Source organism: Bacillales bacterium, from assembly GCA_035700025.1.
GTDB lineage: Bacteria > Bacillota > Bacilli > Bacillales > DASSOY01 > DASSOY01.
Genome location: DASSOY010000029.1, coordinates 1 through 89,359, shown reverse-complemented (window position 1 = coordinate 89,359; position 89,359 = coordinate 1). Strand labels below are relative to the sequence as shown.

Annotated in this window: 86 protein-coding genes, 1 riboswitch and 1 other annotated feature; of the genes, 16 read left to right on the top strand and 70 right to left on the bottom strand. The window is 48.9% G+C overall.

Annotated features, from left to right (window positions below):
* Positions 1–332: 332 nt before the first annotated feature.
* Positions 333–1,400 (bottom strand): M42 family metallopeptidase, encoded by a 1,068-nt coding sequence (locus VFK44_05565; protein ID HET7627841.1) that lies wholly within the window; start codon positions 1,398–1,400, stop codon positions 333–335.
* Positions 1,401–1,448: 48 nt separating this feature from the next.
* The gene (locus VFK44_05560; GenBank protein ID HET7627840.1) at positions 1,449–1,940 is read right to left on the bottom strand and encodes a dUTP diphosphatase; all 492 of its coding nucleotides are present in this window, start codon (positions 1,938–1,940) and stop codon (positions 1,449–1,451) included.
* Positions 1,941–2,074: 134 nt separating this feature from the next.
* Here VFK44_05560 and VFK44_05555 point away from each other — a divergent pair, with 134 nt between their 5' ends.
* Positions 2,075–2,461, top strand: a complete 387-nt coding sequence (locus VFK44_05555) for a sigma-w pathway protein ysdB (GenBank protein ID HET7627839.1) — start codon at positions 2,075–2,077, stop codon at positions 2,459–2,461.
* Between the two features lie 219 nt (positions 2,462–2,680).
* Here the strand turns inward: VFK44_05555 and VFK44_05550 are convergent, their stop codons facing one another.
* The 29 genes from VFK44_05550 to mprF all read right to left on the bottom strand — a co-directional run bounded on the left by VFK44_05550 (position 2,681) and on the right by mprF (position 32,935).
* Positions 2,681–3,259: a VTT domain-containing protein gene (locus VFK44_05550; protein HET7627838.1), complete on the bottom strand. Its 579-nt coding sequence runs from the start codon at positions 3,257–3,259 to the stop codon at positions 2,681–2,683.
* Between the two features lie 165 nt (positions 3,260–3,424).
* Positions 3,425–3,784, bottom strand: coding sequence for a 50S ribosomal protein L20 (gene rplT, locus VFK44_05545; GenBank protein ID HET7627837.1), 360 nt, complete (start codon positions 3,782–3,784; stop codon positions 3,425–3,427).
* Positions 3,785–3,799: 15 nt separating this feature from the next.
* Positions 3,800–3,994, bottom strand: coding sequence for a 50S ribosomal protein L35 (rpmI, locus tag VFK44_05540; protein ID HET7627836.1), 195 nt, complete (start codon positions 3,992–3,994; stop codon positions 3,800–3,802).
* A gap of 59 nt (positions 3,995–4,053) precedes the next feature.
* Positions 4,054–4,566, bottom strand: coding sequence for a translation initiation factor IF-3 (gene infC / locus VFK44_05535; GenBank protein HET7627835.1), 513 nt, complete (start codon positions 4,564–4,566; stop codon positions 4,054–4,056).
* Between the two features lie 51 nt (positions 4,567–4,617).
* Positions 4,618–4,740 (bottom strand) — a sequence feature (ribosomal protein L20 leader region).
* A 62-nt stretch (positions 4,741–4,802) separates the two neighbouring features.
* Positions 4,803–6,446 carry an AarF/UbiB family protein gene (locus VFK44_05530; GenBank protein HET7627834.1) on the bottom strand — a complete coding sequence of 548 codons (1,644 nt, stop codon included), beginning with the start codon at positions 6,444–6,446 and terminating at the stop codon, positions 4,803–4,805.
* Between the two features lie 94 nt (positions 6,447–6,540).
* Positions 6,541–8,481: a threonine--tRNA ligase gene (thrS, locus tag VFK44_05525; protein ID HET7627833.1), complete on the bottom strand. Its 1,941-nt coding sequence runs from the start codon at positions 8,479–8,481 to the stop codon at positions 6,541–6,543.
* 308 nt (positions 8,482–8,789) lie between these two features.
* On the bottom strand, positions 8,790–9,593 hold the full coding sequence (ytxC, locus tag VFK44_05520) for a putative sporulation protein YtxC (GenBank protein ID HET7627832.1): 804 nt from the start codon (positions 9,591–9,593) through the stop codon (positions 8,790–8,792).
* 90 nt (positions 9,594–9,683) lie between these two features.
* The gene (gene dnaI, locus VFK44_05515) at positions 9,684–10,622 is read right to left on the bottom strand and encodes a primosomal protein DnaI (GenBank protein HET7627831.1); all 939 of its coding nucleotides are present in this window, start codon (positions 10,620–10,622) and stop codon (positions 9,684–9,686) included.
* A 22-nt stretch (positions 10,623–10,644) separates the two neighbouring features.
* Complete coding sequence (locus tag VFK44_05510; GenBank protein ID HET7627830.1) at positions 10,645–12,027, bottom strand: replication initiation and membrane attachment family protein; 1,383 nt, start codon at positions 12,025–12,027, stop codon at positions 10,645–10,647.
* Between the two features lie 53 nt (positions 12,028–12,080).
* On the bottom strand, positions 12,081–12,542 hold the full coding sequence (gene nrdR, locus VFK44_05505) for a transcriptional regulator NrdR (GenBank protein ID HET7627829.1): 462 nt from the start codon (positions 12,540–12,542) through the stop codon (positions 12,081–12,083).
* A 17-nt stretch (positions 12,543–12,559) separates the two neighbouring features.
* A complete protein-coding gene (locus VFK44_05500) occupies positions 12,560–12,946 on the bottom strand; it encodes a cytosolic protein (protein HET7627828.1) in 387 nt (128 codons plus the stop codon).
* Positions 12,947–13,067: 121 nt separating this feature from the next.
* Positions 13,068–13,433, bottom strand: a complete 366-nt coding sequence (gene speD / locus VFK44_05495; GenBank protein ID HET7627827.1) for an adenosylmethionine decarboxylase — start codon at positions 13,431–13,433, stop codon at positions 13,068–13,070.
* 72 nt (positions 13,434–13,505) lie between these two features.
* On the bottom strand, positions 13,506–14,537 hold the full coding sequence (locus VFK44_05490; GenBank protein HET7627826.1) for a glyceraldehyde-3-phosphate dehydrogenase: 1,032 nt from the start codon (positions 14,535–14,537) through the stop codon (positions 13,506–13,508).
* 124 nt (positions 14,538–14,661) lie between these two features.
* Positions 14,662–15,261 (bottom strand): dephospho-CoA kinase, encoded by a 600-nt coding sequence (gene coaE / locus VFK44_05485; protein HET7627825.1) that lies wholly within the window; start codon positions 15,259–15,261, stop codon positions 14,662–14,664.
* A gap of 4 nt (positions 15,262–15,265) precedes the next feature.
* Entirely contained in the window at positions 15,266–16,099 is an 834-nt protein-coding gene (gene mutM / locus VFK44_05480) for a DNA-formamidopyrimidine glycosylase (protein ID HET7627824.1), read from the bottom strand.
* 60 nt (positions 16,100–16,159) lie between these two features.
* Positions 16,160–18,841, bottom strand: coding sequence for a DNA polymerase I (gene polA / locus VFK44_05475; GenBank protein HET7627823.1), 2,682 nt, complete (start codon positions 18,839–18,841; stop codon positions 16,160–16,162).
* Positions 18,838–20,217, bottom strand: a complete 1,380-nt coding sequence (locus VFK44_05470) for an ATP-binding protein (protein HET7627822.1) — start codon at positions 20,215–20,217, stop codon at positions 18,838–18,840. Before VFK44_05470 ends, polA begins: the two co-directional genes overlap by 4 nt.
* Positions 20,214–20,936 carry a response regulator transcription factor gene (locus VFK44_05465; GenBank protein ID HET7627821.1) on the bottom strand — a complete coding sequence of 241 codons (723 nt, stop codon included), beginning with the start codon at positions 20,934–20,936 and terminating at the stop codon, positions 20,214–20,216. Before VFK44_05465 ends, VFK44_05470 begins: the two co-directional genes overlap by 4 nt.
* Positions 20,937–21,012: 76 nt before the next feature.
* Complete coding sequence (locus tag VFK44_05460) at positions 21,013–21,723, bottom strand: response regulator transcription factor (GenBank protein ID HET7627820.1); 711 nt, start codon at positions 21,721–21,723, stop codon at positions 21,013–21,015.
* 35 nt (positions 21,724–21,758) lie between these two features.
* Positions 21,759–22,418 (bottom strand): phosphate signaling complex protein PhoU, encoded by a 660-nt coding sequence (gene phoU, locus VFK44_05455; GenBank protein HET7627819.1) that lies wholly within the window; start codon positions 22,416–22,418, stop codon positions 21,759–21,761.
* A gap of 29 nt (positions 22,419–22,447) precedes the next feature.
* Entirely contained in the window at positions 22,448–23,224 is a 777-nt protein-coding gene (pstB, locus tag VFK44_05450) for a phosphate ABC transporter ATP-binding protein PstB (protein ID HET7627818.1), read from the bottom strand.
* 16 nt (positions 23,225–23,240) lie between these two features.
* The gene (gene pstB / locus VFK44_05445) at positions 23,241–23,990 is read right to left on the bottom strand and encodes a phosphate ABC transporter ATP-binding protein PstB (protein ID HET7627817.1); all 750 of its coding nucleotides are present in this window, start codon (positions 23,988–23,990) and stop codon (positions 23,241–23,243) included.
* A gap of 78 nt (positions 23,991–24,068) precedes the next feature.
* On the bottom strand, positions 24,069–24,956 hold the full coding sequence (pstA, locus tag VFK44_05440; protein HET7627816.1) for a phosphate ABC transporter permease PstA: 888 nt from the start codon (positions 24,954–24,956) through the stop codon (positions 24,069–24,071).
* A gap of 100 nt (positions 24,957–25,056) precedes the next feature.
* Positions 25,057–25,953, bottom strand: a complete 897-nt coding sequence (pstC, locus tag VFK44_05435; protein ID HET7627815.1) for a phosphate ABC transporter permease subunit PstC — start codon at positions 25,951–25,953, stop codon at positions 25,057–25,059.
* Positions 25,954–26,114: 161 nt separating this feature from the next.
* Positions 26,115–27,062, bottom strand: coding sequence for a phosphate ABC transporter substrate-binding protein (locus VFK44_05430; GenBank protein HET7627814.1), 948 nt, complete (start codon positions 27,060–27,062; stop codon positions 26,115–26,117).
* 285 nt (positions 27,063–27,347) lie between these two features.
* Positions 27,348–27,815, bottom strand: a complete 468-nt coding sequence (locus VFK44_05425) for a GtrA family protein (protein ID HET7627813.1) — start codon at positions 27,813–27,815, stop codon at positions 27,348–27,350.
* Positions 27,812–28,969 (bottom strand): glycosyltransferase family 1 protein, encoded by a 1,158-nt coding sequence (locus VFK44_05420; protein HET7627812.1) that lies wholly within the window; start codon positions 28,967–28,969, stop codon positions 27,812–27,814. The genes VFK44_05425 and VFK44_05420 overlap by 4 nt, the downstream gene beginning before the upstream one ends.
* A 16-nt stretch (positions 28,970–28,985) precedes the next feature.
* Complete coding sequence (locus tag VFK44_05415; protein HET7627811.1) at positions 28,986–30,131, bottom strand: NAD-dependent epimerase/dehydratase family protein; 1,146 nt, start codon at positions 30,129–30,131, stop codon at positions 28,986–28,988.
* A gap of 179 nt (positions 30,132–30,310) precedes the next feature.
* Positions 30,311–32,935 (bottom strand): bifunctional lysylphosphatidylglycerol flippase/synthetase MprF, encoded by a 2,625-nt coding sequence (gene mprF, locus VFK44_05410; GenBank protein ID HET7627810.1) that lies wholly within the window; start codon positions 32,933–32,935, stop codon positions 30,311–30,313.
* Between the two features lie 144 nt (positions 32,936–33,079).
* On the opposite strand from mprF, the gene VFK44_05405 reads away from it, so the two are divergent.
* Positions 33,080–33,751, top strand: coding sequence for a phosphatase PAP2 family protein (locus tag VFK44_05405; protein ID HET7627809.1), 672 nt, complete (start codon positions 33,080–33,082; stop codon positions 33,749–33,751).
* Here VFK44_05405 and VFK44_05400 read toward each other — a convergent pair.
* Entirely contained in the window at positions 33,748–34,908 is a 1,161-nt protein-coding gene (locus VFK44_05400; protein HET7627808.1) for a glycosyltransferase, read from the bottom strand. The genes VFK44_05405 and VFK44_05400 overlap by 4 nt on opposite strands.
* A 385-nt stretch (positions 34,909–35,293) precedes the next feature.
* On the opposite strand from VFK44_05400, the gene VFK44_05395 reads away from it, so the two are divergent.
* Entirely contained in the window at positions 35,294–36,493 is a 1,200-nt protein-coding gene (locus VFK44_05395) for an O-antigen ligase family protein (protein HET7627807.1), read from the top strand.
* 53 nt (positions 36,494–36,546) lie between these two features.
* Here VFK44_05395 and mdh read toward each other — a convergent pair whose 3' ends face one another.
* From mdh to citZ, 3 genes are all read right to left on the bottom strand, one after another.
* Positions 36,547–37,488 (bottom strand): malate dehydrogenase, encoded by a 942-nt coding sequence (gene mdh, locus VFK44_05390; protein HET7627806.1) that lies wholly within the window; start codon positions 37,486–37,488, stop codon positions 36,547–36,549.
* A 27-nt stretch (positions 37,489–37,515) separates the two neighbouring features.
* Positions 37,516–38,784: an NADP-dependent isocitrate dehydrogenase gene (gene icd / locus VFK44_05385; protein ID HET7627805.1), complete on the bottom strand. Its 1,269-nt coding sequence runs from the start codon at positions 38,782–38,784 to the stop codon at positions 37,516–37,518.
* Between the two features lie 161 nt (positions 38,785–38,945).
* Positions 38,946–40,067, bottom strand: a complete 1,122-nt coding sequence (gene citZ / locus VFK44_05380) for a citrate synthase (GenBank protein ID HET7627804.1) — start codon at positions 40,065–40,067, stop codon at positions 38,946–38,948.
* Positions 40,068–40,388: 321 nt separating this feature from the next.
* Here citZ and ytvI point away from each other — a divergent pair, with 321 nt between their 5' ends.
* Positions 40,389–41,504 (top strand): sporulation integral membrane protein YtvI, encoded by a 1,116-nt coding sequence (gene ytvI / locus VFK44_05375; protein HET7627803.1) that lies wholly within the window; start codon positions 40,389–40,391, stop codon positions 41,502–41,504.
* A gap of 41 nt (positions 41,505–41,545) precedes the next feature.
* Here ytvI and VFK44_05370 read toward each other — a convergent pair whose 3' ends face one another.
* The 8 genes from VFK44_05370 to VFK44_05335 all read right to left on the bottom strand — a co-directional run bounded on the left by VFK44_05370 (position 41,546) and on the right by VFK44_05335 (position 51,865).
* On the bottom strand, positions 41,546–41,938 hold the full coding sequence (locus VFK44_05370) for an FxsA family protein (GenBank protein ID HET7627802.1): 393 nt from the start codon (positions 41,936–41,938) through the stop codon (positions 41,546–41,548).
* 1 nt (position 41,939) lies between these two features.
* Complete coding sequence (locus tag VFK44_05365; protein ID HET7627801.1) at positions 41,940–42,359, bottom strand: thioesterase family protein; 420 nt, start codon at positions 42,357–42,359, stop codon at positions 41,940–41,942.
* 33 nt (positions 42,360–42,392) lie between these two features.
* Positions 42,393–44,147, bottom strand: a complete 1,755-nt coding sequence (pyk, locus tag VFK44_05360; GenBank protein ID HET7627800.1) for a pyruvate kinase — start codon at positions 44,145–44,147, stop codon at positions 42,393–42,395.
* A gap of 20 nt (positions 44,148–44,167) precedes the next feature.
* Positions 44,168–45,127, bottom strand: coding sequence for a 6-phosphofructokinase (gene pfkA, locus VFK44_05355; protein HET7627799.1), 960 nt, complete (start codon positions 45,125–45,127; stop codon positions 44,168–44,170).
* Positions 45,128–45,218: 91 nt separating this feature from the next.
* Complete coding sequence (gene accA / locus VFK44_05350) at positions 45,219–46,196, bottom strand: acetyl-CoA carboxylase carboxyl transferase subunit alpha (protein HET7627798.1); 978 nt, start codon at positions 46,194–46,196, stop codon at positions 45,219–45,221.
* Positions 46,193–47,053 (bottom strand): acetyl-CoA carboxylase, carboxyltransferase subunit beta, encoded by an 861-nt coding sequence (gene accD / locus VFK44_05345; protein HET7627797.1) that lies wholly within the window; start codon positions 47,051–47,053, stop codon positions 46,193–46,195. Before accD ends, accA begins: the two co-directional genes overlap by 4 nt.
* Before the next feature lie 35 nt (positions 47,054–47,088).
* On the bottom strand, positions 47,089–48,327 hold the full coding sequence (locus VFK44_05340) for a malic enzyme-like NAD(P)-binding protein (GenBank protein ID HET7627796.1): 1,239 nt from the start codon (positions 48,325–48,327) through the stop codon (positions 47,089–47,091).
* Between the two features lie 133 nt (positions 48,328–48,460).
* Positions 48,461–51,865: a DNA polymerase III subunit alpha gene (locus tag VFK44_05335; GenBank protein HET7627795.1), complete on the bottom strand. Its 3,405-nt coding sequence runs from the start codon at positions 51,863–51,865 to the stop codon at positions 48,461–48,463.
* Positions 51,866–52,108: 243 nt separating this feature from the next.
* Between VFK44_05335 and VFK44_05330 the strand changes: the two genes are divergently transcribed.
* The 3 genes from VFK44_05330 (at position 52,109) to VFK44_05320 (ending at position 53,272) form a co-directional block, all read left to right on the top strand.
* Positions 52,109–52,456, top strand: a complete 348-nt coding sequence (locus VFK44_05330; protein ID HET7627794.1) for a YtrH family sporulation protein — start codon at positions 52,109–52,111, stop codon at positions 52,454–52,456.
* Positions 52,457–52,957 carry a sporulation membrane protein YtrI gene (gene ytrI, locus VFK44_05325; protein HET7627793.1) on the top strand — a complete coding sequence of 167 codons (501 nt, stop codon included), beginning with the start codon at positions 52,457–52,459 and terminating at the stop codon, positions 52,955–52,957.
* A gap of 129 nt (positions 52,958–53,086) precedes the next feature.
* Positions 53,087–53,272, top strand: coding sequence for a hypothetical protein (locus VFK44_05320; GenBank protein HET7627792.1), 186 nt, complete (start codon positions 53,087–53,089; stop codon positions 53,270–53,272).
* A 27-nt stretch (positions 53,273–53,299) separates the two neighbouring features.
* Here VFK44_05320 and VFK44_05315 read toward each other — a convergent pair whose 3' ends face one another.
* Positions 53,300–54,238: a bifunctional oligoribonuclease/PAP phosphatase NrnA gene (locus VFK44_05315; GenBank protein ID HET7627791.1), complete on the bottom strand. Its 939-nt coding sequence runs from the start codon at positions 54,236–54,238 to the stop codon at positions 53,300–53,302.
* 89 nt (positions 54,239–54,327) lie between these two features.
* On the opposite strand from VFK44_05315, the gene VFK44_05310 reads away from it, so the two are divergent.
* A complete protein-coding gene (locus VFK44_05310; GenBank protein HET7627790.1) occupies positions 54,328–54,645 on the top strand; it encodes a YtpI family protein in 318 nt (105 codons plus the stop codon).
* On the opposite strand, the gene VFK44_05305 is transcribed toward VFK44_05310, so the two are convergent.
* From VFK44_05305 to VFK44_05265, 9 genes are all read right to left on the bottom strand, one after another.
* Positions 54,629–55,942 carry a DRTGG domain-containing protein gene (locus tag VFK44_05305; GenBank protein HET7627789.1) on the bottom strand — a complete coding sequence of 438 codons (1,314 nt, stop codon included), beginning with the start codon at positions 55,940–55,942 and terminating at the stop codon, positions 54,629–54,631. The genes VFK44_05310 and VFK44_05305 overlap by 17 nt on opposite strands.
* Positions 55,943–55,999: 57 nt before the next feature.
* The gene (locus VFK44_05300; protein HET7627788.1) at positions 56,000–56,251 is read right to left on the bottom strand and encodes a hypothetical protein; all 252 of its coding nucleotides are present in this window, start codon (positions 56,249–56,251) and stop codon (positions 56,000–56,002) included.
* A gap of 106 nt (positions 56,252–56,357) precedes the next feature.
* Complete coding sequence (locus tag VFK44_05295; GenBank protein ID HET7627787.1) at positions 56,358–57,035, bottom strand: metal-dependent hydrolase; 678 nt, start codon at positions 57,033–57,035, stop codon at positions 56,358–56,360.
* A 28-nt stretch (positions 57,036–57,063) separates the two neighbouring features.
* Complete coding sequence (locus tag VFK44_05290) at positions 57,064–57,705, bottom strand: SDR family oxidoreductase (GenBank protein HET7627786.1); 642 nt, start codon at positions 57,703–57,705, stop codon at positions 57,064–57,066.
* A 57-nt stretch (positions 57,706–57,762) separates the two neighbouring features.
* Complete coding sequence (locus tag VFK44_05285; GenBank protein ID HET7627785.1) at positions 57,763–58,593, bottom strand: sulfurtransferase; 831 nt, start codon at positions 58,591–58,593, stop codon at positions 57,763–57,765.
* Positions 58,594–58,618: 25 nt separating this feature from the next.
* Positions 58,619–59,200 carry an NAD(P)H-dependent oxidoreductase gene (locus VFK44_05280; protein ID HET7627784.1) on the bottom strand — a complete coding sequence of 194 codons (582 nt, stop codon included), beginning with the start codon at positions 59,198–59,200 and terminating at the stop codon, positions 58,619–58,621.
* 112 nt (positions 59,201–59,312) lie between these two features.
* Positions 59,313–59,768 (bottom strand): DNA starvation/stationary phase protection protein, encoded by a 456-nt coding sequence (locus VFK44_05275; GenBank protein HET7627783.1) that lies wholly within the window; start codon positions 59,766–59,768, stop codon positions 59,313–59,315.
* A gap of 96 nt (positions 59,769–59,864) precedes the next feature.
* On the bottom strand, positions 59,865–61,277 hold the full coding sequence (locus VFK44_05270) for a LysM peptidoglycan-binding domain-containing protein (GenBank protein HET7627782.1): 1,413 nt from the start codon (positions 61,275–61,277) through the stop codon (positions 59,865–59,867).
* A 94-nt stretch (positions 61,278–61,371) separates the two neighbouring features.
* Positions 61,372–62,775: a Na+/H+ antiporter NhaC family protein gene (locus tag VFK44_05265; protein HET7627781.1), complete on the bottom strand. Its 1,404-nt coding sequence runs from the start codon at positions 62,773–62,775 to the stop codon at positions 61,372–61,374.
* Positions 62,776–62,911: 136 nt separating this feature from the next.
* Between VFK44_05265 and VFK44_05260 the strand changes: the two genes are divergently transcribed.
* A complete protein-coding gene (locus VFK44_05260) occupies positions 62,912–64,255 on the top strand; it encodes a TrkH family potassium uptake protein (GenBank protein HET7627780.1) in 1,344 nt (447 codons plus the stop codon).
* 69 nt (positions 64,256–64,324) lie between these two features.
* Here the strand turns inward: VFK44_05260 and VFK44_05255 are convergent, their stop codons facing one another.
* The 3 genes from VFK44_05255 to VFK44_05245 form a co-directional block, all read right to left on the bottom strand.
* A complete protein-coding gene (locus VFK44_05255; protein ID HET7627779.1) occupies positions 64,325–64,924 on the bottom strand; it encodes a TVP38/TMEM64 family protein in 600 nt (199 codons plus the stop codon).
* 168 nt (positions 64,925–65,092) lie between these two features.
* Positions 65,093–65,569 (bottom strand): flavin reductase family protein, encoded by a 477-nt coding sequence (locus tag VFK44_05250; GenBank protein ID HET7627778.1) that lies wholly within the window; start codon positions 65,567–65,569, stop codon positions 65,093–65,095.
* 164 nt (positions 65,570–65,733) lie between these two features.
* Positions 65,734–67,452 carry a PAS domain S-box protein gene (locus VFK44_05245; GenBank protein ID HET7627777.1) on the bottom strand — a complete coding sequence of 573 codons (1,719 nt, stop codon included), beginning with the start codon at positions 67,450–67,452 and terminating at the stop codon, positions 65,734–65,736.
* Between the two features lie 401 nt (positions 67,453–67,853).
* On the opposite strand from VFK44_05245, the gene VFK44_05240 reads away from it, so the two are divergent.
* The 5 genes from VFK44_05240 to VFK44_05220 all read left to right on the top strand — a co-directional run bounded on the left by VFK44_05240 (position 67,854) and on the right by VFK44_05220 (position 74,028).
* The gene (locus tag VFK44_05240) at positions 67,854–69,902 is read left to right on the top strand and encodes a penicillin-binding transpeptidase domain-containing protein (GenBank protein HET7627776.1); all 2,049 of its coding nucleotides are present in this window, start codon (positions 67,854–67,856) and stop codon (positions 69,900–69,902) included.
* 108 nt (positions 69,903–70,010) lie between these two features.
* Entirely contained in the window at positions 70,011–71,033 is a 1,023-nt protein-coding gene (locus VFK44_05235) for a DUF3231 family protein (GenBank protein ID HET7627775.1), read from the top strand.
* Between the two features lie 10 nt (positions 71,034–71,043).
* On the top strand, positions 71,044–71,484 hold the full coding sequence (locus tag VFK44_05230; GenBank protein ID HET7627774.1) for a hypothetical protein: 441 nt from the start codon (positions 71,044–71,046) through the stop codon (positions 71,482–71,484).
* A gap of 185 nt (positions 71,485–71,669) precedes the next feature.
* The gene (locus tag VFK44_05225) at positions 71,670–72,770 is read left to right on the top strand and encodes a hypothetical protein (GenBank protein ID HET7627773.1); all 1,101 of its coding nucleotides are present in this window, start codon (positions 71,670–71,672) and stop codon (positions 72,768–72,770) included.
* A 210-nt stretch (positions 72,771–72,980) separates the two neighbouring features.
* Positions 72,981–73,141: riboswitch (yybP-ykoY riboswitch) on the top strand.
* A 152-nt stretch (positions 73,142–73,293) separates the two neighbouring features.
* A complete protein-coding gene (locus VFK44_05220) occupies positions 73,294–74,028 on the top strand; it encodes a TerC family protein (protein ID HET7627772.1) in 735 nt (244 codons plus the stop codon).
* A 166-nt stretch (positions 74,029–74,194) separates the two neighbouring features.
* Here the strand turns inward: VFK44_05220 and larC (VFK44_05215) are convergent, their stop codons facing one another.
* The 4 genes from larC (VFK44_05215) to larE are packed head-to-tail and all read right to left on the bottom strand — an operon-like array spanning position 74,195 to position 76,955.
* Positions 74,195–74,647, bottom strand: coding sequence for a nickel insertion protein (gene larC / locus VFK44_05215; GenBank protein ID HET7627771.1), 453 nt, complete (start codon positions 74,645–74,647; stop codon positions 74,195–74,197).
* The gene (gene larC, locus VFK44_05210) at positions 74,637–75,371 is read right to left on the bottom strand and encodes a nickel pincer cofactor biosynthesis protein LarC (GenBank protein HET7627770.1); all 735 of its coding nucleotides are present in this window, start codon (positions 75,369–75,371) and stop codon (positions 74,637–74,639) included. The genes larC (VFK44_05215) and larC (VFK44_05210) overlap by 11 nt, the downstream gene beginning before the upstream one ends.
* Positions 75,352–76,137, bottom strand: coding sequence for a nickel pincer cofactor biosynthesis protein LarB (larB, locus tag VFK44_05205; protein ID HET7627769.1), 786 nt, complete (start codon positions 76,135–76,137; stop codon positions 75,352–75,354). Before larB ends, larC (VFK44_05210) begins: the two co-directional genes overlap by 20 nt.
* An 11-nt stretch (positions 76,138–76,148) precedes the next feature.
* Positions 76,149–76,955 (bottom strand): ATP-dependent sacrificial sulfur transferase LarE, encoded by an 807-nt coding sequence (gene larE / locus VFK44_05200; protein HET7627768.1) that lies wholly within the window; start codon positions 76,953–76,955, stop codon positions 76,149–76,151.
* Between the two features lie 275 nt (positions 76,956–77,230).
* Between larE and VFK44_05195 the strand changes: the two genes are divergently transcribed.
* Both VFK44_05195 and VFK44_05190 read left to right on the top strand, forming a co-directional pair.
* Positions 77,231–78,130, top strand: coding sequence for a carbon-nitrogen hydrolase family protein (locus VFK44_05195; protein ID HET7627767.1), 900 nt, complete (start codon positions 77,231–77,233; stop codon positions 78,128–78,130).
* A gap of 5 nt (positions 78,131–78,135) precedes the next feature.
* The gene (locus VFK44_05190) at positions 78,136–79,512 is read left to right on the top strand and encodes a TIGR00366 family protein (protein ID HET7627766.1); all 1,377 of its coding nucleotides are present in this window, start codon (positions 78,136–78,138) and stop codon (positions 79,510–79,512) included.
* A 221-nt stretch (positions 79,513–79,733) separates the two neighbouring features.
* Here VFK44_05190 and VFK44_05185 read toward each other — a convergent pair whose 3' ends face one another.
* The 10 genes from VFK44_05185 to VFK44_05140 form a co-directional block, all read right to left on the bottom strand.
* Positions 79,734–80,498, bottom strand: coding sequence for a 5-oxoprolinase subunit PxpA (locus tag VFK44_05185; GenBank protein HET7627765.1), 765 nt, complete (start codon positions 80,496–80,498; stop codon positions 79,734–79,736).
* A 3-nt stretch (positions 80,499–80,501) separates the two neighbouring features.
* Positions 80,502–81,452, bottom strand: coding sequence for a biotin-dependent carboxyltransferase family protein (locus tag VFK44_05180; GenBank protein ID HET7627764.1), 951 nt, complete (start codon positions 81,450–81,452; stop codon positions 80,502–80,504).
* Positions 81,439–82,176: a 5-oxoprolinase subunit PxpB gene (gene pxpB, locus VFK44_05175; protein HET7627763.1), complete on the bottom strand. Its 738-nt coding sequence runs from the start codon at positions 82,174–82,176 to the stop codon at positions 81,439–81,441. The genes VFK44_05180 and pxpB overlap by 14 nt, the downstream gene beginning before the upstream one ends.
* Before the next feature lie 334 nt (positions 82,177–82,510).
* On the bottom strand, positions 82,511–83,758 hold the full coding sequence (locus VFK44_05170; GenBank protein ID HET7627762.1) for a YeeE/YedE family protein: 1,248 nt from the start codon (positions 83,756–83,758) through the stop codon (positions 82,511–82,513).
* 143 nt (positions 83,759–83,901) lie between these two features.
* Complete coding sequence (locus tag VFK44_05165) at positions 83,902–84,552, bottom strand: cell wall hydrolase (GenBank protein ID HET7627761.1); 651 nt, start codon at positions 84,550–84,552, stop codon at positions 83,902–83,904.
* 275 nt (positions 84,553–84,827) lie between these two features.
* Positions 84,828–86,018 carry an MFS transporter gene (locus VFK44_05160; protein ID HET7627760.1) on the bottom strand — a complete coding sequence of 397 codons (1,191 nt, stop codon included), beginning with the start codon at positions 86,016–86,018 and terminating at the stop codon, positions 84,828–84,830.
* 75 nt (positions 86,019–86,093) lie between these two features.
* Positions 86,094–86,651 (bottom strand): Fe-S-containing hydro-lyase, encoded by a 558-nt coding sequence (locus VFK44_05155; protein HET7627759.1) that lies wholly within the window; start codon positions 86,649–86,651, stop codon positions 86,094–86,096.
* A gap of 23 nt (positions 86,652–86,674) precedes the next feature.
* On the bottom strand, positions 86,675–87,517 hold the full coding sequence (locus tag VFK44_05150) for a fumarate hydratase (GenBank protein HET7627758.1): 843 nt from the start codon (positions 87,515–87,517) through the stop codon (positions 86,675–86,677).
* 26 nt (positions 87,518–87,543) lie between these two features.
* The gene (locus VFK44_05145) at positions 87,544–88,242 is read right to left on the bottom strand and encodes a GntR family transcriptional regulator (GenBank protein ID HET7627757.1); all 699 of its coding nucleotides are present in this window, start codon (positions 88,240–88,242) and stop codon (positions 87,544–87,546) included.
* Positions 88,243–88,408: 166 nt separating this feature from the next.
* Positions 88,409–89,359 (bottom strand): MmgE/PrpD family protein (locus VFK44_05140; protein ID HET7627756.1); only part of this gene is annotated, 951 nt, incomplete at its 5' end.

Here is an 89,359-nt window from a genome sequence, read left to right as displayed (position 1 = left end):
GCAGGGCATCGCTTTTCGCAGGGCTTCAGATCATCGGATTTCTCCCATGCCTGCCTGCTAGCTACGAGGCGGCTTGACCCTTACCTCGACCGGACTTCCACCGGCTAGTTATGCCTAGCTTCGCTAGGCGCGCATCGATCACTAGGAACGCTATTTTCCTTAAAAAGTGAAAATCAGCGTTGGAATTCGCTTAGTTTCGCAAGATAACGCTTCTCATGCGCGATTTCATCGGAAAACTGGATTTTTAAAGAAAATAAGCACACAGGTGAGCGATAATTTCATAATCAAGGTGTCACCAAAAACCAGGCTTTTGGTGACACCGACTTCGTCTGTTAAGCGTACGTGATTTCATGCACGGTTTTCGCATCAAGCCGTTTCACGAGTTCGGTCACGAGACGAACCGCTTGAACGTAATCATCCGTGTTCAGCATTGAGGCGCCGGTATGCAAATACCGCGTCGGAACGGAGAGCGTGAGCGCCGGAACGCCGGCCGCCGTCAAATGAATCGCCCCGCCGTCAGTAAATCCGCCTTTAATCACGTCGTATTGGAAAGGAATGCCCATTTCATCGGCTAGGCCGGTGACAAAATCGCGCAACCCTTTATGGGAAATGAGTGTCGCTTCATACATGACGATTTGCGGACCCTTCCCGCATTTTCCCATCGCATCTTTCTCGCTGATGCCCGGAACATCGCCGGCTACGCCGGCGTCGACAGCAATACCGATATCCGGTCCAATCAACCGCGCCGACGTTTTTGCCCCCCTCGATCCCACTTCTTCTTGCACCGTTCCAACCCCGTACACGACATTCGGATGATCGACGCCTTGCAAGTTTTTCAATACGTCGATCGCAAGTGCACACCCAATCCGATTGTCCCACGCTTTATTGACAAGGTATTTCTCGTTTTTCATCACCGTGAACTGCGGTGCCAGCACGATCGAGTCGCCTGGACGGATACCGAACGCCTCGGCTTCCGCGCGGTCCTCCGCCCCGACGTCAATGAACATGTCCTCCATATTCGCCGCTTTCTTGCGTGCTTCCAAAGATAGTATGTGCGGCGGTTTCGAGCCGATCACGCCCGGCACTTCGCCATGATCGCTCGTCTGCACCACGACGCGCTGCGCAAGCATCACTTGCGACCACCATCCCCCGATCGTTTGAAACCGCAAATAGCCGTTTTCGTCGATTTGCGTCACCATAAACCCGACCTCGTCGAGATGTCCGGCGATCATGATTTTCGGCCCGTCGACCCGCCCTTTTTTTACCGCCACCAAGCTTCCGAGATTGTCCGTTTCCACGTGATCCACGTACGGTTCAATATATTTTCTCATCACTTCCCGCGCATCGCGTTCATTTCCGGAAACGCCGATCGCATCCGTCAAATCCTTTAACATTCGCATCTGGCTGTCCAAGACGATTCCCCTTTCCGTCGTATGTACGTACAAAACTTAGTATCCTTGTTCTTGTCTTTCGTGATTGGTCGCGTTTTTATCTTCGTAAGCCGATTGAATATCGACTCCGGAAAAACCGAGCTGCTCGCCGAGCATTAAGTAAGTTGAAAACAATACGTTGTAATGGTGTTCCGTCGGCGCGTTCCGGAATGCGGCAATGCGTTCGAACGTTCGCAAAAATGCCGAAACGAGCGTTTCCTCGCCCTCAACCGATTCAGGCTTCCAATCGTAAGCGAAAGAAAGACCGAGCGATAAAATAAAATGAAGGCCGTCCACGTACTCTTCCAAAATGACATTGCGATCCGAAGCTGGTTTCAAGCTCCAAAATTTGAAGCAGCGCGTTTCGTTCGCCAGTTCCCCAAGTTCCACTTGCAGAGCAAGCAGTTTTTCTTCCGTCGTGTCCACTTCTTTGAGCCCGTGTTCCCGCTCAATATGGTCGTCCAGTTTGGCTTGCATCTGCAACAACCGTTTTACGTCCAATCCGTTCATCCCTTGTCGTCCTTTCCGAAAGATTGTACATTCATTATAACATCGACCGAAACTTTTTACGTGCGGATTCGTAAGTATAGAGAATCGGGCATCTTTTTGTTCGTGTGAAGCTCATAAAATCGAGGTGACTTCCATTGATCGTATGGATGTTTCGTTTGCTGTTCTTGTCCGCCTTGGCCATCCTCGTATACAGCGCCTGGAAATACGCGAAAGATCCGAAACGCAAATGGGAAGCGGCCCGGCGGAAGAAACAATTCTCCATGCTGGACGACCCGAAAGATGCAAGGAAAAACATGTTTATCACTTATAAGGGCGTAGATTTTGAAGGAGAGAAGTATGTCGGGAACTCAGAGAACGCGTTCGTCGTCTCATCAATCATCATGCGAATCGTCGACGCGGGAAGCCTGTTCGGGTTGCAGCGAGAAGACTTTTATGCGATCGAAAAAGAAATTTACGCCATCTACCCGCATGCCGACATCGAATGGCAAAGCCCGGTCGACGATTTTTTAAAACATCGCTGAAATTTGGCCCAGCCCGTAAGGTTGCGAGAAAACACATAAGTCACTTCTGATTTTCCCTGACCCTTAACGTCCCGCTCGAAATGCGAACAACCGAAAGTTCCGATCCCCGATTTCCGATCAAATCAAAAAAGCCTTGCCTCAACGGTCTCCGTACGATTCCGTTTGAAGCAAGGTTGTTTGTAATGCGCTCGATACCTTTTCCGGCAGCGCTCCGTCAGGCTAAGAAGCCTTTTCGTAATGAAAAAAATCATCCCACTTTACGATCCATTCACGCTTCCGCAACAAGTAAAACAGAACGAAAAGGACCGCGAACACAACAAGGATCGTTTCCGGCGACAAACGGCCGATCCATTGGCCGCAAGCCGTATAAAAAAACGCGAGCGGGACGTTGGCGTAGAAAGAATGCTTCGTGTAGTCCTTAAAACCGGAAGCCGCTTCGATGATGCAGAGCGAAATGAGATGAAAGTGAACGAAAGGAATCAACCGCAAAATCGCCATTTGCCCGAAAGACAACGGACGACGGTTTCTGAACGCTTTCTTTTTCCACTTGCCGAGTTTCTTGAAAAAAGCCGGAGATCTTTTGAAAAAAAAATAAAAACAAATGCTGGCCAAGGTCAGTCCAATGACTGAATAAACCGTTCCGTACACCGCGCCAAAAAAAACGCCGCCGATCATGCAAATCAAACTGACCGGGACGAAGACAAATTGCCGGGCAAGATGAAGCAAGATAAAAGCGAATGGAGCAAACATCCCGCTCGTTTGCAAAAGATGGACGAACACCGCGGACACCTTATCCATCCGGAACGCCTCCTCTCGATCCTATAATATGACATAAGACGAGCCTTTATGACAGGACCGCGGTACCCAATCATAAGATCGCCGGACGATGTCATGCATAGAGCGCATAGAAAAACTGACTGGACCGTTCGTTAACAACCGGTCCAGTCAGCATTTCGTTCAAGGTTACGCGTTTAATTTTTCCTTTGCTTTGTTTGCCAGCTCAGCGAAAGCTTTTTCGTCGTGAACGGCAAGGTCGGCGAGCATTTTTCGGTTGATTTGTACGTCGGCTTGTTTTAACCCGTACATCAAACGGCTGTAGGAAATGCCGTTGTTGCGCGCCGCTGCGTTGATCCGCGCGATCCACAACTTACGGAAGTCGCGCTTGCGCTGGCGACGATCGCGGTAAGCGTACTGCATCGATTTAAATACTTGCTGTTGCGCTACTTTGAACAATTTATGCTTTGCGCCGAAATAGCCTCTTGCCAACTTCAGCACTTTTTTACGACGGCGTCTCGTTACATATCCACCTTTAACTCTTGGCATCGATCTAACCTCCTCTTAGCTGTTCAGCAATTCTTTAATGTTTTTCTCGTCACTTTTCGCCACAAGTGCACCATGACGATTGTTCCGCTTTTGTTTCGGCGATTTGTTTCTCAAGTAGTGGTTGGAATCGCGATGATTGCGCTTCACTTTTCCGCTTCCGGTCGTTTTGAAACGTTTCGCGGCCCCTTTGTGCGTTTTCATTTTCGGCATGTTTGTACCCTCCTATTCCGTTTGGCCAACTGCATTAATGATTGGCAGCCATGCTCATGTTAGTTGTCTTTGCTGTCGCTTGTCGGCGCAAGAATCAAAAACATGCTTCGTCCGTCCATTTTCGGCTTGTGCTCGATCTCGGAAAGATCATCACATTCTTTGGCCATGCGAAGCAATACGTCGCGTCCGATTTCCGAGTGTGTGATCATCCGTCCGCGGAAACGGATGCTCGCCTTCACTTTGTCGCCTTTCTCGAGAAACTTCCGCGCATTGCGCAGCTTTGTGTTGAAGTCGTGTTCCTCAATCTTCGGGCTTAGGCGAATTTCTTTAACGGTGATCGTTTTTTGTTTCTTCCGCGCTTCCTTATCTTTCTTTTGCTGTTCATAGCGGTATTTTCCGTAATCCATGATCCGGCAAACCGGCGGTTTTGCCTTAGGAGCCACCATGACGAGATCCAAGTTGGCGTTGCGCGCCATCTCGAGAGCCTCTCTTTTCGACTTGATTCCGACTTGATCACCGTTCGGTCCGATCAAACGGACCTCGCGGGCACGAATGCCCTCATTCACAATCATATCCTTACTAATTATAAGCCACCTCCGATTCGATGTTCACCGCTGTCTATCCGAACAAAAAAAGCGTGAGTGCATACAACACCCACACTTGTTCTATCGTACGATCGTTCGGTACCAGCCGACAACCGCGAAGGGCGTCAGTCAGGTGAGAAGCGGGTGCTTCTGCTTGGTTCAAGGATATTTAAATTCGTGTACAATCTTATCACGCGAGCATCGTAATGTCAAACCTGCACCGATTAGTTGTTTTCATCGCGAACCTTGCGACACCATCTTGACTGCCGCACCGACAGAACGACGTAATAAACCCACGCAGCCGCAGCGACCCCCCCGCATCCAGCGGACAACGTTCCTGCATGAACAAGCTTTGCCGCGAACAATGCGGTGAGGCTGAGTAAAAAAGTCGTGCCCGCAAACCGTTTGCCGCTCATGAACATTTCGTGCTTGTAACGTTCGCGTGTTTTTCGTTTTTCCCAATCGATGCGGCGGGAAGGCGCCAACAAAAAAGCTTGCAAGGAAGCCGGCAATTCCACGAGCGGTTTCGTCCAGTCTTTCACGTAATCGGCCGCCGTCTCACGCATGGAGTGGTGGCGATCCATCCATTTAAGCAAAACGGGACGTGCGCTTTCGACAAAATCGATTTCCGGAGTGACGCGATACAATACGCCGATTAACACGGATACCGCCCTGCCGAGAAAGGCAAATTCACTCGGCATTTGAATCGGTTGCCGATGGATGAATTCCGTGATTTCCGTTAAAATTTCTTCGAGCAACTCTTTGTTCATCATTTTGCCGGCACGGTTCCCGTAAAGATCCAGCAAAGTGCGAATGCCGTTCTCAAGCTCCCTTTCGTCTGCAGAAGCGAGCAGAAATCCGAGTTCATTCATCGCTTTGAACACTTTGCCGAAATCTTCGAAAAGCAGTCCTTGAATAAGGGAAACCATCGATTTTACGTCGGAGCGCCGGATGGTGCTCACCATCCCGAAATCGATTAAAATGAGCGTGCCGTCCGCTTGAACGAGCATGTTCCCGGGATGCGGGTCGGCATGAAATTTTCCGAGTTCGAGAATCTGTTTCAAAAAACATTCAATTACCGTGTTTACGAGCCGATCAGCATCGATACGGTACCTTTGCAAATAATCACGATCAGAAACGCGCGCACCGTCTACCCATTCCATGACGAGCACCATTTTCGTACTGTATTGTTCGTAACACCTCGGGATGTATACGGACTCATTTTCCGCAAACGCCTCCCGGAAATAGGCCGCATTCTCCAATTCTTTACGAAAATCGAGTTCCGCTTGCGTAACCTCGACGAGTTCACGAAACACACCGTCGATATTCATCTTTCTCCCGAACGAAGTCAAGCGTTTGATGAGCCAAACGACGATCCGAACCGCTTTAAAATCGATATGCATGATTTTTGCGACTTCCCGCCGCTGAATTTTCACCGCCACTTCCGATCCGTCGTACAAACGCCCTTTGTACACTTCCCCGATAGAAGCTGAAGCGACCGGCTGTTCACCGATTTCACTTAAGAGTTCACGGTAAGGACAATCCCATGAGCGTTCAAGCGTTTCTTTCGCCTCTTTCCACGGCAAAGACGGAACCTTGTCGACGAGCCCTTCGAGTTCGTCGATGAACGGCCGCGGAAGCAAGTCGGCCCGGGCGCTCATGAATTGACCGAGTTTAATCAACAACCCTTCCAGTTCAATCGCCGTATTTTTATACGTGACTGCTTGCCGCTTCATTAAATTTTCCCAGTCTGTCTCACTTTTCTCGTTCCAAATCCGATGACGCTTTTCGAACCAGATCACCTGAAACAAAAAAAGGACGGCCATCGAAACGATTTTGTAGATTCGGTAAAACGCATTCGTTTTCACGGCATGCCCCACCCTATGTTTTTTTTACTCCTTTCCCGCATTCAGACGCACGTAAACGAAAGAGCCGTATCCTTGGATACGACTCTCCTCTGATTCATACGATGCGATCATCGATTTCTTGCTTGATGTTTCCAACAAAATGCTCCAACGCCACGCTTTCCGATTTTTGTTCGCCGTATTTGCGGACGTTGACGGCGCCGCTTTCGATTTCTTGATCGCCGACAACGAGCATGTACGGGATTTTTTTCGTTTGCGCTTCGCGAATTTTATAGCCGATTTTTTCGTCGCGCTCGTCGACTTCCACGCGGACACCGGCATTCCTTAACTGTTCTTGCACCTTTCGGGCGTATTCGAGGTGCGCGCGGGCAGCGACTGGAATTACTTTTGCTTGAACAGGGGCGAGCCACGTCGGAAACGCTCCTTTGTATTCTTCGATCAAGAAAGCGACAAAGCGTTCCATCGTCGACACGACGCCGCGGTGAACGATGACCGGGCGATGTTCTTTCCCGTCCTCCCCGATGTAGGACAAATCGAATTGGTTTGCCATGTGGAAATCGAGCTGTACCGTCGAAAGCGTCTCGTCTTTGCCGAGCGCCGTACGGACTTGCACGTCAAGTTTCGGTCCGTAAAACGCCGCCTCGCCTTCGGCTTCCATGTAGTCTAGTTCGAGCATATCCATGGCTTCCTTCAGCATCGCTTGTGCCTTTTCCCACATTTCGTCGTTGTCGACGTATTTCTTCTTGTCAGCCGGATCGCGATAGGAGAGGCGGAAATAATAATCTTCAATGCCAAAATCGCGATACACTTTCTGGATCAGCTTCACGACATTGATGAACTCGTCCTTCATTTGATCCGGACGGCAGAAAATGTGCGAGTCATTGAGCGTCATCGAACGGACGCGCTGCAAACCGGCAAGCGCTCCCGACATTTCGTACCGGTACATCGTTCCGAGCTCGGCAATGCGAATCGGAAGCTCCCTGTAGCTGTGCAAATCGTTCTTGTACACCATCATGTGGTGCGGACAGTTCATCGGTCGCAGCACAAGCTCCTCATTATCCACTTTCATTACCGGATACATGTCATCTTGATAATGGTCCCAGTGGCCGCTTGTCTTGTACAATTCTACGTTTGCCAAATGAGTGGTATACACGTGGCGGTAGCCGAGCTGTTCTTCAAGATCGACAATGTAACGCTCGATGATGCGGCGAACCGTCGCCCCTTTTGGCAGCCAGATTGGCAACCCTTGCCCGATTTCCGGAGAGATTGCAAACAACTCCAACTGTTTGCCCAGTTTGCGGTGATCGCGCTCTTTCCGCTCCTCAAGTTCTTTCAAATGGTCGTCAAGCTGCGACTTTTTCGCGAACGCCGTACCGTAAATGCGCTGCAACATTTGGTTGTCGCTGTCCCCTCGCCAATACGCACCAGCAATGCTGAGCAATTTGAACGCTTTAATCCTCCCCGTCGAAGGCAAGTGCGGACCGCGGCACAAATCGAAAAATTCGCCTTGCTCATAAATCGTGACCGTTTCCCCTTCCGGAATCGCCTCGATCAGCTCAAGCTTCAACGGATCGCCGATTTTTTTGTACAACGCGACCGCTTCTTCCCGCGGCACCTCCTTGCGTTGGACCGGATAATTCGCGTCGATGATTTTCTTCATCTCTTTTTCAATTTTTTCGAGATCGTCCGGTGTCAGCGATTCCGGCATCTCAATGTCGTAATAAAAGCCTTCCTCAATGACCGGACCAACGCCGAGATGCACGTCGTTATACAGACGCTTAACTGCTTGCGCCATAACGTGCGTCGCCGTATGACGCATCACTTCCAGTCCGTCTTCGGAATCGAGTTTAATGATTTCGATCTTCCCGCTGTCCTCGAGCGGACGATGAAGATCGACGAGTTCACCGTTGAATTTCCCGGCAACCGCCTGCTTTTTCAATCCGGAACTGATTGATCCGGCGATTTCCGCCGTCGTCACTCCTCGGGGGAATGCTTTTACGGCACCGTCGGGAAACGTAATTTGCACTTGTTCGGACATCTCATTCACTCTCCTTTAAAAGAAATAAAACGCCCGCCCCGAAAGGGGCGAGCGTTGCTCGCGGTTCCACCCTGATTTCCTGCACAAGGATGATCCTTGTACGGCTCATGATCCAAATAACGGTTGTCCCGCCGACGGATACTGTCGTTTCCCCGCCGGAGTTCAAAGGGGGTGAGCTTGAATTCCGCGTTAGGAAGGTTGCAGCCTTGCCTTCCCTCTCTGAAAACCGGACCATCAAACCCTTGTCCTTATCATCACTTTTCCTATTGGGAGTATGTACGTTATTATAGAAAGTTTTGCGGAAAAAATCAAGAGTGAAAAGGCAAGGACAGTTCCGGGCGGACGACGAGACGTTCTTGAAACACGTTTTCAATTGTTTTCACCATGCCGGCCTGCAATTGTTCGGTATATAAATAAATCGTCTCCGGCGACAGAGCAATGAGGGTAATGAGCACCGACGGCTCGATTTCAACCCCCGCCCCTTGCCTCAAGATATTATGAAAACTTTCCCGCAGCGCTCGTTCGTTGATTCGCCGATAACATTCATCGTATAAAGCGAAGTCATTCTCATACACGAGATGAACTTCTCTGCAATGAAAAGGGCGTCCTCGCAGCAGGCGCCGGAACGTTTCGACGAAATTTTGATATTCTTGCTCCAATTTATATTCGTCGATCGCAACTTCAATGTACTGTTCGAGACAATCGCGATAACGTTTGAGCCGAAAAAGCAAAAACGAATCGTAATGAAACGCAGGCGATTGTTCGAGGAACTCGGCAAACGTCTGAACAAGAATGTCCCTTCTTGAAGAAAGATCTTTCAACCTTGGCAAATCCGGTTTTTCGCCTTGGATGATCGACTGGGCGATCTCAAGTATTTGTTGTTGTTCGTCAGGATCTTGATAATAAAAAGTGTTTTCGATTAGTTCCCGGAGCCAATCAACTTCTTTCGTGGCGATTACATAGTCCGTCAATACGACTGCAAGTTCGGAAACTTGGTTGGAATCGATATAAATGCGCGTTTCAGCAAGGCGAAAACATTTGTTGCGAATATTCGCGCAACGGGTAAGAAGGTTGTACAGCCCTTGAGCCGAAAACCGGTCCCCCATTTCCATGACAATCAAAATGACAGTCCTCCTCGTCCTATACCTAGTTGGTATACTATATGGGACTGTCATTTCAAACATGATTAATTTTTCCCTCATTTACCTGGCTCGGCGGTTGCTTCCGCCGACGGGTACAGCGATGGTCAAATGGCGAATCCGTTCCATGATGCGTTTCGCTTTCATATCGTCGACGGCGTCGTATTTTTGCGAATACGCCAGATGCGTTTCAAGTTCGTCATAATCCCAATTCGACGTGTAAAGCGTCGGCAGTTTCTCCATCATCCGATATTGCAAAACTGTACCGAGAACGTCATCGCGAATCCAAGGCGAAATCGTCTCGGCCCCGATGTCGTCGAGAATCAATACGGGAATTTTTTTTATGTAATCGATCTTCTCGTTTACGGTCTGGTTTTGGATCGACGTTTTCATATCGCGGAAAAAATCGGGCGTATAGACCATCAGCGAACGAACTTGTTTTTTGCGCGCCAAACTGTTTGCAGCGGCGCCAAGCAAATACGTTTTCCCAACACCGAACCTTCCGTGCAGATACAGTCCCTTCGCCGTTTTCCCCGGTTCAAATCGTTGCACATACGTTTTCACCGTTTGAACCGCTTGCAGCCGTTCACCTTCGCTAAGATCCAGCTTGTCCATGCTTGCCTCGGTGATTTCTCTTGGCACGTAGAGGCTGCGAAACATTTCCCGCTGCTCCCGAATTTCGTCGGCTTTACGCTTCAACGGGCACGCTTCATACCGAATCTCGATTTGTCCGTTATGCACATAGAGCCGGGGGTGAAAGCCTTTCATCACGTTCGGGCATTCGGTCAGCGTTGGACAGCGCTCGCAGTCGGACGACTGGCGAACGAACTCGTACAATTTTCCGATGCCTCGGTCCACCGCCGCATCGGAAAGCTCCGGATGCGCTTTTAAAAACGCCTTCACTTTTTCATTGCTTAAAACGCGGGTTTTCAAGTGCTCGTAACGCGAAGCAAAATCCGCCCCGCCCGCCATTTTCCGCAGCGCGTCGCCGATCGATTCCATCACCGGTTCCCCCCGATCTTTTTTATAACTGTTTCAATTCCTTTTCAAGCTGTTCGCGCAAAGAATCCCAATTCGGCCGCTCGTTATCTGTTTCCTTTTTGTTCTCTGTCATCCATTTTGGCAAAGGCCCCGAACGCTTCGGCTTGCGTGAAGCACCGCCTGTTGACGGCCGTTTTTGCCGCACCCAATCTTGGTATTTTCGATGCTCGCTTCTCGCCAAAGCCATCGCTTGCTCCACTGTGTTCACTTTTTTCCGCGCCCAATGGCTGGCAATTTTTTCGACGTAATTGCGATTCAATTTCATATCGTTTGTCGTCATCACGTAATCGATTAATACATTAACAACACCGGGCGGAAGCTTTTGCTCGAACATGATGCTCTCGACAATGCGCAAATCGGAAAGCGCAGGTTTGGCGCCGCCGGCGATTTGCTCAAGCAGTTCGGCGGGAGAATACGTTTCAAACGCACGTATAATCTTCTCTTCTTCGGTCTGAGGTACCTTGTTCGCCATCGTCTGATGGTTGAGCGGCTGCGTTCGGAAACTCAGCGAAGGAAGGGTATTGTCGTTCTCGAAAGCGTACCATTGTTCGACTTCTTTTCGAAGCCGTTCGATCTCCAACGCACCTCCCCCTTCTACAAACGCTCGTTCAATTCTTTTGCTCATTTCCATCGGGGTAATGTTGTAGACGAACGCCAGCTTGGCTGCCGCCTCTTTTACCGTTTCAGTGATCGCTTCCTTCGGCACAATCAACCCGGACAAATGCGTCATCATTTCTTCGAAATCGAACGCTTCGCTTGAAACGGAGACATGTTGGCCGCCTTTCCTGCTCAACCATTCCCTTTCTCCGTCCGGTTGAATAGCAGCGGAAATTTCGTGGGTCGGGACAAGCTCAGAATGCTTCACCGATTGAAACGCTTCGTCAAACGACGCCGTCACTTTCCGATACTGCCGGAAATTGGCCGCGGGAGCCGTGAACTGTCTCTTCAACGACCGATATTTATGCTCCCCGATGCGATTGAATAAATAGACGGAGAGAACGTCATTGTTAAAAAAATGCTCGGGATCCAGCGGCGGTTCCAATTCGTACAAGTAGCTGCGTCCTTCTTCATCTTCTTTCACGAATGTATTGAGCAAAGACAAGCCCTCGAGCTTTTTTCGTTCATAAAAAATCGAGCGAAGATTCAGCTGCATGACGGCCATCAATTGGTGGTGCGTCGTTTGCGCTCCCCAAAGCTCGTCTTCGTTCACTTCGCTCCAAAGCGTCATGTACAAACTATAAGCGCCCGCGCCCATCAACGGCTGGTATAAGCGCGTCAATACCTTCCTGTCGAAATCGTGAAGGACACCGTTCAAGCGGACCGTGTACCGGTCGACGGGCAATATCGACTTCCAATGCTCGCTCATCGCAATCCCCTTTGCTTCAGAAACGGAAAAGGACTTTTCGAGAAGTCCTTTTCTTACGAATTTGCGCGTTTCAACAGCTCTCTCAATTCTTGGATGAACACGTTGATGTCTTTGAATTGCCGATAGACAGAAGCAAATCGAACGTAGGCGACTTCGTCCACTTCTGCCAAGCGATTCATGACCATTTCGCCGATTTCCGCGCTTTTCACTTCAGATTGACCGTCGTTGCGCAGTTCCGTTTCCACTTCACTGACAATGTTCTCCAGTACTTCGAGCGGAACCGGGCGTTTCTCACAAGCGCGAATCAGTCCGCGCAACACCTTTTCGCGGCTGAACTCCTCACGCATTCCTTCTTTCTTAACGACGACGAGCGGCGACTGTTCCACCGTTTCAAACGTCGTAAACCGAAAATGGCACGATTCGCATTCCCTGCGACGGCGAATCGTCTGTCCTTCATTCACGTGACGCGAATCAAGAACCCTGCTGCCGGTATGCTGGCAATTCGGACAACGCATCTCTTTCCACCCCGTTACTAGTTTTCGCCGGTACCGATATATTCAAACGATCGGGCGAGCGATTCGTACAAGGAGGCCATGATCTTTCGGCCGAATCCGAAATCCATTCCTCTTTTTGCAGTTACCGTAAAATCTACGGCTGTGCGAAACGGTCGAACCATGATGACGGATACGACCAAATAATACAGCTTCTTTCCGTGCACGTTGACCGTAATTTCCCCTCGTTCGGCAGACTGTGCGACGACCTCAAATCTCTCGTTCTCGTTGAAAATACGGTTCAATTCTTTCATCATTCGGTCTTTCGTCGTTTTATAGTAGTGCGTGCGCAATTCAGCTTCCACATGATGTTCGGCCGTTTCAACATGTCCGCTGAAAAGCTGCGAAAGCTTTGATTTAACCGACACTGTACCCCCACCTGTCTTAATTGCCGCAAGGACAACTTTCCTAGTTTAGGATATCAAGATTACAGGCGGAATTCAACGAAAAAATGAGAACGGCACGGTCAGCCGTTCTCATTATTTGCCATTATGGCGATGGAGAAGTATTTCTTACGCCGCGTTTCAACTCCGTTCGCTCTGTATCTTGACATTCCAATGCCTCTGCGATGAAATCGATGGCCGCATGCGGAGATACTTTCTCCCCGCACGTATAAACGTCGATGCTCGCATACCCGTGCTCGGGAAAACTGTGTATCGTCAAATGGGATTCGGATATAATGACGACACCGCTTACGCCTTGCGGGGCGAATTTGTGAAACGTCACTTCCCGCACCTCGGCACCTGCTTTCAACGCCGCTTGCACCATCGTTCGTTCAACGAAACCGATGTCGTTTAATTTGTCTTCGTCGCAATTCCACAGTTCGGCGATAACATGCGTACCGAAAACCTCCATGCCTTTCCCCCGTTACCTTCGATTCTATTTTATACCGTAAGTATAAAGGTTCGGAGGACCGACTGCAATCGTTTAAGAGGCGTGCACTTTCACTTTGGCGGCAATATGGCCGGCGATGAATCCGGCGAGGTCCACCACCCGGCAAGAATACCCCCACTCATTGTCGTACCAAGCGAGCACTTTCACTTTCCGTTCACCAATCACTTGCGTCGACAATGCGTCAATGATCGATGAACGTTCATCGCCATTGAAGTCGATCGAAACAAGCGGTTCGTCTGTATACCCGAGTATCCCTTTTAACGGGCCTGTCGAAGCTTTTCTGAACTCGCGGTTGATTTGTTCCGCACTTGCGGTTTGTTTCAAATCCACGACAAGGTCAATGAGCGAAACGTTCGGAGTCGGAATTCTGAGCGCCATGCCGGTCAGCTTTCCTTCGAGATGAGGCAATACTTTCGAGATCGCCTGAGCCGCTCCAGTCGTCGTCGGGATGATCGATTGTCCGCAAGCCCGCGCCCTGCGCAAATCTTTATGCGGGTTGTCGATGTTTTTCTGGTCGTTCGTATAAGAATGAACAGTCGTCATCATCCCGTTTTCGATGCCGAAACGATCATCGAGCACTTTCACGATCGGCGCAAGACAATTCGTCGTGCAAGAAGCATTGGAAATGACGGCATGTTTTTGATTGTCGTATTCATTTTCATTAACGCCCATGACGATCGTTACGTCTTCCTGTTTACCTGGAGCCGTAATGATCACCTTTTCGGCACCCGCCCGCAAATGGCCGGCGGCCGCTTCACGATCGCGGAATTTTCCGGTCGCTTCAATTACCAGATGTACGCCAAGTTCCCTCCACGGCAACTGTTCCGGGTCGCGGGAATTGACGATGCGAATCCGTTTACCGTCAATGATCAAGGCATCCTCTTCCGCTCTTACTTCACCGTTATAAGGGCCGTGGATGCTGTCATACTTTACGAGGTGCGCCAACGTATCCGAAGGATATCTCGCGTTGATCGCAACGACGTCCAATCTGTGATCGGTCATGGCTTTGCGTAAGACCATTCTTCCTATTCTTCCGAAACCGTTTATTGCCGTTTTCGCCTGCATGGCCAATCTCCCTTCACCATATATGTCACACTAATATCCGATTAATTCGTAATTAGTATAACATATTTCAACAAGAAGAAAAGCGTGAACAACCTTTTTCCCGAAAAAAAAAATCCCCGAACCGCTAGGCCCGAAGATTCCAGGATCTCAAGATTTCGATCAATTGGGATTTCGTTTCCTCAACCGTGCCGTTATTGTCAATGACAGCATCGGCCAACTTTTTTTTATCACGCAGCGGAATTTGCGCGCGAATGCGGCTCAGCGCCTCTTCTTCCGTCGAGCCGTCACGCTTCCGCAGTCTTTTTAACTGTACGACTTCGTCGACATAAACGAGCAGCACCTTGTCCACGGTCTTCGTCAACCGGCTTTCGAAAAGCAATGGGATATCGAGTACGACGGCAGGAACTTGTTTGCGCCGATACCGGTCTTTCTCCGCGTTCATCTTCTTGCGAACTTCCGGATGAACAATCGCATTCAACGCTTTCCGCTGCATATCATTGTTAAAAATAACCGCACCGAGCTGCTTCCGGTCAACTGTTCCGTCGCTGTGCAACACGCCTTCGCCAAAATGGGCAACGATCTTTTCGTACGCCGCTTCCCCCGGCTCGACCACTTCCCTCGCGTAATGATCGGCATCAATCACCGGAAAGCCCAAATCCTCGAGCATCCGGCTCACCGTGCTTTTTCCGCTCGCAATGCCTCCGGTCAATCCAATCTCGAGCATGCGTTCACTCCCCCGCCTTCTGGCATCTCCGACAATAATGCGTGCCGCGGCCGGCAACCACCTGTTTTTCAATCAACGTTCCGCATTGCAAACAAGGTTCACCGCGTCTTGCGTAGACGAATAAAGACTGCTGAAACATGCCCATATCACCTTGGCTGTTCACATACGAACGAATCGTGCTTCCTCCTTGCGAAACGGCTTCACGCAAGATCTCCCGAATTGCACGATGGAGCCGCTTGACTTCCGCCGCACTAAGCGAATCGGCGCGGCGCTCAGGGTGGACTTTAGCGCGAAACAGCGATTCGTCGGCGTATATGTTGCCGACACCGACGACTACTGTTTGATCCAGAATAACCGCCTTTATGTTTCGTTTCGTTCTCGATAAGCGATCTTGCAAATACCGCGATGTGAACGCACGTCCGAGCGGTTCGGGACCAAGCTGATTGAGCGGCAGCGAGAATTCTTCCGTACCTTTCGGAAACAAATGCATCGTCCCGAATTTGCGCACGTCACGATAGCGAAGTTCGCTGCCGTCGGTAAACTTGAAAATGACGTGCGTATGTTTGTCCACCGGGTCAGCTTGCTCACACAACAAGTAACGTCCTTCCATTCGCAAATGGGAAACGAGAACAAGATCATCGAAAATCAGCTTCAAAAACTTCCCGCGCCTGGCGGTCGCCTGTACCGTCCGGCCGATCAATTCGAGCCGAAAAACTTCAACATCATCCGGCTTTTTCACGATTTTCGGCCAAAGTACTTGAACGTCTTCCACCGTTTTGCCGACAATGAGCCCGGCTAGTGTTTTTCTGACCGTTTCCACTTCTGGCAACTCGGGCATCCCGGTACACCCCTCACAACACGAACCCGCGGCAACCGTTCGATTTCGCAGGCAATTCGTTTATTTCGCGTCATACCACGTTGGTCCGAAAGCGTAATCGACCTTCAATGGAACTTTCAGCTCGACTGCATGTTCCATCACGTCGGGCACGACTTGTTTTAATTTCGCAATCTCTTCTTTCGGCGCTTCGAAAATCAATTCGTCATGCACCTGCAAAAGCATTCGCGTCTCAAGCTTCTCTTCACGCAGCCGTCCGTGCATGTCGACCATCGCTTTCTTAATAATGTCCGCTGCACTTCCTTGGATCGGCGTATTCATCGCCGTCCGTTCCGCAAAGCTGCGACGGTTGAAATTCCGGCTCGCAATTTCAGGCAAATAGCGGCGCCGGTTCAGCATCGTCGTCACATAGCCGTCACGTTTCGCCATTATCACGATATCATCCATATACTGTTTCACTTTTGGATAACTGGCGAAATACCGTTCGATAAACTCCGCCGCTTCTTTGCGCGTAATGCCGAGATTTTGCGACAATCCGTAATCGCTGATTCCGTAGACGATTCCAAAGTTGACCGCCTTTGCCTGGCGCCTCATGTTTGACGTCACTTCATCTTCCGAAACCCCGAAAACGTCCATTGCCGTTTTCGTATGCACGTCCATCTCTTTTCGGAACGCGTCCATTAAATTTTCGTCTTCGGCCATATGGGCCAGCACGCGAAGCTCGATTTGCGAGTAGTCGGCAGCAAACATGAGCCAGTCCGGTTCCGAAGGAATGAACGCTTGGCGGATTTTCCGCCCTTCCTCAAGGCGGATCGGGATGTTTTGCAAGTTCGGGTCAACGGAACTGAGGCGCCCGGTTTGCGCCAACACTTGATTGAAGCGCGTATGAATCTTCGATTCATCTTTGTGGACGACCTTCAGCAATCCTTCGATGTACGTCGACTCGAGTTTGCCAAGTTGCCGGTACAATAAAATTTTCGGAATGATTTCGTGTTTGTCATGCAGCTTATCAAGCACGTCAGCAGACGTTGAATATCCCGTCTTCGTTTTTTTGACGACCGGCAAGCCAAGCTTTTCGAACAATACTTCTCCAAGCTGTTTCGGAGAGTTAATGTTGAACGGTTCTCCGGCCAATTCATGAATTTCCTTCTCAACATCGGCCAAGCGCGATTTCAGCTCTTCCCCCATCTGTTCAAGCCTTACGACATCTACTTTGACGCCGATCGACTCCATTTCACCGAGAACGACCGAAAGCGGCATCTCCAGTTCGGCAAACAGCTCGTACTGATCGTTTTCTTTCAATTCTTTCGTAAATTGTTCTTTCAGGCGAAGCAATACACCTGCTTTCCTGACGAGATGTTCCGCCAATGACTCCGAGTCGGGCACATGCTGTTTCGCACCTTTCCCATAGACCGACTCATCGGAAGCAACGTTCTTCAAACCGGCACGATGCGCGATTTCCGGCAAATCCGCATTCGATTCCGAAGGATTCAACAAATAAGAGGCGATTTGCACATCGAAAGTGCATCCCGCCAATTCCAGCCCTTCTTGCCGCAATGAGACGACGGCCTGTTTCGCGCTGAATACGATCTTTTCGCAATGGTCGTTCTCTACCCAACGCTTGAACGTTTCCGAACCGAGTGCGGTTTCTTTGTCAAAAAAATAACGCCCGTTCTCGTTCGCGATTGCAAAGCCGAGAATGTCTTCGGTGTGATAGTTTTCATTCATCACCTCGACGATCAGTGCCGCCGGAGAAAGCAGATGTTCTTCTCGAATCGCTTCGACCTGCTCGAACTCGATGTCGTTCATTTCTTCATTCTCTTGCCCCGGCGCTTGCACGCCGAGCCTGTCGAGCAACGACTTGAATCCAAGCTCCTTGAACAGGCGGGCGGCTTTATCGGAAATGCCGTCGCGATAGGCAAGATCGTCCAGTGAAACGTCGATCGGCGCTTCCTTCTCAATGACCGCGAGTTTCTTGCTCATCTTCGCCTGTTCCCGGTGCTCTTCGAGCTTTTCTTTCAGTTTTTTTCCGGAAACTTCGCCGATGGCTTCGAGCAGCTTTTCAAGGGAACCGAATTGCCCAAGCAATTTTAACGCCGTTTTCTCGCCTACGCCGGGAACCCCCGGGATGTTGTCGGAATTGTCGCCCATCAAGCCTTTCATGTCGGTGATCTTTTCCGGGCTGAACCCGTATCGCTCTTTCACGCGATCAAGATCATACGTTTCCACGTCGGTAATGCCCTTTTTCGTCAAAGATACGTGAACGTGCTCGTCGACAAGTTGCAGCAAATCCTTGTCTCCGGTGTAAATCTTTACGTACCATCCGTTTTCTTGTCCTTGCTTCGCGAGCGTACCGATGATGTCGTCCGCTTCATATTGATCCTTCTCATAACGAGCGATGTTCATCGCATCGAGTAATTCATGGATGTACGGCAGCTGCTCGGACAGCTCCGGAGGCGTCTTCATGCGTCCGCCCTTGTATTCTTTGAATGTTTTATGCCGAAACGTCGTCTTGCCGGCATCGAAAGCGACAAGCAAATGCTCCGGCTTTTCATCTTCCAATATTTTCAACAACATTTGTGTGAAACCGTAAACGGCATTCGTGTAAATGCCTTTATCATTTGTCAACAACGGCAAGGCAAAAAAAGCGCGGAATGCAATGCTGTTGCCGTCGACCAAAATGAGTTTTTCCAATCGGTTTTCCCCCTTCAAACGCGTCTGTGGCTTCCCCTCCCATTTTATCATAAAAACAAACGTTCGTTCAGGATGACCGAAAATGACGTTCCTTCACCCGGGACGCTGTTCACTTCGATCCGTCCGCCGTGCGCTTCCGTCAAATGCTTCACAATCGCCAGACCGAGTCCCGTGCCCCCGGACATGCGGCTGCGCGCGCGGTCGACCCGGTAAAACCTTTCGAAGATTCGCGGGACTTGTTCCGGATCGATGCCGATGCCGTTATCTCTCACGGTTACTTTCACCTCGCCGTTCGATTGATCCAGGGAGACAGAAACTACACTTTCTTCCGGAGAATAATTGATCGCGTTTTCGATAATGTTTATAAAAATTTGCTGCAAACGGTACGGATCGCCGTCCAAGTGTACTTCTCCGGGGGAGTCGAAACGAAGGCCGATTTGTTTCTTTTTCGCTTTCTCTTCAAGCACGAGGAAGATGTCTTCAATGATTTCGTTTACATCTACCCATTGCCAATCGAGCCGGAATTTCTCGTCTTCGATTTTCGACAGTTCCAATAAATCGTGGATGAGCGCTTGCAGTCGCTCACTCTCTTTCCAGATGATCGTTAAAAACTTCTTGCGTATTTCTGGATTCTCAGCCGCTTCTTCTTCAAGCAGCGTCTCCGCAAAGCCCCGCAACGAAGTCACTGGTGTTTTCAGTTCATGGGAAACATTGGCGACGAAATCTTTCCTCATTTGCTCGAGCTTTTTCAGTTCTGTGATGTCGTGGAACACGACGACCGTTCCTTCGGAGCGGCGATAGCCGCGTTGGATCGGTGCGCAGTAAATATGGAAATGATGCCGTACGATGCCGATTGGAAGCACGATCGTGTCGCGAATGGCTGTTTCTTCCACGACTGCTTGCGCGATCAGCTGAACAGTGGACTCGTCAGAAAAGAGTCGTTCGAAATGTTTGCCGAACCAATCGTCTTTCGTTAATTGAAAGACCGATTGAAACGTTTGGTTCGCCATTCGCACGTATCCGTCCACATCAATGAACAAAAACGAACTCCCGATGTTTTCGATGAGCGTTTGCAACTGGTCTTGCTGCGTTTCGAACGACCGTTTCATGTTTTGTAAATGAGCGGCCAGGTCATTCAACTGACCGTTTAGCCGCGCAATGGTCTCGTTCCCGTACACGTGCGCATGCATGTTGAAATTTTCTTTTCGCAATTCATGGATCATCTGTTCTGTTTCTCGCAGCGGCGACAAGAAATGGCTCATGACAGCGTAAGAGCCAATCGCAAAAAAGAACAAAACTGCAGCGAAAACGATCGCCGTCGTCATCCAACCGGTAGATCCTGTTGCAATGATGACAGCCGCTGCAGTAAAAAGAAAGAATAATATCGTAAGAAGTAAGACATTCAATTGAAACGCATAACGATTCACTCGGTCCCGCCTCCTGCGTGAGGTTGTTCGAGTTTATAGCCGAGTCCGCGAATCGTTTTGATGTATTTCGGCCGACGTGTGTTTTCTTCGATTTTTTCACGCAAATGGCTGACGTGAACATCAACGATTCTCGTATCTCCCATAAACTCGTAATTCCACACCGCGTTCAACAGCTGCTCCCGCGACATGACTTTCCCTTTGTTTCTCATTAAATAAAGGAGCAATTCGAATTCCTTCGGCGTCAATTCCATTACATCGTTTTTGAAATAGGCTTCATATTTTTCAGGAAAAACTTTAAGATCGGCTAACTCCAACGTCTTATGGCTGTCGGCGGAATGGTCTTCTCCCGTGTTATTCGAGCGTCTGAGCACGGCTTTCACTCTGGCGACGACTTCGCGCGGACTGAACGGCTTTGTAATGTAATCGTCGGCCCCGAGTTCAAGGCCGAGAATTTTATCGAATTCTTCGTCTTTTGCCGTGATCATGATGACCGGCATCGTTAACTGGGCATCCCGCAATTGCCGGCATACCTCAAGCCCGTCCATGCGCGGCAGCATCAAATCAAGCAGGATCAAGCCCGGCGTCTCCGCTTTCGCAAGTTTCACTGCTTGCTCACCGTCCGTGCACAATACAACCTCAAATCCGGATTGAAGCAAGTGATATTCCAACAACGTAAGAATCGAAACTTCGTCGTCGACGACCATTATCTTTTCGCCCAACTCGTCACGCTCCGTTCTAGTCACCTTTGTCGTCTTTTATCTTACTACTTTTTCTGTCGGGCGAAAAGTTGGACGGCTATTGCGGCGCTTCCAGCTTATAACCGAAACCGCGCACGGTCTTGATGTACCCCGGATTCTTTTTGTCCGTTTCGAATTTCTCGCGCAAATGGCTGACATGAACGTCCACAATTCGAGTATCCCCGGTATAATCGAACGCCCAAATCGCGTTGAGCAGCTGTTCCCTCGATAGAACCCTCCCTTTGTTTTCCGCGAGATAAACAAGCAGCTCGAACTGTTTCGGTGTTAAATCAACGATTTCCCCGTTCATGAATACTTCATAACGAAGCGGATAAATCTCCATATCTCCGATCTTCATGACCGTTTCTTCTTCCTCGTCGCGTTCGCTGCGGTCGGAAAACACATGGGATCTGCGCAAAACGGCTTTTACGCGCGCCACGACTTCCCTCGGGCTGAAAGGTTTCGTGATGTAGTCGTCGGCCCCGAGTTCAAGACCGAGCACCTTGTCAAATTCATCGTCTTTCGCGGTCAACATGATGATCGGCAACCGTTTGTTTTGCCGCCGCAATTGCTTGCATACTTCCAATCCGTCCATTTTCGGCAACATCAAATCCAGGAGCACGAGGTCCGGTTGCTGTTTCTCGGCAAGTTCCATTCCTTTTTCTCCGTCGGTAGCCGATGCCACGTCAAATCCCGCTTTCGAAAGATTGTATTCGAGCAAGGTAATGATCGACGCTTCGTCTTCCACTACCAAAATCGTCTGCCCCATGTCGCGCCTCCTCTGTTGAATGACTTCACAAACGCTCAATCATTAAGCTCGTAATGTTTACCTTTAACGAGATATATGACGTTTTCCGCAATGTTCGTCGAGTGATCCGCGATCCGTTCGATGTACCGACAAATGAAGGACAGTTGCGTGATTTGCGGCATCATATCCGGTTGCTGTGAAGCAAGCTCGAGCAGTTCTTTTATGAGCCTCCCGTACATCATGTCCACTTGGTCGTCCGTTTCCGCCAATTTTCTCGCCAATTCGGCGTTTTCTTCAACATAAGCTTTCAAGCCGTCGGCCAGCATTCCGAACGCGATTTCCCCCATTTCCGGGATGTCTTTTAACGGTTTGATGAACGGCTTTTCACCGATGCGAATGGTCGACTTCGCGATGTTCACCGCCAAATCTCCTACTCTTTCGAGATCGGTAGAGATTTTAATGGCGACGATAATTCTTCTTAAATCGGAAGCGACCGGCTGTTGCTTAGCAATCATCCAAATGGCGCGGTCGTTAATGTCTTCCTCTTGTGCATTGATTTTCGTATCGTTTTCAATCACTTCGAGCGAACTTTCAATATCTTGCTTGATCAAAGCCTGCATGGCTTTTTTCGCCGCCGATTCGCTTGCATGACCGAAAGCGAGCAATGATTTTTTCAATTGTACGAGTTCCGCTTGGAAATTTTCGCGTGCTGCCATCAATACATTCCTCCCATGCTTTTGTTTGCTTATCCGAACCGGCCGGAAATGTAATCGTCGGTCCGCGGATCTGAAGGATTCGAGAACATTCGGTTCGTCTCCGCTTTTTCTACGACTTCCCCGTTCAGGAAAAAGGCCGTTTCGTCCGATACTCTCGCCGCCTGCTGCATGTTATGGGTTACAATAATAATCGTATAGTGATTTCGCAATTCGGCGATAAGTTCTTCGACTTTCAACGTCGAAATCGGATCAAGCGCAGACGTCGGTTCATCCATGAGCAAGACGTCCGGATGGATCGCCAAACTTCTGGCAATGCAAACGCGTTGTTGCTGACCGCCCGATAACCCGATTGCGCTTGCCCCGAGGCGGTCTTTTACCTCATCCCAAATCGCTGCCCTTCTCAAGCTTCTTTCAACGATTTCATTTAGTTGTTTCTTGCTTTTTAATCCACGCAATCTCGGGCCGTACGCAATATTATCGTAGATCGACTTCGGGAACGGATTCGGTTTCTGGAACACCATCCCGACCCGGTGCCGCAAATCCTCGAGCGGCAAATCTTTGCCGAAAATGCTCTTTTCGCGGTAGCGGACGTCCCCTTCGATGCGAACGGACGGTGTCATTTCAACCATGCGATTAAGTGTCTTCAAAAACGTCGACTTTCCGCAGCCAGACGGTCCGATGACGGCAGTGACACCGTTTTCGTTGATCCGCATATGGATATTTTGCAACGCATGGTTTTTTCCGTACCATAGATTCAGGTTTTGAATGTCGTAAATGGCGGTCTTCGTTTGTTCTGCGGTTGTCAATCCAATTCCCTCCGTTTTAGCCGAATTGGCCGGAAATGTATGCTTCGGTCCTCTCGTGAGAAGGATTCGTGAAAATTTTCGACGTGTCGTCATACTCAATAAGTTCTCCTTGATAGAAGAACGCCGTTTCGTCAGCAATTCGCGAAGCTTGCTGCATGTTGTGGGTGACGATGATGATCGTATAATCATTTTTCAGTTTTAATAAAAGGTCTTCGATTTTCGCGTTCGAAATTGGATCAAGCGCCGACGCCGGTTCGTCCAACAGCAGGACATTCGGTTCGAGTGTCAGCGACCTCGCGATGCAAAGCCGTTGCTGCTGCCCCCCGGACAACGATAATGCCGAATCATCCAAGCGGTCTTTCACCTCGTCCCAGAGCGCCGCATCTCGTAAACTTCTCTCGACTTTCGCAGCCAATGTTTTTTTATTCTTGATGCCGTAAAACTTTAATGCATGCGTCAAGTTATTGTAAATCGATTTCGGGAACGGGTTCGGTTTTTGAAAAACCATGCCGATTTCTTTGCGAAGGGCAGCAACGTCGATCGTTGCGTTAAGAAGATTGACGTCATCATATAAAATTTCCCCGGTGCACCGCGCGGACGGAATCGTATCGTTCATCCGATTGATCGTTCGCAAAAACGTCGATTTCCCGCAGCCGGACGGCCCGATCAACGCCGTTATCGCGTTTTTTTTGATCGGCATCGATACGTTTTTCACTGCGTGATTATTACCGTAGTAAACATTCAGCTGTTGAATGTTGAGACTCAGTTTTTCTTGGAGGCTGCCTTCAAAAGAAGGCTCGCATTGATGATTTGCGCATTCGGACACCTGTCTCACCTTCCTTCATTATCGCTTTCCGTAAAATCTGCGTTGGATCAAACTTCCGACTCCGCGGGCAAACAAATTGAACAACAGAACGACGATGACGAGCACTGCCGCCGATCCGCTTGCCACTTCGCGTACGTCCGGAATGATACCTACCGTGTTGACCGACCAAATGTGCACGGACAATGTTTCCGCCGAGCGAAAGATGTTCAGCGGAGAGTCGGGGGAAAACGGATTCCAATTCGTGAAATCCAAATCAGGACTCGAAAGGCCGGCGGTGAACAGCAAGGCTGCCGACTCGCCGAATACGCGTCCGGCTGCCAAAATGATCCCGGTCAAAATGCCCGGAAATGCCGCTGGGAGCAATACGGTCTTAACCGTATGCCATTTCGTCACGCCGAGTGCCAGACTCGCTTCTTTTTGCTCGACATCGACCGAACGCAAAGCATCCTCGCTCACCCTGACGATGACAGGCAAATTGAACACTGTCAGCGCAAGCGCGCCGGCCAAAATCGAATATCCCCAATTGAAATAATTGACGAAAACGAGCAAGCCGAACATCCCGACGACAATCGAAGGAAGAGAAGCGAGCACTTCCACACACGAACGAATAAATGCCGTTGTTTTATTCGGTTTCGCATATTCGGCAAGATAAATGCCCCCGGCCATGCCGAGAGGCACGGAAAAAATCATCGTTATGATAAGGACGTAAAAAGAATTCCAAAGCTGGTTTTTAATGCCTCCGCCGGCTTGGAATGAACTCGAATCCGACGTTAAAAATTGCAGGTCGACGTAACTCAACCCTTGATACAAAATATAGCCGAGCAACGCCGCGAGCGTTCCCGCCATCGCTGCCGCACATAAAACAATAACAACAGTTGCCAGCCGGTCAGCCAATCTTACGTTCATCATTGTTTCCCCCTTGCTATTCACAAACGTGACATATGGTTCTTGATCGAATGTGCCGTTCGTCTGTGTGTTTTGATCCCGTCGTTTTCTCATACACCCATCATGAATTTTTCCGCTTGGACAAGAAACGAATCAAAAGAATAAACACATACGACATAACAAGCAAGATAAGACCAAGCGACCAAAGCGCGTTATTCAACGTACTTCCATATGTCGTATGGCCCATGCTCAACGTAATGATCGTCGTTAAAGTCGCCGCAGGATCAACGAGCGAATCAGGAAATCCCCGGGCGTTCCCGATAACCATTTGCACCGCCAACGCTTCGCCGAAAGCTCTCGCCATTCCGAGAACGACAGCCGTTAAAAGGGAAGGCAGGGCTGCGGGAATGATCACCTTGTAAATCGTTTGCCAACGCGTCGCGCCAAGGGCATACGAAGCATTTTTGATATCATCGGGAATCGATTTAACGGCGTCCGCGGCAATGCTTGTAACGGTCGGCAAGATCATGACGCCAACGACGACTGCCCCTGCCAAAATGCCGTATCCAAGTCCACCGATATACTTCCCGATGAACGGAACGATTACGGTCAATCCGATGAATCCGTAAACGACCGACGGGATTCCGACAAGAATTTCGATCACCGGTTGCAGCAGTTTTTGCCCCCATTTCTTGGCGATCTCCGTCATAAAAATGGCGCTGCCGATACCGAGCGGCGCAGCCACGGCCGCTGATAAAATCGTTACAGCAAAAGAACCGAAAATGAAGGCCAGCGCCCCGTAATGATCTTGTTCCGGGTGCCAATTGACGTGTGTCAAGAAATAGACGACGTCCAATTTGCTGACCAAGAACGACTGCAACCCTTTCAGCGTAAGGAACAACGTGATCGCCACTGTCGCGGCGAGAATAAATATCGCGCTCGAATAAATGACGAGCTTTCCGCGCCATTCGCTTTTTTTGCCAAACCACCTTTCTTTCGTCGTTTCGTTTTTTACCATGCGTTGACTGGCCGAACTCGTTCGACCCGCATTTGTCTCCTTTATAGCCATCTGCCGACTCCTTTCTCGTAACGACAGCACAAACGGGGTAAATCCGAATCCGGAATTTACCCCTTCCGCCTGTTTGGTTTATCGAATCAGCGATTTCTTGCGATCGACGATTACTTTTTCGTAACTTCGCCTGCCGCATTGCGCTCGACTTGCATTTGCGTCGCGGAAATATAGCCTTGCTGCGGCACGAGCCCTTTTTGAATCTCGTCGCTCAGCATATACTCGATGAAAGCTTTTTCGATCGGATCCGGCTCTCCTTTCGTGTACATATGTTCATACGCCCAGATAGGAAATTTGCCGTTCTTCACATTTTCATCCGTTGCTTCCACACCGTCGATGCTCAGCTTCACCATTTTCCCGCTTCCGTCGAAGTAAGAAAAGGCTTCGTAACCAATCGCACCCGGTGTTTGCTGGATGATTTTCTTAACGGTATTGGAAGAATCCTGGATGATCCCTTCAGCGGGAGTCGCGCCTTTCAAGGCGAATTTCACGAACGTCGCCCGAGTGCCTGACCCGTCGGGACGGTTCACAAGCGTGATTTTCACGTCGTTTCCGCCGACTTCTTTCCAGTTCGTCACTTTTCCAGTGAAGACTTTAATTAAATCTTCTTGCGAAAGATTTTTCACGCCGGCTTCTGGATTGACCGCTGCCGTCATGCCGACGACCGCTACTTTATGATCGACAAGCGCACCTGCATCGATCCCTTCTTTCGCTTCCGCAAAATAATCGGAGTCGCCAATGTCAAAGTTGCCTTTCGCGACCTGACTCAAGCCGGTGCCGCTTCCGCCGCCCTGAACTTGGATTTCCACGCCAGGATGTTTATCCATGAAACCTTTTGCAGCCGCTGCGGCTAAAGGTTGAAGGGCGCTGGATCCCCCGACGACGATTCTACCCTTTAACTCGCCGCCTACATTGTTGCTTTCGGACGCTTGGCTGCCGTCTCCCGAACCGTTAGCAGCTCCTTCTGAATCAGATGCTCCGTTAGAGTTTCCGCATGCAGCCGTAAAAATCATGATTGCAGCAAACACCATAAGTACCATGAGTTTCTTCATGTTCATCCCCCTAAGTCGTTTCTCCGATTTCGCACAACAAACGGTACGGTACCCTTTGTCATCCTTTTTCCCGAGCCGTTTCTCCCAGCTCAATTACTAGAATAAAAGGCGTTCATTAATTCGGTATAAAGGGATTGTTAAGCTTTTGTAAAGATTGCACTTTTTTTGTCGACAATCAAAATCCGGCGACTGCACGCAACTGGCTTACTTTAGTTTCGATTCTTTTGTACATGTACGTTTCATCACGAAAATGCACAAAAAAAAAGCGGGGATACCCCGCCTTGTTGTGGATCATGTCCGATTTCTTCGAAAAACGAATCCCTTCATAAAAAAAAAGCTCGCCGTCGAAGAAGAAAACATTGCCAAATATTTTGCCCCGTTGTCGATGAGCCACTGCGACGCAAACACGTGAGCGAGCCCGTTGAGCGCAAGCCAGAAGATTGCGTTGTGAATCAAAAAGCTAATGGCTGCCTGAACGATGAACAACCCGCGTTCCCGACGGCCGGTCTTCTCCGACTCGCGAAAAGTGATCCGCGAGTTCCAAATATAACTGTTTGCGACCGCCAACACATAAGCAATCGAGCTGTACAACAGCAACAAGCGGTCATCTTTCGTCGGCCACAGCAATAGAAATGCGTTTAAACTCCCGATGTCGATGAAACCGTTGACGATCCCGATCGTTTTAAATTGAGCATATTGGATGACCAGCTTTCTTACGTTTACCGGTTTGATCAACCGAAGACTGCCGATCCGTTTCAACTTTTTTCCCTTTCGGGGGCCGAACGGTGCGTCCCGACTCGATTCGCCGCTCGAATGACTTTTCGGTAAAACTGGAACAATTGTTCCGAGGGAACAGCCCAATCGTGCGCCTTTCCGAAGTCTCGTGCTCCAACAGCAAGCCGTCTCAACATCGGTTCGTCTTTCAAGCGATCCACCGCTTTTGAAATGCCATCAGTTTCCAGAGGATCAAAGAAGACCCCCGTTTCTCCGTCGCGGACAAGTTCGCCTGTCGGTCCGTTGTTTGAAACGATTACAGGCAGCCCGGAAGCCATCGCTTCGAGAACGACTAATCCTAACGTTTCCGTTGTCGAAGGAAACACAAACGCATCGGAAGAGGCGTAAGCTTTCGCCAAATCCTCGCCGTGCAAAAAGCCGGTGAACACAGTTTCGCTACCGGCAAATAAACGCTCGAGTTCTTTCCGCAGCGGACCATCACCGACAAGCGCCAAACAGACGTCGGGATGGTCGTCCAGCATTTTTCGTAACCGTTCGACTTCCTTTTCCGCGGTCAAACGACCGACATACAAGAACAGTTTTTTATTCGGATTTCCTCCCGTTAACCGATTTCTCATCGCCTCGTCATACAGGTCAGGGGAAAATTCGTTCGTATCAACGCCATGCTTCCACAGCCTTACGTTTCGAAACCGTTTTCCAATTAATTCTTCCATGACCGATTTCGATGTGCATAGGCACAAGTCGGAACGATTGTAGATCAAGCGAAAATATGACCACAAAAACGGTTTCATGAAAGATAATCCGTAGTAATCCGCATATTTCGGAGTGTGAATATGGAAAGAAGCGACCAAAGGCCGCTGTTGCCGTCTTGCGTAAAAAACGCCAGCCGCACCAATCAACGCCGGGTTGACGGCATGTACGACATCTGGATTGAAATCGTATAAAAGCCTCCCGACTTTCGTGCTGGGAAACGCATATTTTTTTGTTCGGTAATGCAAAAAGGGGCGGGCCGGAATCCCGGCAACTTTCGCTTCTTTATAATGTGTAACACCGAGATCCGGCGCGATAACAAGGACGTTATGACCTTCGTCCAGCAACCAGTCGATTGACGCGCACAATCGCGTAACCACCCCGTCTGTCGACGGCAAAAAGGTTTCCGTGACGATGGCGATTTTCACTTCCGATCCCTTCTCTCTACCAACTGATTTTCGGCAGCACGTTCTCCTTAATAACCCGGCTTTTGTATTGCAAGGCCGTCTTCAAAATCCCATGCAACACGTCGTCAGTCAACAAATGCGGCTCAAGTCCGAGATCAATCAATTTCGTATGGACAGCATGATAATAATGGTCTTCTTTCTCTATTCTCGGATTTTCGACGTGCGCGATTTCAACGTTGATCCCTTCTAACCTCGCAACGGTACGGACTTTTTCTGCCAGCTCGAGGACCGAGAATTCTTCCGTAAACTGGTTGAAAACGCGAAATTCGCCTTGGTCGGCAGGGTTTTCCGCTGCGATTTCGATGCAGCGAACGGTATCCATAATATTCAAGAACCCACGTGTTTGTCCGCCGCTCCCGTATACCGTCAAATCATGGCCGATCGCCGCCTGAATCAAAAATCGATTTAACGCCGTACCGAATACCGCGTCGTAATCCAAGCGATTCAAGAGTACCGGATCAAGCAACGTTTCATCCGTGTGCAATCCGTAGACAATGCCTTGATTCAAGTCGGTTACCCGCATTCCCCATACTTTGCATGCAAACCGAAGGTTGTGGCTGTCATGCACTTTCGACAAATGGTACATCGAACCCGGCTGCATTGGATAAGGCAGAACATCTTCTCTGCCGTTATGTTCAATCTTTATGTATCCTTCTTCGATATCGATGTTCGGCGTACCGTACTCTCCCATTGTACCCAATTTAATCAAATGGCAATCCGGTACGATTTCTTTGATTCCGTAGATGACGTTGAGCGTGCCGACGACATTGTTCGTTTGCGTAAATACCGCATGTTCTCGATCGATCATGGAATACGGAGCCGATCGTTGTTCGGCAAAATGTACGAATGCGTCAGGTTTCGTCTGGTTCAACACTTCACGCAAAAAATCGTAATGATTCAGATCGCCTTCAAATACATGAATCGTCTTCCCCGTCAATGCCTTCCAACGGTCGATCCGGTCTTGCAACGATGCGATTGGTGTCAATGAATTCGACCGTAATTCTTCATCCCACTTTCTCCGGACGCCGCTGTCGACAATCGCAACATCATGACCTTGCTTTGACAAATACAACGCGGTGGGCCACCCGCAAAATCCGTCACCGCCCGCAACAACAATCTTCATAGTCTCCTCCCACAATGCTTTTTTCTTAAAAACATTTATCCATTCGGAACCGTTGAAACAGTCCATTCGTACGCAAGTATACCCCTAAATGCCGGCTGGTTGCAAAAATCCTTACAAGGCATGCAACAGGTGCATCGGTCTCATATGTTCGCAATGATCATCAATAGCCTTCGGTACGCCTACCTTCTAGAAATCAATCGAACCAAATCAACGAGAACGATCGGCAAGGAAACCGACGGCGGATACGCCATAAATCTCGGTTCCCAATGCGGATTGAATTTCTCCTTGAATCGTCTCAACCCTTCAAATCCGTACCAATGACTGCCGTACTGAAACACGAATCGCGCCATTTTCTCTCCGCGCATCGCATTGGATGCGCCTCCTACATTCGCCAAAGGCGCCATTCCAAGATTAAATGTTTCGCAACCTCGTTCGCGCGCCCATTCGAAAAGCTTAATGAACAAGACGTCCATCGTTCCGTTCGGGGCATCCGGCAAATGACGCATTAGATCGACGGAAAGTACGTTTGGGTCCCCGTGATGGGGCATGATCGTCGTAAACGCAACAATTCGATCCAAGGCATCGCGAATAAGCGTGATCGGACCTTGTTCGACGTAAAATCGATCAAACGCCCCAAGCGAAAAACCCTTTTCTTGGCGACCGCCGAGCCAGGCATCGGAAACGCGCTTTAATTCGGCAAAGAACGTTTCTGAAAACGGAGGTTCAACGACTTCGAACAGATAACCTTCCCGTTCAAATCGATTGCGCGCGTTCCGTAAATCGGCATTTTTTCTCCCTTTTATCGTAAAGGTTCGCAAATCGACGAAAGCTTCTTCGCCCAATTTGAAAAAGCGAAAACCGGTATCATGGTAAATCGGCAAATGCTCCGGTGTCACTTGGTAGAACACCGGAATCATCGCATAACGGTCGGCAAAGCGGTAAAATTCTTCGATCGCCGCTCTCAACAAAGGCCTCGGTCCGAGCGGGTCGCCGAGCACGACAAGTTTGTCGCGAATCGATCCGTACGGGATTAGCACGTTTCCATCCTGTGCCCAAAACAAAGATTTGTCGCGCAAGTATAGAAGATGCGAGAGCGCATTCCCTTTATGCGTTCGAAAAAACCGTTGAACCTCTTCGGCATCTTTGGTTGAAAACGGTTTTTGTACCTCCCGTTTCGGACGAAACATCACCCATGTTCCGATGAAAGCGAACACCGCTAAAGCGGCGACGGCTCCCGAAACGAAATATTCGTTCGGCTGCACGAAATACCTCGCGATCACGTTAGGCGGAAGGGACTTCTCGGTGTCCGGCTGGCTGTTTAAGCCAATCCATAAATAAAAAACCGTCGAAAGGAGTGTGAAACTAATCATCGTCAGCGACGATTTCCACGAGACCGGCGCTGCTTCCCGATAAAAACGCTCACGTGAAATCCATAGCAGCAGCAACACAATCATTAGAAATAGGGCTTCTTCAAAATCAAACGCTTTCACGAACGTGAATACGGCTCCGGCAATGAGCAAAACAACCGTAGCCCGGTAAGCCCTCTTTACGCGAAACTTTATCCCTCTCGCAAGCACGATCAAAATCATGCCGATGATCACGGACATTTGGTAAGACAACGCCATTACCGGCAGCGTCACGAGCTGTTCCGTAAATTTCAAGCGGTACAGCAGACCCGGAGTGGCTGCGGACAACAAAAGCACGAACCCGCTTCCAAATACCAACAAAGCAAGCATAAGCACGCCGATATCGCTTAAAAGACGATACTGTCCCGGCCAACTCCAAAATCGCTGCCAGCGATTGAGCGAGCTTTCCCAGATCGTCGCCGTGACTGCTCCAAATTTTTCTCGAGACGGCGCCATTTCCTGAGCCGACAAACCGATGCCGATCATCCACGGAACGACGAAATAAAACAAGCGAAACAAAACTAAGACCGCTGCAGAAAGAGCCGGATCAACACCGGAGAGATGCAGACCGAGAAGCAACGTTAAATCAAAAGAACCGATGCCGCCGGGAGCAAGGCTGATAATGCCGGCGACGGCAGCCACGGAAAAGACACCGATGGCCGTCAACAGCGGAATCGACGTTCCGAGTTCAACCGAAGTCACCCAAAAAACAGTGCCTGCGAGCAGCCACTCGACGAACGACACCGCCAGAAACCCGCCAAGGGTTCGCCAAGAAGTTCGCGAATGGTTATTGTTAAGCCATTTTGAAAAAAACGATGTGCGTTGAACGAGCAAATAAAACGGTAAATACAAAGCCATTCCGACGAGCGCCATAAGCATCCAGGCGTTGTTGATCAACCGATGGACAGGAAAGACATTGAGCAAGTCCAGCCAGGCCAGCATCGAAAGTCCGGTGACGACGGACGGTGCGAGCAATAAGTTCGCGATGATCATCTTTTTCGCAGGCACGTGTTGTTTTTTGTAAAGCAACGTACGAACGCCAGCGCCGGCGATTCCCGCAAATGATACAAAGTTGTTGAACGTGTTGGCAATCCAAGAATATTTCAGTAATTTGCCGGTCGGAATTTCAAGACGGTAATGGGATCGAATGATGAGATCATAGCCGCTCATTACGGTTACGGAAAACAGAGCGAAAAAAAGCAATTCCATAACGCCGGATAATCGCAATTGCTTCAATTCCCGGTACACTTCGGCGATGTCAATGCTTGCAAAATGGCTGTGCCCTTCGCGCAAGAGTAATAAAACGACGGCAATCGGAACGAGGATGCGAAGGAGAAGCAACTTGTACAAATTCATATAAATCCAAATCGTTCGGAAGAACGGCCTGATCGTCTTCATTCGTGTTTCCTCCCAGGCAAGTGCACTTTATGCAAAACGTTCAATCATTCTTTCAATTTTCTATTGTACAATAACAATAACACTCGTACACTCATCAATATACGTAACCGATTGCATGTTTTCACTGAAAGGAGGTTTCTCCCATTGATTCAGCGATGGATCCGCGCGGGGTTTTTGTTTTTTTTAATAACGTTCCTAGTCATTGCCTTAAACTATGATGACGCTGCGTGGCAAGCCTGGAACATGAAATACGAGAGCTTGTTGTACAATTTTCTCGGGGACGATTGGGTCCCTCTCTTTACTTTCATTACTTATCTCGGTTCCGCATACGTCATATTTCCATTGGCCGGGTTGTTCTTGATCTTTCTCATCCGTTCAAACCATCAGCGGATGGGGGCTTTGCTAGCGACGAATATCATCGGAGGACGTGCATTGACGATTTTGTTAAAAGCGCTGTTTCATCGACCCCGCCCTGATGTCGAGCATCTCGTTTATGCGGGATTTTACGGTTTCCCAAGCGGCCACGCGATGCATGCGGTCGCCTTTTACGGGTTCACCTTCATCATGGTTTGTCTTTTCAACCGGAAAAAACCCGAGCGAACGGTGAGCACAGCAACGGCTGTGTGCCTGTTGATCTTTTTGATCGGGTTAAGCCGCGTATATCTTGGCGTCCATTATCCGCTCGACGTTATCGGCGGTTACACGGCGGGAGCCGCTTGGTTGTGCCTGTTGCTTATTAGCTTTCGGTTTCCAACAGCTTTCGGCGATCGTGCGCAAAAGAAATCCGCCTTCCTATCGGGAGACGGATTTCATTAAAAGGCAAAACGCAAAGAATCCGGCCGGTCCAAGATGCCGACCGCGTTTTCGACGATTTTCATCGCTGCGTCGTTTTGTCTTAGTTTTTTTTGATGAATTTTCATTTCCGCCAAAAGCGTGCGGTCGGTAATCATGCGATTAATTTTCTGATACAAATCGTTAAAATCGGAAGCCACCAACGCCGCTTTCGTCTCAGCCAAATATTGCGCGTTGTCGTATTCCTGGCCGCCCAGCGATTGAAACAACAACAGAGGAAGGTTCATGGCGATCGCTTCGGATACGGTTAAGCCGCCGGGTTTCGTTAACATGAAATCGGCAACCGCCATGTACTCCTCAAGGTGATCGACATATCCGGTCAAGATGATTTGATGTTTTGAATCAGTTCTTCTCCGCTCCAATTGTCGGTATAATCGCTCGTTGTGGCCGCAAACGATGATCAATTGCAGCTCATACGGTACGGCGTTAAGCTGCTCCATGAGACGCTCGGGATCGCCAATGATGCCGCAACCGCCGCCGCCGATTAAAACCGTCGGCATGTTTCCGTTCAATCCATGCTTTTCTTTCAGATGTACCCGATTGTACCCTTTGGAATATTTCGGATCGGTCGGGATCCCCGTGACGAATATTTTTTTGTTGTCGACGCCGGCGCGAAGCAAACCGTTCCTCACTTTTTCCGAACCGACAAAATAAGCATCGGTATGCTCATTGACCCAATAACTGTGAACGGAATAATCCGTAATCACGGTAGAAGCCGGAACGTTCAGCCAATCGGTTTTTTTTAGATTGGAAACGATTCCAGCGGTGATGGGACACGTACTGATAATCATTGACGGATCGATTTCATTGATGATGCCCCATATTTTCCCTGCCCCGATTCGGTTAATTCGTTTTAACATGGTCGAAGCATAGTTGTCGTAGCGTGTTTTTTGGTAAATCGAATGATAAACGGCGGGAAATTTCTGTACGCCTTTGACGACAAAATATCGATTCAAAGAATCAAGAATCGGATGGCTGAACGCGGATGGATCCATCACGATCGTATCAATCGGCATGTTCCTCTCCCAGATCGTTTCCGTAATCGCATTGGCCGCTTGTCGGTGGCCTTCCCCATATTGACCAGTCAAAATCAGGATTTTATCTTTTTTGATCTTCGGCATTTTTCCACCTCAACGATCCATACGGATTCCACTCTATTATAGCAATTCCCGTAAAAATGAATACCCTAACGAACAATAATTAATGATTCCATTAATTCGCATAAGTCAAATAGTTTTCCCGGCAGCCGTCCTAACGGGAGTTTCGCAGGTCATTGGTTAGCAATTTGATTGCAAGCTTCCATGTCTAATGAAATCTTACCCCTTATTTTCGACAGAAAAACGAAAAACATGCCAACGCTTTTGTTTACGCGTTTGTCTGCCTGTCCGTCCTTCATCTGGACGAGCGGACTTGCTTTAAACTGTATTTCATACTAACATATGGATGGCATCATTCATATCAAAGAACGCAGCATTTACCAATTTTATGAGACAAGGGACGAAATTTATGAACAGACGACGCTTGAACCCGCTTGAAACGGGTATTGCTCTCGTATACGTACTACCGCCGATCGGGATTGTTTGGTTAATGGCTCTCGGCTGGAAGCAATGGTTTTATCAATTGCGGCACAAAAAAAAGATTCGCATCACGATTCCGACCGTGTTTTTTGTCGGATTGCTTGTTTCTACCGTTGGAGCGGCTCTGATCATGCAGCAATGGACGATTTTGCTCGTGCTCATCATGATTACCGCTTACTTCGGCTTGTATTTAAGAATTCGGACGACTGCGTGCGCGTTAAGTTTCCATACGTACAAGTGGATTATCATTTGGGGCGGCGTCTATATATTTATCTTCGGAAACATTCGCTTGTTGCTTCACCAGTTTCCGTTTATCCATTCACCGATTCTCGGCCTTCTGACCGGTTCCCTGCTGCTTGGTGATCCTGATTTCGGCCGATTGTTCGGAAGTACGTACAACCCGAATTTCGCAGCCTTTCTCCTGCTGATCTCATTGGCTTTTCAACTTGTTGAATTGCTGAAGGCGTTAAGATTGTCGAACGGAAAACGGACGTTTATTCATGTGTTTTTGACGATCACCTTGACGGCGGGAATCTTCGAGACCGCTTCACGACAAGCGATCATGGTTATGATTTTTTTGTTTCTCCTGTTTATTTTTCGTTATCGTTTAACGATCGGAGTATTGTTGATTTTCACGGCGGGCATTTTTTCCCCGCTATGGCTGCCGCTCATCCCCCGTATGGAAGTGACCGAACATTCTTTTGAGTTCCGGGAGACGATTTGGAAAAACGCGCTTCACATTTGGTCAAATCACCCGATTTTCGGCGTCACCCCAATCGGTTTCGTTCAACGATATTCATTATTGTCGGATTATCAAATCGTCCACGCACATAATTTGTTTCTGGCATACTTATCGGAATACGGAGTTATCGGTGCTTTTGTATTCATCTTATTGTTCATCGTATGCTTGTATCAGTTCATCCGAATGATGAAATATATCAAGAGAAAAAAATACAGCACCGTCGATATGTTTCTGTTTGCTTTGCCCATCATTCCGATCATGGGTACTCTTGATTTTCCGTTGTTCTCTCCGCAAGTGATGCTGCTTACGATCGTATTGTTGGCGTACTGGGAGATTTTCTTAAGAAAAACGGCCAAAATAGACCGATACGGGCCAAAATATATTTAATACGAAAAGAAGCTCAGCGCCATGCGCCTGAGCTTCTTCTTTTCTTCGTTTCTTTATGCTTCCACGACAGCAATGACATCTTTGACCGACTGCGCGGATTTATCAAGCTGTTGTTTTTCATCATCCGTCAACTCGAGTTCGATGACTTCTTCCAAACCGTTTCCGCCGAGTACTGTCGGCACACCGAGGAATAAATCGCGGTAACCGTATTCGCCTTCCAAGTAGGCAATCGCCGGAAGCACTCTGCGCTTGTCTTTCACGATAGCCTCCACCATTTGCGTTAATGCGGCTGCCGGAGCGTAATAAGCGCTGCCGTTTCCGAGAAGTTGAACAATTTCCCCGCCGCCTTTTCTTGTACGTTCCACAATTTCGTCCAACCGCTTTTTGGCAATCAACTTCTCGAGCGGAATCCCGCCCGCATAAGAGTAGCGGACAAGCGGAACCATGTCGTCGCCGTGGCCGCCGAGAACAAATCCGGAAATGTCTTCCACGGAAAGGTTCAATTCCTCGGCAACGAACGTACGAAAACGCGTCGTATCAAGAACGCCCGCTTGACCAATGACCCGATTTTTCGGGAACCCAGAGGCTTTGTACACCGTATACGTCATCGCATCAACCGGGTTTGACAAAACGACGATGATGCAGTTTGGAGAGTGGGCAACGATTTCTTTCGTCACGCTTTTCATGATATTCGCATTTGTGTTCACGAGATCATCGCGACTCATCCCGGGTTTGCGAGGAATCCCCGCGGTGACGACAACCACGTCAGAACCGGCCGTATCTTTGTAATCGGACGTGCCGATGATTTTTGCGTCGACCCCTTGGACCGGTGTTGACTCCAACATGTCGAGCGCTTTTCCCTTCGTCGAGCTTTCTTTGTCGGGAATGTCTACGAGCACAACGTCTCCGAGTTCTTTTTGCGCCAACATGAACGCCGTCGTGGAACCGGTGAAACCTGCGCCAATGACCGAGATTTTCCTTCTGGACAATGTCATCCTGCTCTCTCCTTTCTACGCGTCGTTTTAAAGATTTTTAATTAACTCGTCGGCGAATTCGGAAGTCTTTACTTCCGTCGCGCCTTCCATCAACCGAGCGAAATCGTATGTGACGACCTTGCTGGCAATCGTCTTATCCATCGACTTCATGATCATATCGGCTGCTTCACGCCAATTCAAATGTTCAAGCATCAAAACACCGGAAAGCAACAACGACGACGGGTTGACTTTGTCGAGACCGGCATATTTCGGAGCCGTTCCATGCGTCGCTTCGAAGATGGCGTGCCCTGTTTCGTAGTTGATGTTGGCACCCGGAGCGATGCCAATGCCGCCTACTTGTGCAGCGAGGGCGTCAGAAATGTAGTCACCGTTCAAGTTCATCGTTGCAACGACGTCAAACTCTTCAGGACGTGTCAAAATTTGTTGCAGGAAGATATCGGCGATTGAATCTTTCACGATAATTTTTCCTGCTTCTTCAGCTTCGGATTGCGCGCGGTTTGCGGCATCTTTGCCTTCTTTTTCGACGATGCGGTCATATTCCGCCCAAGTGAACGTTTGGTCTGCGAAATCTTGCTCAGCCACTTCGTAGCCCCAGTTCTTGAACGCCCCTTCAGTGAATTTCATGATGTTCCCTTTATGAACAAGGGTTACGCTCTTGCGGCCTTCATCAATCGCATATTGAATGGCTGCACGAACGAGGCGTTTTGTTCCTTCTTCGGATACCGGCTTAATGCCGATGCCCGACGTTTCCGGGAATCGAATATTCGTCGCGCCCATTTCATTTTGCAAGAAATCGATCACTTTTTTCACTTCGTCTGTGCCTTTTTGGTATTCGATGCCCGCATAAATGTCTTCCGTATTTTCACGGAAAATCGCCATGTTTACACGTTCCGGATGTTTCACAGGCGAAGGAACGCCCGTAAAATGACGTACGGGACGCAGGCAAGTAAACAAGTCAAGCTTTTGCCGCAGCGCGACGTTTAATGAACGAATACCCCCGCCTACAGGTGTCGTAAGCGGTCCTTTAATCGCAATTATGTAGTCGCGAATCGTATCGAGCGTTTCCTGCGGCAGCCATTCTCCGGTCGCGTTGTAAGCTTTTTCGCCCGCGAGCACTTCTTTCCAAACAATTTTCTTTTCACCGTTATACGCTTTATCCACCGCAGCTTCAAGCACGCGATGCGCAGCGGCCCAAATATCCGGACCGGTTCCGTCGCCTTCGATGAAAGGGATCACCGGTTCGTTCGGCACGTGCAAGTTTCCGTTTTCCACTCTGATTTTCTCTCCGTTTGCCATTGCTTTTGCCTCCTTAACTTTCAAAGCCTAGTTAGATAAATTCAACAGGTTATATGAGGTACGGCCAACCCGCCGGTTCCTTTTGATCACTGCTGCCGCCGAATCTGCGCTTGCCGCGGACGCAAAGGATTCCCGGTTGGCCGGGCACCGTTGAAGCAACTTTATTCGCGTTCTTCGATCGGAACGTACTGTTGATTTTTTGGTCCGGTATATTCTGCACGAGGGCGAATGAGACGATTGTTCCCATACTGCTCAAGAATGTGAGCCAACCATCCGGAAACGCGGCTCGTGGCAAAGATCGGCGTAAACAAATCATGTTCGATCCCGAGGTTGTGATAAACGGATGCCGAATAAAAATCGACGTTCGCCGGCAGCCCCTTTTCGTCCTTAATGATCTTTTCCATCTTCACCGACATGTCGTACCATTTCGAAGTGCCGGTCACTTCGCTCAGCTGTTTCGACATTTCACGCAAATGTTTTGCACGCGGATCGCCTGATTTGTAAACGCGGTGACCGAATCCCATAATTTTTTGCTTGTTTGCAAACGCTTTTTCGAGGTAAGGTTCCACCTTGTCAATCTCTTTAATTTCCTCGGTCAACATGTGAATGACGCGTTCATTCGCTCCGCCGTGCAACGGTCCTTTTAAAGCGCTGATGGCGGCCGTGATTCCCGAATATACATCGGACAGTGTGGCCACACAAACCCGTGCCGTAAAGGTAGAAGCATTCAGTTCGTGGTCAGCATGCAAAACGAGCGCTTTGTTGAATGCTTTTTCGGAAACTTCATCCGGCTTTTCTCCGTTAAGCATGTAAAGAAAATTAGCCGCAAAACTCAAGTCTTTGCTCGGGGAAACGGGTTCTTTGCCGTTCCTGATGCGTCCGAATCCCGTGACGATTGTTGGGATTTTTGCCTGGAGGCGAATCGCCTTGCGATAATTCGCCTGTTCATCCATCACGTCGGCTTCATCGTCGAAAAGACCGAGCGTGGAAACCGCAGTGCGAAGAGCGGCCATTGGATGTACGTTGCCGATATCGTACGTTTTCATTTGATCAAAAACGGCTTGCGGCACTTCAGCCTCCGCAGCCAGTTGATTTTTGAAATCTTCCAGTTCGCGCTTGTTAGGCAATTTTTCGTTCCAAAGAAGGTAAATGACTTCTTCAAAACTGGAATGATTGGCTAAATCGTCGATGTTATAGCCACGGTAACTCAATACGTCGTCAATAATCGAACTGATGCTTGACGTGGTTGCTACAACACCCTCTAATCCTCGGGTTTGTGTCATTCCGATCTCTCCTTTTATCGTATACTTTCAATAAGGCGATAAACCGAACCATGGCATTTTATTCTCCGTTTTCCGACGGCTGCCGCCTTGTGTTACTTGTTTGCACCCAACCCTCATTATAACTAAAGATTCGCGGTTTGTGAAACGAACCAATCCCCTTTTCCGATCCATTTTGTCAGAAATAAGCCTCGAATTGAATAATCTCGAAAGAACGTGTAAAATATAGCCAACCCTAACTCGAAGCCGCCGGATTTTTACGGCGCATTAATTTTATAAAAAATGTATGGTTGCCGCAGTAGATAATTGGGGAGGTCGGCCGGTTTGACATTGAATTATTTTCATATTCTCGCACGGTTCATGCTCGTTTTACTGGCGGTTACGATCGGCTTTTTCGCCTTGTATTATATTGCGCAATTGACAGTGCCTTTTATTATCGCCGTCGTCATCGCCTTTCTCATGAATCCTCTCGTCAATTTCCTGCACCGGACTTGTAAAATCCCGCGTGGAATTGCCGTGTTCATCTCCATTATCATTATCTTCGCTCTCATCGCGGGTCTCGTCACTTTGATCGTGTTTGAAATTATATCCGGGATCACGTATTTGACGAATGTGTTGCCGGACAAAATCAACGAATTGATCGGTCAGCTGCAATTGTTTGTATCGAATCAAGTCATGCCTATGTACAATCGGCTACTTAATTCTTTCCACAATTTGGATCAGACAAAACAACAAACGATCATCAACAACATTCAAGATGTCGGTTCAACCGTTACCCATATGTTTAGTCAACTTGGGCAAGGAATCCTTTCCGTCTTGTCGGGTTTCGTTGCCGCTCTACCGAGCCTGCTCGCCGTTTTGCTGTTCACGATGCTCGGCACGTTTTTCATAAGTAAAGATTGGTATAAACTCGGCAACAAAATTAACCGCATCATTCCTGAACGGGCAGCCCGAAACATCGGAAGCATATTCGCCGATTTAAAGAAAGCGCTGTTCGGCTTCATTAGAGCCCAATTGACATTGATTTCGATCACCGCGGCGATTGACCTGGTCGGCTTGTTAATTTTACGTGTCGATTACGCCATTTCCATTGCCATCATTACCGGGCTCGTCGACCTCATGCCTTATCTCGGAACCGGAGCCGTTTTTGTGCCGTGGATTCTTTATTGTTTTTTTACCGGAAATTATTTTTTGGCCATCGGCCTTTCTATCTTGTACGGCGTTATTATCATCCAAAGGCAAATGATGGAACCGAAAATCATTTCTTCGAGCATCGGACTCGACCCTTTGGCCACGCTCGTTGCGTTGTTTATCGGCATTGAGTTGTTCGGATTTCTCGGTTTGATCGTGGGACCGGTCGTTCTCGTCATTATCAAAACGCTTCACAATGCAAACGTTTTTCGAGACGTGTGGGGATTTATCATTGGCCAACAGACGTAAAAAAACGCAGGAGCTTCCGCAAAGGTTCCTGCGTTTTTCCGTTATTTTCGGATGAACAAATAAATCGTCCCGTTCCGAATCATCTTTTTGATCCATTTTTGCATCGCAGCTTTTCCGTATTCTCTTGTTTTTGGCACAAGCAACAGAAAGCCGCACGTATCCGACAAAAACCCGGGAGTAATCAATAATACGGCCCCGATCAAGATGCAAATGCCGTCAAGCAGCGCTTCTCCGGGAACTTGTCCATGACGCAGCTGCATGCGGGCCGCTTTCAATACTTCCGACCCCTGTTTTTTTGCCATCGACGCTCCGAGAATTCCGGTCAATACAATCAAGGCGAGCGTAGCCCATACGCCGATAAGGTTCCCGGACAAGATGAACAAGCCGATTTCCGCGGCAGATACGACGATGAAGAACAGGGGCAAGTATTTCATGTCAATTTTCTTCCTTTGCCATTTTTTCGATCGTTGCATGCAGTTGCGGCCAATGTTTTTTCAACGAGATCGGTTTCATGTCCTTGCGGGTCCAGCAATGTTTCGTCTCTCCTTCAACGAGCAAAATGCCGTCCCGTTTCCGTTTCACTTCATAGTGAAAATTAAGACGCAATCCATTGTACTCGGAAACCTTCGAAACAATCTGCACGACGTCTTCATATTTTGCCGGTACTTTATACGAAACATTCACTTCGACGACCGGTAGCAAAAAACCCGCTGCTTCGATTTCATGATAAGCGACGCCGAAATCCCGAATACAGTTCGTTCTTCCCACTTCAAACCAATTTACGTACGTGCTGTGATGAATCACGCCCATTTGATCCGTTTCGCTGTAGCGTGCGGTAAGTTCGGTTACGGCCATTTTCCTTCCTCCTGAGAAAAGTTGACGTCCCTTTTACAATACGCTTGCGTGACCGTCGTAAATATCCCCGCGTTCCGGATCGACCGTAATTTCTTGTCCGTCGCGGAACAATTGCAGCGCCCCTTCTACACCGACGACGACGGGAATGTCGAGATTCAATCCGATGATGGCTGCATGACTCGTCAATCCCCCTCTTTCGACGATAATGGCCGACGCTTTTTTGATCGCCGGCATCATGTCGCGATCGGTCCCATATGAAATGAGAATGGCTCCTTCGGTCATTTTTTCGTTCGCCTCGTTCGCATTTTCGGCAAGCACGACCTTTCCGGAAACGGAAATCTTCCCGATGCCTTGTCCTCTTGCAAGCACATCGCCGACAACGTGGACTTTCATCAAGTTCGTTGTACCCGTTTGTCCAACAGGCACCCCGGCAGAGATAACAACTAAATCGCCGTGTCTGACGATTCCGGAATTCAGAGCCTCTTCCACAGCAATGTCGAGCATTTCGTCCGTCGATGACGCTGTCTCACCAAGTTGCGGAACAACGCCCCAAACGAGCATCAACTGCCGCTTCACTCGCTCCGAATTCGTTACCGCAACAATCGGTGACTTCGGACGATATTTGGCAATCATTCTCGCCGTATGTCCGCTTTCAGTGGCGGTAATGACGGCGGAAACATTTAGTTTCAATGCCGTATGGGTTACCGATTGACTGATGGCGTCCGTGATCGTCGTTTCACTGTCCCGCATCGATTTATCGAACAAATCGTCGTAGGCGATCGCCGTTTCCGTCCGCAATGCGATCTTGCTCATCGTTTTCACCGCTTCAACCGGGTATTGGCCGGCCGCCGTTTCTCCGGAAAGCATAACGGCGTCCGAGCCGTCAAATATCGCGTTTGCGACGTCGCTCGCCTCCGCCCGCGTCGGACGCGGATTTCGCTGCATCGAATCGAGCATTTGCGTCGCCGTAATGACCGGTTTCCCTCTAGTATTGCACTTGCGTATCAAATCTTTTTGCACAAGAGGAACTTCTTCCGCGGGAATTTCCACTCCGAGATCCCCGCGCGCAACCATGAGACCATCGGATACATTGAGAATTTCATCAATGTTTTCGACGCCTTCGCGGTTTTCGATTTTCGGTATGATATGAATGTGCTCCGCTTCGTTCGCTTCGAGCAATTGGCGAATCTCGAGCACATCGGAGGCTCGGCGAACAAACGATGCGGCGATGAAGTCAATGTTTTGCTTAATTCCAAATACGATGTCTTTGGCGTCTTTCTCAGTAATACCCGGCAAATCGACGCTGACGTTAGGAATGTTAACCCCTTTTTTGCTTTTCAACTCACCGTCGTTGAGTACTTGCGTGATGACTTCCCGGTCACGGATTTCGGTCACTTTCAATTCAATCAATCCGTCGTCAAGCAAAATGACCGAGCCTTCGGATACATCGTTCACCAGACCGCTGTAGGAAACTGAAATTTTCTCTTCATTTCCCTCAACTTCATCCATTGCGAGTGTCAAAGATTGACCCGCTTTCAATTGAATGGATGGCTTTGCTAAGGTTCCGGTGCGAATTTCCGGTCCTTTCGTATCCAATAAGATCGCTACTGTTTTTCCTGTTTTTTCAGCTGCTTCGCGAATGTTTCGAATGCGCGCTGCGTGTTCTTCATGATCCCCGTGCGAAAAATTCAAACGAGCGACGCTCATTCCGGCTTCAATCATTTCGATGAGCTGTTCGACCTTTTCGCTCGCAGGACCGATCGTGCAAACGATTTTCGTTTTTTGCATACTATCCGACAACTCCCTTTTTAAATCGACAGTTCTTGCGAAAGTTTATACATTTCCGAATCAATGATATGGCTTCTTTTCCACGCCGTCGCCAACTCGGAATCGACGATTCGGTTGTTTTTGATCCCGACCATGCGTCCACCTTTACCTTCCAACAGCAACTCGACCGCTTTCGCACCGAGCCGGCTCGCGAGTACGCGGTCAGCAGCAGTCGGCGAACCGCCGCGTTGAATGTGGCCGAGAACGGTAACTCTCGTTTCCAAATTCGTTTCCTGTTTAATTTGCCGGCCGATGTCAACGCCGCTTCCGACACCTTCGGCAACGATAATAATGCTGTGCTTTTTGCCGCGATCATGGCCTCTTTTCAACCGACTAACAATTTGTTTCATATCATAGGGCGCTTCGGGAATCAAAATCGACTCGGCACCGTCCGCAAGCCCGGACCATAAAGCAAGATCGCCGGCGTCCCTGCCCATTACTTCGACGACATATGTACGTTCATGAGATGTGGCCGTGTCGCGAATTTTGTCAATCGCGTCAATGACCGTATTTAAAGCTGTATCAAAACCGATGGTGAAATCGGTGCCGGAAATGTCGTTGTCAATCGTGCCCGGGATTCCGATCGTCGCAATTCCGTAATCGTTTAATTTATCGGCTCCGCGGAAGGAACCGTCCCCGCCGATGACGACTACGCCCTCAATGGCGAATCGCTTCAGTTGGGCGATTGCTTTTTTTTGACCTTCCGCCGTTTTGAACTCCTCGCTTCGAGCCGTGTAGAGCATCGTGCCGCCGCGATGGATGATGTCGCCGACGGAACCGATTTCCAACGGTTTAATGTTCCCGGCGATGAGACCGGTATACCCGTGATAAATGCCGTAAACCTCCAAGCGGTGAAAGATCGCTTTGCGCACAACCGCGCGGATGGCGGCATTCATGCCGGGCGAATCGCCGCCGCTCGTCAATACTCCTATCCTTTTCAAGCCGTTCACCCCTGTTCTCTTGTATTCACAGTTTCTCCCTTTCGTTTAGTAGCATTATAACATGAAAAAATGTGCCTCATGGGAAGCACATTTATTTCGTCGTATTGGAAACGCTTTCGTTCAAGTAGCGTCCCATACTCTTGTATTTTTGCAATCGCCGCTCCAACAATTCATCAGTTGTCAGCCGCCCGAGTTCCTTCAGAGAAGCGCTGAGCGTACGCTCGATCGCCGCCGCCTGCGACTCGGGATCGTGATGTGCACCGCCCCTTACTTCCGGTATCACGTCATCGATTATGCCAAGCTCTTTCAAATCGGGTGCAGTAATCTTCATCGACTCCGCGGCGCGTTTCGCCTGCCCGGAGTCTTTCCAAAGCAAGGCCGCAGCGCCTTCAGGTGAAATGACCGAATACGTGGAGTTCTCAAGCATGTGCAAACGGTCTCCGACGCCGATTCCGAGAGCTCCTCCGCTCCCCCCTTCACCGATCACGACACAGACGATCGGTACGGTGAGCCCGGCCATCTCGAACAAATTCCGCGCAATCGCTTCGCTTTGTCCGCGTTCCTCGGCGGATTTCCCTGGATACGCCCCTTTCGTGTCGATGAAGCTGATGATCGGTCGATCGAACTTTTCGGCTTGTTTCATAATTCTTAACGCTTTTCGATAACCTTCCGGATGCGGACATCCAAAATTTCGCCGCAAGTTTTCTTTTGTGTCTTTTCCGCGTTGATGGCCGACAACCGTCACAGGAACGTCGTGGAATTTCGCGATGCCGGCAACGATCGCTGCATCATCGCCGTAATAACGATCCCCGTGGCATTCGAAGAAATCCTCGAACAAGAAGGAAATGTAATCAAGAGTCGTCGGGCGCACTGGGTGCCGTGCCACCTGCACACGGTCCCACGGTTTCATGTTCTCGTAAATTTCGTTTTCAAGCTTTTCGAGTCGCGCCTGCAATCTTTCCACCTCTTGAGACAAATCGATGTTTTTTTCTTCCATGAACGTTTTCAATTCGGCGATCTTTTCTTTCAACTGAACGACGGGTTTTTCAAATTCGAGATAGGTCGTCATTTTTTTCGACCTCCCGTTCCGTGTATCGACAGAACCGTGGCAAGCGCCTCTTTCATTTCTTTTCTCGGGATGACTCGGTCGAGTTGGCCGTGCTCGAACAAAAATTCGGCCGTTTGAAAGTCGTCCGGCAATTCTTGGCGAATCGTTTGTTCAATGATTCTTCTTCCGGCAAAGCCGATAAGTGCGCCGGGCTCGGCAAAATTATAATCCCCGAGTGATGCGAAGCTTGCCGACACACCGCCCGTTGTCGGATGCGTCATGACCGAAATGAACAAGCCGCCGTCACTGCTGAACTTCTTCAGCGCCGCGCTTGTTTTCGCCATTTGCATCAAGCTGAGCGCCCCTTCCTGCATTCGGGCGCCTCCCGAAGCGGTGAAAATGATGAAAGGCAGCTTCCGTTCTCCAGCACGTTCCACGGCGCGCGTGATTTTTTCCCCTACAACGGAGCCCATGCTCCCCATACGAAACCGAGCGTCCATCACGGCCATTACGACCGGCAATTGCTCGATCGTTCCTTCGCCGGTGAGAACCGCCTCATTCAGCTCCGTTTTCTTCTTGTCCTTATCCAGTTTCTCCGTATAATCCGGAAACTGCAACGGGTTTGCTGAAGTCAACCCGTGATCCAACTCTTCAAAGATACCGTCGTCAAACAAACTTTCAAACCGCTCCTGTGCCGTCATTCGATGATGGTAGCCGCACGAAATGCACACTTTTAAATTTTTATTCAATTCTTTCGTGTACATAATCGTTTTGCATTGCGGACATTTCGACATCAAACCTTCGGGCACATCGTTTTTCACTTTCTCCGAAGGAACCGTTGCATATTTTTTCTTCTTAGCAAACAAATCCTTTAACAAAATAACACCGTCCTTTGATCATACCATTCCGTAGGTCAATCGGCGTCGATAGCCGTCAATTTCCTCGTCTTTTCGGCTACTTCGTCCGGATCGACATGTTTTCTCGCGACGCCCGTTTCCATCGCCGCTTTCGCGACGCTCGCGGCTACCGCCGGAGCCACTCGCGCGTCAAACGGCGCGGGAATCACATAATCGTCCTTCAATTCACTTTCTGCGATGAGATTCGCAATCGCGTAAACGGCCGCCACTTTCATGTCCTCGTTAATATGCGTGGCCCTCACATCGAGTGCCCCGCGGAATATGCCCGGAAACGCAAGTACATTGTTCACCTGGTTCGGAAAATCGGAACGCCCCGTACCGATCACTTTCGCTCCCGCGGCTTTCGCCTGATCCGGCATGATTTCCGGTACCGGATTGGCCATCGCGAAAATGACAGGATCGTCATTCATGCTTTTCACCATTTCTTCGGTAAGCACGCCTTCGACGGATACGCCGATGAAGACGTCCATGTCTTGAATGACCTCTTGCAAGGAACCTTTCAGTCGATCACGATTCGTAATTTTCGCAATGTCCGCCTTTACGTCGTTCATGCCTTCGGAACGTCCTTCGTAAATCGCGCCTTTCGAATCGCATAATATCATATCTTTCACGCCAAAACGATCAAGAAGCTTGATGATGGCAATTCCCGCGGCACCGGCTCCGTTTACGATCACACGAACACTGGACACTGATTTGCCGGTAATTTTCAATGCATTGACGAGACCTGCGAGAGTGACGATTGCCGTACCATGTTGATCGTCATGAAAGATCGGGATATTCGTTTCCCTTTTCAATCGTTCCTCAACTTCAAAACATCTCGGTCCGGAAATATCCTCGAGATTGATGCCCCCGAAATTCGGTTGCAGCAATTTCACGGTCTCGACGATTTTGTCAACGTCGTTCGTGTCGACACAGATCGGAAACGCGTCGACGCCGGCAAAACTCTTGAACAATACCGCTTTCCCTTCCATTACAGGAAGCGCTGCCTGTGGACCGATGTTTCCGAGCCCGAGTACGGCCGTACCGTCAGACACGACCGCTACCATGTTTCCCTTCATCGTATATTCGAATACTTTGCTCGGATCATCGTAAATTTCTTTGCAAGGTTCCGCTACTCCCGGGGAATAGGCGAGACTCAAGTCCCGGGCGTTGCGAACCGGAACTTTCGATTTCGACTCGAGTTTCCCCTGGTGAATCCGGTGAATATGCAACGCTTCCTCACGTGTTGTGGACAAATCGCTTCACTCTCCTTTGTTCCATCCATCGCTAAGCATGGAGGCTTGCAACAACCGAACCGATGCAAGCTTGTTTCTGTAAAAGTGTCTGCACTCTATTATAGCAAAACAAGCATTTCATTAAAACGAATGTTTATTTCTTGAAAACGACATGGTTCGTGCCAAGTTCTTCTTTCAACCCTTTCAAGCAGGCTTCGCTTGCATCGACGTTGAACGTTTCCGGAAGCTTGATCGTTTTTTTCTCGTCTGCATAATACACGATAACCGGAACTTCGCCGCGAAAACGCTGCAACACTTTTTTTATGCGATTCAAAAACGCCGTTTCGCGATGGCGGCCGTCAATTTTCAAAAACAAGGAACCGACACGCTTGCTTTCGGATTCGTCACCTCCCTGCGCCGGCAATTGTTCAAGGGGAACGATGCGTTCAGCAATCAAGCTTCGGGACTGCCGATCGTCTTGACACGTACCTTCTACGAGCAAAAACCGGTCTTCATCGACGATACCCGCGCAACGCGCATACAATTTCGGGAAAACGACGACCTCGATCTCCGCTGTCTCGTCACTCAACGTGAGAAAGGCCATCGGATCCCCTTTTTTTGTCCGAATCTGGCGCGTTTTCACGATCATCCCCGCCGTTCGAACGAGTTGTTTCGGCGAACGTTTCGCAATCTGAGCGATTTTTAGATGTGGAATGCCCCTCAATGCTTCCGCATAACGTTCCAACGGATGAGCCGATAAATAAAACCCGAGTGCTTCTTTTTCAAACTTCAGTTTATCATTCATGTTTAATGGCGGCACTTCTTCGTAATTCGGCCGCCCTTCTCCTGCTCCGAACCAGTCCATTTGCGGCTTCCCCGCCTTTTCATCCACTTCCTCGCCGTAACGGACCGCACGGTCGAGAGACGTGATGAGCGTTGCACGATCGACCCCGAATTCGTCCATCGCGCCTGCAAAAACGAGCGATTCCAACGTTCGCTTGTTTACCTTTTTCAAGGAAACGCGTGCACACAAATCAAACAAATCCCGATAGATTCCGGATCGACGTTTCTTCGTCAGTTCGTCGATCGCATGCATGCCAACGTTTTTTACCGCCAAAAGGCCGAAGCGAATGCCTTCTTGTTCGGAAGTGAAGGCTTGCTCGCTGCGATTGACAGAAGGCGGGAGCACGGGGATTTGCTTCGCTTTCAGCTCGCGAATGTAAGCCGCCGTTTTGTCGTGATCGCCAATGACCCCGGAAAGCAGCGCAGCCATGAATGCTTTCGGATAATGCGCCTTTAAATAGGCGAGCCGAAAGGCAATGACGCTGTAAGCGACTGCATGAGAGCGCGGGAAGCCGTAGTCGGCGAAACGCATGATGAGATCGTACACCGTCTCCGCCGTTTCCGCCGGATAGCCGTTGTTGACGCATCCGCTCACAAAATGCTCGCGCTCCTCATCCAGGATGTTCTTCTTCTTTTTCGAAATGGCCCGCCGCAGCAAATCGGCTTCTCCGAGCGAAAAACCGGCGAGATTCGAAGCGATCTGCATGATTTGCTCTTGATATACGATGACCCCGTACGTTTTTTCCAAGATGGGTTTCAAATCGTCATGAATATACTGAACATCCAATTCCCCGTGTTTGCCGGCAATGTATGTCGGAATGTTTTCCATCGGTCCCGGCCGATAGAGCGCGTTCACGGCAACGATGTCTTCAAACGTCGTTGGTTTCAATCTTTGCAATACTTTTCGCATGCCGTCCGACTCAAGTTGAAATATTCCAGATGTATCCCCTTGCGCCAACAACCGAAACGTTTGTTCATCGTCGTTGGGAACTTTTTTAAAATCCGGACGTATGCCGGTTTCCGCCTCAACCGCATTCAAGATGTTTTCAATAAGCGTCAAATTGCGCAAGCCGAGAAAATCCATCTTCAATAGGCCGATTTCTTCGAGAATGTTCATTGGAAATTGCGTAAGGGCAAGGCCGTCTTGCGAATCCTGAAGCGGCACGACATCGGTCAAAGGCTGCTTGCTGATAACAATCCCCGCTGCGTGGGTCGACGCATGGCGCGGAAGCCCTTCGATCGTTCCCGCGATTTGGAAGATTTGCAAGGCTTCTTCCGATTCCTTAAGCAATTGCATCAACGGCATGGATTCCCGTTTTGCTTGTGCGAGTGTTATGCCCGGACGAGAAGGTATTTTCTTTGCGAGGGAATCGACGAGTTTTTGCGGGGCGCCGATCACCCTTCCAACATCACGCACGGCAGCCCGCGCTGCAAGCGTTCCAAACGTAATAATTTGCGCCACGTGCTCAGCACCGTATTTGTCAGCCACGTAACGAATCATTTGATCGCGCTTCGTATCGGGAAAATCAATATCAATGTCCGGCATGCTGACTCTTTCCGGATTTAAAAACCGTTCGAAAATGAGATCATGGGCAATCGGATCGACATCGGTAATGTTCAATACGTAAGAGACGAGAGAACCCGCAGCGGAACCGCGTCCCGGCCCCGTGAGAATGCGGTTTTCGTGTGCGTGCTTCATAAAGTCCCAAACAATTAAAAAATAATCGCAGTAGTGCATTTTCTCGATGACACTGAGCTCATATTCGAGCCTTCGCCAAAGGGGACCGTCAGGATCCATGCCATAGCGGCTCCGAAGCCCCTCCTCGCATATCTTACGCAAATACTCGGACGCACCGAGACCTTCGGGTACGGGGAAGGACGGCAAAATCGCACGCCCAAACTCAAACGTTACATCACATGCATCCGCAATTCGTTCCGTATTTCGCAACGCTTCAGGAAACGCGGAAAACAGAGCCTCCATTTCTTCGGGCGATTTTAAATAATACTGGTCAGTCGGCAATTTCTCGCGATCATCGTCGTCGAGCCGCACGCCGTTTTTGATGCAGAGCAAGCAATCATGCGCGATGGCATCGGACGCTTCCAAGTAATGCACGTCATTTGTCGCCGCAAGCGATACGTCTAAAGCTTTTGCCAATTGCACGATTTCCAAGTTCAGTTGTTTTTGCGAACGCGTGCTGTGGTCTTGAATTTCGATGTAAAAATTTCCTGCAAATACACGTTTGTAAAATTCAGCCGCTTCCGTTGCTTTTGCACGGTCGCCGCGCAGTAAACAGCGCTCGATTTCGCCGTTGATCCCGGAAGAGAGAGCAATTAAATCTTCCGCATGCGCAGCTAACGATTGTTTTGAAACGACCGGTTGGCGCCCGCTTTGCGCTTCCGTGCTTAATTGGATTAAATGGCGGTACCCCGCGTTTGTTTTCGCCAGCAATACGAGTGTTGCTGCCGGTTGATTTCGTCCCTTGACGCCGTCGGATGCTTCCTCGAGAGCAACGTTGATCTCCATACCGATAATCGGTTTGATCCCGTATTTTCGACAAGCTTTATAAAACGGAACGACGCCGTACATAACCGAATGATCGGTGATTGCGAGCGCGGAAAAACGCAGGTCGGCCGCTCTTTTCGCAAGGGAGTCTATGCGGCAAGCCCCTCGAAGCAAACTATACTCACTGTGAACGTGAAGGTGAACGAAACCCAAAGCCCATCTCTCCTTGCCGTTAATTCCGCAGCGCGCGGCAACCGAATAAATCTAATAGTTATTATAACATAATAGCGAACACATGTACGTCAATGGCATAACGCTCGTTCTTGTCCCATATACATTAGAATAACGCATCCGAGTTTTCAAGAGCGGGATGTGCATCTGGGGTCGTTGAACTGCGCAAACCCGCTGCAGGAATTGATAGATTTAACGTTTGTCTCATTGGAAAGGATGAAACAGATGGAGCCGGTACCTTTTCGAGAGTTTTTGCAAAGCGTCGTTTTCGATTTCTTCGTCGCGTTCGGCGTCATTGTCGGCGGCGCGATCATTGGCGGCATTGGCGCGTTTCTCGTAAGCAAACCTCCGCTGAGCGCGATGTGGACGCTTGCGGGCAACTTGAAAATTTGGGCTGTCGTTGCGGCAATCGGCGGTACATTCGACACGATTACAAATCTTGAAAAAGGATTTATTTACGGTTCCCCCGACGAAATTGTAAAACAAATGATTGTCATCATCTCGGCGATGACCGGCGCCCATACCGGCACGATTTTGATTTACTGGTTGACACAACAGGAGTATATCGGGTAAATGCGCATCCCCCAACATTTCAAAACGCGGGATTGGCAACGTTTCTCGGCAGGTCTCATTCTCGGTATCATTGTCGGCTGGATGTTTTTCATCGTCATTTCCGGCATCGCCCAAGAACGACAATTAACGATGATCTACGAACAAAAACAAGACATCAAACAATTGAAATCGCAATTGAAAACGTGGCAAGAAGAATCCAATGAAAAAAATGAGCAGCTCGAGCAAAAATTAACGGTTCAATCAATAAAAGTAACGTTCGTGGAAAATCGAAACAACGAAATCAGTAAGTCCGAGCTGTTTGAAATCCGCAGCGCAGTCAGCGAACAACTATCAAGCCTCATTCACCAAAACATCGAATCCGTCGCCGAAAATCAACGGATGATCAAGCAAGTGATCGAAAACAAAACCTATGAAGTGGAAAAAAACCGTTTTCGCGTGAAAGTGGCCACGCTCGTCATTTACTCGACGGTAAAAGTCGTATTGAATGTGGAAAAAGTGTGACAAAAAAGTTTGAAAATTTTGTGACACGGGTGTCCATTCCGTGGCAATCGCGCCGCTGCTCGAATAAGATTTAAGTAAGGCGTATGGAACGTTATTCGACCCCAAAGCCGAAAAAGGAGGATACGCACGATGATCATGAACCCGAAAGACATCGTCAAAGCGAAAGTAAGGCGAATTCAAGACGGTTACTCGGCATTCGCCGAATCCGACGAAATGGTCCGTTTAATCAAAAAAGAGATCTCACGTGCAAACGTCGACGTGTTGATCGACGAAACAAATATCGGCTCTTGGTTCATTCCGAAGCAACAGCAATAGTCAGGCTTACGCAATGCGTAAGCCTGACTATTCGTATGCGGCGCAAGCCGCCTCAAGTTCCGCAACAACTTGATCCGCTTCCTCCCAGCGATGGATCGTCGCTCCGGCCGCCATCGGGTGACCCCCGCCTCCGTATTTTTTTGCAATTTCGTTCACGACCGGTCCTTTAGAACGCAATCGGACGCGAATTTGATCCGGTTCCTCGATGAAAAACACCCACGCTTTTATGCCCGCAACATCAGAAAACGCATTGACGAGCAGCGAGGCGTCGCTCGGCGTCGCATCGTATTGTTCGAGAACAGTACGACGGATTTTCACCGTTCCGGCACCGTTTTCACTTAATTGAAACGACGACGTGACATACCCGCGAAGGCGCACGACGTTCAATTTCACTTCGTAGAGACGCGTATACAATCGATTGATGGAAAATGATCGTTTCCTTAACGCTGCGGCAATCGCAAACGTTCGGTCGGTCGTACTGTCGAACAGAAATCGGCCGGTGTCGCCGACAATTCCTGCATAAAGCAGCATCGCTGCCCGATCGGGAAGAACGAGTGAAGCTTTGCATTCGTGGTACAATTCGTAAATCATTTCACAGACCGAACTTGCCTCCGTATCCACCCATAACAAGTCGCCGTAACGATCTTCATTCGGATGGTGGTCGATTTTGATGATAAAATCGGCTTGCTCATAGCGCTCATCGCTGATACGAGGAGCATTTGCCGTATCGCACACAATGGCAAGCGCCCCATGAAATTGATCGTCGGGCACTTCGTCCATTCGATTCAAAAACTGGAGCGATGCTTCCTCTTCCCCAACGCAAAATACGTTTTTACCGGGATAGCTCGCTTTAATGATCTCCGCGAGCGCCCCTTGCGATCCGAGCGCGTCCGGATCGGGACGCACGTGCCGATGGATGATGATCGTATCGTATTGCTCGATTTTGTCAATAATGGCTTGTTTCATCTCCTGCTCCTTCCCGGATGGATTTTTTCCCGCTAACTCGTTACAATGGAACAGTCTAAAACATCATTGATATCATTGGAGGAAGATCGATGCCGATTCTAGTTATGTTCATCATTGTCTCGTTCGCATTTTATTTGTTTTACAAACTGAAAGCTTGGAAGCTGCGCAACCGCCAGCACGAAAGCCGGTGGGTCGGTACGAAAGCAGCCGTGGCCCTTGGGCTTGTCCTCGTTTTCTTCGGCCTTAACGCCCTGTATGTAAGGCAATCCGCAGTCACAATCGTCATATCCGTCATTTTAATTGCCGTCGGAAGCTTTTACATTTACCAAAATATTCGTTTATACCGGCACTTGTTGCCGTATGCGGTGGAAGAAGCCAGGCAAAACGAGCTCAATGGCGATCAATAAGCTGTGCGGTCATCATCGCTTTTCCGACGACCGCTCCGTCATGAAACACTTCAATGTCGAGCTTCCCGTGCCTGCGGCTGATCTCCATCACTCGCGGGCAAATTTCGATCACGCTTTCGATTTGCACCGGTTTTAGAAAATACAGCGTGATGTTTTCAATAACGAGGTTCCCTTTTTTGAATTGCCTAAGCGCGAGACTGCCCGCTTCCCCGACAAGCGTCGTGATCGCCCCGTACGAAATCGATCCAAGGTAATTCGTCATTTGCGGCGTCACTTCACAGCGGAATTTCAAATCCGGAGCCGCTGAGGCTTGAACCATTTGCCCGGTGATGAGTTCATCGATCGTTTCCCCGACTTGGGGCTGCCGTTGAATGACTTGCAACGCTTTCAAGACGTCTTGACGCGAAATCAGCCCTTGCAGTTTATGATACGGGTTGACCACCGGCAACAGTTCAATGCCCTCCCAGATCATCATGTGCGCCGCCATCGCGAGCGACGTCGCTCCGCTCACCGTCAACGGATTTTTCGTCATCGCTTTCACAACGGAAGCATCTCCCGGGTGGTCGACGATATCTTTTGCGGTTACCATTCCTTGAACGCGCATCTTGCCGTCAACGACCGGATATCGGCTGTGTCCCGTCTGTTTATTCAATTCCCGCCATCTGTCGATCGTATCGGACGTTTTCAAATAAAACGCCTGCTCAACGGGAATCAAAATATCTTGCACGAGAACGATTTCCTTCTTGATCAATTGATCATAGATAGCGCGATTGATCATCGCGGCGACCGTAAACGTATCGTAGCTTGTCGAAATGATCGGAAGTTTCAGTTCGTCAGCGAGGGCGACTGCATCTTCCCCTGCCATAAAGCCGCCCGTAATCAAAACGGCGGCACCGGCTTTCAAGGCGTTGAACTGCGCCTGATCGCGGTTGCCGACAATTACAAGGTTTCCGGCGTCGACATAGCGCATCATCGCTTCCAGCTTCATTGCGCCGATAACAAACTTATTGAGCGATTTATGCAGTCCTTCGCGGCCGCCGAGAACAATTCCGTCGACAATGTTAACGACTTCGGCATAGGTTAATTTTTCAAAGTTCTCTTTCCGCTTCGTCTCAATCCGAATCGTTCCAACGCGTTCGATCGTGCTCACGAATCCGAGATTTTCGGCATCCTTAATCGCCCGATACGCCGTACCTTCGCTCACATCAAGTTGCTTTGCGATGCCGCGCACCGAAATTTTCCGACCGACTTCCAAGTCTTCGATATGTTTTAAAATTTGCTCATGTTTCGTCGCCACGATTTCACCATTCTTTTCCCCATGTTTCCATCATTATACCGATGTCGGCCCCGTACATCAACTTCCCGTGTGCCGTTCAAATACGCGCTCCGGCGCTTTTCTTTTTGAGGCCGGGTGTCGACCGCCGCGATCGGATCCCGCTTTGAACAGGAGTGCTGACAAATTCCCGCCGAAGGCGAGCAAGGCGAACCCGAGCCATGCCAAAACAAAACTTTCTTGAAGCACGCTCCCGTGGACAGGCAGCCGGGGAAGCGCCATGTAGACTAAGGCTGCGATTACGAGCAGCGACAAAATCAAGCGTTGTTTCATTTTCATCTCCCCTTCTTACGATCCATTGTATGTCGGACATCCTCCCAAAATGAAAAAAGAACTCCCGAACGCTTGAATCAGCGCGGAAGTTCTTCGAATAGATTCGTTACAACTCGATCGAATCGCCGGATTGCAACACTTTGCCTTCGCCTTTCAAACCGGCAACAAAAGCATGCGGGTCTTGTTCGATCACTGGGAATGTATTGTAGTGAATCGGCACGACGGTTTTCGCATTGAGCCATTCGGCGGCCAGCTGTGCGTCTTCCGGTCCCATCGTGAAATTGTCGCCGATCGGAAGAAATGCGACGTCGATCTCGTTTCTTTCGCCGATCAGCTTCATATCTGAAAACAGACCGGTATCGCCGGCATGATAAATCGTCTTTCCTTCAGCACTGAATAGAACACCGCCGGGCATGCCGAGATAAACGAGGTTTTCACCCTCTTCTTCATAGCCGGAACCGTGAAACGCTTGGGTATATTTCACCTTTCCAAAATCAAATTCGTACGCTCCGCCGATGGACATCGGATGCGTATTCAAGCCTTTCCAACCGAGATATGTTGCCATTTCAAATATCCCGATGACCAACGCATCATTCCTCTTCGCGATTTCTACCGTATCGCCGACATGGTCGTTATGGCCGTGCGTCAAAATGATCGCATCAGCTTCAACGTCGTTTGCGTCAATCGTACATTGGCCGTTTCCGGTAATAAACGGATCGATCCAAATTTTCTTGCCCGCCGTTTCGACCAACACAACCGAATGTCCGTAATAAGTGGCTTTCATTCGTCCATCTCCCCTTGTATCGTAATAGTTATAACGCCTCCAACGCCTTATCGACCGGCGTGTCGCCGCTCAAGATTTCAAACACGCGCTCACCGAGAGGATCGTGTTTGAGCGCATGGACCATCACACGAGCGACGTCTTCCCGCGGAATGTCACGCTTCCGCGAACGGTCCGCGATTTTGACCGCTGCCTCGATCTTACCGGTCCCCGGCGCATGCGACAGCCTCCCGGGCCGGACAATTGTGTAATCGAGCCCGCTCGCACGCAAATAATCGTCCGCGTCGCCTTTCGCCTTATAATAATGCCTCATATGTTCCGGACCGTTCTCCGGTGTATCGGCATTCATCGAACTTACCATCAAGAACTTGTGCACGCCATGCTTCTTCGCCTCGTCGATGGCCTTCATCGCCCCGCGGCGGTCGACAAGCTCCGTCTTATCCGGACCCGTATGGGCGCCCGATCCGGCAGTGAAAATTACCGCATCGCATCCTTCCAGCGCATGGCCAAAATCTTTTTCCAAATCGGCGACTACGACCTCCGCCCGCGGATCGAGATTTTCCTTCTGGGTTTCATCACGAATCATCGCCTTCGCCTCGTGGCCGCATTCATGCAAAATCGGCACAACCTTTCGTCCGACGTTTCCATTCGCACCGATCACCAACACTTTCATCGACTCAACTCCCTTCGTGAATGACTTTCCACAAAACGGATGTTGCGAAACGTTTGCCTATTCCCCGGTTTCCACCGGATTTTCGTCGTACGAGCTCCAATCGCTCCAACTCCCGACATAGAGCCGCACTTTCTTGCCGACTGCTTGTAAAGCGAGTGCGTTCGCTGCCGCCGTCACGCCCGATCCGCAATAAACAATATATTCTTTGGCATCGTCGTCAGTAAAACGTTCTCGAAGTTGAGCAATCGGTTTCCATTTTCCATCAGGACCGATGTTTTCCTTCCAAAACCGATTGACGGCCCCTGGAATGTGCCCCGCTTTGCGGTCGATCGGCTCATGCTCTCCTCGGTAGCGAGCGGGAGCTCTTGAATCGATCAAAACGACCTCGTCTTCTTGTTGGCGTTGTTTCACTTCCTCAATCCCGACTGCCATCTCCCGGCGAACGTTGGCTTTGAAAACGGCCGGTTTCGGGTACGGGATTTCGCTGCTCGTCGGATAACCTTCTTTTTTCCATGTGGAATATCCGACATCAAGCACAAAACCGTTTTCATGCCCGAAATAATTCAACATCCACCAAAATCGCGCCGCGAATGCACCGTTTTCGTCATCATAGGCAACCACACGAACATTTGCATCAATCCCGGCCATTTCGAGTTTTTTAACAAATTCTTTAGGATTCGGCAACGGATGACGCCCTCCATGCTCCCTCACCGGTCCTGACATATCTTTGTCAAGATCGAAATAGACCGCCCCCGGAATATGATCTTGTTCGTAAGCGTTTCGCCCGGCTTCCGGATCGTTCAACTGAAACCGGCAATCGACGATCACCGTGTTTTCGTCGTCTAAATGATCGGCCAATGTTTTCGCGCTGATCAACAAATCACTCATGAGAGCCCTCCTCCTTTGCTTCGATTCAAAAAAATCGCGCGGCGAACGCCTTCACTTCTTGCAACATGTGATTATGTTCTTCGCTTGTCGCAAGCACCGCATTTCCAAAATGCAGCACCCCGGCTGTTTCCATGCCGCAAAATTGAAAAACTGCTTCCTCCAACGTTTGCCGGATGCTAGCGGACATACCGGTTTCATCGAAAAGTTCTTTCGGCGTGCCGCTCGTGTAAATTAGCGCCGATTGCTTCCCACCTAGCAACGGGATCGGTTCTTCCCCGTCCAATTGATAAGCAAGCCCGTAAGCAAGCACTCGGTCGAGGTAACCTTTGGCTAAAGCGGGAAGCCCGCCCCACCATAACGGAAAAATGAGCGTAACCGCGTCCGCACGCGCCCAGAACCGCCATTCTTCCTTGACAAAGCGGTCGTAATTTCCAGCGAGCTGCCCGCGATAGGCTTCCCATGTCAATTTCGGGTCGAAATCAAGACGGTATACATCGCGAATATCGATTTCGTGACCTCGTTCCTTCAAAGCATTGATATAAGTTTGTAAAATGGCGCCGTTGAAGCTTTCCCGAGTCGGATGAGCATAAAGAACGAGATGCCGCACATTAGATTCTCCTCTCAATCATTTAGTTCGCCCCGATCGGAAAAATTCCTTCTTCGCAAATAAAAATACGGCTTCTCTGCCAGCAGAGAAGCCGCGCATCTGCATGGATCGATCACGTCAAGGCTTTAGCGGCAGCCGAACGAACCATCCACGCATGTTTATCCAACGTTTTTTCGATTTGTACGAGCAAATCAGCTGTTGGTTCATCGCCGAATTGTTCGCAAATGGCGCGTCCTTCTCTCATTTCGCCGGCCATTTGGCGAAAATCGGAATGCAAGACGGACAGCATTTCGACGATTTCATTATCCGCTTCCGCCTCCGCCAACGTTTTTTCGTCTAAATATTTCGTCATCGTCGCCAACGGTTTCCCGCCAATGGCCAATATGCGTTCGGCTAATTCATCGTACCATTCGGCCGCCTCTTCATACATTTCCTCAAACTTCTTGTGCAGTTCAAAGAAATGAAAGCCTTGGACAAACCAATGATAACGATGAAGCTTTACGTACAATACGGCAAAATTGGAAACTTGCTGATTAAGAAAGTTGATCAATCGTTGATTTTCCTGCATCGAGCGTCCTCCGATCAATTGCTGTTTTCCTTATTGTGGTTGGCGAAAACGATTCTTATACCGAATCAGCAAAAGACCGCTCGAGGCGGCCTTTTGCTATGTTCGCTTGCGTACAGTAAACATGTTTTCGAGAACGACCCAATTTTGCGGAAACGGAAAATCAAGCACCCAGTAGCTGGCCCCGCGCAACCGGTAATCTTTAATCAACTGGTATTTTGCCATGACGCTTCTCGCATCTTCGAACCAAACCCGGTGCCGCGCACCATTTCGATCCCAATAGTCATAAAAAGGAGATTCAGCGACCGGGTCATATTGGATCGTCGCATTCACCTCGCTTGCGCGTCTGACTGCCTCCTGCGGACTGAACGTCTCCGCTTCCGATCCTTGGACAAAAGGAAGCCGCCAATCCCGCGCATACGTAGAAATGCCTAACAGAAGCTTATTGCGCGGAATGACCGATACAGCATAATCGAGCACGTTCCGCATTAAATTGACTGGAGAGATCGCTCGCGCCGGCCCTTTTCGATACCCCCATTCGTAGGTCATCAAAACGACGAAATCGACGATTTCGCCGTGCGCCGGATAATCATGGGCTTCATACAGCAATCCCGGTTCATCGGGACGCGTTTTCGGGGCGAGCGAAGTTGACACAAAGAAACCTTCGTTATGCAATCTTGCAACCGCCCTACGCAAAAACAGATTGTAGTTTTCACGGTCTTCGGGAAGCACGCTTTCAAAATCGAAATTTACCCCGCGGTACCCTTTGCGGCGCATGATTTGAATGATATTCGTCAAAAGCGTGTTTTGCAAGCCTTCATTAGCCAAAATCGTATGGGCCAATTGGGATCCGACTTCGGTTGCCGTGAAATTCGTGATTGTCATCATCGGAACGACATTTTCCGTCCTTGCGGCTTCCAATACCGGCAGATCCTCGATCGTTTCCAGTCCCCCGTCTGGACGCATTCGGTATGCAAACGGACCGACATAAGTAAGATGTTCCCCGACATCCCTTATGATCGTGCGCCCTCTTTCGCCGAGGACAGTCAGAAATCCATTGACATCAATGACCGGTTGAACGACCGGAATGACGAGCGTCATCCCCGGAACTAACGCTTCCGGCCGCGAAAGGTTGTTTGCCTCCATGATCGACCTGACCGGAACGCCGAATCGGCGGGCAATTGCAAATACCGTATCCCCGCGCCTGACGGTATACCGACGCGGAGGGATCGCGATGAGCGTTCCCGCTGCGACCGCCGACGGATCAGCGATTTGATTCGTTTCAGCAAGTGCTGACACCGTAACGCCGAATCTTCTCGCGATTTCCGCTAACGTTTCCCCCGGTTGCACCGTATACGGGCGTGTGGCGCTCGGCACAATTAGCGCTTGCCCCGGCACAAGCCGATTCGGATTCGGCAATTCATTGGCATTCATCAACTGTTCGACGGTTACGTTAAAACGCTGCGCCAGCCGAAACAGCGTGTCTCCTCTGCGAACGACATATATGAACATACATCTGCCTCCCATTTTCGTTACCTGCAATAACGTATGCGGCAAATGTCCCGATTGTTTCTTGTTCACCCGAAATTTCGTTCGCCGAATAAAGTTACAAGATCAAAGTCGCTCCACCGTATAACACCGTCGCGATGCCGGCGGCAATTAACGCAGGCGTCAGCTTGAAACGGGCATATTTTATAACGGTTAAGTCAAGGATTTTTCCGATCGTATTCGTGTTGTCGCTCAACGGCGATGCGAAAGCTCCGAACGCTCCGCTCGCGAACACCGCACCGACGACGAGCGCAAGCGGCGCGCCGGAAACCGCTCCCATTGAAATGCCAAGCGGCATGAGAATCCCCCATGTCCCCCAGGAAGAACCGACAAAATAGGAAATGATAGAACCGATGACGAACAAAACCGGCGGCACAAACGCAGAAGGAATCCAACCGACATTCGACGTAACGAACGCGGAAAATCCGAGATCTTGGGCAGATGCCGTCAATCCCCAGACGACGGCGAGCAACAAAATGACGGGCATGAGTTCATTGCCGCCTTCGATGAAACGCGATATGAGATCGACGAGCTTGTTTCTTTGAACCATGAAAAAGACCGCCGAAACAAAAGACGTAACGATCAAGGCAACGACCATCGAAGTCAACACGTCAGCCTTTATGAACGCGTTGAAAAAAAGATACCCTTTCGCGTGACCGTCCCACCACGTCAAAAACAGCGTCAAGCCGATGACCAAAATGAGTGGAACGAGCAAGTTCCACGGTTTTTTCGGCAGCTCTTTCGAAACGGCAGGATGACAATGGTGCCAGTCGGGGTCCTTTTCCAGCTGCTCCTTGCCTTCGGCACCGGTGACCGGTTGTTTTGACCGGTGTATGAAACTTAAATAAAAACCGAGCATTAGGAGGATGATCGAGAAAAAATTGAACGGGATGCTCCGGATAAATAACGAATAAGCATCAAGATGAATGTTCTCCTGCCGCAACGATTGGTCAATGAGCGACACCATGTAACCGACCGATGCAGTGGCGATTGGCACAAGCGCGATAAGCGGGGCGGACGTCGTTTCGATCGCAAACGCCAATTCTTCTTTGGACATTTTGATTTTTTTCAACAGCGCCTTCATAATCGGCGCAACGGTTACGATCCGGAAATTCGGGGCGCTGAACGTGCCGAAAGTGGAAATCCACGTCAATACGAGCGCTTCTCTCTTCGTCTTAACCCTTTCAGCAGACAGTTCAACAAAGCCGCGAATGCCGCCGGCCGATTTAATCATGCCGACAAGACCGGAAAACGCGTATAAAAAAATGAGCACTTTGATGTTGCTCTCGTTCCTGAGACTATCAACGATGTAAGCGATCGCTTGTCCGATCCCGCCGATCACGGTCGGTTCGGCCAAATAGGAGCCGGCAAGCAATCCAACGATCAAACCGGGCAATACTTGTTTCGTCCAAATGGCAAGCGGGATGACAACGAGAAATGGGATGACCGAAAGCCATTGCATGAAATCCTCTCCAGTCTTGTTGCAAATTCCATTCGTTTTCACTAAGATTAGCTTGTATTAGCTTGCAATAATCGAAAAAAAATATGCTGCACGTTTGTTATCAACGGCTGCAACTGCCATATGAGGTGTGTTCCCCATGGAAACAGAAACAGTAAAATCCATTCAACGCACAAAGAGTACGTTGAACCCCCCACAGATGCTGATCATCGGCTTCGTATGCCTGATTATCGTCGGTACCCTCTTGTTAAAGCTGCCGATTTCGACTACTTCTCCGATCAGTTGGCTCACCGCCTTGTTTACGGCAACTTCGGCTACAACTGTAACCGGCCTTATCGTCGTCGACACGCCAACCGCCTTTACGATGTTCGGCAAAATCGTCATTCTCACTTTAATACAAGTCGGCGGACTTGGGATTATGACGTTCGCGATATTGATTTTTCTCGTCATGGGAAAAAAAATCAGCATCAAACAACGGCTGCTCGTTCAAAATGCGTTGAACCAAAATACGCTCGGGGGAATCATAAAGCTCGCAAAGAATCTGCTCATTTTCTCTCTCTTAATCGAACTCGTCGTCGCGTTTTTGCTTGCGCTTTATTGGGGACCGAAAATCGGCTGGCAAAAAGGAATCTTTTTCAGCATTTTTCATACGGTATCCGCGTTCAACAATGCCGGTTTTTCACTTTGGTCCGACAACCTCTCGCGCTGGGTCGGCGATCCGATCGTTAACTTGTTGATCACGTTCCTGATCATCATCGGCGGTCTCGGCTTTACGGTGCTCGTTAATCTTTGGACCGCGCGCCACGTACGGGAGCTTACTTTACATACGAAATTCATGCTCGTCGGCACACTTGCCTTGAATGTTTTCGGATTTCTCATGGTTCTCTCCCTTGAGTTCAACAATCCGGGCACGATCGGACACCTCCCGCTCGGACAAAAGCTGTGGGCGTCTTACTTTCAAGGGGTCATTCCGCGCACAGCCGGATTCAATACCGTACCGATTGGCCACTTGCGCGATGCGACGCTGTTCATCCTCATTTTGTTGATGTTCATCGGTGCCGGAAGCACTTCAACGGGCGGCGGGATCAAAGTGACGACGTTCATCGCCCTGTTGTTAACGATCGTCAAAATTTTAAAAGGGGAGCAGGACGCGGTTGCCTTCGGAAGAACGATCAAAGACTCGATCTTTATCAGAGCTTTTGCGCTCGTGGTCGCAAGCTTAACGAGCATATTCACGGCCATTTTTATCTTGACGCTCACGGAAAAGGCGTCCTTTCTCAGCATTGCATTTGAGGTCGTTTCGGCGTTCGGCACAGTCGGACTGTCCACCGGCCTGACTCCGCATTTGTCCGTGATCGGAAAACTCGTCATCATTTCGATGATGTTCATCGGAAAACTTGGACCGTTGACGCTCGTCTTTTCTGTCGGAGCACCGGAAATCAGAAACATCCGCTACCCCGAAGGACGGTTGTTCATTGGTTAATTTGCAGCTTTCCGCACTGAAATCACCGATCGGGAACAAAAAACCTTGCCGCTGCAGCGCGGCAAGGTTTTAAACATTCGTTTGTTTCTTTTTCAACATTCGTTTTTCCATTCGTTTTCCGGCCAGCCAGAGCACGACGACGACGCCCGCGATGGCCGACAGTTTAAACGGTTGGTCGAGGATGTTCATCCAATCGTATCCAACCGAGGAAACCATGAAGATCAACACCATTTTCCCAAGCAGAACGGACATTAAAAAAGACTTGAAACTAATGTCCGACAAACCAGCGGCGACGTTGACGAGCGACGAAGGCGTAAACGGAATGCATAGAACGAGGAACAACGGCCCGAAACCGTGTTCTTCCACCCACCGTAACGTTCTGCGGATTTTCTTCCGCCGGTGCAGCCAATATTTCAGACGTCCCCGCGCCAATGACCGGAAAATAAAAAAGACGAGAACTGCTCCGAAACACGTACCGGCCCATGAAATTAAGGATCCGAGTAAAAAACCGTACACGGCGGCATTGGCGGCGACGAACAACATTAAAGGTAAAATCGGCACAAACGCTTCAAGCAAAGGTAACAAGATGCCGAGAAGAGGGCCGAAAGACTTATAATCTTGTAAAATATGACGAATGTGATCAATTGTGAAATATGATTCAATTGCCATCATTTCCATCCAATGAATGCTCCTATCCATAGTAATACGCTCTGGCTCGCACAACCATACTCATTATAACATTTAAAAAAACCGCACCGAAAGCGGAACGTGGATGCGGCGTGCAATCTTTCCTCTGTATAAGGAATAACGTTTTCGAACGAAAGTTTATGGATGACGTTACACCGTTTCATTTTTATTCAAATGATCTGTCCCGTATTTCCCTTCAAAAAAGACGAGCGGATTTCCTTGTTTCGTTTCGAGATTGATCACTTTTCCGATGAACAACGTGTGATCGCCGGCCTTGTAAGAATCATAGACGTCGCAAACGATCGCGGCAATCGCGTCTTTGATTACGGGAACGCCGTGGAACCATTCAAACGCGACCTTATCTTTTTCTTTTTGCCGTGCAAAATGCATCGAAATGTCTCTTTGCTGGTCCGACAAAATGCTGACTGCAAATCGCGAGACTTGCCCCATCTTATCATGCATGTTCGCTTTCTCGTCAATCGACACTGAAATCAATTTCGGGTTCATCGAAACGGACATGAATGCGTTCGCAGTCATTCCGTATATTTCATCTTGCCACTTCGCGGTGATCACGGTGACACCTGTCGTAAATTTCCCCATCGCATTTCTAAACATTCGGTCGTCCATGATCTCACCCTCCTTGGTCCTCTCTCTTTCTACAGTATACCGGCAACTTGAGCTTTTCGTTCACCTTGCCCGAACGCACGCATAGCCCACTTCATTATACCGATCACGAAAACGATTGTAAAAAGCACCGTTTACAAAAAAAAAAAATCGGCGTTTGTGCCGACTCAACTCGTAATTTGATAATTGCCGCTTTTCTCGTCTGACACTTTCGGATTAACCGGAAGAGTGATTTGCACGGTCGTTCCTTTGTTTTCTTCGCTCTCAAACACCATCTCTCCGCCGTGTTCTTTAATGATTTTCCAGCTAATCATCAAACCGAGTCCCGTTCCTTGCTCTTTCGTCGTATAAAAAGGTTCTCCGAGCTTCGGCAAATGTTCCTCCGGGATCCCCTGCCCTTCGTCAATAATGGAAATTTGCACGTGCTTGTGGTCAATTTTGTCAGCTCGGATGAGAATCTCTCCGCCGTCTGGCATCGCTTCAATCGCATTTTTCAACAAATTGATCAACACTTGTTTCAATTGATTTTCCTCACAGAGGATGTAATCGATATCACATTGGTAATGAAGCACGATTTCAGTGTTGCTCATGATTGCTTTCGTATTTAACAATGTTCTCACGTGCTCCAGCAATTGTTTTAAATTTTTCTCCTCGAACAACGCCGGTTTAGGTTTTGCGAGCAAAAGCAATTCGGTGACGATCTGTTCGATTCGGTCCAATTCCGACAACATCACGTCGGTATACGCTTTTTTTTCCGATAAATTCGGACGCAGCAATTGCACGAACCCTTTCAGCGAAGTTAAAGGATTTCGGATTTCGTGGGCAATGCCCGCCGCCAACTCGCCGACGACGTTCAATTTTTCCGCTTTTCCTAACAACTCCTGCGTCTTTTTTTGTTCTGTTACGTCTTTTGCGATCGTGAAAGTGCCGGAAACCTCACCGTCGATGATGATCGGAATTACGACCGCTTCTATGTCGATCAGATCCCCCGATTTATGATACATTTGGTACTCCCCGTGCTGCGGGTTCCCTTCGTACACTTTTTCAAAGAACACTTTTGCTTTATTCCGGTCTCTGTCACTAATAAAGTCCCAGCAGCTTTGATCGATGACCTCGTCAACACCGTAGCCGGTAAACTTTTCGACCGCCGGGTTGGCGCTCTTGATCACTCCGTTCATGTCAAGCGAACAAACCATGTCCGGATTATGAGCAAACAAAGACTTATATCTTTGCTCGCTTTCTTGCAGCCGCCTTTCAGCACATTTCCTTTTCGTTATGTCATTTTGAAGGACGATAAAAAAAAGAAGCTCATGGTCCGCATCGTAGACCGGATTGATCTTGAGTTCATTCCAAAACGGGGTGCCGTCTCTCCGGTAATACAACAATTCGATCGTCGCAATTTCTTCCGCACGCAACGCCTCTTCGTACCGCTCTAATGCTGCCGGGCTCGTATTTTTGCCTTTTAAAAACGGAAGTTCTTTTCCTAGCGCTTCTTCGGCATCATAACCGGTTAAACGTGTGAACCCGTGATTGACATACACAATGGAAAATCGATCGTTTTCCGGGCGCAAAATCGACACGCTCGAATTCAATTGATCGGCGAGCGAGCTGACCTCGAAATTCGTTTGTAACAAGTCCAATCGACTCAAGCTCTTTGTAAAGCTCTTTTGCTCTCGCACGTATTTTGCGCAAAAATAAACAGCGATCCCCGACAAGCATACGAATATGACACCTTTAATCTCCTGGTAAAGCCAATATTCTTTGCTGCTTAATAATCGATGACCTACCCACGCATCACCAAGAGTCACCCAAAGGATGCCAATTACGATATAAGCGAAAGAAATGAGTAAAGATTTTCGTCTCTTCCAATCACCATATGATTTCATTCAATCCTCCTCAATCCTGCTCTTCTCGCACAAGGATCCTCGACTCATTGGATATTATTGGAAACAAAATGTAATCAGCAAACATTTAAGTAAGATATTCTTTCCATTTCCTATTGTACAACTTTCCATTATAATCACAAGGGGGAGCCTGACCACCTGTGCGGCGTTGGGAAAGTTAACATATATTTCATATTCGACGCGAACCCTTCGGAATGCCGGTTTTACGGCAATCATTTCACACGTCAAACTGTCGATATTTGTAGGGTTTTGTCCCTATTTCTTTGCTATAAATGTAATGATGCTGGTTAATTAGGCTCGGTTTTTAACTTCTGTCGGTTTTTTTATCTATAATTTTACAGTGATCTCATACGATTGTAAAAGTGAACTAAGGGGGATTTTTCGTGAAGCATAGGAAAGGATGGCTGCCGGTACTTTTCGTCTTCGCTCTCGTTTGGCTCGGGGGATGTTCCAACGACGTACCGACACCGGAAGAACGTTGGCATACATATGTTCATGCTTGGGAAACCGAACAATTTTCCGACATGTATGAACTGCTTTCAACAAATGCGAAAAAGACAATCTCAAAACAGAAATTCGTCGACCGCTACAAAAATTTGGGCAGCGATTTAAAAATTACCGACGTGACCATTGAATCGAAAGCCGTTGCGTCGGAGAGCGACAGGAAGAAAGAAAAAGAGGACGGTAAGGTGAAATTGCCGTTTTCCGCACAAATGAGCACGATCGCGGGTAATGTTACGTTTTCCGAAAAAGCAACGCTCGTGAAAGAAACACGGAAAACAGCCGAAGGCGAAGAACAGGTAAATTGGTACGTCGATTGGACGACCCAGTTAATCTTTCCGCAATTGACCGGACCGAACATCGAGGTCCACTTGGCAACGCTTTCCGCTGAACGCGGTGAAATTTTGGACAGGAACGGACGCCCTCTCGCCGTCAACGGCCAGCAAGCTTCCGTCGGCATGGAGCCGGATCGATTGAAGACCGGTTCGAAAAAGAAATTCGCCGAAATTACGGGAATTCCCGTGAAACAAATCGATGATAACTTGCACGCATCATGGGTGAAACCGAACTATTTCGTTCCGATCGTCAACATCCCGTTGACCGAAGAAGAAAAACTTAGCAAGCTTCAAGCAATTCCCGGAGTATTCATTCGGAAAATCCCGGCACGCATCTATCCGTACGGTGAAGCCGCGGGTCATTTGACAGGCTATATCGGCACGATCTCTGCTGAGGAATGGAAAAAACATCAAAAAGACGGGTACGACAAGTCCGACAAAATCGGAAAAACGGGTCTGGAAGCGATTTTCGAAAACCGGCTGCGTGCTGTCGACGGCGTCGAGATTTACACGACGGATCAAGACGGGAACCGGTTGCAGACGATCGCGAAAAAGGCTCCGCAAGATGGGGAAACCGTTCAGCTGACCATTGATGCCGAATTGCAAAAGAAAATGTATGGAAAATTCGCGGAGGACGGCGACGTCGGTACAGCCGCGGCGATCAATCCGATCACTGGTGAAGTTTTGGCGCTTGTTACCGCACCTGATTTCAATCCGAACACCATTCACGAAGACTACAATGCTTTGAAACAAAATGAGAAGCAACCGCTGATCAATCGGTTCATTCAAGCCTACTCTCCAGGATCGGCGATGAAACCGATCACTGCTGCCATCGGGTTGGAGACCGGCGTTATCGACCCTGATGAACCGATGACAATCAACGGACCGTGGCAACCGGATTCCTCGTGGGGAGACTATCGCGTTCACCGCGTCGATCATCTAACGTCCGTCGATTTGCGCGATGCGCTTGTTTATTCGGACAATATTTATTTTGCGCGCGTCGCTTATCAACTCGGCAAACAACGATTCAAAAACGAGGCGAAGGCATTCGGTTTCGGACAACCGCTTCCAGACTTCCCCTTCCCGATCGAAGCAGCGCAATTGACAGGCAGCGACGGATTTTCGACGGAGATCGAATTGGCAAACAGCGGATACGGACAAGGCAAAGTGTTAATCAGTGCTTTGCAACTGGCGGATACTTATACGCCTTTTATCAATGACGGGCAATTATTGAAACTTACGTTGCTGAAAGATCGCGTTGACCCGTCAAATAACGTTTGGAAGGAACACATCCTATCGGAGAAAACAGCCGAAACAATCGTAAATGATTTAAAACAAGTCGTGCAAAGCCCGAACGGAACGGGACATGCGGCGAACATCCCCGGCCTCTCCATTGCCGGTAAAACGGGTACGCCTGAATTGAAAGCAAGCGATAAAGTCGAGAACGGTAAAGAAAACGGGTGGTTTGTCGCCTTCAATACGAACGATCCAAAGATTCTCGTCGCGATGATGGTGGAAAACGTTCAAAATCGCGGCGGCAGCCATTATGTCGTACCGAAGGTGGCGGAAATTCTTAATTGGTATTTAAAGCCGTAAGCTGTACGGCGGTTCCCGCGGGAACCGCCGTTATTTTTATTTACGGATACTTTTGTATCATTTTCGCATGCTAACCGTATATCCAATATTTTTTACGGGGGTTAGACGATGAATACTGCAACAATGAAGCAACATGCGACAAAACTTACCGCCGCAGAAATTTCCCAATTATGGGGCGCTTATATGAACGATTCGATGTCTTCCCGCTTCCTTGAATATTTTTCAAACACCGTCGAAGACGAAGCCGTTGCCGGTCTGATTGAACAGGCGTTAAAGTTGTCGCAGAACCATATAACCGAATTGTCAAAGTTGCTGAAAAAAGAGCATTGGATGGTGCCGATGGGATTTACCGACGCCGACGTAAATCTTGATGCACCGCCGTTGTATTCGGACTCTTTTGTTTTGTTTTATTTGCAGGAATTGGGCACGCTCGGCATGAATTTGTATGCGTTGTCGATTACTTTAAGTGCCCGCGATGACGTGCGCCGCTATTTTATCGACTGTTTGCGTGAATCGACGGAGTTATTCGAGAAAACACAGCAGCTATTGCTGGAAAAAGGATTGTATATTCGCGCGCCATACATCCCGTCAACGGATGAAATGACCTTTGTCCGAAACGATTCTTATCTTGGCGGATGGTTCGGAACTCAGCGCCCATTGTCGGCGATCGAGATCACCAATCTGTATAAAAATAGACAGCGAAATGAACTCGGCGAAAAGTTGATTCTTGGGTTCAGTCAAGTAGCGGAAAATGAGCAAGTCCGTTCATTTATGAAAAAGGGGCATGCCATTGCGAAAAAACATGTTTCCATTTTCGGCAGCCAGATGACAAAGGATAACCTTCCTGCTTCCGAAACTTGGGACACAATGGTGTCAACGTCGACTGAGGCACCGTTTTCCGATAAACTGATGATGTTCCATACAACTTCGTTCATCGGGCTGAGCATTTCCTTTTACGCGACCGCAATTTCGACCAGCTTGAGAAAAGACCTCACGAGTAATTATGCAAGATTGATCACCGAGATCATGAAATACGCTAACGACGGTGCGAAAATAATGATTAAAAACGGCTGGATGGAGCAGCCTCCGCAAGCGGCCGACCGGGATCAATTGACCCGAGAACGCGGATAGAGCGGATGGAATGGAATATTTATTGTGGAGCCTCGCTCTCCCCGGGTTTGGTCAACTTTTGCGCCGTCAATACGTGAAAGGCATTTTGTTGCTCGTATTGGAATTTATGATTAACGTACGGGCAAACTTTAACGAAGTCATCTTATTGAGTTTCCAGGGCCGCATTACTGAAGCAATTGCACGGACGGATTACGAATGGCTGATGTTCTATCCTTGTTTCTACATGTTTGCCGCGTGGGACGCATACCGGTACGAGGCGAAAACGCCATCGCGATTGACCTATTTGCCTTTCGTCTTCGGTGCCTTTTTCGTCACCGTCGGGTTGATTTATTCAAACGTACGCGTATTCGGTATTTTATGGGGTCCGCTCTGGCTTCCGCTGCTTTCCCTTGTTCCCGGAGTAACCGTTGGTTGGTGTTTGAAAGTCATCTTCACAAATCGAAAAGGTTGAACCGGCATTGCTATGCCGGTTTTTATAGGTAAATAGACCTATTTTCGCCTAGGAAATATAGATCATTTTCAATGATTTTGTCGTTTAAAGCAGGATTTACCTACGCGAATGCGAAATTTACGAATATAGACTGAACCACCAACAACAATAGCGAAAGACATCGTGATCGACTTTGGGGTGGGACAATGGACAAAGAAAGACAACAAGAACTATTAAATCGTTGGTACGAAACGATTAGAGGCGACGATTCGGGAGAGTCCGTCAGTTGGAAGAAAAGAATCGACTCCCGTCTTGATGATTTTGACGACCCTGAGCAAAGAACGTATTATCATTTGCTCGCGCTGAGATTCGAGTTGCTGCATAAGGATATCGAACGGGCGCAGCATCATTTGGCCGCCGTTGAACCTTTTCAAGAGACGGCCGACGCGAACTTGAATTTCTTGTACCCATTTTTCAAGGGCATTTATTTTTACACCCGGCAACGTTACAAAGAATCAGTCGACTGCTTCTTGCAGGCCGAGCCGTACATCGATGCCGTCAGCGACGAAGAAGCGGCCGAGTATTATTACAAACTGGCCTCTTCTTACCACCGAACTTACAGCATCACACAATCGATGAAATCCGGGCAAAAAGCACTTGAACGATTTAAAAACCTCGGGAGGCATGCGCGGATTGCAGACTGTGAGAACTTACTAGGCATCAACAATAAAGACATTATGCAGTACAAAGAAGCGGAACGTCATTATCACGATGCTCTCGTGCACGCGGAGAAAGCGAAAAACAAAGAATTGAAAATGCTCATCATGCACAACTTCGGTTCCTTTTACTCCGATCAAAACGATGCGGCCACGGCAATCATTTTTTTGAAAAAAGCGAAAGAATTGATGGAACCGTGGGAAAACGCGCTTAAAGTCGTCAACCTGTATTTGTTGGCGAAAAACCACTTCAAGACAAACCAGCGCGACAAAGCGCAATGGTATTTGCAAGCGGGCCTTAATTTCTCGCAGGAACTCGGATTCGAAGCATACTATTTTCATTGCTCCTTGTTGAAAGCGAAATATTTGCAACGCGATGCTTTCGAGGAAGTATACCGTGAAGGCATTTCTTATTTCAATGACAAGGAACGTTGGGACTATGTCGTCGAATACGGTGAAGAACTCGGGTCTTATTATGGTGACATAGGGTTCTACGAAAAGGCATATAAATATTACCACCTTACCATTTCCGCAAGGAAAAATATTGAGAAGGAGCGCGGAATCGCAAACGGAGAAACAAGTTCTCTTTAATGCGGTGAACTGCGTTTTTGAAAGGAGGTCACCTAATTGACAAAGTCGGACCATGACGGCATTCGTGATTAGAAGATTGGAAAATCCGCATTGCTAGCTTTGGCAATGCGGATTTTCTAGGTCATACGTCTTTAACCTTCCGTAAAGCGTATGAGTGGATTTTCTCGCAAACTTTTGCGATAATGGATTCTAAGAATGAAACGGTTCACTTTTTAAATCAAAGGGGAGTAGCTGCCACGCCAATCCAGGGTGGTACAAAGTCGTCATTTCGGGCGTTTCGCCCCGGCTTTGTAGACTTCATGTTTAGCGAGACCTTTGACTTCTGCGCAAATCGCATGCAGGGGCAAAGGTTTTTTTAGATAGGCGACCTTTGCCCGCGAACGGGCAAGGGTTTTTTTCATGCTTGAATAGAATCCGTTTAGGGTAAAAAAATAATGACACTTGCGGACAAGTTTGAGCGATTGCTGCCGTTGCCGTTTGATTCACCGATCGCACTTCAACGGAAGGTTAGGAGGAAAATGAATTGTTTGACATTGCATTTTGGACTTCGTTATTTTCAATCTTCATCATCAATATCGTATTGAGCGGCGACAACGCCGTCGTCATCGCGCTGGCATCGCGTAAGTTGCCTGAGGAACAACAAAAAAAGGCCGTTTTTTGGGGGAGTTTCGGCGCGATCGCACTCCGGGTCGTACTCACGCTAGTCGCTGTCTGGTTGCTGAAAATTCCTTTCTTGCAATTCATCGGCGGTTTGTTGTTGATTTGGATCGCTTATAAATTATTGAACGAAAACCACGATGAAGGGGATACCGTTGAGGCAGCGGAAGGGCTTGGAAAAGCCATCCAAACAGTGATCATTGCTGATCTCGTCATGAGTTTGGACAATGTGTTGGCGATTGCCGGCATTGCCGGAAACAACTACTGGCTCGTCGTGATCGGATTAGCACTGAGCATTCCGCTGATCGTTTGGGGAAGCAACCTTTTATTGAAATTGATGGACAAATTCCCCATTATCATTTGGGCAGGCGCAGGTTTGCTCGCCTGGACTGCTGGTGAAATGATCAATAAGGACGACTTCGTTAAACAATATTTGCACCCGTATATCCACTCTTTCCACTGGATCGTCCCAGTAGTGATCACTGTCGCGGTTCTCGGAATCAGTCTTTATAAGGAATTAAAGAACCGGAACACCAACGACGCTTCCAGCGAAAACAAAGAGTCCGAAAAAGAGAAGAAAAACGAAGCATCAAAAGCCTGAGGATGAAGGTAAATCAATAAAAATGACGCTCCCGAGAACGCTCGAAGAAAAAGGGCTGTGCAATCGAAAACGCAGGACTATCGAAAGGGAGCGTCGACGTTAATTTTTTCAAAAATAGATAAAATCACGTAAACAAAGGGTGCCTCTGATCGGGCACCCTCATTTATTAAAGCCGTTTCCATACGGCATGATATACGTACTTCAAAGGAACACCGTGTTTTTCGGCGATTGCCCGGCAGTCTTCAAACTCCGGAGAGCGTTGAACAACTTTGCCTTTCAACCTGCCCTCTTTAACGGTCACTTCTCCCCATTCGGTATTGACTTTATAGAACCGTCTTTCCAAACGGTGAACTGTCGTCGGAACATAACGGATCCCAAGCGTCGTCGTCTCCGTAAAAAGAATACGTTCCATCCGTTCCAAGTCTTCCTGATGACATAAAAGTTGCAGCATGACCCCGGGGCGGTTTTTTTTCATATAAATCGGGATGTAAAATACATCGTTCGCTCCGGCGTCAAACAATAGATCCATAACATGTCCGAGCCATTCTCCCGGCATGTCATCCAGATTCACTTCCATTTTCACCATGTTTTCATCGACATGTTCGCGGTTACCCGGCATGTGGCGCAACTCCTGTCATGACACGCAGGACGTTCGGCTGGTTCGGCCAATCTTTCGTTCCTGCCCCGTAACCGATTCTCTCTACTTGCATGTCCGGAATCGGACCAATCGATTGGGCGAGGGCAGCGATAATGCCCGCCCCAGTCGGCGTCGTCATTTCCCCTTGAATGTCACTCGATTTCAAAGGAATGCCTTTCAAAATATCGATTGTTGCCGGAGCGGGGACCGGGTAAATGCCGTGATCGATGTGGATCGTGCCGTTTCCGACAGCGACAGCCGAACTAACAATTCGCTCAGGATTCAACTGCTCAATGGCTAATGCCGTTGCAACAACATCAATAATCGAATCAACGGCGCCAACTTCGTGAAAATGTACTTTTTTCAAAGGAATGCCGTGAATACCTGCCTCCGCCTTGCCGATGATTTTAAAAATCCGTAAAGCGGTTGTTTTTACAAAATCGGTCAGTTCCGCCTGATCGATCATCTTGATAATCGTATCGAGATGCCGGTGTCCGTGCGGCTCTTTTTCACTCTCCACGATGAATTTTGTCGCGGTAATTCCTTTTTTCACGACCTTTTCCCAATGCAATCGGTATTCGGATGAGAAACGCAAAGATTTCAAAGCTTTTTCAATAGATTCGGGATCTGCCCCGGCATCGACGAGCGCGCCAACCGTCATGTCGCCGCTGATGCCTGAAAAGCAATCAAAGTACAGGATGTTCATGGTTTCCTCCGTTTATTAAGCGATACAATTGAGCCGCATGGTATCCGGCGCCGAAACCGTTGTCAATGTTAACAACACTCACGCCTGGTGCACATGTATTTAACATTGACAGCAACGCAGATAATCCGCCAAAATTGGCTCCGTAACCGACGCTTGTCGGCACAGCGATAATTGGATTATGGATGAGTCCAGCCAACACACTCGTCAGCGCCCCTTCCATACCGGCCGCGCAAACGACAATCGTTGCACCGCGAATGACCTCAAGACAATCGAGCAACCGCTGCAGTCCGGCCACGCCGACATCATTGATCCGTTCGACCCGGCATCCAAACGCCTCCGCCGTTACCGCCGCTTCTTCTGCAACCGGCAAATCCGACGTACCTGCACATACAACTGCAATATAACCATCGGTATCGACTGCTGCTGCCGCTTCTTTTTTCCAGAGCAGTGTACGGGCGGTTTCGTTATACTGAAGGCCGTCGATCCGCGGCATCACTTGTTTTGCTTTTTCAACATCCACTCTCGTGGCGAGCACAACTGGTAATTTTTCTTTGATATGTTCAATAATTTCAATGAGCTGTGCCGCGGTTTTCCCTTCGCCATATATGACTTCAGGAAATCCTGTCCGCGCTTCACGATTCACATCGAGTTTCGCAAATGATAAATGATCATAAGGCTTGAGTCGCTCTTTCGCTTCATCAATGGACATCTCGCCAGCTTTTACTTCTTGTAACACTTGCTCGATCGATTTCTTGCTATGCTTCATAAAGAATCCCCTTATTGTTTTGTGAGCATTTGGTTCATGCTGCCGCTTTTATAGCCGACGAGATCAAGTGTGACATACTGATATCCATACGTTTTCAAGCGTTCCGCTATCATTGCATGATTGTCCAGTACGATCGCCATCTCCTCCGGCTCTACTTCAATTCTTGCCGTTTCCCCGTGCGTTCGCACCCTCAGCTGGCGAATCCCAAGCGATCGAATGAATTGCTCCGATTTCTCAACCTTCGTTAGTTTTTCTCTTGTCACTTCCTCGCCATACGCAATCCGGGAAGAAAGACACGCAAAAGATGGTTTGTCCCAAGTCGAAAGTCCGAAGCGTTTCGACAACTCACGAATTTCTTGCTTATAGAGTTCCGCTTCTTGCAGCGGGCCGCGAACCCCGTATTCCTTGGCCGCTTTCACCCCTGGGCGATAATCACTCATATCGTCAGCAATCAAGCCAAATACAAGATTGTGAAAGCCGCGATCTTCCATGATCGGCAGCAACTCTTCAAATAATCCTTTTTTACAAAAATAACAACGGTTTCTATTATTTTCCACGTAACCGGGAATGGCAAGCTCCGATGTTTCAATGACCAAATGCGGGGCGTTGAGTTCCGAGGCAATCTTCTTCGCTTCTATCAGCTCACTTGATGGATACGTTTCCGAATCTGCGGTCACTGCGAGGACATGATCGGTTCCGAGTTCGTCAAGCGCCGCCTTTAATAAAAAGGTACTGTCAACCCCGCCGGAAAAAGCAACAACGACGCTTCCCATTTCTCGGAGGATTGCTTGTAGTTTCTCATATTTTTGTTCCAACATGCGAAAGCCCCCATATATATCCACAAAATCGATTGAGCATTCTTATTTTTACATTTGTTTTTACTTTAATGAATAACCTAAGATCCGTCAACATTGTATAACCGGAATTTTTTCAAAATTCAGTTGTCAGTCGCTTAATCCGAGATTATAATTGAAGTGAAAGTTACTCTATTCGTCGACTGTTGACAATATTCGTTAAGGAGAGGACATTCGACGAAGTTGCTTTTCCCCTGAATAAACCGTTAATTTAATGCGGGCATGAAAGGAGGATAAGAATGAAAAATTTTGTCGCCGCTGCCGTTCAAATCGCTGTCGAGCCGAATCAGGTGACGTCCAACATCAATAAGGCATTGAAGTGGTTAGAGCGTGCCGTTGCAGAACATAAAGCGGATCTTGTCGTTTTTCCTGAAACAATCACGACCGGATTCAACCCAAACCTTTCGCCCGAGCAACTTTACGATCTCATAGACGAAGTTGACGGTGAACAAACGAAACCGATTCGGGAAGCGGCAAGGGAATTATCTGTTCACGTCGTCTGGCCGACGTACACGAGAGGCCCAAAGAGAGGATTTGTTTACAACAGCAGCCTTCTCATTGATGCGAAAGGTGAAATTGTCGGAGTTTACCACAAAACGCATCCTTTTCCATCTGAAAGAAGAGCTGGAGGCGGTTGGGCTGAAGCAGGGAGTACGGCGTGCGTATACGAAACGGAACTCGGTAACATCGGCATGATCATCTGTTATGACGGTGATTTCCCCGAACTGGCCAGGCTGCTTGCTTTAAACGGTGCCGAAGTGATCGTTAGGCCTTCAGCGTTAATGCGCAGTTTCGACATATGGGATTTAACGACACGTGCACGAGCGTATGACAACCATGTGTATATGATTGGCACGAATGCAGTCGGTCCGGATGCCGGCGGCGCATACTACTTCGGTCACAGCATGATTGTCGATCCAACCGCATGGAAATTGGCACAAGCGAGAGGCACTGAAGAAATCATTTCAGCCGAACTCGATTCAGACCCGTTGAAGTACATCACGAAAGGGTCTCGTGCGCCGATGACTTTCGATCATCTCGAAGACCGAAATTTGGACGTTTACCGGGAATTGTTGAAAGAAGGAAAGAGTCGATTCGAACCTGCCATTCGAATTCCTTACAAACGAAGGAGTGAATAAGAATCATGATTCGACAAATGGGTGCCGTGTTTACCAGGTTTTCCGAGCGATTCATGCCGAACCCGATGATCTTTGCCATCCTGCTGACCATTATTACTTTTTTAATGGGCATTGGGCTAACCGATACTGGATTTATGGGAATGGTTAAAGACTGGTACTCGGGATTTTGGAATTTACTTACATTTACAATGCAAATGGTGTTAATTCTCGTAACGGGGCACGCGTTGGCCGTTGCTCCGGGAGTTAAAGGATTTATCGAAAAAATAGCAGGTAAGCCAAATAATAATGCGCATGCCGCCGCCTTAACGGCTTTAGTAACTTGTATTTTTGCCTGGATTAACTGGGGTCTCGGATTGATTGTAGGAGCATTGTTTGCGCTCGAAGTCGGAAAACAAGCGTACAAAAAAGGAATCAAAATTCATTACCCGCTTGTCGTCGCTGCAGGCTACTCGGGACAAATGGTTTGGCATTATGGACTGTCGTCGTCTTCCGCTCTCGCTTCGGCAACGGAAGGCAACTTCATGGAAAAAATTATCGGCGGACTTGTACCGATTTCGGAGTCCATTTTAACCCCCTATGCGATACTTAACAGCATACTCATGATATTAATTGTCGTACCGGTGATCTTTTATTTCATGGCGCCGAAAAAAGAAGATTCCGTTGGAATCGAATCGTATGCACCACAATTGCTCGAAAATGAAAGCGCTTCCTCAATAGAGCCTGTGCCTGATAAGGAGACGAATCGCGGGAAAACAAACGTTGCCGACTTGCTGGAGAACAGCCGATTACTGAGCGGGTTCGTCGTGTTGATCGGCTTGATTTATATCGTCTACCACTTTATTACGAATGGCTTTGACTTGAACTTGAACATCGTGAACTTTATTTTTCTTATCGTTGGGCTTTTACTTCATCAAACGCCGATTCGTTACATCGACGCCATCACGGAGGCAACTAAAGGAGCAAGCGGCATCATATTGCAGTTCCCCTTTTACGGAGGAATCATGGGTATGATCTCCCTATCGGGGCTCGGAGCGGTTATCGCCGGATGGCTGCTCACTTTTGCGACTCCGTTCACGCTGCCAGCAATTACATGGCTTACTGGGGGATTAGTTAACATTTTCGTTCCTTCCGGGGGTGGAGAGTGGAGCATTCTCGGCCCGATTATTACGCCGGTTGCACAAGATTTAGGAGTCCCGATGGGCAAAATCATCGTTGCCTTCGGTGCCGGTGATATGTGGACGAACATGTTCCAGCCATTCTGGGCAATCGCGCTTCTCGGTATTACCGGGATGAAAGCCCGTGACATTATGGGGTACTGCATGGCTTTAATGATATTGGCCGCACCGTTTTTCTTTCTCGGATTAACCTTCATACCTTACTAAATCTTGAAAGTTACAACAAGAATACTTCTATCCTTATATGGTTGCTCATGAAACGGCTATCGAGCAGTGAGCATCACTTTTATGGAAAATAACCGGCATGAAGTGTACACTTCATGCCGGTTCAGTCATGTAAGATTTTCTATTGAACACGATGGTTGGAGATGGTCGATTCATGAAATGTTCGGATCAAGGAAATACGGCCATTCTAAGATTCCCAGATTTCAAGCGAACGGCGCAGCGATCTTCACATCCATGGCTTCTAACCGTCTCCGAATCGCTCGAATCATTTCAAGCGCCGCTGGTGTATCCCCATGCACGCAAATCGTTTGACCGGAAACCTCGATTTCATTGCCCGTAATGGTAACGACTTTCTGCTCGGTCACCATTTTTAACACTCGATCTGCAACTTTATTAAGATCACTGATCACCGCGCCTTCGATTTTGCGGGAAACGAGTGAAAGGTCGTCGTTATAGGCGCGGTCGGCGAAAATCTCGAGAACAAACGGCAGTCCTTTCTTCTCCGACCGTTTATGAAGTTCAGAATTCGGCTTTACGTACATCGGAAGGTCCGGCCTTACCGCCAGCACCGCATCTACAATGTTATCAGCAAACGCAGCATCGCCATCGGCCAAATTGTTCATTTGCCCATGCGGCTTAATATGCTGCAGTTTCGTTCCATGTTTTTCACAAAATGCATGGAGCGCACCAATTTGATAAATAATCATATTCATTAAATCTTTTCGCGATACATCCATGTTTCGGCGGCCGAAACCGATCAAATCCGGAAAACCAGGATGTACACCGATCCCGACGTTATGTTTTTTCGCCATGGCGACCGTATGATCCATTACGTTCGGATCACCGCCGTGAAAACCGCAAGCAATGTTTACCGAAGAGACAAGCGGAATGACTTCATCGTCATAACCAAGCTTGTAAACACCGAAACTCTCTCCCATGTCACAGTTTAAATCAATCGTCTTATGCATGCATTACCCTCCTCGAAGCGCGGATTGCAAAATTTTGAACGTTCTTTCTTGCTCCCTCAGCCAGCGATGAGCATCGGACAGTTCCACTTGATGAAAACGAACTGTGTCACCGGGTTTTACTTGTGCCAGCTTCGGCAAATCGACCGTGATCACCCCGGCAATTTTTGTATAGCCGCCGACGCTTCGCCGGCCGACGTTAAACACGATCGGCAACCCATTTTTCGGAATTTGCACCGCGCCGAGAAAGTTGCCCTCAGAAGCAATATCTGCGCTGTCCACATGTTCCACTTCCAGTCCTTCGAGACGGCAAGCCATCCGGTCAAGCTTGGTTGACACTTTATAATCCGACGATAAAAAAGTTTCCATGCCTTTGCTCGTGAAGGCGTCAGCCTGCGGTCCGAGAATAACGCGAACATCGACTTCTTTCGGATACTCGGGAATCAAAGAAGTGGATAAGCGCCGGCCGCTCCTCGCATCTGCTGACGGCGTTCCAATGTTAAGGACATCGCCTTTTTTTAGACTCCTGCCTTCAATGCCGCCGACTTTTCCTACCGTGTCCGTCGAACGGCTGCCAAGAAATATAGGAACATCGATGCCTCCAGCCGCCGCCAAATAAGCTCGGCATCCGCTGCGGGTGCCTTTCAAATGGATGACGTCTCCTTCTGAAACATTTATCGACGTCCACATCGGAACCGGTTTTTCATTCACGGTCGGCGTTAAATCCCCTCCCGTTATAGCAATGACCGCCGGCGTTCGCGCTTTCAATTTTAAACCAAATAAAGTAACCTCGAGTACCGCGCTTTTGTCTGGATTGGCAACGAGCAAATTGGCCATCCGGCAGGCGTAATGATCCGCAGCTCCCGAAACGGCCAACCCGTATTTTTGATACCCTTTTCGGCCTAAATCTTGTATGGTTGTGAAAATCCCAGGATGGATGACTTCAAAAATGGCCATTCCCTCCTTTCACGGAGATGACAGGCTCATATTCCCCGGTTTCAACCTCATGGACGATCGATTCGAACTCACGTTGTCGGATGGGCTTGAATTTCACATAATCCCCCGCTTCCAGCAAAAACGGATTTGCTTTCCCAGGGTCGTATAACGCTAACGGAGTTCTTCCGATCAACCGCCAGCCGCCTGGGCTTTTCACCGGATAAATGCCCGTTTGCCCCTCGGCGATACCGACACTGCCGCCGGGGATTGAAACACGTGGATTCGAAAGACGCGGGGTGGCAAGTTTTTCAGACATGCCGCCGAGAAATGGAAAACCGGGAGTAAATCCGAGAAAATAAACCAAATACTCGGGGGAGGAATGGATGGTGATGACTTCTTGCGGTGTAAGCTGGTTATGTTCCGCAACCGCTTCGAGATCGGGGCCGTTTTCGCCTCCGTATACGATCGGAATCTCGATGACCCGGGTTTTTGGAAGCTCCACTTCCTTCATTTCCCGCTCCAAACTCTTTAGTTTCCTTACGGCTTCCGCAAACGTCAATTGGAGCGGATCATATGTAACGAGCAAAGTCCGGTATCCAAGGATCGTCTCGCCAAAACCGGAAACTTGCTCCTCTTCTACCAGCTTTGACAAACTTCTAATTTTTGCGTTCGTTTCTTCATCGTCTTGCCGGCTGACCTCCACGAGAATCGATTGATCCCCGGCTGGCTGATATCGAAATTTCAATGGACGCCACACTTCCCTTGCGTAAGGATATTTTCCTAAACAAACGGACGGGACGGAAGGCCATTTCCGAAAAGCGCGCAAAAACACAACGCTTTCACCAAGCCATTATTCGCTTGGTCATGCCAACCGTGTCAACCGCAACCATTTTATTAAAAACATTCTACCATTGCATCTGATGTCAAACAATAAAAAGTCCCGCTCCAGCAATAGACAACAGCGGGTTAGCGGGATGATCGACTCCTGCATCGTAAGCGTTTGCGAGTTTCACCTCGTTCTTTGCAAATCTAATCTTTTCAAACAAAAACCGCGTGGATAAAATCCCACGCGGTTCCCATCAACAAAAGCTGTCATTCGGCTTGGGAACGGACAGACCAAACAACGGCCGGATGGATAAAGAAAGAAAAGTACCGGCGAGAGCGGCGACCATCCAAACATACCCGTGCAAACTGAAAGAGGCGATGCCGCCGAAATAGGCACCGATGTTACATCCGAATGCGATGCGGGCGCCATACCCCATGAGAATACCGCCAACCATGGATGCGGCAATCACTTTGCCCCCGAGTTTCGGCAGTTTGAACAACCCTGCGGCGGCCGAAGCTACAAAAGCACCTAGTATAACACCAAAGTCCATCACGCTCGTAGAATCCTTAAACACCGATTGATTAAGTTGAGCCGCTTTTGCCCCTTGCCAATAAGTCCAGTCCGTGACATCGATACCGATGCTTTGAGCGGCTTGAGAGCCCCAGAGGGCGAAAGCGGAAGTTACGCCCCACGGATGTCCGCGGAACATTAAAGTGAGCGCGTTAAGGACGGCTAGGACAATCGCTCCCACCCAAAGCGGCCAAGAACCTCGCACGACGCGTTTCCAGCCGCTTGCTGAAGGGACTGGTTTCAGTTGAGGCGGTTGTTTTTTCTTTTGAATAACCCAAACCGCAATCGTAATCGCTGCAAAAATCAGCAATGAAACGATCCAAGCGCCGAAGTATCCCCATCCGGTTGAAGTAGCGAGCGAAACGGCTGGAAAATGAGGCATCTCTTGCACCCAAAACGCCCAATGCCAAGCACCTAAAACCGATCCGATGATAAAACCGAAAAGCGTTACGAAAGAAGCGGTTCTCCCTCCACCGATATGATAGAGCGTTCCGGAAGCACATCCGCTGCCAAGCTGCATACCGATGCCGAATAAAAATCCGCCGACGACGACGCTTGTGCCGACAGGAAATACGTATCCTTGCGGTTCCGTTCCGAAAAAGCCTATGCCCATGGATAAAATCGGCGCAAATAACGTGCATGCAGCAGCAAGCATGATCATATGTGCGCGTACCGCCGCGCCGTTGCCGACCGACATGAGTTGCCGGAAACCGGTCGTAAAGCCAAAACGTGCGTGAAATAACGTATAGCCTAACAACAAGCCAAGCCACAACAAAATGCCTTGTTGCCATCCCGCGACGTTAATCGCAACAACGGTTAAAAGAATGGCCGCTAATCCCCCTCCGAAAACGAAAAGACGCTGCGGAGAAACGAGATTCGGTTTTGTTTCCGTTGCCTTGTTTGATTGATTCATTGTCGTATGCATAGACATGAATGATTTCACCCCATTTTCCTATCTCTTTACTCAGTTTTATTCTTAATAAATTGTATGCCTCTCGCATTCGTTTGTAAAAGAATTTGCCTGTAAAAAAAGCCGTTTCCAAAGAACGGAAACGGTTATTCCTGATCGGTCTATTAACTAAATACATGATTCCCGATGGTAACGATCGTCGGACGCGAACGCATCCACTTCGAATCGGATTTTTCCGGATTAAAATAAAAGAGTGCGCCGTCAGTCGGATCCCAGCCTGCGACAGCGGCATAAACGGCCCGGTACGCTTCTTCATTCGGACGATTATAGATCGCGCCGTTATCCACACAAGAAAAAGCGCCAGACTTATAAACGACACCGGAAAGCGTATCGGGAAATTTGCCGGAATCCATCCGGTTTAATACGACAGCTGCGACAGCAACTTGACCTTCGAACGATTCACCTCTCGCCTCTGCGTAAACGAGTTGAGCGAACAGCTGGATCTGTTCTTTTGTAAAAGTGTTTGCTCTCAACCGATGCCACGTCTTTTCTCCTACGATGCCGTCCGCGGTTAATCCATATCTCTGTTGGAATGTTATGACCGCCTCGCGAGTCAACGGACCAAAGATTCCGTCTAAGAGACCATGATACAACCCGAGTTGTTGCAATCGATGCTGCAACCCCCATACGTAGCCTGCGTGGTCCCCCATACTCAACGTCGGTGCCGCGGCCTCAACTTTTTCTCCCGGCAGCACTTCGCTTATACCGATTCCAAATGCAGCGGCAATCATAAACATGATCAAGATTCGTTTCATATCTTGTCTCCCCCCTCTTATTCAGATTCGAGAGACCCCCTTTTGCACGCGTTCAGTATAGGGCGTTTCTGCTTTCTCATCAATAGTGATCTGGAGGCAAGAGAGGAAACTTTTACACATTCAAAATTTCTGGTTGCCGCTTTGACTTTCTCGCAAAGCATCCGGGAGAAGGCATTGTCCAACTAACCGATCTTCTGCTCAACATATCTTCCTCGAGGTGGAGGTAGTCTTTTCTAGGCTGAATACGTACCCTAATTATCATTTTCGGCAATCGATCATTCCGATTTCATCAAGAACAATACATAAATGACAGGCAATCCGAACGTAACGGCGATTATCCCTTTCCACCCATACGTTGTCCATAACGGCCCCAACATCGTTCCCCCTGCCGCCACCCCTAAATAATAGCTGACAAAATATACCCCGGAAGCGCCTGCTTTATGATGTCCGGCGGCCTGGCCGATCATGGCGGAAGCCATGGAATGCGCGATGAAAAAACCGAAACAAACGAATGACAATGCGGCAGCGACGAAAATTAAAGTTGAAACGGTCGTTAAAATTACACCGAACAAACATATAAAAATCCCGCTGAACATGACTTTCTTTATGCCGAACCGCTTCGTCAAATAACCGCCGACAGGCGCACCGATCACTCCGAAAAGGTAAGCGAGATAAAAGAAAGAAACGGTCGAAAGCGAGAGCGAAAACGGCGGCCCGAGCAAGTAAAATGGGATGTACGTCCACGTGCCGGTAAAAGCAAGTTGTAAAATGAAAGCAAGCCCGAACAGCGGCAGCAGCCGGCGATTGCGCAAATGCGCGATAAAATGATGAATGTCGGCAGAAAAAGAGGCTTGCGCCGGCTGAAAATGGCGGGACTTCGGCAATAAAAAAAGCAACGCGAAAAAAATGAACAAGCCGGTGCCGGCGATCATGTAAACGGCGAGACGCCAGTCGTAAGTTCCGGCAACGTAGCCGGTGACGACGCGGCCGGCGAGGCCGCCGAGCGCATTGCCGGCGATGTAGACGGAAATGGCGAAGCCGGCGCTGGCGCGCTCGACTTCCTCGCTGATGTAGGCGAGCGCGGCGGCGGGAAGACCGGCAAGGGCGAAGCCTTGGATGAAGCGGAACGCGAGAAGTACCGTGAAAGATTCCGTGGCAGGAATCAGGAGGAATAGAATCATGGATACGAGGAAGCAAAGCTGCATGAGCCGGACGCGGCCGAGGCGGTCGGAGAGAAAGCCGAAGAGGATGAGGCCGATCGTCAGGGAGAGCACCGGCAACGATTGCGTGAGGCTTGCGGCAGCGGGGGAAATATCGAATTGTTTCGAGAATAGCGGTAAGAGCGGCTGTACCGCGTACAGGCTGGCAAAAATAAAGAATGACGCCAACGCAAGTCCGAACGCCATTCTCCAAAATGCGATATCCTTCATCGTATATTTTGAAACAGCTGTGGACACTGGTTTCATTGTTTCAGAACCTTTCTTCCGTCAAAACAACATTCATACATGCCGTTTTCGCTGGTTTTTCCGATGATTCGTCTCTTACGGGGACTGAAATTGGTTCCGTGCGAGTTGGTACCAATCATCTCCTTCGGCATCGTTGATGACAACGGCCGGAAAGTCTTCAACGACCAATTTCCGAACGGCTTCGGTACCAAGATCTTCGTAAGCCACCAACTCCACGTGTTTAATCGTTCGGGCAATCAGGGCGCCGGAGCCGCCGATGGCGCCGAAGTATACCGCCTTGTTCACTTTAATAGCTTCGATAACTTCCTTGTTGCGATACCCTTTGCCAATCATGCCTTTCAGCCCTAATTCGAGCAATGTCGGTGTGAACTTGTCCATGCGGCCGCTCGTCGTTGGACCGGCGGATCCGATCACTTGCCCGGGCTTTGCCGGCGTCGGGCCGACATAATAGATGACTTGATTTGCCAGGTCAAACGGAAGCTTTTCGCCATTTTCCAATTGTTCTATCATTCTTTTATGTGCCGAATCTCTCGCCGTGTACAGTGTTCCGCTGATCAACACCCGATCCCCGGCTTTAAGCGAAGTGATTCCATCTTCAGATTCGAACGGTACTTGGATCTTGATTCTCGACAATACGATTCGCCTCCAATCGCAGGTTACAGCACCACATGTTTATGCCGGCTTGCGTGACAATTTAAATTGACGGCTACGGGCAATGCCGCGATGTGACAAGGGGCCGTTTCGATTTTGACATCCAATGCTGTCGTGTTTCCGCCCATCCCTTGCGGACCGATACCGAGGCGATTAATTTCCTCCATCAACAATTGTTCCAACGCCGCGATCGCCGGCTTCTTGTTCCTTTCGCCAATCGGCCGGAACAAGGCTTTTTTCGCCATATACGCAACGGTTTCAAAATTGCCGCCGATGCCAATTCCAACGACCAAAGGCGGGCATGCATTCGGCCCGGCTGCACGAACCGTCTCGATAATATATTCCTTTACACCTTCCAAACCGTCAGACGGCTTTAACATTTTTAACACGCTCATATTTTCCGCTCCGCCGCCTTTGGCGCTCATTTGGATGTCTAATCGATCGCCTTCCGTCAATTCAACATGAATAACAGCCGGCGTATTGTCCCCGCTGTTCTTTCGCTCAATCGGGTCATCCACGATCGAATAACGCAAGTACCCTTCCTCATACCCTTTGCGAACCCCATCATTAATGGCGTCATAAAGGCTGCCGCCGACAAGATGACAGTCTTGGCCGAGCTTGACGATAAAAACAGAAACCCCGGTATCCTGACACATCGGAACGCGCTCCGACGAAGCCAGATGGGCATTTTCGATCAATTGGTTTAATACATCCTTGCCCGTCTCGGAAACTTCATTTCTCAATGCCGTTTGAAAGGCGTTCACGACATCTTCGCCAAGTTCAAAATTCGCTTGTTGACACATTTCCGCGACTTTCTCAACAATGTCGGCGTAATGAATCTCTTTCAATTCGGTTTCCTCCCGCCGCTGCGGACTTATTGCTCTAGGATTCTATCAATCAAATTTTCTTTACCGCTTTTCGATTGGCGAATGCTCTCCATTAACGATTTTCCGGTTCGGCTAATGTGATTCGCGAGCAATTTAGAAGCCTTCGCCGCATCTCTCTCTTTCACCGCCCATAAGATTTCTTCATGTTCCTGCTTGGACAAGTCGACCTGTCCTGTAAGCATATGCGGGGTTTGCTGCGGAAAACCGTTCCACAACGTTTCGATAAAAGACAACAAGCGCTCCCACTCGCAATATTTCATCAGCAAGCGGTGAAACTCAATGTTTGCCTCTACAAATTGTTCAAGATCATCCATCGCGTTCATGTCTTCCACGAGCTGTTCCAATTCCGCAATATCTTCTTCTTTCATTTTATCGACGCTTTTGCTGGCTGCCAGTTTCTCGAGTTCGGCGCGCAACGAATAAATTTCGTCAACATCTTCGGCGTTCAACGATTTGACGATCGCCCCGCGATGAGGCATCAATTTAATGAGCCCTTCCGTTTCCAATCGCCGAAGCGCCTCACGTACCGGCATGCGGCTCACGCCTAGCGCCTTGGCGAGATCCTCTTGAATGAGACGTTCTCCCGGTGCAAAATCGCCTTGCAAAATCGCTTTCCTTAACACATTGCATACTTTCAGATGCAATGTATCTCGGTCTTCCAATTTTAAATCAACTTTTTTGTTCATTTAGACCGCCCTTTAGCATTTTTTGGAATGGTTTTCATCCTTTTCTTCTTCCTAGGATATAGGATACAAGATCGTTTTGTCTATATGATTCAACGATTTATGCGTATAACCCATCCTCAAATAAAAGTTTTGCCGCCATTCACTGAGCGATCCGCTTTTCCAGAAGTTACATAAAACTCACAACTCGATCATTTTCCAAATTCAATATTCGCTCAATCGCGGCTTCGGTTTGCTTGCCAAGAACAGGCAGCGCCAATCTGCTAAACTTTTGCTTTAACTCTCCCGCGCTTACAGGGTTTTCCGGATCTCCTTTCGGTCCACGCGTCTCTTTTGATCGTCGGCGGCCGTCGGCCAGAAGGATTTCAACAATCGCTCCCCAATCTTTTGGATAAGCGGCTTCCATCTTATCGCTGACGGAAACATGAACTTTCTCCATCAAATGTCGAACGTCAGGATGAAATAAATGATCTTCATTAAAATCAGAGAGTGATGCACTGCCGAGTGTAAAGGCGAGAGCGGCACAATATTGGATGCTGAACTTCGCCGCATAAACCGTATTCGGTGCCGGATTGTCGGTAATGTCCAAAGCAATCTTGTACGTTTGGATCCTTATCTCTTTTAGGTCGTCCGCTTTCACGCCTTCGCGAATGTAATCGAGTACGAGATCGACGACCGCATGCGTATGGCGGCAGGAAGCATGGATTTTAAATGAATTCTCCATGATTTTAAACGTTTTCCCAAGCTGATCCGTCACCTTTCCTGCATCAGGCTCTTCGGACATGGCCTGAAAAAACCCGCGGTCTCCTTCGAGAATTTTCCGCGCAGCCGTGAACCCTTTCTCCGCTAAAACGGCAGAAATGACACCGTTGTACGCAGCCTTCGCGGGGTGAAGCTGTTTAGACATCGCCCCGTCCTCGATAAATTCCCATAATCCGGCCGCCTGCGTACCCGCATTTCCGAGCGTATGGATGATTTGTTCTTCGTTCAAGCGGAGCAATTTCGCAACCGCCGCAGCTGCACCAAACGTTCCGCACGTCGCTGTGTTATGCCAATAGTAGTAATGCGACGGCGTGACGGCTTCTCCAATCCGGTAACAAACTTCATATCCGATGGCAAC

Coding starts and splice junctions, on each gene's coding strand:
- VFK44_05565 (HET7627841.1), bottom strand. CDS start 1,400: ATGCGAATGTTAAAGGATTTGACGGATGCGATCGGCGTTTCCGGAAAT.
- VFK44_05560 (HET7627840.1), bottom strand. CDS start 1,940: ATGAACGGATTGGACGTAAAACGGTTGTTGCAGATGCAAGCCAAACTG.
- VFK44_05550 (HET7627838.1), bottom strand. CDS start 3,259: ATGGATAAGGTGTCCGCGGTGTTCGTCCATCTTTTGCAAACGAGCGGG.
- rplT (HET7627837.1), bottom strand. CDS start 3,784: ATGCCAAGAGTTAAAGGTGGATATGTAACGAGACGCCGTCGTAAAAAA.
- rpmI (HET7627836.1), bottom strand. CDS start 3,994: ATGCCGAAAATGAAAACGCACAAAGGGGCCGCGAAACGTTTCAAAACG.
- infC (HET7627835.1), bottom strand. CDS start 4,566: ATGATTGTGAATGAGGGCATTCGTGCCCGCGAGGTCCGTTTGATCGGA.
- thrS (HET7627833.1), bottom strand. CDS start 8,481: ATGTCCGAACAAGTGCAAATTACGTTTCCCGACGGTGCCGTAAAAGCA.
- ytxC (HET7627832.1), bottom strand. CDS start 9,593: ATGGAAATGGGGGACCGGTTTTCGGCTCAAGGGCTGTACAACCTTCTT.
- dnaI (HET7627831.1), bottom strand. CDS start 10,622: ATGGAATCGATCGGCGACGCGCTGCGGAAAATGGCGGGCGGGGCGGAT.
- VFK44_05510 (HET7627830.1), bottom strand. CDS start 12,027: ATGAGCGAGCATTGGAAGTCGATATTGCCCGTCGACCGGTACACGGTC.
- nrdR (HET7627829.1), bottom strand. CDS start 12,542: ATGCGTTGTCCGAATTGCCAGCATACCGGCAGCAGGGTTCTTGATTCG.
- speD (HET7627827.1), bottom strand. CDS start 13,433: ATGGAGGTTTTCGGTACGCATGTTATCGCCGAACTGTGGAATTGCGAC.
- VFK44_05490 (HET7627826.1), bottom strand. CDS start 14,537: ATGCAGGCGAAAACGGCAATAAACGGTTTCGGAAGAATAGGAAGAATG.
- coaE (HET7627825.1), bottom strand. CDS start 15,261: ATGCTCGAGATTGGATTGACCGGAGGCATTGCGAGCGGAAAAAGCACG.
- mutM (HET7627824.1), bottom strand. CDS start 16,099: ATGCCCGAGTTGCCAGAAGTGGAAACGGTCAGAAAAACACTAGCCGGG.
- polA (HET7627823.1), bottom strand. CDS start 18,841: ATGATAAAATGGGAGGGGAAGCCACAGACGCGTTTGAAGGGGGAAAAC.
- VFK44_05460 (HET7627820.1), bottom strand. CDS start 21,723: ATGGGGCAGACGATTTTGGTAGTGGAAGACGAAGCGTCGATCATTACC.
- phoU (HET7627819.1), bottom strand. CDS start 22,418: ATGGCAGCACGCGAAAATTTCCAAGCGGAACTCGTACAATTGAAAAAA.
- pstA (HET7627816.1), bottom strand. CDS start 24,956: ATGAACGTAAGATTGGCTGACCGGCTGGCAACTGTTGTTATTGTTTTA.
- pstC (HET7627815.1), bottom strand. CDS start 25,953: ATGGTAAAAAACGAAACGACGAAAGAAAGGTGGTTTGGCAAAAAAAGC.
- VFK44_05430 (HET7627814.1), bottom strand. CDS start 27,062: ATGAACATGAAGAAACTCATGGTACTTATGGTGTTTGCTGCAATCATG.
- VFK44_05415 (HET7627811.1), bottom strand. CDS start 30,131: ATGAAGATTGTTGTTGCGGGCGGTGACGGATTTTGCGGGTGGCCCACC.
- mprF (HET7627810.1), bottom strand. CDS start 32,935: ATGAAGACGATCAGGCCGTTCTTCCGAACGATTTGGATTTATATGAAT.
- VFK44_05400 (HET7627808.1), bottom strand. CDS start 34,908: ATGCCGAAGATCAAAAAAGATAAAATCCTGATTTTGACTGGTCAATAT.
- VFK44_05395 (HET7627807.1), top strand. CDS start 35,294: ATGAACAGACGACGCTTGAACCCGCTTGAAACGGGTATTGCTCTCGTA.
- mdh (HET7627806.1), bottom strand. CDS start 37,488: ATGACATTGTCCAGAAGGAAAATCTCGGTCATTGGCGCAGGTTTCACC.
- icd (HET7627805.1), bottom strand. CDS start 38,784: ATGGCAAACGGAGAGAAAATCAGAGTGGAAAACGGAAACTTGCACGTG.
- citZ (HET7627804.1), bottom strand. CDS start 40,067: ATGACACAAACCCGAGGATTAGAGGGTGTTGTAGCAACCACGTCAAGC.
- VFK44_05370 (HET7627802.1), bottom strand. CDS start 41,938: ATGAAATACTTGCCCCTGTTCTTCATCGTCGTATCTGCCGCGGAAATC.
- VFK44_05365 (HET7627801.1), bottom strand. CDS start 42,359: ATGGCCGTAACCGAACTTACCGCACGCTACAGCGAAACGGATCAAATG.
- pyk (HET7627800.1), bottom strand. CDS start 44,147: ATGCAAAAAACGAAAATCGTTTGCACGATCGGTCCTGCGAGCGAAAAG.
- accA (HET7627798.1), bottom strand. CDS start 46,196: ATGACGACCTATCTCGAATTTGAAAAACCCGTCGTTCAGTTGAAAGAA.
- VFK44_05330 (HET7627794.1), top strand. CDS start 52,109: ATGGAGCCGGTACCTTTTCGAGAGTTTTTGCAAAGCGTCGTTTTCGAT.
- ytrI (HET7627793.1), top strand. CDS start 52,457: ATGCGCATCCCCCAACATTTCAAAACGCGGGATTGGCAACGTTTCTCG.
- VFK44_05320 (HET7627792.1), top strand. CDS start 53,087: ATGATCATGAACCCGAAAGACATCGTCAAAGCGAAAGTAAGGCGAATT.
- VFK44_05315 (HET7627791.1), bottom strand. CDS start 54,238: ATGAAACAAGCCATTATTGACAAAATCGAGCAATACGATACGATCATC.
- VFK44_05310 (HET7627790.1), top strand. CDS start 54,328: ATGCCGATTCTAGTTATGTTCATCATTGTCTCGTTCGCATTTTATTTG.
- VFK44_05300 (HET7627788.1), bottom strand. CDS start 56,251: ATGAAACAACGCTTGATTTTGTCGCTGCTCGTAATCGCAGCCTTAGTC.
- VFK44_05295 (HET7627787.1), bottom strand. CDS start 57,035: ATGAAAGCCACTTATTACGGACATTCGGTTGTGTTGGTCGAAACGGCG.
- VFK44_05290 (HET7627786.1), bottom strand. CDS start 57,705: ATGAAAGTGTTGGTGATCGGTGCGAATGGAAACGTCGGACGAAAGGTT.
- VFK44_05285 (HET7627785.1), bottom strand. CDS start 58,593: ATGAGTGATTTGTTGATCAGCGCGAAAACATTGGCCGATCATTTAGAC.
- VFK44_05275 (HET7627783.1), bottom strand. CDS start 59,768: ATGCAGGAAAATCAACGATTGATCAACTTTCTTAATCAGCAAGTTTCC.
- VFK44_05270 (HET7627782.1), bottom strand. CDS start 61,277: ATGTTCATATATGTCGTTCGCAGAGGAGACACGCTGTTTCGGCTGGCG.
- VFK44_05265 (HET7627781.1), bottom strand. CDS start 62,775: ATGCAATGGCTTTCGGTCATCCCATTTCTCGTTGTCATCCCGCTTGCC.
- VFK44_05260 (HET7627780.1), top strand. CDS start 62,912: ATGGAAACAGAAACAGTAAAATCCATTCAACGCACAAAGAGTACGTTG.
- VFK44_05255 (HET7627779.1), bottom strand. CDS start 64,924: ATGGCAATTGAATCATATTTCACAATTGATCACATTCGTCATATTTTA.
- VFK44_05250 (HET7627778.1), bottom strand. CDS start 65,569: ATGGACGACCGAATGTTTAGAAATGCGATGGGGAAATTTACGACAGGT.
- VFK44_05245 (HET7627777.1), bottom strand. CDS start 67,452: ATGAAATCATATGGTGATTGGAAGAGACGAAAATCTTTACTCATTTCT.
- VFK44_05235 (HET7627775.1), top strand. CDS start 70,011: ATGAATACTGCAACAATGAAGCAACATGCGACAAAACTTACCGCCGCA.
- VFK44_05230 (HET7627774.1), top strand. CDS start 71,044: ATGGAATATTTATTGTGGAGCCTCGCTCTCCCCGGGTTTGGTCAACTT.
- VFK44_05225 (HET7627773.1), top strand. CDS start 71,670: ATGGACAAAGAAAGACAACAAGAACTATTAAATCGTTGGTACGAAACG.
- larC (HET7627771.1), bottom strand. CDS start 74,647: ATGCCGGGTAACCGCGAACATGTCGATGAAAACATGGTGAAAATGGAA.
- larC (HET7627770.1), bottom strand. CDS start 75,371: ATGAACATCCTGTACTTTGATTGCTTTTCAGGCATCAGCGGCGACATG.
- larB (HET7627769.1), bottom strand. CDS start 76,137: ATGAAGCATAGCAAGAAATCGATCGAGCAAGTGTTACAAGAAGTAAAA.
- larE (HET7627768.1), bottom strand. CDS start 76,955: ATGTTGGAACAAAAATATGAGAAACTACAAGCAATCCTCCGAGAAATG.
- VFK44_05195 (HET7627767.1), top strand. CDS start 77,231: ATGAAAAATTTTGTCGCCGCTGCCGTTCAAATCGCTGTCGAGCCGAAT.
- VFK44_05190 (HET7627766.1), top strand. CDS start 78,136: ATGATTCGACAAATGGGTGCCGTGTTTACCAGGTTTTCCGAGCGATTC.
- VFK44_05185 (HET7627765.1), bottom strand. CDS start 80,498: ATGCATAAGACGATTGATTTAAACTGTGACATGGGAGAGAGTTTCGGT.
- VFK44_05180 (HET7627764.1), bottom strand. CDS start 81,452: ATGGCCATTTTTGAAGTCATCCATCCTGGGATTTTCACAACCATACAA.
- VFK44_05170 (HET7627762.1), bottom strand. CDS start 83,758: ATGTCTATGCATACGACAATGAATCAATCAAACAAGGCAACGGAAACA.
- VFK44_05165 (HET7627761.1), bottom strand. CDS start 84,552: ATGAAACGAATCTTGATCATGTTTATGATTGCCGCTGCATTTGGAATC.
- VFK44_05160 (HET7627760.1), bottom strand. CDS start 86,018: ATGAAACCAGTGTCCACAGCTGTTTCAAAATATACGATGAAGGATATC.
- VFK44_05145 (HET7627757.1), bottom strand. CDS start 88,242: ATGAACAAAAAAGTTGATTTAAAATTGGAAGACCGAGATACATTGCAT.